The sequence below is a fragment of the Mesorhizobium sp. BR-1-1-10 genome, from assembly GCF_020165595.1.
Lineage (GTDB): Bacteria > Pseudomonadota > Alphaproteobacteria > Rhizobiales > Rhizobiaceae > Mesorhizobium > Mesorhizobium australicum.
On record NZ_JAIUIL010000004.1, the window covers coordinates 109,509 to 222,269 of the forward strand.

Sequence of the window (112,761 nt, forward strand, 5' to 3'; positions counted from 1 at the left end):
GGCTGCATCGACGACGGCAAACCCGCGGTCCATCTCGGCGACCGCCGCCTGTTTCACCGCCTTCGTGCCCTCGGCATCCGTCGTGTAGCGATGGGCGTAGTAGAGCCGCAGCATCGCCGGGTAGAGCACCGAGGACATGAACGCCATCCAGCGCAGGAACTCCGCGCGCGCCGGTTCATCGGCGGTCGGCGCCAGGCCGGCTTGCGGGTGGCGCTCGGCGAGCAGGATGCAGATCGCCGCCGATTCGGTGACCGAGCGTCCGTCCGGCAAGGTCAGCACCGGCACCTGGTTCAACGGGCTGATGGCGAGGAAGGCCGGATCGGGCGCCTCGCTCTTCAGCACGTCGATCTGCTGGAAAGGCGCATCGATCAGCGCCAGCGCCGCCTCGACGACAAAGCCGCCGCTGCCCGGACGCGTGTAGAGCTTGTACATGAAATCCTCCCCCCGGCCCGAACCAGGGCGCGCTCGAGATTTGCACCGGAAGCAGGGGCTACTCAAGTCGGGTAAGGACTCCACGGCAGGTTTTTCAACGGGCCAGGCTCAGGACGCTAAACAAGCTACGTTAGCGCTGCTGTTCTTGGGTATCGAAGCCTAAGCTCCCAGCCCCTCGAACAGGATCGTCGACAGATACCGCTCGGCGAAATCGGGGATGACCACGACCAGGGTCTTGCCCTTGTTCTCGGGCCGCGAGCCGACGACGATGGCCGCCTGCAGGGCCGCGCCCGAGGAGATGCCGACCGGCACGCCTTCGAGGCGGGCGATGAGGCGCGCATTGGCGACCGAATCCTCGTTCGAGACCTTAACGATCTCGTCATAGACCGTGGTGTCGAGGATTTTTGGCGCGAAGCCGGCGCCGATGCCCTGGATCTTGTGCGGGCCGGGCTGGCCGCCCGACAGGACCGGCGAAGCATCCGGCTCGACGGCGACGACATGCAGCGCGGGCTGGCGCTTCTTCAAAACCTGGCCGACGCCGGTGATGGTGCCGCCAGTGCCGATGCCGGCGATGAAGATGTCGATCCCGCCCTGGGTGTCGTTCCAGATTTCCTCCGCCGTCGTCTTGCGATGGATCTCTGGATTGGCCGGGTTTTCGAACTGCTGCGGAATGATGGCGTTGGGGATCGTCGCGGCCAGTTCGTCGGCCTTGGCGATGGCGCCCTTCATGCCTTTCGGGCCTTCGGTCAGCACCAGTTCGGCGCCGAGCAGCGCCAGCATCTTGCGGCGCTCGACCGACATTGTCTCCGGCATGGTCAGGATCAGCTTGTAGCCCTTGGCGGCGGCGGCGAAGGCGAGCGCGATGCCGGTGTTGCCGGATGTCGGTTCGATCAGCGTGGTCTTGCCGGGGGCAATCTTGCCGGCCGCTTCCAGCGCCTCGATCATCGCTACGCCGATACGGTCCTTGACCGAGGCGATCGGATTGAAGAATTCGAGCTTGGCGACCAGATTGGCGACGATGCCCTTCTCCTTGGCGAACTTGTCGAGCCGTACCAGGGGCGTGTCGCCGATCGTGTCGGTGATGGAATCGTAGATGCGGCCGCGGCCGGGCACGCGGGCTGAAGTGACGGGCTTGTTCATTGGTTTCGCTCCCTGGATTTCAGGCAATTGGCAGTAGCCGACAGAATAGGGCTTTCAACCGCGCAAGATAGGCTGCGGCTGGAAAATATCCGAGTGGGGCGCGTGCTGAAAACGCCTGGCACTCGGAAAAGCATTTCCCGAAACAGCCGAAGTAGGGAATGGTTTGGCCGAAACGACCTACTGACGAGCGGCGATCGCCGCCGCCGCGCCAACCATGAAGGCGCCGGCAGTGCGGTTCAGCACCTTCAGCGCGCGCGGCGACTTCAGGAACCAGCGCGCCTTGGCCGCCAGCGCCAGGTAAGGCACCAGCACGACGAACAGGACGACGACCGTCAGCGCGACGAGAATGCCGTAATCGGCAAGCGTGATCGTCTTCAGGTCGACGATGGTCGGCGTGATGGCGAGGTAGAAGATCATCGTCTTGGGGTTGCCGAGCGTCACGGTGAGGCCGGCGACGAAGCTCGACAGCAAGCCGCCCTTTCCCTTCCTGGCTTCGATGGTTTCGGGTGTGATGCCGGCGGTCCAGAAGCGCCAGCCGAGAAAAGCCAGGTAGGCGACGCCGGCCCATTTGATGGCCAGGAAAACCATGCCGAATTCCTGCGCGACGAAGGCGAGGCCCAGCACCACGGCGGTCAGGTAGGTGAGATCGCCCAGCATGAGGCCGAAGGACATGGCCAGCGACGAGCGAAAGCCCGAGCCCAGCGCACGCGCGACCAACGCGGTGATGCCGGGGCCAGGAATGGCGGCGGCGATACCAAGAGCGGCGCTATAGGCGAGGAATCCGGTGAGGGTCATTGGCGTTGGTGTCCAAGGGCGGTCGCGCCCCTTGTCGCACGAGGCGGGTCTCCAGGTGAACCCCTGAGCGCGGGATTCGCTTGCACCAGACGGCATGGCCCGGTTCGCAAGCAAGGATCAGGAGCGGTCGCCACCATAAGTCACGCGCCAGATCGTGCCGTTGCCGTCCTCGGAGACGATCAAGGATCCGTCGCCGGCCACCGCAACGCCGACCGGGCGGCCCCACACCTCGCCGTTCGAAACGACGAAGCCGGTCATGAAATCCTCGTATTCGCCGGTTGGCTTGCCGCCCTTGAACTTGAGCCGGACCACCTTGTAGCCGGTCCTGTTGCCGCGGTTCCACGAACCGTGCAGGGCAACGAAAGCGTCGCCTCGATAGTCCTGGGGAAAGCCGGCGTCGGCGGGCAAATCCTTGCCATCGTAGAAGGCGATGTTGAGCGGCGCCGAGTGCGCCTGAATCAGCACGTCGGGACTGTCAGCCTTGCCGGCGAGATCGGGGCGCTCGCCCCTGTGGCGCGGGTCCTCATTGTCGCCGATATAATACCAGGGCCAGCCATAGAAGGCGCCTTCCCTGACCGATGTCGCGTATTCGGCGGGCACATTGTCGCCGAGCCCGTCGCGCTCGTTGACGACACACCATAGCGCGCCGGTCGCCGGCTGGACGGTCATGCCCGAACAGTTGCGCAAGCCGGTGGCCACTGTGCGACCGTTCTTACCGTCGGGGTCGAAGGCCCGGACCTCGGCCCGGCCCGCCTCGGAACCCCAACTGGCGCCGAGCGGCTTAGCCTTGACCCAGGCGTCGAGCCCGCCCCTGGGCCTCTTGCCCATGTCCTCGGCGACATTCGAGCCGGAGCCGACGGAAAGATAAAGTGTCTTGCCGTCGGGCGAGAAGGCGATGTCGCGGGTCCAGTGGTGGGTCGAAGGAATGTCGGCGACGATGGTTTGCGGCTCGCCCGAGGCCTTCAGGTCGCCATTGCCGTAGGCAAAACGCACGATGCTGTCGCTGTTGGCGACGTAGACCCATTGCGGGTCCTTGCCCGGGGGATAGAAGGCAATGCCATAGGGCCGGTTGAGACCGCCGGCAAAGATGCTTTTCTCAGCGGCTTTCGCGCTGCCCTTCGCCAGGCGATAGACGCGGAGCTGGTTGGCCTTGCTGTCGGCAATGAACAGGTCGCCATTGGGCGCGATGCGCACCACGCGCGGATTGTCGATCCCCGAGGCGATCAACTCGGCCGAAAACCCCGGCGGCAAATGCGGCTTTGCGTCCGCCGGCATGTCGATCACGCCGGCGCTGTTGGAGGCGGATTTGGTGACATAGGGTTTCGGCAGGTCTTCCGGCTTGATCAGCCGGCGCACGCCGGGCCTGTCCGCCCGCCAGTCGCCGAAGGCGGCCGGGCCTTTGAGCACAGGCTGGTCGGCTTGCTGGGCGAGCGCCGCTGTCGTGACAAACAGTGCGGACATCGCCAGTCCGGCTAACCGCATCACTTCCTCCAATCCGTCATGAAGGAAAGCAACGATCGGTTTGCCCGTGGGTTCCGTTGCGCACGATGCGCAAAACCTCTCGGATCATGTCCCGGCTGCGTAAAAATCGTCGTCCAGGCGTTTTTCCAATTCAACGAGATCGGCCGGCAATGGCAGGCCCATGGCGCGCATCTCGCGCAGTTTTTCGCGCAGCTGTTCCTGAATTTCGTGCTGGTCCTCCGGCTGGTTGACCATCTCCTCGAGCAACAGACTGATCTGGGCCTTGAACGATTCCAGCGCCATTCTTTTTCTCCTTTGCAGCCTGTCTGGATTTACGGTCCCGCCAGGAAAGTCGTTCGCGGTCGAATTCCGGCATGGAAACCAAAGCAATAATTCCTCGGACTCCTTACCTCAGCATGCGGGAAATCAGCTGTGCCGTATAATCCACCATCGGCACGATGCGGGCATAGTTCAGCCTTGTCGGGCCGATGACGCCGAGCGCGCCGACGACGCGGGCGTCCTTGTCGCGATAGGGCGCCACCACCAGCGACGAGCCCGACAGCGAGAACAGCTTGTTTTCCGAGCCGATGAAGATGCGCACGCCCGATCCCTGCTCGGCGAGGTCGAGCAATTGGATCAGCCCGTCCTGCGTCTCCATGTCCTCGAACAGGTGGCGCAAGAGTTCGATGTCGGCCTGGGCGGTGACGTTTTCCAGCAGATTGGCGCGGCCGCGCACGATGAGCCGCGCCGGCAGGCCGCTTTCGGCCCCCGCCCACACCGCAAGCCCCTTCTCGACGAGGTCCTGCGACAGCGTGTCGAGGGCGGCTCTCGTCTCTTCCTTGATGCGGGCGATCTCGGTGCGCGCCTCGGCCAGCGTGCGGCCACGGATATGCGCATTGAGGAAATTCGAGGCCTCGTGCAGTTGCGAGACGGTGATGCCGGCGGGCAGCTCGACGACACGGTTTTCGACATCGCCATTCTGCGATACCAGCACGGCAAGCGCCTTGGTCGGCTCCAGCTGGATGAATTCGATATGCTTGAGCGCCACCTCGTTCTTGGCCGCCAGCACCAGGCCGGCGCCGCGCGACATGCCCGACAGCATCTGGCTGGCCTCGGTCAGCATATGCTCCAGCGTCGCGCCGGAGCCGGAGGCCCGCACCTGCGCCTCGATGGTGCGGCGCTCCTCGTCGGAGAGGTCGCCAAGCTCCATGAAGGCATCGACGAAGAAACGCAGGCCAGCCTGGGTCGGCAGGCGCCCGGCCGAGATGTGCGGCGCGTAGATCAGCCCGAGATGCTCGAGGTCGCTCATCACGTTGCGGATGGTGGCGGGCGACAGCGAGGACGGCAGGATGCGCGACAGGCTGCGCGAGCCCACGGGTTCGCCGTCCCGCAGATAGGAATCGACGATGCGCCGGAAGATGTCGCGCGAGCGCATGTCGAGCGACTGAAGAGCCAGCGACTGCGAGGCGGGATCGACTGCCTTGGTCATTCGGCTAAAAACCTCCGGTTCAAGGATATAGACTTCGGTGGGCCGCGCGCAACCCGGTGTCTGTGTCGGATCGCTCGGCCATTTTCCTTTGCGCCATGGGCTTGGTGGGGCTACAAGCCGGCCACGATTCAAAAAATGACAAGAAAGCAGGCCGAATGCGCCCCTCCAAACGCCAATTCGACGAAATGCGCGCCATATCCTTCGAGCGCGGCGTCTCCAAGCATGCCGAAGGCTCGTGCCTGGTGAAGTTCGGCGACACGCATGTCCTGTGCACTGCCAGCCTTGAGGAAAAGGTGCCTGGCTGGATGCGCAATTCCGGCAAGGGCTGGGTGACGGCCGAATATGGCATGCTGCCGCGCTCGACCGGCGAGCGCATGCGCCGCGAGGCCTCCGCCGGCAAGCAGGGCGGCCGCACGCTGGAAATCCAGCGGCTGATCGGCCGTTCGCTACGCGCCGTGGTCGACCTGCAGGCGCTGGGCGAACAGCAGATCACCGTCGACTGCGACGTCATCCAGGCCGATGGCGGCACCCGCACCGCGTCGATCACCGGCGGCTGGGTGGCGCTGTATGACTGCCTGCGCTGGATGGAAGCGCGGCAGATGGCCAGCGTTTCGAAAGTGCTGAAGGATCATGTCGCGGCGATTTCCTGCGGCATCCATGACGGCCAGCCGGTCATCGATCTCGATTATATCGAGGATTCCTCGGCCGGCACCGACGCCAATTTCGTCATGACCGGCAAGGGCGGCATCGTCGAGATCCAGGGCACCGCCGAGGGCGAGCCCTTCTCCGAAGAGCAGTTCGCGGCCTTGATGGGCCTGGCCAAGAAGGGCATTTCCCGGTTGGTCAGCCTGCAGCAGATGGCGGTGGCTTAGTTTATTCATGCGGAGCCTGGGCACCCCCCTCTGCCCTGCCGGGCATCTCCCCCGCAAGGGGGGAGATCGGATGTTGTCGAGAGCTTCGCCAACAATCAGCATAGAATACCATGAGCCGGCGCTCACGCTGCCAATTTCCCCCCTTGCGGGGGAGATGGCCGGCAGGCCAGAGGGGGGTGCCTCGTGACTCCCTCTGCCATTCTTGAATCCGCCCTCTATGTCACCGACCTCGCTGAAGCAGAGGTCTTCTACACCGATATCCTCGGCCTCACCCTGCTTGGCAAGGTAGATGGCCGCCACCTTTTCTTCCGCTGTGGCCCGGGCGTGCTGCTGATCTTCAACGCCGAGGCGACCAAGATTCCGCCGGCGTCCGATGCGCGGCTGAAGGTGCCGCCGCACGGCACGGTTGGCGAAGGCCATCTGTGCTTTGCCGCAAACGCCGCTGAAATCGAGCTTTGGAAAACCCATCTCTTGGCGAAGAAAATCGCCATCGAAAGCGAATTCGAATGGCCGCAAGGTGGCCGTTCGATCTATATACGCGACCCTTCGGGCAATTCGATCGAGTTCGCCGAGGCGAGAATCTGGGGCCTTTGATGCACTCGCCAAACCTCCATACGCTTGATGGCAAGAAGATCGTCGTCGCCAGCCACAATGAAGGCAAGCTGCGCGAATTCGCCGAGCTGATGGGACCGTTCGGCTTCGAGGCGAAATCAGCCAAGGCGTATGGCCTGCCCGAACCGGACGAAACCGGCACCACCTTCGAGGAAAACGCCTACATCAAGGCCTTTGCCGCCGCAAAGGCGACCGGCCTGCCGGCACTGTCGGACGATTCCGGCCTCTGCGTCGACGCGCTCGACGGCGCGCCCGGCGTCTATACCGCGAACTGGGCCGAGACTCCGGACGGTTCGCGCGATTTCGCCATGGCCATGCAGCGCACCGAAGTGGCGATGCAGGAAGTCGGCGCGGCCACGCCCGAACGGCGCACGGGCCGCTTTGTCGCCGTCATCTGCCTCGCCTTTCCCGACGGCGAGGCCGAATATTATCGCGGCGAGGCCGAGGGCACGCTGGTCTGGCCGCCGCGCGGCGAGCTCGGCTTCGGCTACGATCCGGTGTTTTTGCCCAATGGCTTCGACAAGACCTTCGGCGAGATGAGCGCGGAGGAAAAGCACGGCTGGAAACCCGGCCAGGCGACGGCGCTGTCGCACCGCGCCCGCGCCTTCCAGAAATTCGCCCAAGCCCGGCTTGGTTCGGTGAGGCCTGGCTCGGCATGATCGGACCCGGCACCACCATGGCGCTCGACCGCGGTCCCGGCTTCGGCGTCTACGTGCATTGGCCGTTCTGCGCCGCCAAGTGCCCGTATTGCGACTTCAACAGCCATGTCCGCCACCAGCCGGTCGACCAGGAGCGCTTCGCCGCCGCCTTCGAGGCCGAGTTGGCAACGATGCGCCAGCGCACCGGGCCACGCGAAGTGACCAGCATCTTCCTCGGCGGCGGCACGCCGTCGCTGATGAAGCCGGAAACCGTGGCCAGGGTTCTGGACGCCGTGGCCAGGAATTGGACAGTGCCTGACGGCATCGAGGTGACGCTCGAGGCCAACCCGTCCTCGGTCGAGGCGGAGCGGTTTCGCGGTTACCGCGCCGCCGGTGTCAACCGCGTCTCGCTCGGCGTGCAGGCGCTGAACGACAAGGATTTGCGCTTTCTCGGCCGGCTGCACAATGTAAGCGAAGCCTTGCACGCCATCGGGCTCGCGCGCGAAATCTTTCCGCGCCTGTCCTTCGACCTGATCTATGCGCGGCCTGGGCAGACGCCGGAGGATTGGCAGGCGGAACTCGAACAGGCGATCGGCCATGCCGCCGACCACCTGTCGCTCTACCAGCTGACCATCGAGGAAGGCACGCCCTTCCATGCGCTCCACGCGGCGAAAAAATTCGTCGTTCCCGACAACGACCACGCCGCCGATCTCTATGCACTGACGCAGGAAATCACGTCGGCGCACGGCCTGCCGGCCTACGAGATCTCCAACCACGCCAGGCCGGGCGCCGAGAGCCGGCACAATCTGACCTATTGGCGCTACGGCGAATATGTCGGCGTCGGCCCCGGCGCGCATGGCCGCTTCGTCGAGAACGGCCACCGTGTGGTGACCATCGCCGAACGGATGCCGGAAACCTGGGCCAATCTGGTCGAGGCCAAGGGCCATGGCATCACCGGCGGCGAGCTGCTGACGCGCTCCGAAGAGGCCGACGAGTTTCTTTTGATGGGGCTCAGGCTCGCCGAAGGCATCGACCTCTCGCGCTACGAGGCCTTCTCCGGGCGAGGGCTGTCGAGCGCGCGCCTGTCGGTGCTGCAGGGCGAGGGCCTGGTGGCGCCGATCGGCAACGCCCGCCTGCGCGCCACGCCGGCCGGAATGATCGTGCTCGACGCCGTGGTCGCGGATTTGGCGCGCTAAACCTTGAAAAACGTCCTCTTCGTCTGCAGCCAGAACCGCTTGCGCAGCCCGACCGCCGAACAGGTGTTTTCCACGCGGCGCGACATCAAAGTCGCCTCGGCTGGCACCAATCATGACGCCGACACGCCGCTGACCCACGAGCTCGTCGGCTGGGCGGACATCATTTTTGTCATGGAGAAAACCCACCGGACGAAACTGCAGAAGCAGTTCAAGGCCAGCCTGAAGGCGGCCAAGGTGATCTGCCTCGATATCCCCGACGATTATGAATTCATGGACCCGGAGCTGATCGCGCTTCTGAAGGCGCGCGTGTCCCGGTATCTGGACTGAGCGCTTGCATTCGCTCCTTCGCCTTCGGCCGAACACCGTTGACCCCGAAGCCCATCTGCCCGAATTGTAGCCCCCGATCCTTCCGGCTCCGGACGCCATGGCCACGCGCGAACCACCCAAACCCACGGACGCCCCGCTCACCTTCGCGGTGCTGGTGTTCCCCGGCTTTCCGATGATGGCGTTCAGTTCCGTCATCGAGCCGCTGCGCGCCGCCAACATACTGGCGAAGCGGGAATGCTACCGCTGGATCATCGTCGGGGCGACGGAAGGGACGGTCGAGGCCTCGAACGGCGTCGTCATCCAGCCAGGCTTTTACGCCGAGGCAGCGCCCAAGGTCGACCGCATCGTGGTCTGCTCGGGCGGCGACGCCGACCATCTCGTCGCCGAGGACGCCGCGAGCTGGATCCGCCGCAGCCTGCGCAATGGCGCCCATATCGGGGCCGTGGCGGATGCGGCGTTCTTCCTGGCACGCGCGGGCCTGCTCGACGGCCATGCCTGCACCTTGCACTGGACCAGCCAGGCCGCCTTCACCGAGGCGTTCCCCAACATCGAGCTGCGCCGCGATCTCTACGTCATCGACCGCAAGCGTTTTACCTCGGCCGGCGGCGTCGGCAGCCTCGACATGATGCTGGAGATCATCACCCGCGACTACGGCGCCGAGCTTGCCGCGGGCGTCGCCGAGTGGTTCGTGCACAGCCAATTGCGCTCGAGCGTCGACCGCAAGCTGATGCCGCTGCGCCTGCGCACCGGGGTCCAGAACGAACTGGTGCTGTCGGCCATCGCCATCATGGAAGACGCGGTGGAGGAGCGGCTCGGCATGGCCGAGCTGACGGCGAAGCTCGGCGTTTCCTCCGACAAGCTCGAGCGCTCGTTCCGCTCCGAACTCGCCATCTCGCCCAACGGCTATTATCGACGGCTCAGGCTGAAACGCGCCGCCGACCTGCTGGCGCATTCGACGCTTGCCGTGCGCGACGTGGCGCTGGCCTGCGGCTTTGCCTCGATGTCGAGCTTTGCCCGCGCTTTTCGCGAGGAGCATGGCCATGCGCCGAAGCTGGCGAGAAGGCATTAGGGGCCGCGTTCTGCGAGGGCCCCCTCATCCGGCCGCTCCGCGGCCACCTTCTCCCCGGTGGGGAGAAGAGGTTGGCGCCGGCGCCGGTAGTCTCCTCTCCCCCTCGGGGAGAGGTCAGCCGAGTGAAGCGGAGGCTGGGTGAGGGGCAGCGCCACGCATTCCAGAGCGGCATCCCGCACAACCCACGCGGTTTTCCGCACAATCAACCCGCTCCTCCTGCGCCATGGTCGAATCAGCAACCCACCCAAGGCCAGACCCCATGAGCATCGTCGTATTCGACCCCGACAGCACCGAGGACGTCGACTTCAAGGATCGCATGCGCCACCCGGCGGCGGCCGATCCGGCCGGCGGCATGTGGCTGTCCGACACCGAGCCGTCCTTCATCGATGCCGACGCCCTGCGCAAAGGCCGGCTCAACAAACTGCGCGGCTGGATGCGCGAGGCCGGCTATGGCGGCGTCGTTTTGTTCGACCCCTACAACCAGCGCTACGCCACCGGTTCGCGCAACATGTTCGGCTATTTCCTGCGCAACTCGACCCGCTATTTCTTCATTCCGGCCGACGGGCCGATCGTGCTGTTCGAATATCCGCAGAGCTACCATGTCTCGATGGTGCTCGACACGATCGACGAGGCGCGTCCTTCGAAGCTCGTCTGGTCTTCCGTGTCGGGCCGCGACGACGAAACCGCCGGCCCCTTCGCCGACGAGATCGCCGAACTCTTGAGAAAGCACGGCGGCGGCTCGATGAAGCTCGGGCTCGACCGCTGCAGTCATCTGCAGGCACTCGCCCTGGAGAAGCGCGGCTGCGAGGTCCGGGACTGCCAGGGCGAGATCCTCGCCGTGCGCGCGGTCAAGACGCCGGAGGAGGTCAAATGCCTGCTGGCCTCGATGGCCGGCGCCGAAGCCGCCGTCTATGCGGTGCGCGAAGCGATCAAGCCCGGCGTTTCCGAGAACGAGCTGTTCGCCATCATGTATGGCGAGGTCATACGCCAGGGCGGCGAGTTCATCGAAACGCGGCTGCTGACCTCGGGCCAGCGCACCAATCCGTGGTTCAATGAAGCCAGCGGCCGCAAGATCAGGCCCGGCGAATTGCTGGCGCTCGATACCGACACGATCGGCTGTTACGGTTATTATTCGGATTTTTCCCGCACATTCCGCTGCGGGCCGGGCAGACCGACGCCTTATCAGAAATCGCTCTACCGCATGGCGCATGATCAGGTTCAGCACAATATTTCGATCGTGAAGCCCGGCATGGCGTTCCGCGAGATCGCCGAGAAGGCGTGGAAAATTCCGGACCGCTTCGTCGACCAGCGCTACACCTCGGTCATGCATGGCGTCGGCATGCATGGCGAGACACCATTTATCGCGCATGCCATGGATTACGAGACCTATGGCCGCGACGGCCATATCGTGCCAGGCATGGTGGTGAGCGTGGAAAGCTATATTGGCGAGAAGGGCGGCCGCGAGGGCGTCAAGCTGGAGGACGAAATCCTGATCACCGAGACCGGCACCGAGCTTCTGTCGCGCTTTCCGTATGAGGATGAGTTTTTGGAGAAAGAGGTTTGATGGTGGTCTCCGCCGCTGGCCTACACGCGGTACTGCCAGCCTTAGAGATTAGCCGCCACGCCTCTCGCTTCGTCATCCTAGGGCGGAGCAAGGAGCGAAGCGACGCGGCGCAGACCCCTGGAGCTGCTCCGCAGCCCAAGGGATCCATGCCGCGACCCCAACGTGTCACCACGGAGCAGAATTCCGCTCCGCTGCATCCTTCGACAAACATCACGGCATGGATTCCAGGGTCTTCGCGACGCCGCTTCGCGGCTGCTGCGCCCTGGAATGACGAAGTCGCGGGGCCTTTTCGGACAATCGTCCAAGCCTGCGCCAAAAGGCCGAGAGAAACAGCGTCAGCCGGAAAACCCTCCGCATGAAAGCCCCCATTTCCATCAGGCGCGGCACGGTGGCCGCTGTGTTCATCGACCTGCAGGAAGAGCACCGGCGGGACAAGCGCTACCTCGTCGAGGGCTATGAAAAGATCCTCGCCAACGTCCAGCGCCTGCAGGCGGCGGCGCGTCAAAACCATGTGCCGCTTTATCACTGGGCCTATATCGTCGATCTCGACAGCCAGGACCGGCCCTTCCATCCGGTCGGCGAAGACGGCAAGTCGGCCTTTTCCGACAAGAGCGACCCGCTGACCGAGATCTGCCACGAAGTGGCGCCGGCGAATGGCGAGGCGCTGCTAATCAAGGCCGAGGCCAGCGCCTTCCGCTCCGGTCCGGCCGGCGATCGGCTCAAGGCTTCCGGCATCGAATGGCTCGTCATGGCTGGCGTGTGGACCGAGGCCTGCATCGACGCGTCGGTCAGGGATGCCGTGGCAAGGGGCTTTCGCGTGCTTTTGGTCAAGGATGCCTGCGGCAGCGGCAGCGCGGCCATGCACCAGACCGGCATCCTCAACCTTGCCAACCGGCTCTATGGCGGCGCGGTTACCGACACCGACGGCGCCTGCCGGCTGCTGGCCGGCGAGCCGGTCACCGTCTGGCAGGTCGAAGGCTCGGTACCCCTGCGCTTCACTTTTGAAAACGCCGCCCGTCTCTATGCCGAGCTTTGACGTACCCCTCGGATTGAAATGACCAGCCGCGGCAAATACGGACCATGGCTCGACCCGGCGCTCTGGGCCTATATCGACAGCGTCAACGCCTGGTACCCGCCGGAGATTGCCGGCCTGCCGATCGACAAGCAGCGCGCGGTCTATGCCAGGATGTGCCGGGCCTTCCACCAGGGCCGACCGCCCGGGGTCAAGGCCACCGACAGCCTGGTCGGCGCTTCGAACCATGATGTCCCGGTTCGCCGTTACCGGCTCGCCGGCTCCACACCGCGTGCGACAGTGCTCTATTTCCACGGCGGCGGTTTCATCCTCGGCGGGCTCGAAAGCCATGACGACATCTGCGCCGAAATCTGTGCCGGCACCGGCTTCGACGTTGTGTCGGTCGATTACCGGCTGGCGCCCGAGCATCTCCACCCCGCCGCCTTCGACGATGCGCTGGTGGCTTTCGAATGGGCGGCGGCGACCAGCGAGCCGCCGCTCGTGCTCTGCGGTGAAAGTGCGGGCGGCAATCTGGCGGCGGCGGTGGCACAGGCCACGCGTCACCATCCGCGCGCCGCGATCGGCCAGGTGCTGATCTATCCCGATCTCGGCGGCGACGAGGCGATCGGCTCCTACGTGGAACACGCCGATGCGCCGCTGCTGTCGACAAGCGACGCCGCCTTCTACCGCGACGTCCGCTCAGCCCGGAAGCAATCGCCCGGCGATCCGACCTTCGCGCCGCTGCGCGACCGCGACTTTTCCGACCTGCCGCCAACGGTGATCATCACGGCCGAATGCGATCCGCTGTCGTCGGACGGCGAAGTCTATCGCGACCATATCCTGGAGGCCGGCGGCAAGGCCTGGTGGCATGAGGAGCCCCGCCTCGTGCACAGTTTCCTGCGCGCCCGCACGACCGTGCCGGCCGCGGCGGAGGCTTTTGCGCGCATCATTGCGGCCGTTGCCGCGCTGGGCCGGGGGGAATGGCCCTACTGAGGCCGCTTCTCGGATGGCTTCATGACGACAGCGCCTGGGCTGCTTCCTGGGGGGAGGCTTTCAGCCACAGCGCCTTTTCGCCGAGCGTCGCGACCATGGCGGCGTGCGCGGCGCGCTCCGTTTCGGTCAGGCGGGGCAGCAGCGGCGCCGGACGCTCGGCAACGATGATCTCGATATGCCTGACATTGTTGCCGCCCTGGGCCGGCGCGGTGGCACTGTCGAGGATCAGTGCTGCCTGTTTGCCGCCGATCAGCTCGATATAGACTTCCGCCAGCAATTCGGAATCGAGCAGGGCGCCGTGCTTGGTGCGCTTGGTATTGTCGATGCCGTAGCGCCGGCAAAGCGCGTCGAGCGAATTGGGTCCCATCGGGTGCTTGCGGCGCGCCAGTGCCAGCGTGTCGACGACAAGCCCGTTATCGACAGGCGGGTGGCCGAGCCGCCCGAATTCGACATTGAGGAAGCCGATATCGAAGGTGGCGTTGTGGGCGACCAGCTTGGCGCCTTCCGTGAATTTCAGCCATTCCTCGGCAATTTCGGCGAAGCTCGGCTTGCCCGCGAGATCGGCCGCGCTGATACCGTGCACGGACTGCGCCTCGGCATGGATCGCGCGGCCTTGCGGGTTGATATAATGATGGAAGGTCCTGCCGGTCGGAAAGCGATTGACCAGCTCGACGCCGCCAAGCTCGATGACGCGGTCGTCACGCGAATCGAGGCCGGTGGTTTCCGTATCGAAAATGATCTCACGCATCGAATCAGGTCGCTCCTGGGAGCAGAATCGCCAGACCGGAACAAAATGGCAATGGGCAATGCTGACGGCCTGCCGTCAGCAGCCCGACTTATCCCTTGATTTCGGCGATGATCGAAGCAACCGCCGCACGCGCGGCGGCCAGCCCCTCGCCGGTGTCGATGACGAAATCGGCCAGCCGGCGCTTTTCGGCATCCGGCACCTGCCTGGCCAGAATCGACGCCAGTTTTTCCTCGCTCATGCCGAGCCGCGCCAGCACGCGCTGGCGCTGGACTTCGGCCGGCGCCGTCACCACGACGACCTTGTCGACGCGGCCACGGCCGCCGGTTTCGAATAGCAGCGGGATGTCGAGGACCACGAGCGATTCGCCCGCTTCACGGTGCCTGGCCAGGAAGGCATCGGCATCGGCACGGACCAGCGGGTGGATGATGGCTTCGAGTTTTTTCAGCGCCGCGGCATCGCCGAGCACGCGAGCGCCGAGTTTTGCGCGGTCGACGCTTCCGCCAACCGTGGTGCCGGGAAAGGCGGCCTCGACCAGCGGGGCCGCCTTGCCGGCATAGAGGCGGTGCACCGTCTCGTCGGAATCATGCACCGGCACCCCTGCCTCGGCGAACATCCTGGCCGTGGTCGACTTGCCCATGCCGATCGAGCCGGTGAGGCCGAGCACGATCATGATTTCGGCACCCGGGATTTGGGTACCAGATCGGCAACGATGAGTGCGCGCAGTTCAGCCGTCACCTTCGGCCTGACGCCGAACCAGCGTTCGAAGCCGGGCACCGCCTGGTTGAGCAGCATGCCGAGCCCGTCGACCGTCTTCAGCCCCCGTGCCCGCGCGGCGGCGAGCAGTGGGGTCTCGAGCGGCACATAGACGATGTCGTTGACCACGGCGTGGGCGGGCAGACCCCTGGGGTCGGCGGCCAGATCCCCGTTGCCCTGCATGCCCAGCGCCGTGGTGTTAACCAGCAGGCCGGCGTCGCGCAGCAATTCGCCGGTCGCCGCCAACGGATGCGCGGACACCCCGGCGCCAAAGCGGTCGCGCAATTCGATTGCCCGGGCGAGCGTGCGATTGACGATGCGGATATCACCGAGGCCGCGCGCCTTCAGCGCATGGATGACGGCACGGGCGGCGCCCCCGGCACCCAGCACCACGGCAGGGCCATTGGCCGCCCAGCCCGGAGCGTGGTCGTCGAGATTGGCGGCAAAGCCGTGGCCGTCGGTGTTGCCGCCCCACAAAGTGCCGTCCTCGAACCAGAGCGTGTTGACGGCGCCGATCTCGTCGGCCGCATGGTCGCGGCGCGCGACCCCGGCAAAAGCCGCCTCCTTGTGCGGGATGGTGACGTTGCCGCCGCGATAACCGTTCGCCTGCAGCGCCGCCAGGAATTCGGCGAAGTTTTCGGGCGCCACATCGATCGCCTGATAACTGCCATCAATGCCATGCTCGGCCAGCCAGTGGCCGTGGATCATCGGCGAGCGCGAATGTTTTATGGGGTGGCCGGTGACGAAGGCCTTTTTCGAGGTTTCAGCCATCGATGGCTCCCAGTGCGCGCAGTTCCGCCAGCAACGGCAGCAGCGGCAGGCCGACAATGGTAAAATGGTCGCCTTCAATTTTTTCGAACAGCTGGATGCCTTCGCCCTCGACCTGGTAGGCGCCGACACTCGACAATGCCTTGACGCCGACCCGGGCCAGATGCCGGCCGATGAAGGCGGGGTCGAGCTTGCGCATGGTCATCGAGGCGATGCCGACATGGCGCCACAGCACCTTGCCGTCGCGCACCAGAACGGCGGCGCTGTTGAGCTGATGGGTCTTGCCCGACAACGCCAGGAGATGGCGGCGCGCGCCCTCCATCTCCGCCGGCTTGTGGAACACCTCGTCACCCAAGGACAGCGTCTGGTCGCAGCCAAGCACCAGCGCCCCGGGCCGGCGCTCGCTGACTTCGGTGGCCTTTGCTTCGGCGAGCACCAGGGCGACGTCCTCGGGCGAGGCGCCGCTGTCCTGCAACGGCGCCTCCAGCGTCCGCTCGTCCAGCGTCGCGGGAACCGCCTCGATGTCGACGCCGGCATCGACCAGCATCGCCTTGCGGAACGGACTGCCTGAAGCGAGGATGATTTTTTCTGTCATTTTGCACTCGGGCGCAGACACAGGCGCGGTTGGAGTGTGAGCTGTTTTACTTTGTAAAGTTAGCGCCGCCCCTCATTGTCCTGCCGGACATTTCTCCCCGTATAGAGACGGGGAGAAAGGGCAGCTTCAACGCGGGCCCTCTTTTCGGCCACGCTGGTGATTGGCGAAGCCATCGATGACAGGCCCCCTCTCCCCGTCTCTATACGGGGAGAGGATGCCGGCAGGCAGGTGAGGGGCGGCGCTAACCTTCCGCGGCAAGCCTCGGAAAACCTCTTGGCTGATCTATCGCGTCTTCCCCCGCAGGGCAACGATGGCCGCCGCCGTTTCCTCGATCGAGCGGCGGCTGACGTCGATCATCGGCCAGCCGTGGCGGGTGCAGATCTGGCGGGCGTAGGCGAGTTCCTCGTTGATGGCGGCGCGGTCGACATACTCGGTCGGCACATAGGTGCTCGAATTGCCGAGGATGCGGTTCTGGCGCACATGCGAGATGCGCTCGGCGGTGGCGATCAGCCCGACGACCAGCGGCGCCCTGGCGTTGACCAGGCTTTCTGGCACCGGCACGCCGAGCACGATCGGGATGTTGGCGGTCTTGATGCCGCGGTTGGCGAGATAGATGCTGGTCGGCGTCTTCGAGGTGCGCGATATGCCGATCAGCACGACATCGGCGTCATCCATGTTTGCCGGCAGCTGGCCGTCATCATGGTCCATGGTGAAATTGAGCGCGTCGATGCGCCGGAAATATTCGGCATCGAGAACATGCTGGGCGCCGACGCGGCGGCCGGCCGGCGTCCCGAGATAGGACTGGAAGACCGTCAGCACCGGCTCCAGCACGGACACGCAGGGCAGGCCCATGGCCGCGCAGCGTTCGTCGATGCCGCGTGCCAGCTTCTGGTCGACCACCGTGTAGAGGATGATGCCCGGCTCCTCCTCTATGTCCTCGAAGACCTTGGCTATCTGCTTTTCGGTGCGGATGAGCGGGTAGATGTGCTCAATGGCGCGTGCATCCTTGTATTGCGCTGAAGCCGCGCGGCCGGCGGCGAGCAGGGTTTCGCCCGTGGCATCGGAAATCAGATGCAGGTGAAAGAAGCTCTGGGGTTTGTTCACAGGGATCACCTGGGGCTGTGGGCGGATGTGGATAAGATCGGACGGGCCGACGGGCCGGCCGAAGGCGACTGTATCAGATGCCGGTTTGTCCACAATTCGATGCGCTGTCAGCTTCTCCTGGCGGCTGGGGACAAGTCCGTGGACGAAGCATTTTGCCTTTTGCTCGTCCACAGGGCAGGTCTCCAGGGCATCAGACCTAGCGCATTGACTCCAGTGGCGGATTCCTGATTGTCCCCAGAACCCTGCCAGCCGCGATCGGTAGTGCGCGACAATATGCTTGCTGGCGTTTTGGCGGCCAAAGCGGGACAGGTGACAACCACCACAACCAACAGACTCTTAGAATCAGAAGACTCTTTTAAAATAAGATATTTGATTAAGAGGAAGCCGGGAGAGGCGAGCGCTCGATGCCTGCAAGACGGATCATGCTGGATGTGCTGAAAGGCGAGGCGGTGTTTCCTCCTCCGCTCTGGATGATGCGACAGGCCGGGCGCTATCTGCCGGAATACCGTGAGACGCGAAGACGGGCCGGCTCGTTCCTTGATCTCTGCTACGATCCCGAGCTTGCCGTGGAAGTGACGCTGCAGCCGATCGAGCGCTTTGGCTTCGACGCTTCGATCGTGTTTTCGGACATCCTTGTCGTTCCCCATGCGCTTGGCCGCGACGTGCGCTTCGAGGAAGGGCGTGGGCCGCTCCTGACGCCGATTTCGGCGGCCGAGATTCCGGCGCTGGGAAGCGATGTGTTTCACGTGAATCTCGAACCGGTCTACGAGACGCTTCGCCGGCTGCGGGCGAAATTGCCCGACGAGACGACGCTGATCGGCTTTTGCGGCGCGCCGTGGACGGTGGCGACCTATATGATCGCCGGCCACGGCACCCCGGACCAGGCGCCGGCGAGGCTGTTCGCCTACCGCGAGCCGGCGGCGTTTCGGCAGCTGCTGAAAGTGCTCGCCGACCATTCGGCGTCCTATCTGATCCAGCAGATCGAGGCCGGTGCGGATGTCGTGCAGATTTTCGATTCATGGTCGGGGGTGCTCGACGATGCCTCGTTCGAACGCTTCTGCGTCGAGCCGGTGGCCGAGATCGTCAGGCAGGTTCGGGCGGTTCATCCCGGCGTGCCGATCATCGGTTTTCCCAAGGGCGCCGGCGCCCGCTACCAGAGCTACCGCGAGAAGACCGGCGTGACAGGGCTGGGAATCGACTGGACGGTGCCGCTGGAGGCCGCGAAGGCGTTGCAGCGGCAAGGCGCCGTCCAGGGCAATCTCGATCCCTTGCGACTGGTCGCCGGCGGGCAAGCGTTGGCCGATGGCGTCGAGGCGATCCTCCAGGTGCTGGGGAACGGGCCGCTGATCTTCAATCTCGGCCACGGCATCACGCCGGAGACGCCGGTGGCGCATGTCGAGGCGATGGTGAAACAGGTTCGGAGCGCCGCACGCTGATGGCTGACAGAGATAACACCAACAGCACCGGCCAGGCGATGAAGCGCATGGTCGTTGGCATCGCTGTCCTGATCGTTCTCACCGCGCTTTTGTTTTTCTTCGCGCCGGAAAGCTTCTACCCCTGGGCAAAGGCGATCCATATCCTCGCCGTCATCTCCTGGATGGCTGGGATGCTTTATCTGCCGCGGCTGTTCGTCTATCACGTCGATGCGCAGAAGGGCTCCGTGCAGTCGGAGACTTTCAAGGTGATGGAGCGGCGCCTGCTGCGCGGCATCATCAATCCGGCGATGATCCTCACCTGGGTGTTCGGGCTGTGGCTGGCCTGGAAGATCTTTGCGTTCCAGGGCGGCTGGCTGCATGCCAAGATCGGCCTGGTGCTGATTTTGTCGGGTATTCACGGCTATCTGGCCGGCGCGGTGCGCAAATTCGCCGAGGACCGCAACGAAAAACCGGCAAGGCACTGGCGGATCGTCAATGAGATCCCCACATTGCTGATGATCGCAATCGTGATCCTGGTCGTCGTGAAGCCCTTCTGAGGCTTCATCGGACCCGCTCAAAAGGCGGCTTGCTCTTTCAGCCGACCGACGATACAAGACGGGTCTTCCTTCCCGTCATGCGCCGCCCGTCATTGCTTTCGGCCGCGCCCGGCATTTGTCGCATCCCGCCGATCTTTCCCCCAAAGCCTACCCAGAGTCCGTCTAATGCAAGAAATGAAACTCACCGAGTTCAAGAACAAGAAGCCGCCAGAGCTGATCGCTTATGCCGAATCGCTCGAGGTCGAGAACGCCAGCGTCATGCGCAAGCAGGAACTGATGTTCGCGATCCTGAAGAAGCTCGCCGCCCAGGACATCGAGATCATCGGTGACGGCGTGGTCGAGGTGCTGCAGGACGGTTTTGGCTTCCTGCGCTCCGCCAATGCCAACTATCTGCCAGGTCCCGACGACATCTACATCTCGCCGTCGCAGATCCGGCGCTTTTCGCTGAAGACCGGCGATACGGTCGAAGGGCCTATCCGCAGCCCGAAGGAGGGCGAGCGCTATTTCGCGCTGCTCAAGGTCAACACGATCAATTTCGATGATCCCGAAAAGATCCGCCACAAGATCCACTTCGACAATCTGACGCCGCTCTACCCGACCTCGCGGCTGAAGATGGAGGTCGACAATCCGCCCGGCAAGGACATCTCGCCTCGCGTCATCGACCTGGTGGCGCCGATCGGCAAGGGCCAGCGCGCGCTGATCAACGCACAGCCGCGCACCGGCAAGACGGTGCTGTTGCAGAACATCGCGCACTCGATCACCGCCAATCATCCGGAATGCTACCTGATCGTGCTGCTGATCGACGAGCGGCCCGAGGAAGTCACCGATATGCAGCGTTCGGTCAAAGGCGAAGTCATCTCCTCGACCTTCGACGAGCCGGCGGTGCGCCACGTCCAGGTCGCCGAAATGGTCATCGAGAAGGCCAAGCGGCTGGTCGAGCACGGCCGCGATGTGGTGATCCTTCTGGATTCGATCACTCGCCTGGGCCGCGCCTACAACACCGTCGTGCCGTCCTCCGGCAAGGTGCTGACCGGTGGTGTCGACGCCAATGCGCTGCAGCGCCCGAAGCGTTTCTTCGGCGCCGCGCGCAACATCGAGGAAGGCGGCTCGCTCACCATCATCGCCACCGCGCTGATCGACACCGGCAGCCGCATGGACGAAGTCATCTTCGAAGAGTTCAAGGGCACCGGCAACTGCGAAATCCAGCTCGACCGCAAGGTGGCGGACAAGCGCATCTATCCGGCCATCGACATCCTCAAATCCGGCACCCGCAAGGAAGACCTGCTGGTGTCGCGCCAGGACCTGCAGAAGATCTTCGTGCTGCGCCGCATCCTGGCGCCGATGGGAACCACCGACGCGATCGAGTTCCTGATCGACAAGCTGAAGCAGACCAAGACCAACGGCGATTTCTTCGATTCGATGAACACGTAATCGCGGCGCGGCAGAGCCTTATCTTCGTCATCCTCGGATCAAGCCCGAGGATGACGAATCACTTTCGCCGCAACAATCCTTCCAATTCGTCAGCATCCGTAACCACCGGCAGGCAGACCTGGCCGGTGCACAACCAGGCGCCGCGCCGGTTGGTCGGAGGCAGGATTCCGCCGGGGAGCAAGGGTCGATTCGCCGTCGTACCGATTGGCACGACGATATCGACGCGACGCGGATCCGGGTTTCGATTCGCCACCGGAATGAGCTTCGGATCCTCCAGCCCGTCCACGATGACCAGTTTCAGCGGCTCGAGGGCAAGCGCGCAGGCATTGACGATACCCGCCTGGCCATAGGCCTGGTGCGCCGCTCGGCCGGCGGCATGCTCGGCCGTTTTCCACGCCTTCTCCTGCAAGTCGAGGTTGCCGGTAATAGAAGCCAGCCGGACCTGCGCCTCGATGATCTGGCTGGTGGCCGAGGGGATGGCCTCGTCGACATCGCCCCGGATGCGGATCGGCACGTCGGTGCTGTCCGAGGCGGTAAGATAGTAACCCGTGCCTTCCGCGTCGGCGTGCCAATGGTCGAGCTGTTCAAGGAACTGGCTGGCCTGCTCGACATAGCTCCAGTCCTCAGTGGCCTCGAACAGCGAGATCGCCGCGTTGGTCATGGCGGCATAGTCGCTCGACAGTGCGGGAAACAGTTTCCGGACACCAAGCATGGAATGCGGCAAGCGACCGTCGCGGCCGGCTTTGCCGATATCGGCAAAGGCCTTGGCCGCGGCCTCGATCCAATCCGGTCGCGCCAGCGAACGACCCGCCTCGGCGAGGGCGGCGATCATCAGGCCGTTCCAGTCGGTAAGGGTCTTTGCGTCCAGGCCCGGCCTGACGCGCTGTTCCCGGACAGTGAGAAGCCTTGTCTTGAGCGGGACAAGCCGCTCCCGGTCGGCAACACCAGACGCCTGCTGGGAGAGGGTCTGATGGAGCACCGGCTTGCCTTCCCATCCGGGCGGGCTGGAAAGGGTGAAGTAGTTGAAAAACAAGGTTGAATCGTCTCCAAGAACAGATTCGATCTCCCCCCTGCTCCAGGTGTAGAACAGGCCTTCCTCGCCATCGCTATCGGCATCGAGGCTGGCGGCGAAGGCGCCGCCTTCGACACGCATTTCGCGCAGCAGCCAGTCGACCGTGTCCTCGATTCGGACCCGGAACAAATCATTGCCGGTCGCCGCGAGGGCCCAGTTGCAGAAGCGGATGAGCTGCGCATTGTCGTAGAGCATCTTCTCGAAATGGGGCACCAGCCATTCGGCGTCCGTCGAGTAGCGGCTGAGCCCGCCGCCGATGTGATCGTAGATGCCGCCGCTCAGCATATGTTCGAGGCTGACGAGGACGTCGTCGCGATGCGCGGCATTGCCGTCGCGCAGCCAGGACAACCACAGCGTCTGCATGAACGGCGCGTTCGGGAATTTCGGCGCGCCGGCGAGCCCGCCGCGGTCGCGGTCGATCATGCCACTGACGCGGCCGGCAAGGTCGGACAGCGTATCGCGATCGAGAAGTGCCTTGGAATGCGTGGCCGAGAGCCGCGCCTCGACATGCGAAGTCAGGCCGTCGGCGCTCTGGTGCAGGCTTGCCCGTTTCTCGCGCCATGCCTTGTCGACCGCTTCCATCACCTGGATGAACCCCGGACGGCCATAGCGCGGCTCGCGCGGGAAATAGGTGCCGCCCCAGAACGGCTTGCCGTCGGGGGTCAGGAACATGGTCAGCGGCCAGCCGCCTTGCTCGCCCATCGAGGACAGGGCCGCCATATAGATCTGGTCAATGTCGGGTCGCTCCTCGCGGTCCACCTTGATATTGACGAACAGACGGTTCATGACGGCGGCGACGTCGTCATTCTCGAAGCTTTCATGGGCCATGACATGGCACCAGTGGCAGGCGGCGTATCCGACGGAGAGCAGGATAGGCCTGTCCAGCGCCTTTGCCTCTTCCAGCGATGCCGGTGACCATCCCCGCCAATGCACGGGGTTGCCGCTGTGCTGCTGCAGATAGGGGCTGGCCTCGTCGGCAAGCAGGTTTTGCGCGGGCAATGTCACAATGGCCAACTTTCAGGAGCAATCCGGGGCGGTGATGAAGCGAAAGCTAGGGCGGTTCGGTAGAGCGGGCAAATGATTTCAGGCGATTCGATCGTGGCGCTGTCGAGCGGCCGGCTTCCGGCCGGAGTCGCGGTGCTGCGCATATCCGGCCCGCAGACTCGATTCGTAATCGAAACGATCGCCGGAGGCATGGTTAAGGCGCGGGGTGCGGTTCTGCGCAGATTCAGGGCTCCGGATGGAAGCGTGCTCGATAACGGCTTGGTTCTGTTCTTTCCCGGTCCGGCGAGCTTCACCGGCGAGGATGTCGCCGAGTTCCATGTTCATGGCGGGCGCGCCGTGGTGGCCAGGATGCTGGAAACGATCGCTGATTTCGACGGCGTCAGGCATGCCGAGCCCGGAGAATTCACGCGCCGCGCCTTCTTCAACGGCAAGGTCGATCTGGTCGAGACGGAGGCGCTGGCCGACCTCGTCAATGCTGAAACCGAGGCGCAGCGGCGTTTTGCCATCCAGAACGCCGGGGGCGCGCAGAGCGCGCTCTACCTCGGCTGGCGTCGGCGCCTGATCCATGCGCGGGCCATGATCGAGGCCGAGATCGACTTCGCCGATGAAGACGATGTACCGGGTTCCGTTTCGGATACGGTTTGGTCCGACGTGAGGTCGATGATATCGGAGATCGACCGCCACATCGCCGGTTTCCATGCCGCCGAGATCATCCGCGATGGCTTCGAAGTCGTCATTCTCGGCGCGCCCAATGCCGGCAAGTCCAGCCTGTTCAATGCCTTGGCGCGGCGCGATGCCGCTATTGTAACGGATGAACCCGGCACCACCCGAGATTTGCTGGAGGTGGTGCTGGATCTCCGGGGCTTGCGTGTCCGACTGACCGACACGGCCGGGTTGCGGGAAGCGCCTGGCAAAATCGAGGCGATCGGCATCGAGAAGGCAAGAGCCAAGGCGGATCGCGCCGATCTGCTGCTGCTGCTCGAGGACGCCGCGGACCCCAAGGACGCCGGTCCGCTACCGATGTCGACGCCGGCATTGCGCGTCGGCACCAAGCTCGACCTGCTCGATAAGAGAGCGACCCAGGATGCAGCCGGGCGCTACGAGTTTGGTATATCGGTGATCGACGGGACGGGTGTGGATGGATTGCTGGCGGAGATCGGTCGCCGCGCTGCCGAGGCGGCCGGCGATAGCGGCGATGTGCTGCCATCACGGCTACGCCACGTCGAGTTGCTCGACGCGGCCAACCGGCATCTGCACCGCGCCGCCGATGAACGCATGCCCCAGGAATTGCGCGCCGAAGAGCTGCGCCTGGCAGCGGATCGCCTGGGACGGATAGTGGGTGCGGTGGACGTCGAAGACTTGCTCGACGTGATCTTCTCCCAGTTCTGCATTGGAAAATGACTCACGTGAAACACGATGGCTGCCGAAGCTCGTGCTGACTCACGTGAAGCAATCAAACGGTAATTCACCTGAAACGCCGCTGGGAGCGGGGTTTTGCTGTTTCACGTGAAACGCCTGCGCGGAAGTTTTCTTGACAGTCCCGCCTCGCGGGGACATGTGTCGCTCATCTTCTTCGAGTCCGGGACCTATATGGAATGACCGATCATTATGATGTGGTTGTGGTGGGCGGCGGCCATGCGGGTTGCGAAGCGGCCAGCGCCGCCGCGCGCGCCGGCGCGAGCACCGCGCTGGTGACGCTGCGTTTCGACACGATCGGCGTGATGTCGTGCAACCCTGCCATCGGCGGGCTCGGCAAGGGGCACCTGGTGCGCGAGATCGACGCCATGGACGGGCTGATGGGCCGTGTGGCGGACGCAGCCGGCATTCAGTTCCGCCTGCTCAACCGCCGCAAGGGTCCGGCGGTGCGCGGCCCGCGGACGCAGGCCGACAGAAAACTCTATCGCCTTGCCATGCAGGAAGCGATTCGGCAGCAGAACGGTCTTGAGATCGTCGAGGGCGAAGTTCTCGATTTTGAGATCTCCGATGGAAAGATCGCCGCGGTTCTCCTGGCTGACGGCCGCCGGCTTGCCTGCGGCGCCGTGGTGCTGACGACGGGAACTTTCCTGCGCGGGCTCATTCACATTGGTGAAAAGAAGATCGTCGCGGGCCGCATGAACGAGAAGGCCAGCATGGGACTGTCGGCAACGATGGACCGCGCCGGCTTCAAGCTCGGGCGGCTCAAGACCGGCACGCCGCCGCGACTGGACGGACGAACCATCGATTGGGCGTCGCTGGAAAGCCAGGCGGCGGACGAGAATCCCGTACCGTTCTCGCTGATGACCGACCGCATCGTGACGCCGCAGATCGATTGCGGTATCACCCGCACGACCACAGCCACGCATGAGCTGATCCGCGCCAATCTTGGCCGCTCGGCCATGTATTCCGGCTCGATCGAAGGAGTTGGGCCGCGTTATTGTCCGTCGATCGAGGACAAGATTGTCAAGTTCGGCGACCGGGACGGCCACCAGATCTTCCTCGAGCCGGAGGGGCTCGACGACCATACCGTCTATCCCAACGGCATTTCGACCTCGCTGCCCGAGGACGTTCAGCTGGAGATATTGAAGACTATTCCCGGTTTGGAGCATGCGGTCATGCTGCAGCCTGGCTATGCCATCGAATATGATCATGTCGATCCGCGCGAACTGCATCCCTCACTTGAGACCAGGCGCGTTGCTGGGCTTTTTCTGGCCGGGCAGATCAACGGCACGACCGGCTATGAAGAGGCCGCAGGGCAGGGCCTGCTCGCCGGCCTCAATGCGGCGCGGCGGGCGGCGGGCGGCGCACCGGTCGTGCTCAGCCGCACCCAGGCCTATATCGGCGTGATGGTCGACGATCTGACCAGTCGCGGCATCAGCGAACCCTATCGGATGTTCACCTCGCGGGCCGAGTTCCGGCTCTCGCTGCGCGCCGACAATGCCGATGAGCGGCTGACGCCGCTGGCGCAGACGCTGGGGATCGCCTCGCCGGAGCGGATGCAGCGTTATGGCGATGTCATGCAGCGGCTGAATGAAGCGCGCGAGATGGCGCTTTCGTTGACCATGACGCCGAACGAGGCGGCACGGCACGGTTTGGAGATCAATCGCGACGGCGTGCGCCGGTCCGGCTTTGAACTGCTGGCCTATCCCGGTGTCGATGTGGCTTGGCTGGCTGGGGTTGAACCGAAATTTCACGACGTCGATGCCAGGACCGCGGAGCGGCTCGAAACGGAAGCGAAATATTCGGTTTATCTGGATCGCCAGAGCACCGATGTCGCGCAGATCCGGCGTGAAGAGAGCCGGCTGATTCCGGACACCGTAGATTTTGCCGGCGTGCCCGGCCTGTCCAATGAGCTGAAGCAGAAGATGCAGGCGCGGCGGCCGCGCTCCATCGCGGAGGCGCAGCGCATGGAAGGCATGACGCCGGCGGCGTTGGCGATCATCGTCGCGCATGTCCGCCATTGGGAATCGGTGCGGAAAGCCGAGCAGAGGGATGTGGCGTGAGTTCCTTCTCTCGCGAGCGCCTGCAGGAGGCCGCCGGCCCCGTTTCACGTGAAACATTCGATCGCCTGGTGGCGTTCGAAGCGATGTTCCAGAAATGGAACCGCAGCATCAATCTCGTGGCGCAGTCGACCTCGGGCGATGTCTGGCAGCGCCACATCCTGGACAGCGCGCAACTTGCTGGGATAGAGCCCGATGCCATGCATTGGGTCGACATCGGTTCTGGTGGCGGATTTCCCGGGCTTGTCATGGCCTTTCTGCTCGGCGACCGCCCGGGCGCCAGCATCGATCTGGTCGAAAGCAACCGCAAGAAAGCGTCGTTTTTGCAGACGGTCGTCGGGCAGTTCGGTCTGCCGGCGCGGGTCGTGGCGCGCCGCATCGAGGACAGCCATGTGCTTGTTTCGAAGCCGGAAATCGTCACCGCACGGGCGCTGGCACCGCTTTCGGTGCTGCTGGACCTGTCGGCCCCATGGCTGGCCTCGGGCGCGCGGGCGCTGTTCCACAAAGGCCGGGATTATCGCGCCGAAGTGCAAGAAAGCGTTAACCGGTGGACCTTCGATCTGGTAGAACATCCAAGCGTGACCGACGCCAGCGGCGTCATCCTCGAATTGTCCAATGTGCGACCTGTCTGAACCGAGACCGGTCTGAGTGTTCGGCGACCCAAGATGAATTTCTGGCATAGACCCATGATGAAGAACGGCCCTCGAATCATCACCGTAGCCAACCAGAAGGGCGGCGTCGGCAAGACCACCACCGCCATCAATTTGGCCACCGCGCTGGCGGCAATCGGCGAGAAAGTGCTGATCGTCGACCTCGACCCGCAGGGCAATGCCAGCACCGGCCTCGGCATCGACCGCAAGGACCGGACGGTTTCGTCCTACGATGTGCTGACGGGCGAACTGGATCTGGAAGCCGCCGCCATTCCGACCGCGGTGCCCGGCCTCTCCATCGTTCCTTCGACGCTGGACCTGCTCGGCATCGAGATGGAGATCGCCTCGGCACCCGACCGGGTGCTCAAGCTGCGCAACGCGCTGCGTGCCGCGACCGAGCGCGGGGCGCCCTTCGGCTATGTGCTGATCGACTGCCCGCCCTCGCTCAATCTTTTGACTTTGAATTCAATGGCGGCGGCCGATTCCGTTCTCGTGCCGCTGCAATGCGAGTTCTTCGCGCTGGAGGGTCTCAGCCAGCTGCTCGAGACGGTCGAGCAGGTGCGTCGCTCGATCAATCCGGACCTCACCATCCAGGGCATCGTGCTGACCATGTATGACGGCCGCAACAATCTGGCCAATCAGGTGGTGCAGGATGTGCGCGAGCATATGGGCGACAAGGTCTACGAGACGATCATTCCGCGCAATGTGCGGGTGTCCGAAGCCCCGTCCTATGGCAAGCCGGCAATTCTCTATGACCTGAAATGCTCGGGCAGCCAGGCCTATCTGCAATTGGCCTCCGAAGTGATCCGCCGCGAGCGCAAATTGCGCGCCGCTTGATTAGAACCGATGCACATTTAACAGCCGATTCGATACCGAAACGAGCCGAAATAGACGTGGAATAAAGATGAGCGAAGATCTATCGAGGAAAAGACTGGGTCGCGGACTGGCAGCACTGATCGGCGAGATCGATCGCCCGGCGGCCCCGGAAAAGCCCGGCATGAGCGCCGACGGCAAGGTGCCGATCGAGTTCATCAGCGCCAATCCGAAAAATCCGCGCCGGCATTTCGGCGATGCCGAACTGACCGACCTTGCCCAGTCGATCCGCGAACACGGCGTGGTGCAGCCGGTGGTGGCGCGGCCTTCGCCGACGCAGGCCGGCCGCTACGAGATCATTGCCGGCGAGAGGCGCTGGCGGGCGGCGCAGCGCGCCGGCCTGACCGAGATCCCGGTCATCATCCGCGACGTCAACGACCGCACCGCGCTGGAACTGGCGATCATCGAGAACGTACAGCGCGCCGACCTCAATCCGGTCGAAGAAGCGCAGGGTTACCAGCAGCTCATCGACGACCATGGCTACACCCAGGCCGATCTCGGCCAGGTCATAGGCAAGAGCCGCAGCCATGTCGCCAACACGTTGAGATTGTTGAAGCTTCCCGACGTGATCCGCGACATGCTGGTCGATGGCGCGCTGTCGGCGGGCCACGCCCGCACGCTGGTGACGGCGGAGGATCCGGCCGGCCTCGCCAAGCGCATCGTCGAGGAGGGGCTTTCGGTGCGCCAGGCCGAAGCGCTGGCGCAGATGCCGGCCGGCGCCAGTTCCAACGGCACCAAACCAGCCGCGCCTGCCGCCGAAAAAGACGCCGACACGCTGGCGCTGGAAAAGCTGCTCACCGACACGACCGGCATGATCGTGACCGTCGACCACAAGGGCAAGGGCGGGGTGCTGCGGGTCGCCTATCGAAGCCTGGAACAGCTGGACGAGCTGTGCAGGCGGCTGAAGCAGGATTAACGTTTAGCCGGCAAATTATGCGGTACAGCGTTACTCCCGGCGGTCGGCGCCGCCCCTCATCCCCCTGCCGGGACCTTCTCCCCGTATAGAGACGGGGAGAAGAGGCTGGGTGTGCGACGCCGGCGCCTTTTTGCGACGCCGGCGGCCAATTTCTCTACCGCTGTCCCAGCCTCGCGCTTTCAACCGCGATGCCGAGCAGCGCCTGCCGTGCCAGCGCGACGGACAGATCCGGGCGTCGCCGCGTCTGCAGCACGGCCTGATGCAACCGGGTCAGCGCGCGGCCGAGCGCTTCGCTGTTCCAGCGGTCGAGGGTCTTCTCCACCAGCTTGCGCCTGGAGAAAAAGACCGGCGGCCGCGCGGCGGCAACGACGGAAGCGGCGTTGCGGCCGCCGGTCTCCATCTGGCCGCGCATGACCTGGATCTGCTGCAGTTGCCGCATCGCCGAGGACAGCACCTGGAACGGCTGCCCGCCGCCCTGGCAGTGGCGCGTGAAGGCGGTGTCGAAGTCGCCGACCTTGCCTTCGAGCAGTGCGTCGACTGCGTCGTCGTAAGAGGCGCCGGACACGTCGCCGGACATGGCTCTCACCTCTTCCAGCCCGATCTCCTTCTGGCCGTGGGCGTAGAGGACGAGTTTTTCGATCTCGCCGCGCGAGGCCAGCCGGTCGCCACCGAGATTGCGGCGCAGCGCCTGCCGCGCCTCCAGCGTCATCGCCATGCCGGCCTTGCGCAGTTCGTCGTCGATGACGGTATCGATGTCACGGGCCTCATCGGCGTAGCAAGGCAGCGCCATGGCATTGTCCGCGCCCTCGACCACGGCGCGCAGCCCGACGCCTTTCTTCAGATCGCCGGCCTCAATGAGAATGATGGCGTCGCGCACCGGCTCCGCCGTCAGTGCCTTGACGTCGTCGGCCAGTGCTTTCTGGCCGCTGGCATTGCGCACCCAGAGCAGCCGCCGGTCGGAAAACATCGGCACGGTGCGGGCCTCGTCGAGCAGGCGGCCCTCGTCGCGATCGACCTCCGAACCCTCGAGCCTGACCACCGAGAACGGGTCGTCGAGCGGCAGGCCGGTCTTTCCGGCAAAGGCCTTCGCCCGCTCGGAGACAAGGCCGCGATCGGGGCCATAAAGCAGGACGATCGAGATGCGCGGATCAGGCCGCGCCAGCCAACCGTCGACCTCGAAAGCTTTCTTCTGTGCCATGGAGGGTGGTTAGCATGATGCTGGGATGGAGTGAACGGCTTCCAGCTCGGATCGCCAACCTTGGCCCATTCCTCTCCCTCCGGAGGGGGGAGAGGTGGCCCGGCGAAGCCGGGACGGAGTGGGGGAAGCCGGTCCTCAAATCCGCAGGCACTGGCACTCATCACAGCGCCTCAATCAGGGCGAGGCGTCGTCCCGGCTCGAGATAACGCCCGAGCCAGGTCGACCCCCACTCCGTCGAGCTGCGCTCGCCACCTCTCCCCCGATCGACGGGGGAGAGGAAGGGCGCCAAGGTTGGCGAACCCCCAATTTCCCCTGCCTGCGGAGGCACAAAAGGAGGCGTGGAACCAAGTCTTGCCAGCCAATCACCTTATCTGGCGACAAACACGGCACAACCATGCGCCAAATTGCGTGCGGCCGCCCAACATCGACAAGAAATTTCGCGGACATATCTTCATCTTGAGTGGGGGAGGCCGGATCGGCCGGCGCGGCCGGAACCGACACCCTGACGCATTCGCACTGGCGGCGCGGATATGCAAATATCCCTGCCAGGCAACATTGGAGGACTTGAGGTCATGGCCGATGCTGGGATGTTGCGGTTTCACGTTCCGGAGCCGGAAGTGCGGCCGGGCGGGACGCCTGATTTCTCCAATGTGACCATCGCCGAGGCCGGCTCCGTGCCACGCCCCGACATCGACGTCGATCCGCGCACCATCCGCGACATGGCCTTTTCGATCATCCGGGTGCTGAACCGCAATGGCGAGGCCGTCGGGCCGTGGGCCGGGCTGCTTTCCAGCGAGGAATTGCTGGAAGGCCTGCGCAACATGATGACGCTGCGCACCTTCGATGCGCGCATGCAGATGGCGCAGCGCCAGGGCAAGACCTCCTTCTACATGCAGCATCTCGGCGAGGAAGCGGTGAGCTGCGCCTTCCGCAAGGCGCTCGCGCCCGGCGACATGAATTTCCCGACCTATCGCCAGGCCGGCCTGCTGATCGCCGACGGCTATCCGATGGTCACGATGATGAACCAAATCTATTCCAACGAGGCCGATCCGCTGAAGGGCCGTCAGCTGCCGATCATGTATTCGTCGAAGGAGCACGGCTTCTTCTCGATCTCGGGCAATCTGGCCACGCAGTATATCCAGGCGGTCGGCTGGGCGATGGCGTCGGCGATCTCCAACGATTCCAGGATCGCCGCGGCCTGGATCGGCGACGGCTCGACGGCGGAATCCGATTTCCATTCGGCGCTGGTGTTCGCCTCCACCTACAAGGCGCCTGTGGTGCTCAATGTCGTCAACAACCAGTGGGCAATCTCGACTTTTCAGGGCATCGCGCGCGGCGGCTCGGGCACATTCGCGGCCCGGGGGCTCGGCTTCGGCATCCCGTCGCTGCGCGTAGACGGCAATGACTATCTGGCCGTGCACGCGGTGGCAAAATGGGCGGCGACAAGGGCGCGGGAGAATCTCGGGCCGACGCTGGTCGAATATGTCACCTACCGCGCCGGCGCTCATTCGAGCTCGGACGATCCCTCCGCCTACCGGCCGAAGACCGAGTCCGACGCCTGGCCGCTGGGTGACCCGGTCGTGCGGCTGAAGAACCATCTCATCAAGCTCGGTGTCTGGTCGGACGAACGGCATGCGCAGGCCGAGGCCGAAATCCTCGACACGGTGATCGCGGCGCAGAAGGAAGCGGAAAGCCACGGCACGCTGCATGCCGGCGGCAAGCCGTCGACACGCGAGATGTTCGAGGGTGTGTTTGCCGAGATGCCGCCGCATCTCAGGCGCCAGCGCCAGCAGGCGGGAGTCTGAGCCATGCCAAGACGGACCATGATCGAGGCCATCCGCGACGCCATGGACGTGTCGATGGAGCGCGACGACAAGGTCGTCGTGTTCGGCGAGGACGTCGGCTTCTTCGGCGGCGTTTTTCGCGTCACGCACGGGCTGCAGGCCAAATATGGCAAGAGCCGCTGCTTCGACGCGCCGATCAACGAATCCGGCATTGTCGGCTCGGCCATCGGCATGGCCGCCTATGGTTTGAAGCCCTGCGTGGAAATTCAGTTTGCCGACTACATGTATCCGGCCTACGACCAGCTGACGCAGGAAGCCGCAAGGCTGCGCTACCGCTCGAATGGCGATTTTACCTGCCCGATCGTTGTCCGCATGCCGACCGGCGGCGGCATTTTCGGCGGCCAGACGCACAGCCAGAGCCCGGAAGCCTTGTTCACCCATGTGTCGGGCCTGAAGACGGTGGTTCCATCCAACCCGCATGATGCCAAGGGGCTTTTGATCGCGGCGATCGAGGACCCCGATCCGGTGATCTTCCTCGAGCCGAAGCGGCTCTACAACGGCCCGTTCGACGGCCATCACGACCGGCCGGTGACGCCATGGTCGAAGCACGAGCTCGGCGAGGTCGCCGACGGCCACTACACCGTACCGCTTGGCAAGGCCGCCATCCGCAGGGCGGGCGCGGCGGTCACGGTGCTGGCCTACGGCACCATGGTCTATGTCGCCCAAGCGGCCGCCGAGGAGACCGGAATCGACGCCGAGATCATCGATCTGAGAACCCTGCTGCCGCTCGACCTCGACACGATCGTGGCCTCGGTGAAGAAGACCGGGCGCTGCGTCGTCGTGCATGAGGCGACGCTGACCTCGGGCTTCGGCGCCGAGCTGTCGGCGCTGGTGCAGGAAAACTGCTTCTATCACCTGGAGGCGCCGGTCGCCCGCGTCGCCGGCTGGGACACGCCCTATCCGCATGCGCAGGAGTGGGAGTATTTTCCCGGTCCCGCCCGTGTCGGCCGCGCCTTGCTTGAAACATTGGAAGCCTAGAGTGGGGGAGGCCTGAGATGGGCGAACACATCATCAAGCTGCCCGATGTCGGCGAGGGTGTCGCCGAGGCCGAGCTCGTCGAATGGCATGTCAAGATCGGCGACATCGTGCGCGAGGACACGGTGCTCGCCGCCGTGATGACCGACAAGGCGACGGTCGAAATCCCGTCGCCCGTCGATGGCGAAATCCTGTGGCTGGGCGCCGAGATCGGCGACACGGTGGCGATCGGTTCACCGATCGTGCGGCTGAAAGTGGCGGGCGAGGGCAATGTGAAACCCGGCAAGGAGGCTGAACCGGCGACCGGGGCCGAGCCGCCCGTCAGGCTGCCGAGCCCGAAGCCCGAAGCCGCTTCGCCGCCCAAGCCGGCAAAACCCGCCGAGACACCGGCGAAACCCGCATCGTCGTCGTCGGCGCCGAAAACCGTGACGCGCTCCTCGGCTTCGGGCGCGCCGCGTCCGGAAGGCGAAAAGCCGTTGGCCTCCCCCGCTGTCCGCTTGCGGGCGAAAGAGGCGGGCATCGATCTCAGGCAGGTGGCGGGGACCGGTCCGGTCGGCCGCATCGGCCACGAGGACCTGGAGGCGTTCCTGGCGCGCGGGCCGCAAGCGGCCAGGGGGCCGGGCCTCGCCCGCGACGACACCGTCGAGGACATCAAATTGGTCGGCCTGCGGCGCAAGATCGCCGAGAAGATGACGCTGTCGAAGTCGCGCATCCCGCACATCACCTATGTCGAGGAGATCGACGTCACGGCGCTCGAGGAATTGCGCGCCGCGCTCAACAAGGAAAAGCGTGTTGCCAAGGGCGGCGCGGAGAGGCCGAAGCTGACCTTGCTGCCGTTCCTGATGCGGGCGATGGTCAAGGCGATCGCGGACCAGCCCCAGCTCAATTCCCTGTTCGACGACGAGGCTGGTATCATCCACCAGCATGGCGGCATCCATATCGGCATTGCCGCGCAGACACCGTCGGGCCTGGTGGTGCCTGTCGTCAAGCATGCCGAGGCGCGCGACGTCTGGGACTGTGCCACCGAGGTGGCCAGGCTGGCCGAGGCCGCGAAGTCAGGCACGGCGACACGGGACGAGCTGTCCGGCTCGACCATCACCATCACCTCGCTCGGCGCCATGGGTGGCGTGGCGACGACGCCTGTGATCAACCACCCCGAAGTGGCGATCATCGGCGTCAACAGGATGATGGTGCGGCCGGTTTGGGACGGCACCCAGTTCATCCCGCGCAAGATGATGAACCTGTCGTCGAGCTTCGACCACCGCGTCATCGATGGCTGGGACGCGGCGGTGTTCATCCAGCGGATCAAGGCGCTGCTGGAGACGCCGGCGCTGATTTTCGTGGATTGAGGGAGATGTGATGCGTTCTCGAGTTTCCATTGGCGGGCGCCTCGCCGCCCCTCATTGCCCTGCCGGGCATTTCTCCCCGTATAGTGACGGGGAGAAAGACGCCGTTATCCATGGTTTCGCCAATCGGCAGCGTTGCAGACGAGGGCGCCAACATCGCGGCCAATCCCTTCTCCCCGTCACTATACGGGGAGAAGGGATTGGCAGGCGGATGAGGGGCAGCGCTGGGTTGGATGGGAGGACGTTGACGGCTCTCACGACAAGGAAGCTGCCAACATGAAGGAAATCTCCTGCAAGCTGCTGGTCATCGGCGCCGGTCCGGGGGGTTATGTCTGCGCCATCCGCGCCGGGCAGCTCGGCGTCGACACCGTGATTGTCGAGGTTGCGAAGCCCGGCGGCACCTGCCTCAATGTCGGCTGCATCCCGTCCAAGGCGCTGATCCATGCGGCGGAGGAGTTCGAGAAGGTCTCGCACATGGCCGGCGGCAACAGCCCGCTCGGCATTTCGGTCACCGCACCGGTGCTCGATCTGGCCAGGACCATCGCCTGGAAGGACGGGATCGTCAGCCGGCTCAACAGCGGTGTCGCCGGCCTGCTGAAGAAAGCCGGGGTGAAGACCGTGCATGGCTGGGCGAGGTTTCGCGATGGCAAGACCGTCGAGGTCGAGACCGAGACCGGAAGCCAGGTGATCCGGGCCGAGACGATCGTGATCGCCACCGGCTCGGCGCCGGTCGAGTTGTCTTTTCTTCCCTTCGGCGGGCCTGTGATCTCGTCCACCGACGCGCTGGCCCTGAGTGAGGTTCCCAAGAAAATCGCTGTCGTCGGTGGCGGCTATATCGGGCTCGAACTCGGCATGGCCTTCGCCAAGATGGGTGCGGGGGTCACCGTGGTCGAAGCCTTGCCGCGCGTGCTGGCGCAGCATGACGCGGAGCTGACCCGGCCTGTCGTCAAGCGGCTCTCCGCGCTGGGCGTCGAGGTGATGCTGGGCGCCAAGGCCAAAGGGCTGTCGACAGACGGCGATGCCCTGCTGGTCGAGACATCGGATGGCAAGAGGACCAAGGTCGCCGCGGACAAGGTGCTGGTGACGGTCGGCCGCAAGCCGGTGACGGAAGGCTGGGGACTCGACCAGATCGATCTCGACAGGGCCGGAAAGTTCATACGGATCGACGACCAGTGCCGGACCTCGATGCGCGGCGTCTTCGCCATCGGTGACGTCACCGGGGAGCCGATGCTGGCGCACCGGGCGATGGCGCAAGGCGAAATGGTCGCGGAGATCGTCGCCGGCCACAAGCGCGGCTGGGACAAGCGCTCGATCCCGGCCGTCTGCTTCACCGATCCCGAGCTGGTGACGGCGGGTCTGTCGCCCGAAGAGGCCAAGGCGCAGGGCGGCGAGATCAAGATCGGCCTGTTCCCCTTCGCCGCCAATGGCCGCGCCATGACCAAGCTCGGCGAAGACGGGTTCGTCCGCGTCGTGGCGCGCGCCGACAATCACCTGGTGCTCGGCATCCAGGCCGTCGGTCAGGGTGTGTCGGAACTGTCGGCGGTGTTTGGGCTGGCGCTGGAGATGGGCGCCAGGTTGGAGGACATCGCAGGGACGATCCATGCCCACCCGACGCAAGGCGAAGGGTTTCAGGAAGCCGCGCTCAAGGCGCTGGGCCACGCGCTGCATATTTAGAGCTCCCCCTCTCCCGCGTCAGGCGTAAAGGGGGAGGAGTTGCTCGATTGCCCCAGGCTCCTTTCCTCTCCCTCCGGAGGGGGGAGAGGTGGCGCTGCGAAGCAGCGACGGAGTGGGGGAAGCCGGTCCTCAGACGCACCGCCGCTGAAAACTCATCACAAGCCTCAATCAGTCAGGACGAGGCATCACCCCGGCTTGAAATAACAAGCCCGAGCCAGGTCGACCCCCACTCCGTCGAGCTTCGCTCGACACCTCTCCCCCGGTCGACGGGGGAGAGGAAAGGCGCCGGCGCTCACCCCGCCAGCCGGCTTACCATTTCATGCTGGGCATAGGCGCGGCCGAAGCGGTTGGCGAGGAAGGCGTCGAGCGCGATTTCCTCCTGCTTGACGAAGCCGGTCGCCGGCAGCGATCCGTCCGCCAGCATGTCGAGCACGGCGCAGATGCCAGACGCGGTGGTGATCTGGATGGCGCTGCGCACCGTCTGGCCGATGCGCCGGGAATAGATCTTGTTGGCGTAGGTCTCCTGCAGCAGGCGGCCGTTCCTGCGGCCCGAGACGGTGACGAAGACGATGACCACGTCCTGCAGCGTCGCCGGCAGGGCGCTTTCGAAAATGTCCTTCAGCACGTCGCGGCGGTGGCGCAGCCCAAGGTCGTTGAGCAGCGCCTTCATGATCGCGGCGTGGCCGGGATAGCGGATGGTGCGGTAGTTCAGCGTGCGTACCTTGCCCTTCAGCGTCTCGGCCAAGGTGCCCAGTCCACCGGAGGTGTTGAACGCCTCGTAGGTGACGCCGTCGAGCGAAAACTCCTCGCGCTCCTCCAGCGGCGGCACTTCGACCAGCTCGCCCTCGACGATCGCCTCGCAAGGCTCGCAATATTCGTTGATGACGCCGTCGGTGCTCCAGGTCAGATTGTAGTTCAGCGCGTTGGACGGGTATTGCGGCAGCGCGCCGACGCGCATGCGCACGCTTTCCAGCGTGTCGAAGCGGCTGGCGAGATCGTTGGCGACGATCGAGATGAAGCCGGGCGCCAGCCCGCATTGCGGGATGAAGGCGCTCTTGGCGGAGCGGGCCAGTTCCTTGACGCGCCGGGTTGAGACGACATCCTCGGTGAGATCGAGATAATGCACGCCGGCGCTGGCCGCCGCCTCGGCGATGCGCGTGGTGAGGTGGAAGGGGGCGGCGCTTAGCACCGCGAACTTGCCGGCGAGCGCGGCTTCAAGCGCACCGGGCGCCGCGATGTCGAGTTCCAGCGTCTCGACGCCGGCGGGGACTTCCGCCGCGGCGAGCTGCGCCGCCGAGCGGTCGAGGAGAGTGACCTGATAGTCGCCCGTCGCGGCAAGCATTTCGGCGATGGTCGAGCCGATCTTGCCGGCCCCGACGATAATGATCTTGTTCATGTTCAAATTCCCCTGCGATCTGCGTTTCCCAAAAACCATCGCAGCTTGCCTGTCGAAAGGAAGCGTGGAATTCTGCAAAGTGAACCCTATCTTTTATCGATCTGCCGAAAGGCTTCGTCGAAATGCTCAGTGATGCCGAACAAGCCCTGCTCTCGCTGCTGCGCGCCAACGCACGCGCCTCGACGGCGGACCTGGCGCGTCGGCTCGGCGTGTCGCGCACGACGGTGCAAAGCCGGATCGAGCGGCTGGAGCAGCGCGGCATCATCACCGGCTATGGCGTCCGGCTGGCGCCGGACTATGAGCAGGGGCTGGTCAGGGCGCATGTGCTGCTCACCGTCACGCCGAAGCTCGCCGACAAGGTGGTGCGCAGCCTGCAGGCGCTGCCGCCGGTCAGGACGCTGCACTCCGTCAGCGGCAATTTCGACATGATCGTCATCGTCGACGCACCATCGATCCGCGACCTCGACACGCTGCTCGACCAGATCGGCGCCATGGAGGGGGTGGAGCGGACATCGTCGTCGATTATTTTGTCGACACGGATCGACAGGTGAATTGGATCCTCAATCTGGTATTTGCCAGCCCAGGCAATTTTGCCGGCTAACCCCTCGCCAGGGGAAAGCTCACCACCACGGCCAGACCGGGCCGGCAGTCCTCGAGCGCAATGGTCGCGCCGTGCAGCTCGGCGATGGCACGGACAAGGCTGAGGCCGAGGCCGCTGCCGGGGGTCGAGCGGCTGTGGTCCAGCCGGTAGAGACGCTGGAACACTTTTTCGCGCTCGCCGGCGGGAATGCCGGGGCCATTGTCGGCGACGCCGGCAAGCACGCGGCCGTCCCGGCGCGTCACCGAGAGTTGGATGGATGTGCCGGGAGGGCAATGGCGCAGCGCGTTCTCGACCAGATTGGCGAACATCTGCGTCAACAGCTCACGGTCGCCATGAATGCGGTCCGCCGTGTCGCTCAGTTCCTCTGACGACAGCACCTTCCCGTCGTCCTCGGCCACGTCGGCGTAGATATCGGCGATCGTCTCGAGGACCTCGCCGAGAGCGACATCGGTGAAGCGCGCCTTGCGCGCGCCGGCCTCGATCTGGGCGATGCGCAGCAGCGCGTCGAAGGTCTCGTTGATCTGGTGGCCCTCGGCGCGCGCGTCGGCCAGATCGTCGGAGACGTCCTGGCGCCGTGCGGCCTTGTCGGCGGCGCTCTCCAGTATCATCTGCAGGCGGTTGAGCGGCGTCTTCAAATCATGCGCGATGTCGGCGCTGACCTGCTTCATGCCTTCGACCAGCGCCGCCAGCCGGTCGAGCGCGGCGTTGACCTGGCCGGAGACGATGTCGATGTCGTCGTCCTTGCCGGTCAGCGGGATGCGGGTGTCGAGGCGGCCATGCGAAACGTCGACCATCGTGGCGGCAATGCCGTCGAGACGGCGCTGGACACGCGAGGCGAGCAGGGCGCCGCCGGCGACGGCCAGGCCGGTGATGATCAGCGTCGCCCAGCCGAAGCTCATCAGCATGATCGTTTCCAGCTCCTCGGTCTCGGAGAGGCTGAAGGCGATGGTCAAAGTGTTGGCGCCGACCGGACCGGAATAGGCCCGGTATTCGGTGTCCGGCGGCAGGCCCGGCATTTCGGCGCCGAACATCGAGAAACCGTCGGGAAGCCCCGCCGCGGTGAAGTTGCCCGCAATACGGTTGCCGACGGCGTCGGTCAGCGAAAAGAGCTGCTCCTTCCCAGGGCTGCGCGCGGAGTGGTTTTCGACGGTCTCCACCAACTCCCTGAGATCCTTGTCGGCATAGGTCGCGGCGATGACGGCATAGGTCTCGCTGATGGTGTCGTCGAGCTGCTCGGCAAGGTCGGCGCTCATCATCTGGTAGACGATGGCGCCCGCCAGCACGAAGGCCAGCATGAACAGGAAGGCGAACGTCAGGGCAAGCCGGAATGGCGTGCTGCGCAGCAGGCGGGTCCGGGTCACGGTCATCGGAAAGTCGCCGTCATGGGAAGTTCGCGGTCATGGGAAGGTCGCGATCACTGGGAGAGCGGCGCGTGCAGGCTGTAGCCGGTGTTGCGGATGGTGTGGATGAGCTGGGTACCGAACGGCTTGTCGACCTTGGTCCGCAAGCGGCTGATATGGGTTTCGACGACGCTGGTCTTGGGGTCGAAGTGGAAATCCCAGACCCGCTCCAGCAGCATGGTGCGGGTGATGACGCGGCCCTCGCCGCGCATCAGCACCTCGAGCAGGCTGAACTCCCTCGGCTGCAGGTCGATCGGCTGGCCCTGCCTGACGACGCGCCGCATGATCAGGTCCATTTCGAGGTCGGCGACCCGCAGAACGGTCTTCTGCTCCTGCGCGGCCGGCCGCCGGCCGAGCGCGTTGATGCGGGCAAGCAGCTCGGAAAAGGCGAAGGGCTTGACCAGATAGTCGTCGCCGCCGGCCTCGAGCCCCTCGACGCGGTCGTCGATGCCGCCGACGGAGGTGAGGAAGATCGCCGGCGTGCGCCCGCCGGCGGCGCGGACGGCCTTGACCATAGACAGGCCGTCGAGGCCCGGGATCATCCGATCGGCGACGATCACGTCGTAGCCGCCGCCGGTGGCGGCGAAAAGCCCGTCATGGCCATTGCGCAGGAGGTCGCAGACATGGCCGGCCTCGGTCAGGCCGCGCACGATATAGTCCGCCGTCCTGTGGTCGTCCTCGACGAGAAGTAGCCGCATCGCTGTTCCCTGGCTGCCGGTATCCGGGACAGGCTATCACCGGCCTGCTCCCGTTCCTAGGATGGTCGCCAACCGGCCACGCCTGCGGCACCCGCCTGCGGCTCACTCCGAATCCAGCAGGATGTCGTCCATCTCATCGGCATTATTCCTGAGCGTCATGTAGAGAACGAGCGCAATGATGCAGCCGAGGAAGATCAGGCTGGTGTAGGTGGTGCCGAGACCGAGGCCGGCATATTCGGCTGGCTGCGACAGCCAATCGCCGAAGGAGGCACCCAGCGGACGCGTCAGTATATAGGCGAGCCAGAAGGCCAGGATGGCATCCAGATGGATGAGATACCAGGCGAGCGCGATGAGCGCGATGACGCCGCCGAACAGCAGGCCCGTGGTCAGATAGCCAATGTCGAAAGTTTCGGCGACCAGATCGCCGGCGGCGGTTCCCAGCGAGAAGGTGAAGAGAATCGCCAGCCAGTAGAAGATCTCGCGCCTGGTCGTGAAGATGGTGTGGATCGAAAGCGTCCGTTCGCTCGCGTACCAGACCGCGAATGTCGCCGCGAGCACAACGGAAAAGGCGATCGTCGTGGTCTGCAGGCGCACGCCGAAATTATCGACGAGGTTGTCGGTGATCAACGTGCCGACGACGCTGATCAGCACCACCGCCAGCCAGTAGGCCCACGGCACGTAGCGTTTGTGCGCGAACTGCAGAGCGAGGGCGACGACCAGCACGCCGGTCATGATCAGCGAGGTGACAGTCAAGCCGAGGCCGAGGTTGACGGCGAGATAGTCCGCCGCCGTCTCGCCCATGGTCACCGCCATCAGCTTGACCAGCCAGAAGTCGAGGGTGACGTCCGGCACCCTGTTTTGGCTCGGTGTGGGGTGTGTGTGGGGTGCGAGCATGGCTGATGTCCCGATGCCGATGGTTGCGCCGGCGGCGGAAGCGATCCGGCATTCGGATGATAGGCAAGCGACTTCTCACCAGCCTGTCCGGCGCCATACAAATTCGTAAGGATGGCGGTGGCTGGCTCAAAAGGCCTTTACGAATGCCTCGCGATGCGCTGATAGAGGATGAACGCCTTGTATCCGCCATCAATGGCGTGCCCCAGTGGCCGGGCCTGCACTAGAGTGCCCAGGAAAACGCAAAAATGACCTACGCTTCCCTCAAGCCGGTTTCACAGGCTTTCGACCAGCGCAAGCGGCTGATATTCATCCGGGTCGCGGCGGTGCTGGCGGTGCTGCTGCTGTTCCTGACCAAACCGGCGCTCAGCGAAGGCTCGAACGGCCACGAAACGCTCGAATTCCTCGGCTTCTGCCTGGTGCTCGGCTGCGTCGCCGGCCGGCTGTGGAGCATCCTCTATGTCGGCGGCAAGAAGAATGAAGAGCTGGTCTCGACGGGACCATTCTCGATGAGCCAGAACCCGCTCTACTTCTTCTCGACGGTCGGCGCGGTCGGCATCGGCCTGCTCTACGGCTCGCTGGTGGCCGCCGCCGCGCTTGGCGTCGCCAGCTTCCTGATCTTCCGTGTCACGGCGCGCAAGGAAGCCGAATATCTCCTGGGCAAGTTCGGTCCGGCCTACAGCGCCTACATCAAGGCGACGCCCAGGTTCTGGCCAAACCCGCTGCTCTACCACGACAATGACGAGCTGCGGTTCTCGACCCGGGCGCTGAGGCGCACCTTTTTCGACGGGCTCTATTTCCTCGCCATCTTCCCGGCCATCGAGCTGATCGAGTATTTCAGGGAGACAGGCGTGCTGTTCCCGGCCTTCATCACGCTGTACTGAACAGCTCGCCACGCAATTTGCGCGGCTGATCGGCCATCGCGACTGTCGATGGTCATTCATGGAAATCGAAACTAGCTTCCCAGCGGGTAAGGCATGTAGCCGACGAAGCCGGCTATCTTCCAGCTCGCGCCGACCTTTCGGCAGAAATACAGCGTCTGCCATTTCAGCCGGTCGACGCTGCCATCCGCCTTGGCGACGCTGCCGTCGAACTTCTTGTGCAGCACGGCGCGGTCGCCGTCGACATCGATGTCGCGCAGATTGGTAACGCGAAACAGTGCCTCGCGCAGCGGCTCGGCGAATTTGGTCGCCGCCGTTTCCTTGGCCTGGCGCAGCCACTCGTCGCGATAAATCTCCAGCCGCGGGAATTGCAGCCGCCAGGCATCGGCATTGGCCAGGAAATGCGCATGCATGCCGAAGAAGCTTTCGGCGATGAAATCGTCCTCGACCATGGCCCAGTCCTGGCCGATGAAGGCGTCGATGTCGCGCCGCACCAGCATCTCCCACACCGCGTGACGGTCTGCGTCGCCGGGAGGGAACGGGTTCTTGTCGAAAGTCATTCTCGGGGTCTCCGGTTTAGCGAGGGCGTCTGTCCGTCGTGGCGTCGAGCCCGTCCGGCAACGTGCACGATGCAAGCGCTTCTGTAATAAAGCAACACGGATTTCGAACAATGTTGCTTTCCAACAAGGGCCTCTATCGGGATTGCCGCGATCGCGGTAAACCTCGTCGCAAAGCGGGCGCCACCTCGGTGTCCGGCCATGTCATCGGAGGAGCCGTCCCTTGCCCAAGCAGACTTTCGGAACATCCCACGTGCCGCTGTCGCCCGCCGTGCGGGCCGGCGATTTTGTCTTCGTCTCGGGCCAGGTTCCGGTCGGCGGCGACGGCATCCTGGTCAAGGGCGGCATCACGGAGCAGACCGAGCAGGTGCTGGCCAATGTGAAGGCCGCATTGGCGCTCGCCGGCTGCACGATGGACGACGTGGTCAAGACCACCGTCTGGCTCGAGGACGCGCGTGACTTCGGCGCCTTCAACGCTGTCTATGCCAGGCATTTTCCGAAAAATCCGCCGGCCCGCACCACGGTCGAATCGCGGCTGATGATCGACATCAAGATCGAAGTCGAGGCTGTCGCCTACAGACCGGCCTGAGACGGCAATTCGGCCAATCGGAGGTTCCAACAATGCAATTCGACCTCCTCGTGAAGGGCGGACGGCTGATCGACCCGGCGGCCGGCATCGATGCGCCGCGCGATGTCGCCATCGCCAATGGCCGCGTCGCCGCGATCGACGCCGACATCCCCGCGACCAGCGCCGCCCAGGTGGTCGACGCCACCGGTTGCATCGTCGCGCCGGGCCTCGTCGACCTGCACAGCCACGTCTATTGGGGCGGCACTTCGCTCGGTGTCGACGCCGACAGGCTCGCCGCCAAGAGCGGCACCACCACCTTCATCGACGCCGGCAGCGCGGGCGCGGGCAATTTCCTGGGCTTCCGCCGCCATGTCATGGAGCGTTCGAAGGTGCGCATCCTGGCCTATGTCAACATTTCCTTTGCCGGCATTTTCGGCTTCTCGCAGACGGTGTCGGTCGGCGAATGCAGCGATCTCCGTCTCTGCGAGCCGCGCGAGGTGGTGGCGGTGGTGCGCGAGCACGCCGACGTCGTCGTCGGCGTCAAGGTTCGCTCCGGCAAGCATGCCGGCGGCACAAGCGGCATCGCGCCGGTCGACCTGGCGCTGGAGGCCGCCGACAAGGCCGGCCTGCCGCTGATGGCGCATATAGACGAGCCACCGCCCGGCCGCTCCGAAGTGCTGCCGCGCCTGCGCCGGGGCGACATCCTCACCCACTGCTTCCGGCCCTTCCCCAATGCGCCGGTGTTCGCCTCCGGCACGGTGCGGCCCGACATGCGGCTGGCGCGCGAGCGCGGCGTCATCTTCGATCTCGGCCATGGCATGGGTTCGTTCGACTTCGAGGTCGCCCGCGCCATGCTGGCCGAAGGGCTGGCGCCCGACGTCATCTCGAGCGACGTACATCTCTACTGCGTCGACGGGCCGGCCTTCGACATACTGGTCTGCATGTCGAAGCTGATGGCCCTCGGCATGCCGCTGGTCGAGGTTCTGCGTGCCGCGACGCAGGCGCCGGCGCGGGCGATCGCGCGGCCGGACCTCGGCACGCTGACGATCGGCACCGCCGGCGACGTGGCCGTGCTGCGGCAGCGGTTAGGCCGCTTCACCTTCGTCGACGCGGTCGGCGCCTCGCTGGTCGCCGACCAGCGGCTGGTGTCGGAAGGCATCGTCGTCGGCGGCATTTGGTGGCCGAACGAGGCGGTCGACGATGTCGGCGAGACCGAGCGCTTCGTGGCCCATGCCAACCATACGCATGTCGAGGTGGCGGCCAGGCATTTCGGGCATCGGTAGGATTAACCGATATCGAGGAGGCTGCGCGATTGACGAGCGGCTTCCCCCACTCCGTCTCGGCTTCGCCGAGCCACCTCTCCCCCCTCCGGAGGGAGAGGAAGGGAGCCAAGGTCGGTGAACTTGCGCCTTTCCTCTCCCCCGTCGATCGGGGGAGAGGTGTCGAGCGAAGCTCGACGGAGTGGGGGTCGACCTCTCACCGAAGCATGCTTCCGCCTCACCGCCGCGAATTGCTCGGCGCCCCATAAACCGGCGTCTCGATCCCTTCCATTCGTGCCTTGATCTGCAGCGCGACATATTTCGAATAGAAGCGCGACAGCGCGAGATTGCCGCCGTGGAACCACAGTGCTTCCTGCGCCGTCGGCTTCCACATATTGCGCAATTCGCCTTGCCAGGGGCCGGGGTCGCCCTTGACGCCGGAGCCGAGGCCCCAGCAGGGGCCGACCTTGTCGGCGACCTCGCGCGAGACGAGAGCCGCCACATTCTCGTTCATCGACTGATAGCCGGTGCAGGCGACGATGGCGTCGGCCTCGAGCTCGCTGCCGTCCTCGAACAGGATGCCTTTCGCCGTCAGCGATTTTATCGCGACGCCGCTGCGGATGCCGACCTTGCCGTCGATGATCAGGTCCGAGGCGCCGACGTCGATGTAATAGCCGGAGCCGGTGCGATAGGCCTTCATCAAAAGGCCGGTTTCGTCGTCGCCGAAATCGAGCGCGAAGCCGGAGGCGGCGAGACGCTCGTAGAAATCGGCGTCGCGCGCGCGGATGACGTCGTAGAGCGCGCGCTGGCCCTTGGGCACCAGCGCGAACGGCGTCGCGGCGACGATCATGTCGGCTTTCTCGGTGGTGATGCCGCGTGCCAGCGCGTCCTCGGAGAAGATCTCGAAGCCGACCTGCATCAGCGTGTCCGACTTGACCACCGTGGTCGGCGAGCGCTGGATCATGGTGACGTCGGCGCCGCTCTCCCAGAGATCGACGCAGACGTCGTGGCCGGAACTGGCCGCGCCGATGACGGCGACCTTCTTGCCGCGGAATTTCTCGCCGCTGGCATACTGGCTGGAATGCAGCAGCTCGCCCTTGAACTGGTCGGAACCCGGCAGATCGATCTTGCGCGGCGGACCGTAGGCGCCGGTGGCGAAGACGATGTGCTTCGGCTTCAGCGTGATGCGCTGCCCGACGCGGTCGACCACCACGGTCCATTCTTTCTCCGCCTCGTCGTAGCTGGCGCTGAGGCACCTGGTGGCGACCCAGTAATTCAGCTCCATGACGCGCGTGTACATTTCCAGCCAGTCGCCCATCTTGTCCTTGGGCGTGAAAACGGGCCAGTTGTCGGGGAACGGTATGTAGGGCAGATGGTCGTACCAGACCGGATCGTGCAGCACGAGCGTGCGGTAGCGGTTGCGCCAGGAATCGCCCGGCCGCGCGTTCTTCTCGATGACGATGGTCGGCACGCCGAGCTGCCGCAGCCGTGCGCCGAGCATGATGCCGCCCTGGCCGCCGCCGATGACCAGGCAATAGGGTTGCTCCGTTACGCCGAGCTCGCGCGCCTCACGCGCCCGCGCTTCCGACCAGGTCTCGCGTTCCGGGTCCGCCTTGTGGCGCACGCCCAGCGGCCGCGCCGCGCCCTTGCGCTCCTCGTGTCCCTTCAAGTCGGTCATCGCCGTGAACAGGGTACGGCAGCGGCCGTCGCGCAGCCGCATGATGCCTTGGCCCGTGGCCGCCGCTGTCTCGAAGGTGAACCAGGCCTCGATCGTGCCTTCATCCGAGGTTGCCTCGCCGGTGAGCTGCCACGCGCCAGGCTTCGTGGTCGCCAGCGTTGCTGTCAGCATGTCTGCGATGGCCTCGCGGCCTTCCATCGTCGTGACGTTCCAGGTGAAGGCCAGCAGGTCGCGCCAATAGCAATCGTCGACGAACAGGTTGCTTGCGGCCGACAGGTCGCCGGATTCAAGCGCCTGCGAAAACGAGCCAAGCCATGCGGCCGCCTGTTTGGATGGTGACTTTTCGAGCATTTCTTCCCTCTTGCATACGTCCGATCCGTGTATTGGGACCGTACCTGTCGAAGTCGGCGCTGCCCCTCATCCGCCTGCCGGCACCTTCTCCTCGTATAGTGGGGCTCCTCGTATAGTGACGGGGAGAAGGGGCTAGTCTCCCAGCGGCTCCATTTCCTTGCCCGTGCGGTGGATCTGGGCGTTGTATTTGATGCGGCGCACGGTCTCGCGGGCCGGGCCGTCGAGCTTGTAGGCCGACGCCACCGCCAGGAGGTCGATCATCGCCAGGAAGGCGAAGCGCGAGGCCGTCGGCTTCAGCGTGTCGGGATATTCGGGCACGGCAACCGTCAGCCTGACGTCGCAGGCGCGGGCGAGCTCGGTATCGGGCGCCGTCACGGCGATCGCGTTGGCACGGTAGTGCTTGGCGAGTTCGACGGCCTCGATCACCTCGCGCGTGCGCCCGGTCGCCGAGATGGCGATCACCAGGTCGCCGGGCTTCAGCGTCGAGGCGGTCATGCGCATCAAATAGGGGTCGCACTGGGCGCTGATCGAGATGCCATAGCGAAACAGCCGGTACTGAGTTTCCTGCGCCAGCGCCGAAGAGCTGCCGCCGAGCCCGAACACGGTGACCTGGCGGGCCCGGGCGATCAGCTCGGCGGCCTTTTCCAGCTCACCCGGATCGAGCTGCCGCTCGGCTTCCTGCAGCGCCCGGCGCGCTTCGCCGAACACCGCGTTCCAGAACGGCAGGGCGGCGTCGCTCTCCCTGGCCGGCGACGTGTCCAGGTAGAGCGCGCCGACGACGAGGCTCTGCGCCAGCTTCAGCTTGAAGTCGCGCACGCCCTCGCAGCCGATGGCGCGGCAGAACCGGGTCACCGTCGGTTCGCTGACGCCGGCGCGCTGAGCCAGCGCCGCGTTGGAGGCATCGACGGCATATTTGACATTCTCGAGCACGACATCGGCGACGCGGCGTTCGGCCGGGCGCAATTCGCCGTAGCAATCCTTGACCAGCGAGATGATGTCGGGAATGCGCCGGACGGGTTCGCCCCCGGTTCCCTCTTCGTGCGCGATCGGATGGCTGGCAGCTTTGGTCATGAAGGCGGTGTTCCCTAGCCCGTTTTCGACCTGACCTCTTATCATGTTTGCACGCTGTCGTTCCATGCGCAGGACGGCGCTGCAACCGATGCGTGCCGTCAAGGCATCCGCGTGTGCGCCTGCCAAATCATGTAGGAAAGCAACACGAATTTCAAGGCAAAGAATACCACGTCAATACAGATAGTTATGCCTAGCAGTCGGTTCTCGTCCCATGCTCGCCGCCGTCGACGCTTGACAGCAAAGTAGGATAGTTACACACTGATTTTTGACAGTCTGATGACCTTTGGATCATCACGCAATCTCCGAGGGGCGGATGAACGCGGGCGAGATAACAACGCCGAAGCTTGGCGTGCAGGCAGCGACCAAGATCTATCACACGGCGTCCGGCGACCTCTTGGCGCTGGACCGCTGCAGCCTCGACGTCAGAGCCAATGAAATCGTCTCGATCGTCGGCCCGTCCGGTTGCGGCAAGACCACGCTTTTGTGGTCGATGTCGGGGCTGCACGGCCTGACAAGCGGCGCGATCAAGCTCGACGGCAAAGAGATTTCCGGGCCGCATCCCGATATCGGCATCGTCTTCCAGGAAGCCAACCTCCTGCCCTGGCGCAACCTCGACGCCAACATCCGCTTCCCCTTCGAGATCAAGGGCGAAAAACCGGACCGCGCCTGGATCGCGCATCTGCTTAACCGCGTCGGCCTCGACGGTTTCGGCGGCAAATTCCCGCGCGAGCTTTCGGGCGGCATGCAGCAGCGGGCGGCGATCGTGCGGGCGCTGGCGCTGAAACCCTCGGTGCTTTTGATGGACGAGCCGTTCGGCGCGCTCGACAGTTTTACCCGCGAGGAGATGAACCGGCTGGTCGAGGAGATCTGGCTCGACACCAAGACCACCATCGTCTTCATCACCCACTCGATCGAGGAAGCGATTTTCCTCTCCGACCGCGTCGTGGTGCTGAGCGCGCGGCCGGGCCGCGTCGCCAAGGAATACCGCGTGCCGTTCCCGCGGCCGCGCTCGCTGGAGATCATGGCGACGAAGGAGGTGTTCGACCTCACCAACCGGATCAAGATGGACATTGTCGGAGAGCGCACCAGACCGAAGGCGCCGGAGCGCCCGAGCGCCGAGATCGTGAGGATCAGGCCGTGAGCGACGCCATTCCCGAATTTTCGAAGTCGAAATCAGGCGATGGGCAAGACGTCAGCCTGACCAACCTCTCGGCCTTCGCCAGCGGCCCCGGCATCAAGTCGGGCAAGGAGGTGGCGGCCATTCTCGCCGTCGCCGTCATCATCATCGGCGGCATCGAACTGGCGTTGCGGCTGTTCCATGTGCCGCTCTACATCATGCCGCCGCCGAGCTCGATCGCCTATGCGCTGTTCGACGAGTTTCCGCTGATCGCGCCGCATCTCGGCTATACGCTGGTCGAGCTGGTGTCCGGCTTTGCCATCGGCGCCGCCGTCGGTCTGGTGCTGGCCGCCGTCATCACCCAGTTCCCATTCGCGGAAAAGATCGTCGCGCCGTATATATTGCTGCTGGTCACCACGCCGATGCTGGCGCTGGTGCCGCTGCTCATCCTGCGTTTCGGTTTCGGCTACACGCCGCGCGTCATCGCGGTGGCCCTGGCCGCCGGGCCGATGGTGATGATCAATGCCGCCACCGGCTTTCGTCGCGTCGACAGCGCCAAGATCGCGCTGGCGCGGTCCTATGGCGCCAGCACCTTGCAGATCTTCTGGAAGATCCGCGCGCCGATGGCGCTGCCGATGATCCTGGTCGGGCTGATGATCGGCGCCATCTTCGGCCTGCTCACCGCCGTCGGCGCCGAGATGGTCGGCGGTGGCTTCGGCCTCGGCAACCGGCTGACCACCTATTCGTCGATGATCCAGATGCCGCAATTCTTCGCCGTGGTGCTGATCCTGTCGATGCTCGGCATCCTGATCTACGTGCTGTTCTTCCTCATCGGCAAGAAATGGGCGAGCTGGGAGGCTTGACGCAGAAGCAATGACCACGCCCGGGAGGCGGGCGGCAAGGCAGACTGACATCAAACAAAAAAGGGGAATGCCATGACCAAAGACAATTTCATCCAGCAGGCGGGGATGAGCCGCCGCATCTTCCTGCAGGTGACCGGCGCCGGGCTGGTGACGGCGACCGCACTCGGCGCCACCGGCCTCAGGGCGAGGGCCGAGGCCTATGGAAAATTCACCTGGATCTCGCCGCGCGGCACGCTCGAAGTGCTCGACGACTACCCCTACTGGGCGGCCAAGAAGGCCGGCTATTTCGACGGGCTCGACACTGACATGCAGCCGGGACCGTCCGACGGCACGGCGACGGTGAAGTTCGTCGATGTCGGCCAGGCCGATATGGGCTTTCCCTCGCCCGGCGTGTTCTCCTTCGCCATCCAGAACGGCATGAAGCTGAAGTCGGTGTTCCACATGGGCGCGCGCGACACGTTCAGCATCGCCTTCCGCAAGGGCGAGGGCTCGAACGACCTGAAGAAGCTCGAAGGCAAGACCATCCTGCTTGGTTCCGCAGCCTGGCAGTCGATCACCGATCCGCTGCTTGCGGCGCAAGGCGTCGACATCAAGAAGGTCAAGTATGTCGAGGCCGGCTGGCCGACCTGGGGCACCGCGCTTGCCGGCGGCCAGGGCGATGCGGCGCTGTCATGGGAAGGGCTGCGCGCCGAATGGATCGCCAAGGGTCTCGATTTCGAATACTGGCTCGGCGTGAAGAACTCGAAACTGCCGGCCAATACCTTCGTCGTGCGCGCCGCCGATCTCGAGGATCCCGACAAGAAGGCGTTCCTGGAAAAATACCTGCGCGGCTGGGCGATGGGCCTTGAGTTCGGCTATCAAAATCCGCGCGCGGCGGTCGAAGCGGTGTTCGAGCAGTTCCCGACGCTGGCCAAGAACCTCGGACCGGAGCTCGGCACCACCTCGATCCTGCAGCAGATCAACGTCTTCCGCGGCGACATGGACAAGCGCGGCGGCTGGGGGTCGCACGACATGGCGAGCTGGCAGGGCTTCTTCGACGAGATCCACAAGATCGGCCAGATCACCAACCCGGTGAAGGCCGAGGATGTCTGCAGCAACGACCTGATCCCGGCCGCCAACGACTTCGACAAGGCCAAGGTCAAGGCCGACGCCGACGGGGTCAAATTGTCGGAGGGCTTTGCCGCGCTCGATGTCGAGAAGATCAAGGCGCACCTGTTCGATTCGGCGGTGAAGTAGGCGCGCAAGCGAAGGCCATGACGACGCCACTCCTCATTGCCCTGCCTTGGCTCCTTTCCTCTCCCTCCGGAGGGGGGAGAGGTGGCGCCGCGAAGCGGCGACGGAGTGGGGGAAGGCGGTCGCTAAACGCGCAGTCGCTGCGGGACAGGCACAATCTGGCGAAGTAACCTCAGGCGGGCGGCGAAGGTCGACCCCCACTCCGTCGAGCTTCGCTCGACACCTCTCCCCCGATCGACGGGGGAGAGGAAAGGGCCGGGCAACGAGCGGCGGCGCTGACCTGAGGTGATTGTCCGGATAAACACGCGGCAACCGGTCGCCGCGCACAATTCAATCCAGAACCTGGGAGATAACGGTGGCCGACAAGGTGAAAGTACTGGTGGTGGGTCTTGGCAATATGGGTGCGTCGCACGCCAGTGCCTATCATCGCTCGGAGGGGTTTGAGATCAGCGGCATCATGAGCCGCTCGATCAAGAGCAACACGAAAATCCCGGCCGAACTCGCCGGTTATCCGCTCTACGAGGATTTCGACCTGGCGCTGGGGGAGACCAGGCCGGACGCGGTCTCGATCAACAGCTGGCCGAACACCCATGCCGAATACGCGCTGAAGGCGATCGCGGCGAACTGCCACGTGTTCATGGAAAAGCCCTTGGCCACCAACATCGAGGACGCCGAAAAGGTGGTGGCGGCCGCGCGAGCGAAAAACCGCAAGCTGGTGCTCGGCTACATCCTGCGTGTCCACCCCTCGTGGATCAAGTTCATCGAGGTTGGCAAGACGCTCGGCAAGCCGCTGGTCATGCGGCTCAACCTCAACCAGCAAAGCAGCGGCAGCGCCTGGCACTGGCACAAGAACCTGATCGATTCGCTGATCCCGATCGTCGATTGCGGCGTGCATTATGTCGACGTCATGTGCCAGCTGACCGGCGCCAAGCCGGTGCGCGTGCATGGCATCGGCGCCAAACTATGGGCCGAAGCCGACAAGCAGAATTACGGCCACTTGCATGTCACCTTCGATGACGGCTCGGTCGGCTGGTACGAGGCCGGCTGGGGTCCGATGATGAGCGAGACGGCCTACTTCGTGAAGGATGTCGTCGGCCCGAAAGGCGCGGTCTCGATCGTCGCCGGCCAGCAGGCGAGCAGCGCGGCCGAGTTGGCCGAAGTGTCGAACTCCGCCGACATCGACCGCCACACCAAGACCGACGCGCTGAAGATCCATTATGCCGCCGTCGACGGCGACAAGAATTTCAAAAAGCCCGACGAGATCGTCAGCATGGAGGACGAGCCCGGCCACCAGGAACTGTGCGACCGCGAGCAGGCGTTCTTCCTGCGCGCCATAAGCGAGGACCTCGATCTGACCGAGCAGATGGACGCGGCGGTCAACAGCCTGCGCATCGTGCTCGCGGCCGAACAGAGCATCGAGCTGGGACGGACGGTCGAGCTGGCCTGATGCTATCCGGTTGCTGGCGCTGGAGGCGGCACCGGCAGCGCCGGAGTTTCATCCTTCTCCCCGTCACTATACGGGGAGAAGGTGCCGGCAGGCGGATGAGGGGCGGCGCCTACATTTGTAATTAGCCGGTAGCGACAGCTCGCGCGTTCCTAAGCGCGATGTCGAGGCAACGCAAATTTGGGAGTGAGACATGGTCACCGACAGTCTTTTGAAGACCTATGCCGAGTCCGACGCGCTTGGCCTCGCCGCGCTGGTCCGCGGCGGCCAGGTTTCGCCGGCGGAACTGGTCGAGGCGGCGATCACGCTGGTCGAACGGTTGAATCCGTCGCTCAACGCGGTCATCCATCGCCTCTATGACATGGCGCGCGCGCAGGCCGCGACGGTCGACAGATCGGCACCCTTTGCCGGCGTACCATTCCTGCTCAAGGAACTGGCCTCGTCCTGGACGGGTGCGCCCAACACCAATTCCTGCTTCTACCTCAGAGATGTCGTCGCCGATTTCGACACTGAAGTCGTTCGCCGCATGAAGGCGGCGGGACTGGTGCTGGTCGGCAAGTCGAACGCGCCCGAAAACGGCTGGTCGATCACGACGGAACCAAAACTCTACGGCACGACGAAAAACCCGTGGAAGGAAGGCATCACGCCAGGCGGCTCGAGCGGCGGCGCGGCCTCGGCTGTCGCCTCGCGCATGGTGCCGATCGCGGAGGCCAGCGACGGCGCCGGCTCGATCCGCATCCCCGCCTCCTGCTGCGGGATCGTGGGCCTGAAACCGTCGCGCGGCCGCGTCAGCCTGGCGCCGTTCGGCGACTATTGGTATGGCGGTGCCTACTTCCTCTGCTGCTCGCGCACCGTGCGCGACACGGCGGCCTATCTCGATGCGGTGGCCGGCGCGCTGCCCGGCGAACCCTATACGCCGCCGGTGCCGGATGCCTCCTGGCTCAGCCTGTCGGCGCGTGCGCCGAAAAACCTGCGCATCGGCTTCACCGTCACGCCGCCCAACGGCACCGCCATCGATCCGGAGGTGAAGGCGGCGGTGCTGGCGACCGTGGCCGCACTCGAGCGGTTGGGGCATCATGTCGAGGAGCACGACATGCCGCTCGATGCCGACGGCGTATGGGCGACCTACACCAACATGACCTGCGTGCAGACGGCGGCGACCTTCGACTCCCTGGAAACGGTGATCGGCCGGCCGGCGACGCCAGGCGATGTCGAGGCGGTGACCTGGGCGATAATCGAGCGCGGCCGCGCCACCAGCGGGGTCAGGCACATCTCCGATGTCGAGCAGCTCCGGCAGGTCGGCCGCGATATTGTCGGCGACCTCAGGGCCTATGATCTCTTCGTCACGCCCACCTTGACGCAACTGCCGCGGCCGTTCGGCTATTACGATATGTCGGAGACCGACATCGACCGCTACAACGCCAAATGGACGGATGCTGTCTTTGCCTTCCCCTTCAACATCTCCGGCCAGCCGGCGATCTCGCTGCCGCTCGGCTGGTCGCACGGCGGCGTGCCGGTCGGCGTGCAACTGGTCGGCCGCTACGGCGACGAGGCGACGGTGCTGGCGGCGTCGGCACAGCTGGAACAGGAAATGCCATGGAGGGACAGGCGGCCGCCGGTGAGCGCTTAGTGACCTGTACGGAGGTTTGATCGCTGGACGGCAAAACCTTTCCCGTCGTCATCCTGGGGCGTAGCAAGGAGCGCAGCGACGCCGCGCAGACCCCAGGATCCATGCCGCGACATCAAAGCGTTCCCGGCGGTCCAAAATTCTGCTCCGCTGCACCCCACGGAAAGGTCACGGCATGGATCCTCGGGTCTCCGCGACGGAGCTTCGCTCCTGCTCCGCCCGTGGATGACGAAGGTGGAGGGACCTCAGCCAATTTCCGGAGGTGCAGATCTCAAGCCTCCTACTACCCGATCACCTCCAGCCGCCGCGGCAGCCGGTTCATCGCGACCGGCCCATCCGGCGTGATCAGGAACTGGTCCTCGAGGTTGAAGCTGGCGAGGCCGTCGATATAGAGCGGGATTTCGAAGGCCAGCACCATGCCGGCCTCGATCACGACCTCGCTGCCGGCCGATATGAACGGCCATTGCTCGGAAAAGACCGACTGCCCGACGCCGTGGCCGAAGTGGCCGCGGCGGTAGGAGCGCAGGCCTTGGCGCGCCAGGCTGTCGGTGGCGACGCGGTGGACATGGGCAAGCGTGTTCCCGGGAACAAGCTCGGCCAGCCCATCGTCGAAGGCGCGCTCGGCAATGGCGTGCAGTTCGGCCTGATCAGCCGAAGGCGGGCCGAAGGTGAAGTTGCGCGACATGTCGGAGGCGTAGCCACCGACCGTACAGACCATGTCGCATTTCAGCGGATCGCCCGCCACGGCCCTGGCGTCGGCGCCCTTGGCCCGGGCGCCCAGCGTCACATATTCGGCCGTGATGACCGGGTGGGACAAGCCGGCCGCCGCCGTGGCGACGCCCTGCCGGTAGAGCGCGACGAGATCGCTCTGGCGCATCCCGGCCATGGCATCGACCTGCAGCCGCTCCAGGCCGGCTTCCGACAGGATGATGCCTTGCCGCAGCAGGTCGATCTCGCGCTGCGACTTGAGCGCGCGCAGCCGGTCCAGCACAAGCGAGCCGTCCACAACAGGGCAATCCGGCAGCAGCGCCTGGATGGCGGCAAAATCGGCGGCGGGAATGAAGTCGAGGTCGAGGCCGAGCGTGGCGCGCTCCAGCCCGAAATCGGCGAGGATTGCCTGCAGCTGTCGCACCGAGCCGGCGAGGTCGAAGGTGGCGGGACGCGCGAAATCCGGCGCGCGGCCGGGCGAAGCCAGGCCAGCCTCGATACGCTCCGCCAGGGGCAGCCCGGCAGGCCCTGTCTCGACCGGCGCTGCTTCGATCCAGATCGGGTGCGAGCGCACGACCATCTCGGGCGCGGCGGTCCGCAGTTGCGTGGCATTGAAGTCGGCGACCACGACGCCGATCGGCAGGTCCTGCCTGGCCGGGACGACGACGAAGCCGGCGCCGGCGCGCCGGAACAGTCCGGCCGGACCGATCGAAGCGCCGGTCGCATAATGGAAGGCCTCGGGCGCTGAGAGCACCAGCGCGGCGATGCCGGCGCGTTGCATAAACTGCGTGGCGCGCTGCCGGTCGACAAACCCCGTCATGAGACTTTCTCCGTCTGCGTGGAACCGGCAACGGAGCATTGCGGGTGCGGACAATCAAGACGGCTGCTCGTATTGACGCACTGATACCTTGAGTGCGGAGCGGAGACGCCCACGACTTCGTCATCCTAGAGCGGAGCAAGGAGCGCAGCGACGCAGCGCAGACCCTAGGATCCATGCCGGCACTCCGGAGCGTTGCCACGGTCCAGATTCTGCTCCGCTGCACCCGCCAGCACGGTCGCGGCATGGACCCTCGGGTCTCCCCGACGCCGCGCCGCGGCTGCTCCGCCCGTGCGAAGGGATAGGATGTCGGCCACGGTTGCCGGCGAACCCGCTACTTGATCGATTCCAGCTTGGTCAGCGCGGCGGTGAAGCCGGCCAGCGACACCGGGATGGTGACCGGCTTGCGGGTGACGGACTCCATGCCGATGTTCAGATTGGTTCCCGACTTCATCGCCTTGACGAGGTCCGGCGGCAGCGGCGTGGCGGCATAGGCGCCGTTCTGGTCGCTGGTCTGGATGGCAATGGTCGTCTTCTGTCCCTGGTCGATCTGGTAGCTGGCGCCGGACGGCAGGAAGAGGCCGTGCGGCAAGGCGAGCAGCATGGCGAGGCTGCCATTGCCGTTGTCGCGGCGAACGGTCACCGTAAGCACGCGCTGTCCTGTCTTCGCCTCGGTCAGGTTCTGAGACACCTGGCATTGAAGTTCGGCGCTCGCCGAGCCGCTGGAGCAGTTGACCGCCCAGGGATTGGCGTCGGCCGGCTTTGACTGGGCCGGTTGGGGCTTGGCGGCTTCCTCGGCAAGTGCGGGTCCGGCGCCCGACAGGATGAGCCACAGGGCACCAATACCTGCGGCCAAGCTCAAAGTATTAGCTTCAGCTAAAGCAACTCTCATGTTCTTTTAGGCCCCACCGGTATTTTCCGCAGTAGGGCTTGATACAACACTCCAATCCAGCCTGAAAGCCAGGAATCCACCGAAGCAAGCCGGCAAATCTACTGTGTCCATATTGCCACAGAGAGGCACTTTGGTGGGCCACAACAGCAGTTTGATCATTGGGGACTCGCTATACAATAGATTTCCATTAAACATCGGCACGCGGGACGTGTAGTCCCAGAAGGACTCGCCAGGGATGGGAACTACCGAGAAGTCTCGGCAAGTTGGTGAGATGGCGGCGCGTGGGGAGGGGTTCCACATGCTCGCCGGTTATCGCCGTTCGAGCATAGCAAGGCAGCTCTGGAAGACGACGGCGCTTACGTCGCTGGCGCTGGCGCTCTCGGGCGTGGCCGCCTATGGCGACGATGCCGGGCTCTGGCAGCCGCAGGTCCGGGCCATCATCGGCGCCGACAACAATGGCGGCAACGCCGCGCTCGAAGGCTTCATCCCGATCAAGCAGAGCGCCGAATCGGTGCTGTTCCTGGATGTGCGAGCCAAGCACGATTTCAAGGACGCCTTCGGCCAGGATATCGGCCTCGGCATCCGCCGCATCGTCAACCCGGACCTGATGCTCGGCGGCTATGCCTATTTCAATGCCGAGAGTTACGGCGGCACCCAGTTCACCGGGGGCACGCTGGGCGTCGAGGCGATCACGCCGAATTTCGACGCGCATGTGAACGTCTTCGTGCCGATCAAGGGCGACTCGACCGACCACTCGACCAGCTCGACCCTGTCGATGGTCTCCAACCAGCTCATCGAGCAGATCTCGGTGCTCGACCATCGCGACTACGCGGCCTGGGGCATCGAGGGCGAGGTTGGGGCGAAGGTGCCGTTCGACCTGCCCGACAGGCATTCGCTGCGGCTGGACATTGGCGGCTACCATTTCGAGGATCCGCACGGTGATGACGGCAGCGTCACCGGCGCCAAGGCTGGCATCGAATATGAGATCGGCGATGTCTTCGGCACCGGAACGTCGCTGACCTTCACCGGCGAGGTGCGCAACGACAATCGCGACGACACCCAGTTCGCCGGCAGCGTGCGGCTGAACATCCCGTTCAATCCCGGCGGCGGCTCGGACAGCACCGCGGCCATCGGGGCGGATCCGGTCTATCCGGTCAGCGAAGGCTTGCGCAAGCGCGTCAACGAGCGGGTGCGCGGCGATATCGGCGTCCGCATCCAGAGCCAGGACAAGACCGGCGGCACGACGACCCGCGTCGCCATCAACGCCGCCACCAATGCCGCGTTCGGAAAGTTCTATTTCGCCGATGGCGGCCTGGCCGGCGCCGGCACGCAGGCCGACCCGACGACATTGGACGATGCCGTCACCAAGGCCGGCAACGGCGGCTTCGTCGTGGCGCTCGGCGGCAATGGCAACCTGACCACCGCGGGCGTGACGCTGGCCGCCGGCCAGACGGTCATCGGCGGCGGCGAAAGCGTCACCGCGAAGCTTTTCGGCGGCGGCACCGCCACCTTCAACCTCGGCGGCAGCGACGGCACGATCCAGGGCACCAACGTCGCCAACCCCGTCATCACGCTGGGCAATGGCAACACGCTGAACGGCATCACCATCACCGGCGGCGGCGGCGGCATTTTCGGCAACAACGCCACCGGCACGACGCTGACCAACGTGACGGTAACGAGCACCGGCGGCAATGGCGCCGAGTTCACCGGCAATTCGACCAATGTCAGCGCGTCCAATTTCACCGCCACCGGCAACGGCCTCGACGGCCTGCATATCGAAGGCGACGGCACCTACAATTTCACCGGCACGACGCTGCTGTCGGGCAACCAGGACGACGGCCTCGATATTACGGGCAAGGGCACCTACAGCTTCGCCATCCTCAATGCTCAGGATAACCAGGATGCCGGCATAACGGTGAAGGGCACCGCCGTCGGCGGCAGCTTCACCACCACCGGCGGCCAGGTGACGGGCAACAAGGCCCTGGGCGACGACGGCGTCGGCATCTTCATCGACCCGATCACCGCGCATGTGGTGCTGGATTCAATCTCGCAGACCGGCGGCACATCGGGCGTGGTGCTTGACCATGTCTCGGGCAGCTTCACGGTCAACGGCGCCACCACGATCTCCAACACGACGGGACCGGCGATCGCCATTTCCGATTCGCCGGCAACGATCCGCTTCGGCGACATCAACATCACGGCGCCGGGCGGCGACGGCATGTCGTTCAGCGGCGTCAACGCGGCGGTTGTGGCCGGCAACATCGTCATCTCCGGGCTCGGTCTCGGCCATGCCGGCCTCGACTTCTCCGGCAGCCAGACGACCTTCACGGCGCTCTCGGCCAACATCAGCGGATCGGGCGCCGGCTCGATCGGCATCGATCTCGCCGACACGACCGGCGGCGCTTCGATCATCATCACCAATGGCGGCACCATTTCGGGCGTCGACACGGGCGTGCGCCTGGGCATCGCCGGCTCGCTGGCCCACTCGGCCAATGCCCAATTCAGCTTCGGCGGCGGCTCGATCGCGGGCGTCACCGCCTCGCTCGACGCGCGTGGGCTGAACCAGACGCTCGGCCTCTATGCCTTCGGCTCGACGACGTTCAGCGGCCCGCAGCTGTTCGACGTCCAGAACGTGATCTTCGTCGGCGCGGCAGCCTCGGGTGCCGGCGACGGCTCCTCGCTTGCGGACCTGGCGTCGATCGGCACCGCCGACGGCATTACCGACGCCAACGCGATCTTCGTGCTGGTCAACGACGTCGGCAACACGCCGATCAATGCGTCGGGCGGCTTCTCGCTCAGCGACGACCAGACGCTGGCGTCCTTCGGCAATGGCCGCTCCTTCTCGCTCGGCGGCGTGCCGATCAACGTCACCGGGACCAACATCCAGCACGACCAGGTCGTTTCGGATCCCGGCACCGGGGCGGCGACGCTGACCAATTCGGGCGCCGGCGACGTCGTCACGCTGGGCAACGGCAACTCGCTGCTGGATTTCAACATTTCGGGCGGCAGCGGCGCGGCTATTGGTGGGACGGGCATTGCCGGTCTGACGGTCCAGGGTGTGTCGGTCGGCGGCGTTGCCACGGGCCTGTCGCTCGACAATTTCAGCGGTACCGGCACGTTCACCAATTTCGATATCGCCAGCGCCGGCGCGGGCGTCAGCATCACCGGCGGCACCACCGGGACCCTGACCTTTGACGCGGCGAGCTCGATCGCCGGCACGACAGGCGTGGCGTTCAACATCGATTCCTCGACGCCGAATCTCATCTATAACGGCACGATCAACCAGACCGCTGCCGCGAGCGCGGTCAAGATCAACGCCATGAACGGCGGCTTCGCCAGGTTCGCCGGCAAGATCACCGCCAGCACCGGCGCGGCCAACGCCATCGACCTGACCGGCAATGCCGGCGGCGCGATTGCTTTCGTCGGCGGTCTCGATCTGACAGCCGATGGCGGCTTTGCCTTCAGCGCCGTCAATGGCGGCAATCTGACGGTGTACGGGGCAAGCAATACCGTGGCGACCGGCCTGGGGCCGGACGAGAAGGGCATCCAAATCGCCGGCATGACGATCGGCCTGGCCGGAGTGAACTTCTCCAGCGTCACCGTGGACGGCTCGGGCGGCGGCGTTTCGACCGGCATCGCCATTTCCAACACCAGCGGCGGCAACGTCAACTTCGGTGGCGTCGACCTGTATCGCATCAGCGGCGTCGCCATCAGTCTCGACAATGTCGCCAGCGGCAGATACACCTTCCAGGGCACGACCAAGGTCGACACCGTGGTGGGTGGAGGCTCCGGCTTCCTGGTTCAGAACAGCGCCGCGACCGTCGGCGTCAGCAACCTCGTAACGACGAATATCGCCGGCGCCGATGCCAGCCTGACCAACAACATCGGCACGATCGACATTGGCGGCACCATCACCAATTCCGGCACGGGCGATGGCGTCGTCGTCTCCGGCGGCAGCGCGGCGATCACGATCGGCGCGACCATCAACAGCTCGGCGACAGCGCCCGGCACGGCCGTCAGGGTCGACGGCATCACCGGCGGCTCGGTCGCCTTCACCGGTCCGGTCACCTCAACCGGCGCGGGCAACCTGTTCGCCATCGGCTCGACCACCGCGCCGACGGGTGGCACGATCAGCTTCACCGACTCGGCGCTGACCGCCAGCGGCGGCGGTGGCGCGATCATCGCAGGCTTGGGCGCGGCCGCGACCTTCAACGCCACGTCCCCAATTTCGATCACCAACGCGGTCGGCAACGGCCTGTCGGTCTCCAATGTCGCCGGCAGCGCCACCTTCGGCGCGGTCACCGTGTCGGGTGCAACCGGCAATGGCATCGACATTTCAGGCAATTCCGGTTCGGTGACTTTCGGCACCACCAATGTGACGCTGGGCTCGGCGGCCAACACCGCCGGCATCAACTTCGGCGGCACCAACGCCGATGTCAGCTTCGGCACCACCAGTGTGACGATGGGCGCCGGCGCCAACCAGACGGCAATCGACTTCAGCGGCTCGTCGACGACGGCCGATTTCGGCGTGACCACCATCACCGGCACCGGCGAGGCCACCTCGCGCGGCATCGACCTGTCGTCGACGACGGGCAACAAGACCATCACCTTCCTGCGCGGCTCAAGCATCAGCGACGCCCATGTCGGCGTCGATTTGTCGTCCGGCCTCAGCACGCTGACTTCGGCCAACGCCAATTTCACCTTCGGCGACGGCACTTCATCCGACGGGCTGCAATCCTCGATCAGCGCCGCGCCCGGCGGCTACACCGTCAACACGGTCGGGCTCGACCCGACGCTCGGCAATTATGATTTCGACGACGTGTTCTTCACCGGCAGCGCCAATCTGCCCTCGGCGGTCGGCGCGGTGACGATGGTCTCGCAGTCGGGCGGCGTTATCGCCGTCGGCACGTACGGCCTCAGCCAGTCGGTGACCACGATTTCGCTTGCCGACGCCGATCTCATGACCGGCACGCAGACCTTCGCCTTCGTCGGCACCGTCGATCTCAGCGCAACGCCGTTCACGCTCGATTCCGGCCAGTCGATCACCGGCTTCGGCAACAGCAACGTCATCGCCGTGTCCGGCACCTTCCAGCAGGTGAACGTGCAGGGCAATCTCGGCGCCACCGGCGGCAACGTTACCGGCGACGAGGGCGTCGTCACCGGCACCGCGGACGCCATGCATCTGCTCGGCAGCAATCAGGTACGCAACACCGCCTTCGACTTCACTGGCGCCAGCGGCTCGGTCTTCCTGATCGACCAGAGTGCGGCCGGCTTCGACAACACCGGCGGCATCACGATCCAGGGCGTCACGGTCAGCAATGTCGCCGTTGGCCAGACGGCGTTCAAGGTCGACGGCCTCACCAGCAACGTCTCGATCATCGACAACAACATCAACGTCGCCGGGACGCTGCTCGACGCCGATGGCGGCGACGGCAACATCACGCTGACGCGCGGCAACCTGCCCAATGGCGGGCCGGCCGGCACGCTGACCGGCGGCGGCGTCTCGATCGTCAACCGCACCGGCGGCCTTGTCGATTTCACCGACAAGGCGACCATCGGCGGCAATGGCGTATCGCTGACCAACAACAGCGGCGCGGGAATCACCTTCGCCGATCTGGACGTTTCCACCAATGGAACGACGGCCTTCACCGCCACCGGCGGCGGCACGATCACGGTCGACGCGGGAACGATCAATGCCACGGGCGCGCAAGCGGCGTCGCTCGACAGCATCACGGCCGACATTCATTTCACGTCCACCAGCGCGACGTTCAGCGCCGGCAACGGCATCGACCTGCAGAACCTGGCCGGCACGGCCGCTTTCGGCACCGGCACGCTGACCAACACCGGTGCGGGCACGTCGTTCAATGTCGGCTCGGCGACCGCCGCCAGCGGCGGCACTGCTGATATCTCCTATGGCGGCACGATCGCCACCAACGGCAGCGGCGCCGCCGTCTCGATCCAGAGCATGACCGGTGGCTCGGTGGCGCTGTCGGGCAATTTGACCGACAGCAATGCGGCGGCCGGCGGCAACATTTTCGTTGCCGGCAACGATTCCATCACCATCACCTTCTCGGGTACGACCAAGCAGATCAGCTCGGGCGCCGCCGATGGTGTCAATCTCGGCCTCCCCGGCGGTTGGCCTTCGGGCACGCCGACCCCCAACACGAACTCCGCCATCAACTTCACCAATGGCGGCCTCGACATAACGACGACAACAGGCGCGGGCTTCATAGCCATCGGGGACTTCGGCTCCTCGACCTTCACCGTCACCGGCAGCGGCAACAAGATCAATTCCGGCGGCAACGGTCTCCTGGCGGTCGGCGCCGATGCCGGCGTCGGCGGTGTGACCTTCGACAGCATCTCGGCGGTATCCACGAGCGCCTTGGGCGGCGGCGCCGGCGTGTTCCTGTCAGGCATGAACCTGGCGGGCAATGTCAACATCGGCGGGCTGAAGGATACCGGCTATATCGGCGCCTCGCTGTCCGGCCTGTCCGGCCCCGGCGTGGTCAATTTCACCGGCACGAACGATCTCGACACCAGCCATGAAGGGTTCGAGATCAGCGGCCAGGTCGGCACCATAAACATCGCCAATGTCGCCGGATCCACCCTGACCATCGACGGCAGCGAGGTCGGCATTGCGTTTGCCGTCCTCCAGACCGGGACCGTCAATGTCGGCGGCAACGGCGGCGTCGCCAGCATCGGCGCGACGACAAGCACCACCGGGTCGGCCATAGCTCTCTCCGGCGGCAACGACCTTGTTAATGCGACGCTGAACTACAACGGTTCGATCAAGGTCGATACGGGCACGGTGCTGCAAGCCGCCGGCGGCGACTGGACCGAGTTGAACATGAGCGGTTCGGTCGTTTCGACCACGGACGCGGCGGCGGCGGGGACGGCGGCCTTCACCTTCACCGGCAACGCCAACGGCGCCTACAACATTTCAAGCACGATCAATCATGCCGGCAAGGGCATTGGCGTGCTGTTTGACGGATCGTCCAAGGGAACGGCCACCTTCTCCGGCACGTCCAAGATCTTCAACACCAGCAGCGGCGCCAACGGCGCCATCGTCAAGGCCCCCAGCATCGGCCCGGGCGAAGGCACGGGCACGCTCGCCTTCACCGGTGGCAACCTCAAGATCACCACCTCGAGCGGCGCCGGCTTCACCGCCAGCACCACCGGCCCGGGCACGGTCAGCGTCAGCGGCACCGGCAACACCATCACCACGACGACCGGCACCGCGCTCAGCCTGGACGGCGCGACGGTCGGCCCGGATGGCGTGACTTTCGACAGCGTCTCGGTCAACGGCGCGGCGACCGGCATTGCGCTGAACAATGTTTCCGGCGGCACCGTCAGCCTCGGCGCCGCGAATTTGCTGGGCATCACCTCGCATGGCGTCGATATCTCCGGCACGCTCGGCTCGACGCTGAATTTCACCAGCCTCAACATCGGGCTCGGCGCGGCGGACGCGATTGGCCTCGACCTCAACGGCGCCGCGCTCGGCGCCAGCACCATCACGGCCGGCGATTTCGACGTCGACGGCGGCAGCTTCGCCGGCACGATCGGCATCGACATGGCCGGCACGACCGGCACCGGCACGATCCAGCTCGGCGACACCGACACAACCGACAACCCCGGCGACCAGTTCTCGACCATCAAGAATGTCGCGCTGGGCGTCCAGTTCTCCAGCGCCACCAATGCCGGGCTGGTCTTCGGCGACGGAGCGGGTCCGGCGGCGTCGTCGATCGCGACCTTCGGCGGCGGCCAAGTCATTCACGCCACCGATACCTTGCCAACATCGGGCGACTACAATTTCAACGACGTCAATTTCTCCGGCGACACCTCCAACCTGTCGGCGATCAGCGTCTACTATGTCACCGCCGACGCCAGCGCTCTCGGCGACGGCAGCCTGCTCAATCCAGGCACCTATGCGAACGCCCAGAATTCCACGGCCAATGTCATCGTGCTGATCGACAAGAACGGCACCGGCAGCCAGGAGACGATCGACCTGGGCGGCACCTCGTTCCAACTCGACGACGGACAGGTGCTGCTAGCCTTCAAGAGCGGCGATGCGGCCGTCGATGTCTCGCAGCTTGGTGTCGACACCAGCAGCGGCGCCTCGGCGGCATTCCATTTCACCACGGTGCAGAATTCGCCGATCATCTCGGCGCCGGGCGGCATCGATACGCTGCGGCCGATCCTGCAGAGCAACACCGCCACCTCGGTGGTCAATTTCGCGACGACCGGCACCGGCGTCCTCACCGGCGGCATCGAGAACCTGATCATCCGCAACACCGGCAGCGGCACCGGCGTCTCGGGCAGCGTGGCGACCGCCTCCAGCTTCTTCCTCAGGAACAACGACATCGCCGCCGGCGGCAGGGCGCTCGACTTTACCACCAGCGGCGCGCCGGCTGCCGACAGGCTCCTGCTTTCGATCGACGGCAACACGCTGCAGTCGACAGGGACCGCGCTTGCCGCCAATTTCCTCGGCCAGAGCGTCAGCGCCATTCAGAATACGATCGCGATCCGGTCGTTCGCCAACAATACGGTCATCGGCGGCACCGGCGGCGGCATTGCTTTTAACGGTGCCACTTTCGACTCGACGGGCGGCGGCGGCACCGTCAGCGCGGGCACCCTCACCGTCGGCACAACTGGTGCGCGCGTGCAGGGCGACGGCCTCAACCTGCTCAACACCAGCGGCACGCTCGATCTTGGCACCTTCAGCATTGCCAACAATGGCGGCACGGGCCTGCTGGTCAACGAAAAGGGTGGCACGACCTTCACGTTGAACAGCTCGGGCGGCTCGGTCGACACCACGAACGGCACTGCCATCAATCTCGACCCGCTGACGGTCCACATGACGCTCGGCAGCGTCACCGCCACCGGCGGCGCCAGCGGCATCATCTTCGACGGTGTTGCCGGCACCTTCGCCGTCACCGGCGCCACCAGCATCACCGGCACGTCGGGCGCCGGCATCAGCGCCATCAATACCAATACCGGCACGTTCAACTTCAACACGGTAACGGTCAACAACACGACCGGCGGCGGCATCGGCTGGGCCAGCGGCACGCTCACCGTCACCGGCCTCGCTAACATCGACACCACCACCGGCGCCGGCATAGCCGCGACGGGCGGTACGATCAGTGTCGCCGGCTCGGGCAACACGATCACGACCGGGTCAGGAACCGCACTCGATCTCAGCGGTACGACCGTTGGTGCTGGCGGCGTGAATTTCTCCAGCGTCTCTGCCAATGGCGCCGCTACCGGCATCGCGCTGAACAACGTCTCCGGCGGCGCCATCGCACTTGGCACGGTCGACCTGCAGGGCATAACCTCGCGCGGCATCGATGTGTCCGGCACGCTTGGCGCGGCCCTGTCTTTCACTGATCTGGGCATCGGCCTGAACAGCGGCTCGGCCGTTGCCTTCGACCTGAATGGCGCGATCATCGACGCGGCGATCACCGCCAATGATTTCGACGTCACCAATGCCGCCGTGGGCGCGGGCTCCTCGATCGGCGTCGACCTGCGCGGCGCGACCGGCGGATCGACGGTACGCCTCGGTGACGCCGCGGTCGGCGGCGCATTTTCCAGCATCGCCGGTACCAACACCGGCATATTCCTGAACAGCACGACGAACCTTGCCTTCACCTATGGCGACGGCGAATCGACGACCGACAAGGGTTCGACCGTGAGCGCCAATGTCGGCATCGACGCCTCCAGCGCGCCAACGCTCGGCACCTATAACGTCCAGGACGTGAACTTCCAGGCCAGCCCGGGCCTCGGCTTCGGTATCGGCAAGATCTATTTCGTCGGCGCCACCGCGACCGGCGATGGCCTTGGCAAGGATCAAAGCAATCTGATGACGTTGGCCGCAGCGGAGTTCCAGGCCGGGCCAAACGACATCCTCGTTCTCGTCAACAATGGCGTCATCACAGCGGCGGGAGGCGACAACACGCTGCTGCTGCAGGCCGGCGAGCAGGTGCGCGGCTTCGGCGCCGGCAACATCAACCTGGCGCTGACCGTGCCGTCGACGATCCAGCTGGCCAGCAATAACGTCTCGATCGCCGATCAGACGTCCGGCGGCGCGGCGACGCTGACAAGCTCGGATGGCAGCAGCATCATCACGCTGGGCAGCGGCGGCAACATCATCGACGGCTTTACCATCAACGGTAGCGACGGCACAGGCGCCAATGCCGCGATCGGCATCAGCGGCGCGACATCGGGCGCCACGATCAGCAACATGACGATCAGGAACGTCACCGCCACCGATATCGACTTCGGCGCCGGCGCCACCGGCACGACGAAGCTGACCAATCTTTCCCTCTTCTCCACGGGCGTGGCCGGCACCGCCATCAAGTTTGGTGCTGCCTCCGGAACGGTCACCGCCACCAAAGTCGTCACGTCGGGCGGCGGCGGCCTGTCCGTGGTCGGCGGCGATGCTGCGTTCAGCTTCGACGACACGAGCTCGGTCTCCAGCGCCGCCGGCACCGCTGTCAGCATCACCAACCGCTCCGGCGGCAGCTTCGGCTTTGCCGGCACGGTCACGTCGAGCTTTGGAGCCAGGGCCATTTCCATTTCGGGCGCGACTGGAGCAGACACAGTAAGCTTCACCGGTGCCGTCAACCACAACAACGCCACCGGCGCCGCCGTCGCGATCAACAATGGCGGCCAGGCCTCGACCGTCAGCTTCGCCAACCTCACCATCACGACGGGCAGCGGCACCAACACCGCCTTCACCGCGACCAATGGCGGCACGGTCAATGTCACCACCGGCTCGATCAGCACGACGGCCGCCCAGGCGATCAACCTCAACGGCATCGCCGCCGGCATCAATTTCACCTCGACCACATCAGGCGGCGGCGCCAACAATGTCAGCCTGACGAACGTCACCGGCACGGTGAACCTGGGCACGGGCGCGCTGAGCGGTGCATCGGGCACGGCGTTCAACGTCAGTGGCGGCTCGGCCAATATCGACTACAATGGCTCCATCACGCACACCGCCAACGCCACCGCGATCGACGTCCAGAACCACACCGGCACCGGCGGCGGCGTCAGCACGATCTCATTCGACGGAACCGTGTCGTCGAGCGGCTCGAGCCACGGCATCAACCTGGTGAGCAATGGCGGCACCAACGGCACCAATATCAATTTCACCAACACGCTGACCATCAACACATCGAGCAGCGGCACCACCGGCTTCAACGCAACCGGCGGCGGCACGGTTATTGCCTCCAATACCAGCAACGTAATCACGTCGGGCGCGGGCACCGCGCTCAATGTCGCCAACACGACCATTGGCGGGGCGGGCCTGACCTTCCGCAGCATTTCGTCCAACGGCGCCGCCAATGGCATCGTGCTCAACAATACGGGGACCAGCGGCGGGCTGACGGTGACGGGCGATGGCCTCGGCGCGAACAACGGCTCCGGCGGCATCATCCAGAATTCGACAGGCGACGGCATCAGCCTGACCTCGACCCAGGACGTCCATCTCGCCTATATGAACCTCACCAACAATCTGGGCGACGGCATCGGCGGCTCGGGCATCAACGGCTTCGTGCTGAACCGGCTAAACATTTCCGGCAACGGCAACGATGCGGCGACCGACGAATCCGGCATAAACATCACGCAGCTGACCGGAACCGCCTCGAACGGCCCTCATGCGACCTCGATCAGCAATTCCGTGATCAGCAACAACAACGAGTTCGAGATTCAAATCTCGAATGCGTCGGGCACGCTGACCAACCTGCAGCTTATCAACAACACGATCTCGGCCAACGGTCTGGCCATCAATGGCAATGCCAGCTCGCAGCATGGCAATCTCGTCAATTTCCTTGGCACGGGAACGTCGACGATGGGGCTGACGGTCACGGGCGGCAGCTTCACCGGCAATATCCTATCGGACCCAACGCATCAGATTACGGGAACTGGCGTTTTCGGCAATTCGGGCGGCACCGCCATGACGGTGAATGTCTCCGGGGCGACGTTCACGAACAACAATGCCGGCGTCGACGTCTCTACCGATCCCGTAGCGACGTCGCTGACCTTCGATATTGAGAACAATACGTTCATCGGCCAGCGTTCGACCGCGATCAATCATTTCGACAATGGCAATGGGCCCTTCAACCGGACAGTGAACGGCAAGATAAGCGGCAACATCATTGGCAACAACGCGGTAACCAATTCTGGATCGCTTGTCGGGAACGGCATCAGCATCCAGAACGAAGGCGCTATAAACGGCAAGTATCTGATCACCAACAATCAGATTTATCAGATCGCGACGGCTCCCGGGATCAGCGTCAATGTCGGTCTCACTGGCCTAGGCACAGGCGGCGGTGAAACCGATGTCACCATCACCAACAATATTTTCGATCATATGAACGGCAGCCGTGCCATCACCATCCAGGACAACCAGGATCTTGGCTTCGGGCCATTCCCGACCATCTGGGCCAATCTGAGTGGCAATTCCTTCTCGAACGTAGCGGGCCAGGCCGGCAATGGCCAATTCGTGCGCATAAAGCAGACTGGTGGGACGGTGAAAGTTACACAGGGTACACCCACGGCCGCCTCCATCGCGACGGAACTGGATGACGCCAACGGCATAAACGATCCGACGAAGTTCAGCATTTCTGGAACGGTGACATTCTCGGCGGCCGGACTGCCGCCGCTGCCGTCGACCAACCCTCTGCCGTGAGCGTAACGTTGTGTTCCTGTGAATTCGCGCTATGGCAGGGCAGTCTAAAAACCGGCTTGCAAAGCGGTGAAAACAACTGTTCAATGCGGGCTACAATATTTGTTTTCTGATTAGCAGACAAGTTTAAGTACCGGAGCGTAACCTGTGGGGAAGTATTCCTGCAGGGCGAGTGATTGCAATCTGGGATAACAGCGGGAGGGGACTTTGGCAGAACCATTTCTGTCTGAAATCAGAATCATGTCTTTCGTCTTTGCGCCTAAAGGTTGGGCGCTATGCAATGGGCAACTCCTGCCCATCAACCAGAACCAAGGGCTATTCTCGCTACTGGGCACGACATTCGGCGGCGATGGGCGTGTGAATTTCGCCTTGCCCGATTATCGCGGATGCGTCCCGATCCATGTCGGCAGCACTCATACGCTTGGCGAGCGCGGCGGCGAACAGGCTCATACACTTTCGATCGCGGAAATCCCGACCCACCTGCACGTCGCCAACGCGTCTGGTTCACAGGGCAACTCAACCAATCCGAATTTTGGCGGCACGGGCAATGTCCTGGCGCAGGATCCGGGAAATATCTACGGCCCCGCGGCCAACCTGGCCGCCTTGAACGCTGGAAGCGTCAGCAGCGTCGGCGGCGGCCAGGCGCATCTGAACATGCAGCCCTTCCTGACATTGAGCTTCTGCATCGCCCTGCAGGGCATTTTCCCGTCGTCGAATTGAGGGAGCGCGATCATGGCACAACCTTACATCGGTGAAATCAGAATGTTTGCCGGCAATTTCGCACCGGCGGGCTGGATGCTCTGCGAGGGACAGCTTCTGCCGATCTCGGAGAACGAAACGCTGTTCCAGCTGATCGGTACCACCTATGGCGGCGATGGCGAGAGCACGTTCGCCTTGCCCGATGCGCGTGGCCGACTCCCAATTCATCAGGGCAATGGCTTTGTCCTCGCCGAGACTGGCGGCGCCGAAGAGATTACCCTGACGATCTCCCAGATCCCCGCGCACACACACGCTTTTCTCGGAAATGCCGGCAACGGATCGCAAGCAGCACCACAAAACAATGTGCTTGCAAGCTCGACCTTAGTGAGGCTCTACGCGTCGGAGACGGCAGACGCCAACATGGCAGCACCGGCTATTTCGTCAGTGGGCGGCAGCCAGCCCCACAGCAACTTCCAGCCCTATCTCTGCATCAACTTCATCATCTCACTGTTCGGCATTTTTCCATCACCTACCTGAGAGGGACCGTCATGGCCGACCCGTTCGTTGCCGAAATCCGCATCTTTCCGTTCAATTTTGCCCCAAAGGGCTGGGCCTGGTGCGATGGACAGTTGCTGCCGCTGTCGCAGAACACGGCGCTGTTCTCGCTGCTTGGCACCACCTATGGCGGCGATGGCAGATCCAATTTCGCCTTGCCCGATTTGCAGGGCAGCGCGCCGATGCACCCCGGCCAGGGGCCAGGCCTGTCGTTGCATGACCTTGGCGAGAGCGGCGGATCGGAGACGATCACTCTGCTCCAGTCCGAGATTCCCTCGCACAACCATACGATGCGAGGCACGGTCGAAGATGGCACACAAGGGACACTGACGCCCAACATCACGTTGGCGACCTCCATAGGCGGAGCCGCGTTCCAGACGACAACCAACGCCGGTCTGGTCCCTTTGAACAGCAACGCACTGGCGCCGGCCGGCGCCAGTCAGCCGCACAACAACATGCAGCCCTATCTCACCTGCTACTTCAACATCGCGCTGCAGGGCGTGTTCCCTCCACGTCCCTGACGTGTCGATGAATCCTGTTAGCAAACCGGCCGGCTGGGTACGCGCGGCCGGCCTTGGCCTAATATTTCGCCCTATGACGGAAATCGATCTGCCGTTCCTGGCGCGGGTTTATGCCTCGACCCGTGCCGAGGAACTGACCCTCACCTCGTGGAACGAGGCGCAGAAGGCGGCGTTTCTGGACATGCAGTTCCAGGCGCAGCACGCGCACTACCAAAAATATTATCCCAACGCCGACTGGCTGGTGATGATGTATGAAGGCAGCGACATCGGCCGCCTCTATATCGAACGCTGGCCAAGCGAGCATCGCATCATCGACATCACCTTCCTGCCCGCCTTTCGCGGCAAAGGGTTCGGCAAGGCGCTGCTCGCCGACCTGATCGACGAGGCGGGCGCCGTCGGCAAGGCGGTGTCGATCCATGTAGAAAAGCACAACCCGGCCATGCGGCTCTATCTGCGGCTGGGCTTCACGGTCGCCGAGGACAAGGGCGTCTACGACCTGATGTTGCGACCGCCGTCGTAGCGGTTACGATGATGTGCCACGATACCACGACACGATGCTGAACCGCTCACCGCGCGTGACCGGGGTGACTTCGTGTGTCGTTTCCGAACGAAACGCGATCAGCGAGCCCGGCAATGCCTGCATGGCGATGCGCAGGTCCGGACCGCTATAGGGCCCGTGCAGGACCAGCGAGCCGCCCGCGTAGTTGTCCGGCAAAGGATCGTCGGATTGCCTATTGAGAAAGATCACCGCCGAGATTTTTCGGAAGCGCGATTCGTCATGAATGAGCGGCGTGTTGCCGTCCTGGTGCGGCACGAAGAAATCGCCCTCCTGGTAGTGCAGGAACTGGGGTTTCTCAAACGCGCCGAGTACGACGCCAAAGTGCCGTTCCAGGGCCGCCTTCTGTTCAGCCAGCAAGCCGCTTACCCGCGCCTCGGTGGCTGCTGAAACCTCGGCGCGCCTGCTCCGGCGCACCCGCGGCCATGCCGGCTTCTGGTCGGAACGGCCGAGCAGGCCTGCATCCCGGCCGGCGGCGCCGCGAATTTCGGCGCACAGAGCGTCGCATGCCGCTTTGTCCAGCGCTTCCGGGACAATGAGATAGTCGACCATTTCAAGCCGGGCTCAGTTGAACACGGCCTCATAGTGATAGCCCGACGCATCGACCGAAACCGGCACGATGAAAATGTCGTCGGCAATTGTGTCACCGGTGAAGTGATAGATGGCCTGCGGTAGCCTTACGTCGCCTGGTCCCTTGAACAGCAATGTGAAGCCGCCGCCGTCTCGCGGGCTGGCCTCGATGCGCCGGACCTGGGTCAGCTCGAGCGAAAACCGCCTTCCACCGGCCGACACCGTGAAAACCGACCCCGCCGCCCGCTCGAAATCCGCTGCCGAAACCATCTTGTCCGCCTCAACCTGTTTTGAAGTCCGCGGCAATGTCGCCACTTCGCGGCAAGCTGTCTAGAGCCATCGGCGACCTCTGCCGCATTGCGCTGCAAACCATGGTACTGCTTTTGCGGCAGTGAAGAACGCTGTAGAGCATTTGCTTCATCTTGCGCATGATCATATCCAAATCGAGGATCAGTATGCAGGAACAGATCCCGGCTGGTGCTGGGTCACCCATGGGCGAGCCGCCGCGACCGGCGTGCGGGAGAGGAACGAAACGATGGCTGACAGCGGCGTGAAAACGGAAACGGCACCGGCGGGCGAAGCATTGCCGCTTTTCTACTCCAGGCCGGAGGCGCTCAATCCGGCGCGGCACGGCTCGCTGGGGTTGACCGCGCGCAGCGACTTTTCCTTCGCGCGCTCGGCGCACGCCATCCCGGTGGTGGCGTCGGAGATGCCGGCGGCGATGCGCTCCTATCCGATCGTCTTCATCGGCGCCGCCAAGGCGCCCGTCATCATCACCGGCGTTCGCCAGGACGAGAACCTGTTCGTCGATGCCGACGGCAAGTGGAACGCGCCGCACTACATCCCGGCCTATGTCCGCCGCTACCCTTTCATCCTGGCCGAGGATCCGACCTCGGCCGGCCGGCTGACGCTGTGCGTCGACCGGGCGAGCGACCGTGTCGTCGACCAGCTGATGGCGCCCTTCCGCGACGACAAGGTGCTGCCGTTCTTCGGCGGCAACGAACCGACCGAGGCGACCAGGCAGGCGCTCGCTTTCTGCAACCAGTTCCAGATCGATTTCAGGGCCACCCGCGAGATGGTCGACAAGATCGACGCGCACGGTCTGTTTTCGCCGCGCCAGAGCAAGGTGACGCTGGAAGGCGGCGAAGTGCTCAACCTCACCGACTTCCAGGTGATCGACGAAGCGGCCTTCAACAAATTGAGCGACGAGGCCTTCCTCGACCTCAGAAAGTCCGGCGCGCTCGGCCTGCTCTATTGCCACCTCGCCTCGACCAACAGCTGGACCTCGCCGGTGCACCAGGCGTCGCTTCGCAAGGCGGAGGCCGCGAAGAGTGCCTGACGGCATTGCCCGACCTGCCGAGGGCGACGACATCCAAATTGGAACATTTCAGGCGTTGTCCGGTTGCTTCCTCAGGGAAGGAAGACGGCCATGGTGATCAGCCAGGAAGAACGTGTCGCGCATATCAGCAAGCGGGCCCGCGAACTCTGGGAACGGGAAGGCTTGATGCCCGATCGTGAGAAGGCCTGCTGGGACAAGGCGGTCGAGGAGTTCGAGTCCGGTCGGCTGACCCCCGGACGAAAGCAACCAGGCGCGGATGCCGCTGGCGACAGCGCGGGTACCAAACACTGACGCTGTTGGCACAATCGGAGCGAACCCAGAGACGTATCGGACCGACGCCAAAGTGGATGCGGTCATGGCCCGCGTCACATACAAGTTCGGGATGGGTCAGTAGCCCAGTCGAGCGGCGCAGGAATTTCCCGTGCACCCAACGGAAGGCGGGGGTTAGCCCGTGTGACAGGCCACGCCGGCAGCGCCCGACATCACAGATTCGTGATGCTCGGGATGAACGGCGTCCCGAAAAGCGTTTCAGTCTTTGTTCGCCGGGTGCTCCCGAGACCGCGAGCGCCCTGAAATCAAACCGATTTTGGGAGAACAACGATGAAACATCACCTTATCCCCATGGTGCTGGGCTTGCTGATGACCTCCGCGGGCCTGGCTTCGGCAGCCAACGTCCACTCGGTAACGGGGACGAAAGGTCAACCCGATCAAACGATCGGCACCGCTCAGACAGGAAGTGCTACGCCTGGCAATGCCAGCACCGCGCCGGGTTCAGCCTTCAACCCGGACGGAAATGCGGGAACACATTACGCAGGCACCCAGCCGCAGAACTCCAAGAACCCGAAGAGCGTATCTCAGTACGACGTTGCCGGCTTCCAGCAGTCCCATAAGTGACATCCGGCTCTTGGGCGGTCGAGGTTCAATCCGCCAGAAAACGAAAAAGCCGCGGCGAACCGCGGCTTTTCGATGCTTGATTCCCTGGAGGAAACTGGAGCGGGTGAAGCGATTCGAACGCTCGACCCCAACCTTGGCAAGGTTGTGCTCTACCCCTGAGCTACACCCGCTCACACGGCGTCTTGGCCGCAAGCCGGGCCTATATGGCTGAAGAGCGCGGCGATTGCAACAGGGAAATAGCAGGCTTTTTGCAACCTTCCGAGCGATGCCGGCAAACCGCCCGCGACGCGCCGATTTCATCGCCGCTGGCGCGACGGTCTTGTGTCGGCTGCCTCATTGGCCGTAAACGGCAAGGCCGAGAAACCGACGAAGAAGAGATCCATGCCGAAGACCGAAGCTGACCTGATGGCCTTTCTTGCCGAACTCGGCATCGTGGTTTCGACCATACGCCACCCGCCGCTCTATACGGTTGCCGATTCGCAGGCGCTGCGCGGGGATATCGCCGGCGGGCACACCAAGAACCTGTTCCTGAAGGACAAGAAGGACAATTTCTTCCTGGTCACCGTCGGCGAGGATGCGGTCGTCGATCTCAAGCAGATACATCAGCTGATCGGCGCCGCCAGCCGGGTTTCGTTCGGCAAGCCGGAAATGCTGATGGAGCTTCTGGGGGTCACCCCGGGGGCGGTCACGGTGTTCGGCATCGTCAACGACAGGGAAAACCGGGTCAAACTGGTGCTCGACAAGGATCTGATGGACCATTCCGTCATCAATGCGCATCCCCTGACCAACGAGGCGACGACATCGATCGCGGCCGCCGATCTCATCAGATTCGTCGAGGCAACCGGGCATGATGCTGCTATCTTGAAAGTCTCGGCATGATCGCCACATGGGTGGCAAAGCCGATTTCCAATTGAGACAGGGCGCCGGGCCACGGGCCGGCCGCGCGACCGAAAGGGTGACGAGATGAGCGACAACAATCCGTTTGGCGGATCATTTGGAAACAAGGGCGGCCAGTATGCCACCACGGTGCAGTATGGCGGAACCGAGCCCAAAGCCGGATTCGGCGAGACGTCCGCGCCCCCAGCTGCCGGCCCCACCGCCGGCCCCACCACCGGCGATGTCATCAAGGACACGACGACCGCGGCCTTTGCCGCCGACGTCATCCAGGAATCGCGCCGCCAGCCGGTGCTGGTCGACTTCTGGGCGCCGTGGTGCGGACCTTGCAAGCAGCTCACTCCGCAGCTGGAAAAGGCGGTCAAGGCCGCCGGCGGCAGGGTCAAGCTGGTCAAGATGAACATCGACGACCATCCCTCGATCGCCGGCCAGCTCGGCATCCAGTCGATACCGGCGGTCATCGCCTTCAAGGACGGCCAGCCGGTCGACGGCTTCATGGGCGCCATTCCCGAAAGCCAGATCAACGAATTCATCACCAAGGTCGGCGGCAAGGGCAATGGCGCGCCGCCGGTGGCCGAGGCCCTGGCCGCGGCGGCGGAGGCGCGCGACGCCGGCGACATGCAGACCGCGGCCGACATCTACGATGCCATCCTGGCGCAGGCGCCGGAAACGGTCGAGGCGATTGGCGGGCTGGGCGACCTGCTGTTCGAGGCCGGCGACACCGAGGGTGCCGAGGCGCTCCTGGCAACGGCGCCGGAGGCCAAGAAGGACGCACCGCCGCTGGCTGCCCTGCGCGCCAAGATCGCGCTGGCCGCGCAGGCGGCGGCGCTGGGAAATCCGGCCGAGTTCGAGCGGCGGCTCGCGGAAAATCCCAAGGACCATCAGGCGCGTTTCGACCTGGCCATGATCCAGAACGCCATGGGCGATCGCACGGCGGCCGCCGACAATCTGCTGGCCATCATCAAGGCCGACCGGAGTTGGAACGAGGATGGCGCCAGGACGCAGTTGCTGCAGCTGTTCGAGGCCTGGGGCATGACCGACGAGGCGACGCTTGCCGCACGCCGCAAATTGTCGGCATTGCTGTTTTCCTGAGCCGGTTACGGTTGTTTTGTCGCAAGGGCTTGTGGCGCCAGGCCTGTGCGCCAGATAGGACAGGGCAGGATTGACGCTTCGCAAGGGAAGCGATCGGAGGAACGAGGTGCAAGCGGGAAACGCGCATTACCGGCTCGCCAAGGATCTGCCATCGACGATCCCGCTCTTTCCGCTCGAAGGCGCGCTGCTGCTGCCGGGCGGCCGCATGCCGCTCAACATCTTCGAGCCGCGCTACCTGCAGATGGTGGACGAGGCCGTCGCCGGCTCGCGGCTCGTCGGCGTCATCCAGCCCGGCCTCAATGGCGCATTGCGCGAGGATGGCGAGCCGGAGCTCTGCAACGTCGGCTGCATCGGTCGCATCATCGCCTTTTCCGAGACCGGCGACGGCCGCTACCTGATCTCGCTGCAAGGCGTGTGCCGGTTCCGCGTCGCCCACGAGCTGACGGTCAAGACGCCGTTCCGCCAGGCGAAGCCGGCACCCTTCCTCGCCGATCTGGACGAGGAGCAGGCGGCTGATGAAATCGACCGGCCGGCGCTGCTCAGAGCCTTTCGCGCCTATCTGCAGGCCAATGACTTGGAAGCCGACTGGGAGAGCGTCAGCCGTGCCGAAAACGCCATGCTGGTCAACGCGCTGTCGATGATGGCGCCCTATGGACCGGCCGAGAAGCAGGCATTGCTCGAGGCCGCGGACCTGAAAACCAGGGCCGAAACGCTGATTGCCATCACCGAGATGACGCTGGCGCGCGAGAATGAGGATTTTGGCTCGAGCCTGCAGTAGGAATGCGACGATATCCAGCCGGCCTGCAATGACGGCCTGACCGATCTCGACAGATCCTGACATGCTGGCTGACATCCAGGGCGTGAAACCGGAAGAGGACCCAATGACGGATGGGCGCGACGGAAAGAAGGCCAATGTTGACCCGAAGCTGCTCGAACTCCTGGCCTGCCCGCTGACCAAGGGGCCGCTGGCCTGGGACCCCGAGCGCGGCGAGCTGGTTTCGCGGGTCGCCAAGCTCGCTTATCCGGTGCGCGACGGCATCCCGATCATGCTGCCCTCGGAAGCGCGGGTGCTCTCGGCCGAGGATGTGCTGTCGCCGCCACGGCCAGGTGGGCCGAATTGAGGTGGCGCGGAGCCATCCGCTCCGCTTCAACCATATACGTGTACAAACCAAGGGACATCAGGTCTTCGCGACGTCGCCTCAGCTCGGCCTGGCCAGTGCCTTGTCGATCTGCGGCAGCAGAAGCTCCCTGGCGGACTCTGGCGTCAGCGGGCCGACATGCTTGTAGGCTATCTTGCCATCCTTGCCGATGACGAAGGTTTCCGGCACGCCATAGACACCCCAGTCGATCGCCGTGCGGCCGGCTTCGTCGACGCCGATTGCCTGGAACGGATTGCCAAGGTCGCCGAGGAAGCGGCGGGCGTTTTCCGGCCGGTCCTTGTAATTCAGCGCCGCCATCGCGAACCTTTTGTCCTGCGCCAGCGCCAGCAGCACTGGGTGCTCTTCCCGACATGGTGCGCACCAGGACGCAAACACGTTGACCAGCGTGACCTTGCCGGCGAAGGCTTTCGAATCGAGCCCGGGCAGATTGCTGCCCTCCAGGGGCGGCAAGTTGGTTTGTGGTGCCGGCAGGCCGATGAGCGCCGACGGCACTTCCGAGACATCGCGTCCCGACAAGAGCTGCGACAGGAACAGTCCGGCCAGTCCGAGGAAGACCAGCAGCGGCAAAAATACGAACAGGCGGCGACGGGCCGGCGTTTCCGTCCCTGTGCTCATGACTTGGCTGCCTTGTCGGAACGGCGGCGCACGCCGGCCGCCTCGAGTTCGGCGAGTTCGCGCTTGCGCGCCCGCTGGTCGATGAGGATCCAGCCGATCAGCCCGGCCAGTGCCACGGCGGTGATCGTGTAGGCCGCCGCGACGTAGAGCGCATGCGCGCTCATGCGCGCCGCTCCATCGCCGCGTCTCGTTCCAGCCGGGTCTTTCCGCCTCGTTCGATCATGTCTTCCCTTAGCCGCGCGCCGGCGGCTTCGCAATCGGCCGCCACGCCGCAGCCTTCAGACCTCTGGCGCCTCAATCGGTGCCGTGGCGCAGCGCCAGCGCCGCTGCGGTCGGCCCCAGCACACCAAGAAACAGCGTCAGCGCGGCAAGAATGAGGAAGGGCTGCAGGAATGGATCGGGATTGGCCGTCGCGCCATAGCTCGCCGAAACGCCGAAGATCAGCACCGGTATGGTCAGCGGCAGCACCAGCACCGAGATCAAGAGGCCGCCACGCGGCAGCGCCACCGCCACCGCGGCGCCCACGGCACCGATGAAGGTGATTGCCGGCGTGCCGACCAGCAGCGTCAGCGCCGTGGCGCCTATGGCCAACGGTTCCATGTTCATGAACAGGCCGAGCAGGGGGGCCGCGACCACCAGCGGCAGGACGCTGCCCGCCCAATGCGCGACGCACTTCACCAGCACCGTCAGCGCCAGCATATGCCGGTCGTTGCCGAGCACCAGAAGATCGAGCGAACCGTCCTCGCGATCGGCCTGGAACAGCCGGTCGAGGCCGAGCAGGCAGGCAAGCAGCGCGCCGATCCACAGGATCGCCGGACCGATGCGGGCCAACAGCCTGAGGTCCGGCCCAACGCCGAAAGGGATGGTGGCGATGACGGCGAGGAAGAAGATGACGCCCGTCAGCGCGCCGCCGCCGGCGCGGATCGAGAGGCGGATGTCGCGCAGGAAGAGGGACCACATTACGATGTGGTCCCCTGTTGAAGAAGGGGGGCGCCGTAGGGTGCAGTCATCAAAAGGCCTCCCCCATCGCCAACTCTTTCGCCCCTTCCAATCCCAGCGGCAGATGCGTCGCCGCCACGATCATCCCGCCTTCTTCGCAATGCCCGCGCATCAGCCCCGCGAATCTTCCCTCCGAAGCCTTGTCCAGCCCTGCCGTCGGCTCGTCGAGCAGCCACAGCGGCCGATGGCTGACCAAGAGTTTCGCGATCGTCGCGCGGCGCCTTTGCCCGGTCGAGAGATAGCCGAACGGCAAATGGCCGATGCCGCCGAGCCCGACCGTTTCCAGCGCCTCGTCCACATCGAGCCGGCCTTCGCCATGGAACTCCCGCCAGAAGCGCAAATTCTCGGTCACGCTCAGCGCCGTCTTCATCGCGTTCTGGTGGCCGAGATAGTGGCAGGCCGAGCCGATCGAGGGGAACTCGTCGCCGCCGCCTTCGAGCAGCAGCCGGCCCTCGGTTTTCGGCAGCAGCCCGGCGACCACCCTGAGCAAGGTCGATTTGCCCGAGCCGTTCGGCCCGGTGACGACCAGGGCCTGGCCCTGATCGAGGACAAAGCCGATGCCGGAGAAAACCGGCTCGCCGCCGCGTTCGCCGCCCAGATTTTCGGCGATAAGCCGCATCCCTCGCCTGCCCTGAAATCAATGTTTCGCGAGCGCTGCCGCATCGCACAAATTTGCTCAGCAACTGTCTAGAACTATTCCAGAAAATTCTCTATATGCGGGGCATCCGTGCCAGCGGTCGGCGCGGGAACAGAATTAGCGCCGAACCAGCGCACGCGCCGCCTTGAACGGCTCGGGTTGCTTGGGAACGGACAGCGGAAATGGCCGTACCCGCACCTTTGCGCGTGATTGCATGCCATCGGCGTCCGTTCCCTTTCAGGCTGAACAGACAAGGACGGATCGCACGTGTCAAAATCCCTCGACAGTTTCAATTGCCGCCGCACGCTGAAAGCGGGCGACGCCGAGTATGTCTATTTCGACCTCGTCGAGGCTGAGAAGAACGGCCTCACCGGCATTGCCCAGCTGCCCTATTCGATGAAGGTGCTGCTGGAAAACCTGCTGCGCAACGAGGACGGCCGCTCCGTCACCAAGGAGAGCATCCAGGCGGTGGCAGGCTGGCTGACCGACAAGGGCACCGCAGGCGTCGAGATCGCCTATCGCCCGGCCCGCGTGCTGATGCAGGATTTCACCGGCGTCCCGGCCGTGGTCGACCTCGCCGCCATGCGCGACGCCATGGCTTCGCTCGGCGGCGATCCGCAGAAGATCAACCCGCTGGTGCCGGTCGACCTTGTCATCGACCATTCCGTCATCGTCGACGAGTTCGGCACGCCGATGGCGTTCGCCCGCAATGTCGAGCTCGAATATGAGCGCAACGAAGAGCGCTACAAGTTCCTGAAATGGGGCCAGCAGGCGTTCCGCAACTTCCGCGTCGTGCCGCCCGGCACCGGCATCTGCCACCAGGTCAATCTCGAATATCTCGGCCAGGTGGTGTGGACCAACACCGAGGACGGCGAAACCACCGCCTATCCCGACACCTGCGTCGGCACCGATTCGCATACAACCATGATCAACGGCCTTGGCGTGCTCGGCTGGGGCGTCGGCGGCATCGAGGCCGAGGCGGCCATGCTCGGCCAGCCGGTTTCCATGCTGCTGCCGGAAGTCATCGGCTTCCGCCTCACCGGCAAGCTCAAGGAGGGCGTCACCGCCACCGACCTCGTGCTGACCGTCACCCAGATGCTGCGCAAGAAGGGCGTCGTCGGCAAGTTCGTCGAGTTCTTCGGCCCCGGCCTGTCCAACATGACGCTGGCCGACCGCGCCACGATCGGCAACATGGCGCCCGAATACGGCGCCACCTGCGGTTTCTTCCCGGTCGATTCCGAAACCATCCGCTATCTCACAATGTCGGGCCGCAGCGAGGACCGCATCGCCCTGGTCGAAGCCTATTCCAAGGCGCAAGGCATGTGGCGCGAGGCCGGCTCCGCCGACCCGGTCTTCACCGACCTGCTCGAACTGGAGCTGGATAGTGTCGTGCCGTCGATGGCCGGCCCCAAGCGCCCCGAGGGCCGTGTCGCGCTGGAAGGCATTCCCGCCGGCTTCGCCAAGGCGATGGACGCCGAATACAAGAAGGCGGCGGAAATCTCCAAGCGCTATGCCGTCGAAGGCACCGATCATGACCTCGGCCATGGCGACGTCGTCATCGCCGCCATCACCTCCTGCACCAACACCTCGAATCCATCAGTGCTGATCGGCGCGGGCTTGCTTGCCCGCAACGCCAACCGCCTTGGCCTGAAGCAGAAGCCGTGGGTAAAAACCTCGCTGGCCCCCGGCAGCCAGGTGGTGGCGGAATATCTGGAAAAGTCGGGCCTGCAGAAGGAGCTCGACCAGATCGGCTTCAACCTGGTCGGCTTCGGCTGCACCACCTGCATCGGCAATTCCGGCCCGCTGCCGGCGCCGATCTCAAAAACCATCAACGACAAGGGCCTGATTGCCGCCGCGGTGCTCTCCGGCAACCGCAACTTCGAAGGCCGCGTCTCGCCCGACGTGCAGGCGAACTACCTGGCGTCGCCGCCGCTGGTCGTGGCGCATGCGCTGGCCGGCACCGTGACCAAGGACCTGACCACGGAGCCGCTCGGCGACGACAGGAACGGCAATCCGGTCTATCTCGAGGATATCTGGCCGAGCTCGGCCGAGATCCAGGAGTTCATCGAGAAGAACGTCACCCGCGAGCTGTTCGCCCGCAAATATGCCGACGTCTTCAAGGGCGACGAGTACTGGCAGAACGTCAAGGCGCCGGAAGGCCAGACCTATGCCTGGGACAACAATTCGACCTATGTGCAGAACCCGCCCTACTTCGCCGGCATGACCACGGGTTTCGGCAAGATCGGCGACATCAAGGGCGCCCGCGTGCTCGGCCTGTTCGGCGACAAGATCACCACCGACCACATCTCGCCGGCGGGTTCGATCAAGGCCGCCTCGCCGGCCGGCAAATACCTGACCGACCATGGCGTCGGCGTCGCCGACTTCAACCAGTACGGCACGCGGCGCGGCAACCATGAGGTGATGATGCGCGGCACCTTCGCCAACATCCGCATCCGCAACCACATGCTGGGCGAGAACGGCCGCGAGGGCGGCTACACCATCCACTATCCCAGCAAGGAAGAGGAATCGATCTACGACGCGGCGATGCAGTACAAGAAGGAAGGCGTGCCGCTGGTCATTTTCGCCGGCGTCGAATACGGCAACGGCTCGTCGCGCGACTGGGCGGCAAAGGGGACCAACCTGCTCGGTGTCCGTGCCGTCATCGCCCAGTCCTTCGAGCGCATCCATCGTTCGAACCTGGTCGGCATGGGCGTCATCCCCTTCGTCTTCGAGGAAGGCACCTCATGGGCTTCCCTCAACCTCAAGGGCGACGAGCTGGTCGAGATCGACGGATTGAGCGCCATCAAGCCGCGCCAGACGATGACCGCCAAGATCACCTATGGCGACGGCACGGTGAAGAACGTGCCGATCATCTGCCGCATCGATACGCTGGATGAGCTCGACTACTTCAAGAACGGCGGCATCTTGCAGTACGTGCTGCGCGATCTGGCGGCCTAGAAGCAGTGAGTAGTGAGTGGGATGCAGGGGACGCCCCTACTCACTACTCGCTACTCCCCTGCCGCGGCACAGCAGACCAGCACACCGCACAGTCCTGCCGCGATGAAGGCAAGGTCGTCAAAGCATTGACCGGCCCAGACCAAAGTCCAGGGCCGGTGCGTTCGCAATAGAGATCGATGGCGGTGAGGAGAACCTGCCGCATAGCGATGATGCCGCCGCTCAATCGAACCACGCCTTGAAATGCAGCGGCTGCTCCTATTGCGGCCTTACCTCACGATTGCAGCGGTAAAATTTCACCGCAACGTGACTTCCCGTTGACTTCCCGTTCTGCCACATATTTCGGCAAAGCAGAACAAAGCCGGCATCACCGGCGGGAATTGGAATGGTCATGGCCTCGCGACAATCATTGTGGCTGGCAGCCTTCGCGCTGGCCTTCTCGGCTTTTGCCGGCGCTGGGCATGCCAGCGAGCCCGAAAGGGCCCAGGCCGAAAAATCCGACAGGCCGCTCGGCGTGGTCGAACTGTTCACCAGCCAGGGCTGCAGTTCCTGCCCGCCGGCGGACGCGTTCTTCGCCGAACTCGCCACAAGGCAAGACCTTGTCGCGCTCGCTTATCACGTCGATTACTGGGACTATCTCGGCTGGAAGGACACGCTGAGCCACAAGGAAAACACCGAGCGGCAATATGACTATATGCGCTATTTCAGCAGCCGTTCGGTCTATACGCCGCAGGCCGTCCTGAACGGCCGCATGCATGTCAACGGCGCCAATCGCGGTGAGGTCGACGGCGCGCTTGCCCGCATGGCCCGTGCCGGCGAAGGCATGCGTGTGCCCATCAAGGTCAGCCGCACCGGCGACCGTGTGATCATCGATGCAGGTGACGCCGGCGCCGGCCCGAACGACGCCCATGTCGTCATCGTCTATTTCGACGCGCCGCAGACGGTCAAGATCGGCCAGGGCGAGAACTCCGGCCGCAAGATGACCTATTGGAACGCGGTCACCGGGATCCAGACCGCCGGCATGTGGCATGGCAAGGCGCAGCGCTACGAATTTCCGCTGAGCGAGATCACCAAGAAAGGCGGCTGCGCCGTGCTTTTGCAGTCGGTCGGCAAGGATGGCCTGCCAGGCCCCATACTGGGTGCGGCTTTCATCCACAAACCGGGATCCGAGGCCTCCCTCGATCGTAAGCTGTAAGGTCACGGGTTCGGCGCAATTCCAGACGGAAACCGCTACATATCCTGCTCGAATGCTTTCAGTGTCCGGTCAGGCGATCGGCGAAGGCCGCAAGGCGCGAGGTCCGGTCCAGGCCGTTTGCTTCACGCCGGTCGGCGATGCGATAGAGCTGGTACATTGTATGCACGCCGAGCCAGCGCAGTGGTTCCGGTTCCCATTTCTTGACCGTGCGGTTGACCCAGGGCAGCCGGGTCAACTCGGTGTCGCGGCCGAGCACGAGGTCGCGCAAGGTGCGGCCTGACAGGTTGGAACTGGAAACCCCGAGCCCGACATAGCCGCCGGCCCAGCCGATGCCGCTTTCCCGGTCGAAGCCTGAAGTGGTGCACCAGTCGCGCGGCACCCCAAGCGTCCCGCACCAGGCATGGTCGAGACGCACGCCCTTGGTCTGCGGCAACAGCCTGGTCAGCACCTCGTGCAACTGGTCGATGGTCGCCTGCTGGGTCCGGCCGCGCACATCGGTGCGCGAACCGAAGCGGTAGGGCACGCCACGGCCGCCCATGGCGATGCGGCCTTCGCGCGTGCGCTGCGCGTAGCAATAGGTGTGAGCGGCATCGCCCAACACCTCGTAACCGTTCCAGCCGATCTGGTCCCACAGTTCTTGCGGCAGCTTCTCGGTCACCACGATGGCGCTGTTCAGCGGCAGCCAGAGACGCTCGTAGCCGGGAATGCCAGCCGTGAAGCCTTCGGTGGCGCGGATGATCTTCCCTGCCCGCACGATGCCTCTGCTGGTGGTGACCTTGCCCTTCTCGATCGCCAGCACCTGCGTCTGCTCGTAGATCGGCACGCCAAGCCGCTCGACAGCCGCGGCCAGGCCTTGCACCAGCTTCGCCGGCTGGACACGCGCGACGTTGCGCACCACGAAGGCGCCCAGCACCTTGTCGATGGCGATGCGCTGGCGCGCCTCCCGCGCGTCGAGGAAGGCCAGCCGCTCCGGCGGCATCTCCCAGCCCAGCAGCTCCTCGTATTCGGCCTTGGCGCGCTGCAATTGTGCCGCGTTGGTGGCGACGGTGATGTTGTCGACGCGGCGAATATCGGCGTCGATGCCTTCGGCTTCCGTCACCGCGATCACCTCATCGACCGTGCCGAACATGGCGCGCTGCATGTCGATCACCGCGCCGCGCGAGGAGGTCTTTGCGTATTTCTCGCGCGACCAGCTGAAGCCGCCCGAGAGCCAGCCGCCATTGCGGCCCGACGCGCCGAAGCCCGCGAACTCTTTTTCGACGATGGCGATGCGCAGCGCAGGCTGCGCCTTCTTCAGATAATAGGCGGTCCACAGGCCGGTGTAGCCGGCGCCGACGATGCAGACATCGGCCTCGATATCGCCGGGCAAGGACGGCCGATAGGCCGGCACGCCGCCGATATCGGCATACCAGAACGACACGTCGCCATTGTGCTTGGCTTGCATTTTTTGAAATCCGTTCCGAAATCAGGTGAGCGTCAGGTCAGCCTTGTCGTCGTCGGCGAGCAGCTTCACGTCGGCGCCGGCGAACAGCACCTCGACCTCGTCTCCGATGGCGAAACTGTCTGCTTCCAGCGTCGAGCGCACGATGGCTTTCGAGCCGTCGGCCAGGTCGACCTCGTATTTTGAGCCGGAGCCGAGATAGATGGCTTCGCCGATACGGCCCGTGAGCCGGTTGCGGCCGTCGCCGCCAGCACCAGGGCGGGCGAGCGCCAGCTTTTCGGGGCGCAGCAGCATGACCGGCCTGCCGCCATTGGCGAGACGCTTGGCGGTTGTCACCGTCTGGCCTGATATTTCGATCGCCGTCTCCTGGCCCGAGGTGGCGGCGGCCCCGCGCAGCACGGTGGAATCGCCGATAAACTTGCCAACGAACAGCGTCGCCGGTTCATCATACAGCTCGCGCCCGGTACCGATCTGTTCGATGCGGCCCCGGTTGAACACGGCGATGCGATCCGACAGCACCAGCGCCTCTTCCTGATCGTGCGTTACATAGACGAAAGTGGTGCCGAGTTCGCGGTGGATGCGCTTGATCTCGAGCTGCAGCCATTCGCGCAGTTTCTTGTCGAGTGCGCCGAGCGGCTCGTCCATCAACAGCAGCGGCGGATCGAAGACGATGGCGCGGGCCAGCGCCACGCGCTGCTGCTGGCCGCCCGAAAGCTCGCTGGGGAAGCGATGGCCGAAATCCGCCATCTTGACCATGTCGAGCGCCTGGCGCACGCGGCGTTCGCGCTCGGCTCCCGCCACGCCGCGCAAGGCGAGCGGATAGGCGACGTTGCGGCTCACCGTCATATGGGGAAACAGCGCGTAATGCTGGAAGACGACGCCGATGTTGCGCTTGTGCGCCGGCACGCCGACGACGCTCTTGCCGCCCACTTCCAGCGCGCCGGAACTGGCCTCGGTGAAGCCGGCGACGACGTTGAGCGTCGTCGTCTTGCCGGAGCCGCTTGGTCCAAGCAGCGTCATGAACTCGCCGGCCTCGATGTGCAGCGACACGCCGTCCAGCGCCTTGAAGCTGCCATAGGCCTTGCTGATCGACCTGAGATCGATCGCCGCGCCCCTGCTGTCTTGCCCCGGGGTCATTGGCGTCCTTTCCGCTCGCGGCCAAGAAGAAGCATGCCGCCGCCGATCAGGATCGTGGTGGCAAACAACAGGATCGTGCCGACGGCCGCGACCGTCGGGTCGGCGTCGCGCGTGATGGAAGCGAAGATCTGCACCGGCAATGTCTTGAGGTAGGGATTGGTGATGAACAGCGACACGACGATCTCATCGAAGGAGGTGGCGAAGGCGAACAGCAGGCCCGACAGCACGCCGGGTGCAATCAGCGGCAGCGTCACCGTGCGGAAGGTGGTGAGCGCGCTGGCGCCGAGGCTCGCCGCGGCTGTCTCGAGCCGCCTGTCGAAAACTTCGAGATTGGCCGAGACGGCAATCAGCACGAAGGGCAGTGCAAGGATGGTGTGAGCTAGCACGAAGCCGAGCAGCGTGCCGACAAGCCGCGTATCGAGATAGACCGCGTAGATGCCGATGGCCAGCACCACGCCCGGCACCACCATCGGTGTCAACATCAGCATGCGCAGCAGGTTTGCCGGCCGCGCCTTCATGCGGTCGAGGCCGAAGGCGGCAAGCGTGCCGAGCACCGTTGCCAGCACGGCAACGATCAAGGCGACCTTCAGCGAATTAACGAAGCTGTTCGACCAGTCCGGGTTGGTGGCGAAATTCTGGTACCATTGCCAGGAAAAGCCCTGCGGCGGAAACGCCAGCGACTTGTTCTCGTTGAACGACATCGGCACCACGACCAGCGTCGGGGCCACCAGCCATATGGCCACCAGCAGGCAGACAAGGCCGAGGATGACGCGGGTGAGCGGCTTCATCTCCATCAGCGCCGCTCCGCTTCCCGGTACCGGGACCGCATGACGGGCGCGGCGAGCGCCAGCAGCACGAAGGTCGTGACCAGCAGCACCACGCCCATGGCGCCGCCACGGCCCCATTGCAGCAGGCTGAGCACCTGTGTCTGCACCAGGGTGGACAGCATGGTCGAACGCGGACCGCCGAGCAAAGCCGGCGTGATGTAGAAGCCGAGCGCCAGGATGAAGACGATGATCGCCCCGGCATAGACGCCCGGCAGCGACAGCGGCAGGTAGATGGTGAAGAAGGCGCGGGACGGCCGCGCGCCAAGGCTTTGCGCCGCGCGCATCAGCCTGAGATCGATGCCTTTCATGACCGAATAGAGCGGCAGGATCATGAACGGCAAAAGCACCTGCGCCATGCCGATGACCACGCCCGTCTGGGTGCGGATCAGCCTGACGCCACCAAGCCCGAGCGACCGCAGGACCGAGTTGATGACGCCTGAATCCTGGAGCAGGATCACCCAGGACAAGGTGCGCACCACGCCGCTCACCCAAAACGGGATCAGCACACACAAGAGCAGCACCAGCCGAACGCGCGGCCCGACCGCGGTCATCAGATAGGCGTAGGGATAAGCGCAAACCACGCACACCAGCGTGACCCACGCCGAAATGACGAAGGTCCGCTGGAGCACGACAAGGTTGATCGGCGCACTGAAGAACCAGACATAGTTCTGCGCTCCCCACTCCGGTTCCGACAGGCTGCGCAGCACGATGGTCAGCAGCGGATAGCCGATCACCGCGAAAAGCAGGACCAGGGCCGGCAACGCGAGCGCGAACGGCCGCCATGCCCTGCGCCTTTCGGCGGCCGGAATGATTGGCTCGGACGCGCTCACGGCCCTTGCTTCCCGTCAGCCGGTCAGTTGCCGGCCATCAGCGCCGACCACTTCTCCTGCGCCACCGCAAAGTTCGGGACCCAGAACTTGAAGTTCTGCTTGTAGCCCTGCTTCTGGCGTTCAGGCGTATTGGTCAGGTAGGCGGCGACGGAAGCGTCGACCTTGGGCTGCGCGTCGTTGTTGATCGGCGTGTAGGAGGTCTTCTCCGCCAATATCTCCTGGGCATGCTTGCCGAGATAGGCATTGAGCAGCGCGTAGGACGCATCCGTATCCTTGACGCCGACCGGAATCGTCATCTGGTCCATCACCACCAGCCAATCCTGCCAGGCGGGCGCGTACTTGGCACCGTTCTTGACCGCCGTCATGGCGCGGCCCGTCCACATCATCAGCATGTCGGCCTCGCCGGATTCGGCGAGCTGCTGCGATTCGGCACCCGTCTTCCAGAAGATCGTGTCGGGGCCGAGCTTGCGGACCACATCGATGGCCTTGTCGATATCGGCCACCGTCATCGCCTTCGGATCGCCGCCGGCAACCTTGAAAGCCTGTTCCAGCAGGCCGCCGGTCGGGCTGCCGGAGCCGTCGATGCCACGCACGCCGGGGAATTTTTGGGTATCGAAGAAGTCGGCCCAGCTCTTGGGCGGATTATCCCCGTACTTTTCCTTGTTGTACATCAGCACGACACCGTAGTTCATCGCCGGCACCGAGCATTCGCCGACCTGGCCTTCCGGGATTTTCGAGACGTCGAGCTTCGTCAGATCGAGCTTCTGGAACAGCTTGCCGCAATAGACATAGGGCGGCAAGTCGTCGGTATCGACGACGTCCCAGGTCACATTGCCGGACTCGACCTGCGCCTGCAGTTTGGCGATCTCCGTCGGGCCGTCATTGAGCAGCTTGACGCCGGACTTGTCGACGAACTCCTTGAGTGCCGCCGCCTGGCCGTCCTGGTAGATGCCGCCATAGGAAACGAGGGTCAGCGTCTTGCCCTTCAGCGAGCCTTCGGCGACCTCTCCCGCCACCGGCTTGGATTGCGCGAGCGCGGCGGTCGCCGCCATAAGCACGGCGACGGCCGCCGCATGTCCAAATCTCAGTTTCATGATCATCTCTCCCATTTGCAGAACTCGCATTGTTTTCATTCACCCGGATGCGAGCGGTTTCCGGGCCTGTATCGATCGAGTTCGAGCGCGCCGGCCGTCGGCGGCGCGATGATCCAGAGCACCTCGGCCGGCGTGTCGCCGACATTGACGGTCCGGTGCGGCACCGAGGTTGCGTATTCGACGCTGTCGCCCTCGCGCATCAGATGGCGCTCGTCGGCAAGCGTCAGTTCGACGGTGCCCTTGAGCACCATGAACATTTCGTGCTCGCCGCCATGCACATAGGTCTCGTCGCCGGTCGAGCCGCCAACCTCGAAATGGCCGGCATAGACTTCGAATTGATGGATCGGCCGCCGCGACAGGAGCATCTTGCGGCCTTGGAGGCCGACCGGAACGACCGGCCGCTCCTCGCGCCTCAGCACCTTGTGCAGGGGACGCGCATTGTCCTCGAACAGATCGTTGATGCCGAGATCGAGAGCGGCGGCGATCTTGAGCAGCGTGCCGGTGTTGGCGCCGCACAGATTGCGCTCGAGCTGGCTGATGAAGCTCGCCGTGGTGCCCGTCATGTCGGCAAGCTGGCGCAGCGAGACGCGCCGCGCCATGCGCAATGCCTTGATACGAGGGCCGACGCCGCCGGCCTCCGGCACGGCCGCCCCGCCATTCAACTGTTTTACTGGGGAGCCCGATGCGTGTGGCATTGTCGTCTCCGTTTCCACTTAACACCCTATTAAGTGAAACGGAAAATGGCAAGCACGGTCGGCAGAATTGAATGGCGACGCGGGGTTGGCCGCTTTCGGCCCTACGCCGATGCCGTCGGCGCGCAGTCCCGGGTGCAAGGCCCAAAAACGAAAAAACCGACGTCAGCTTGCTTCTGACGTCGGTCATTTAGGTTTTGGGATCGTCGCACCTGGCTTTTCCGAGGAAAGGCCGAGGTTGGTTCGATCCGACGCAGACCCGTGGGCGGGGGGCTTGGGGTTTACGAGCCGGTGCCGGACCGAACCGTCTCAGGCAACGCCGGTAAATTCGTCGGACATTGGGGCAGGAGCGCGGATAAAAAAAGGCGGAAATGTGGCGAAGCATCACCAATTCCAACACGCGTTTCACAAACGTGACTGGACGCAACGGAAACGGCGCGCCGCTGCCTTCGCTTCTCCGGCTCTTGCAATTGCGATGCGAAGGGGCCAACTTTGGTTGGCAAAGATTCATTTTGAAGGATCGAGGCAGGCATGATCGATGACGGCGGCGGGATGGGGGATGGAGACGCATCCGCAATATTGATCCCGCTGCACGAGGCGCGCAGCGCACGCCTCGACCAGCCGGTCCGCTTCGACCGGCGCGAACTGGACCAGATCCTCAGGCTTTACGGACGCATGGTCGCGGCCAATGAATGGCGCGACTACGCCATCGATCACCTCACCGACCGCGCTGTCTTTTCCGTCTTCCGCCGTGCCAGCGAAGTGCCGCTGTTCCAGATCGTCAAGGATCCGAAACTGGCGCGCAAGCAAGGCGCCTTCGCCGTCATCGCGGCGGGCGGGCGCATCCTCAAACGCGGCCAGGAGCTTGGCCGCGTGCTCGGCGTCTTCGACAGCAAGCTGAAGCTGGTATAGGGGTGAATTGCGAACTGAAGAATTGAGGAACGAAGGAAAGGGGCGCTTACGTCAGGCGCCGCGTGTCCTATTCCTCAATTCTTCAGTTCCCCCTTCCGGAACTTCCGCTCCGGCAGCGAATCCGGATCAGGTGGCAGCGATGCCCCGCCGTTGAGCGACAGCTGCATGAATACCGTGTCCAACCAGCGCCCGTGCTTGTAGCCGGAGCCTTCGAGGCGGCCGGAATGACGGAAGCCGAGCTTCTCGTGCAACCTGACCGAGGCGCTGTCGGCGCGGCCATCGCCGATCACCGCGACGATCTGGCGAAAGCCCGCCGCCTCGACCGCCGCGACCAGGCTTTGCATCAGCTTCAGGCCGACACCCTGGCCCTTGGCGTCAGGCGCGACATAAACCGAATTCTCGACGATGAAGCGATAGGCCGGGCGCGGCCGGAAGGCGCCGGCATAGGCATAGCCAAGCACGGCGCCTGCCTTTTCCGCCACCAGATAGGGAAAGCCGCCGGCCGCGAGTGCGGCGAATCGCGTCCCCATCTCGGTGCGGCTGGGCGGCTCCAGTTCATAGCTCGCCGTGCCGTTGGCGACCGCGTCGGCGTAGATTTCGGTTATGGCCTCGAGGTCGGCCGGGGTCGCCGGCCTGATCGCGATGTTGCTCATTCTTTATGCAAGCCTCTTTTGTGCTTTCGATAACAGCAGAGGCCCGCTTAAAAGAAAAGGGCGGCCGTTGGGCCGCCCTTCCAGGAGTCGATGGTCCAATACCGCTTAGCGGCGGTCGCCCATGAACTGGAGCAGGAACATGAAGAGGTTGATGAAATCGAGGTAGAGCGACAGCGCGCCCATGATGGCCTTGCGGCCCGCGACATCGGAAGCGTCGCCCTCGAAATACATCTCCTTGATCTTCTGCGTGTCGTAGGCGGTGAGGCCGGCGAAGACCAGCACGCCAATCGCCGAGACGGCGAAGGTCAGTGCCGACGACTGCAGGAAGATGTTGATCACCGAGGCGATGATGATGCCGAACACGCCCATGATCAGGAACGAGCCCATCGCCGACAGGTCGCGCTTGGTGGTGTAGCCGAACAGCGACAGCGCGCCGAAGGCCGCGGCGGTGGCGAAGAAGGTCTGCGAGATGCTTGCCGTGGTGTAGACCAGGAAGATCGACGACAGCGACAGGCCGACCAGACCGGCATAGACCCAGAAGGTGGTCTGCGCGGCGGCGACGCTCATCGACTGGATCCTGAACGACAGGAAGAACACGGCGGCCAGCGGCGCCAGCATGACAACCCAGCGCAGCGGCGAACCGAAGATCGCGTAGCCGAACGAGGTCAGCATCTCGCCGCTCGGCAGCGTCGCGACGGCCGAAGCCGGATCGGTGGTGGTGGCCAGCATGATCGTGCCGACGGCGGCAAGGCCGGTGATGAGCAGGCCAAGCCCCATCAGATTGTAGACCTTGATCATGTAGGCGCGCAGACCCTGGTCGATGTCGGCGCGGACGCCGGGCACCGCCGACGTCTGGTAGTTGCGAATGGGATCAGCCATTGGAAATCCTCGTTGCTTCTGCCCCGTCCGGTGTCGGGCCTCTTGCGGACCCAGGCGCCGCTGGGGGGCTCCAGCATGCCTGCGCGGAATATGATGGTTATTCGCGTCAAGAACAAGACCGTAACCGGGTGTAACGGTTCGTGACAGGCCAAAATGCCGCTTCGCCGGCCGTTTCGGACGGCATTCTTACCAAGATTTAACCCGGGCAGGCGGCGCCCGCCGGCGAATCAGAGGTTTCGCAGCACGGGTGCCGCCTTGTGGCCGAGCACCCGCCAGGTGCCGGCAAGGCCGATGCCGACCGTGATCACCAGCGAAAAGGCAATCGTCGCCACCGCCACCTCGGGCATGAAATGCGATGGCAGCGTCATGATGCGTGCGACCACGAACCAGGCGGCGGCGCTGCCGGCGGCGAGCGCGAAGATGGCGGTGGCCAGTCCGATCAGCATGTATTCCAGAGAGAATGCCGTGATCAGCGTTCGCCGGGTGGCGCCCAACGTCTTCAGCACCACAGCGTCGTGGATGCGCGCCCGGTTGCCGGCGGCAAGCGCGCCGGCAAGCACCAGAACCGAGGCGATCAGCGCCACGCCGGCCGCCGCCCGGATCGCCGTGCCGAGCTGGCCGACCAGCCGGTTGACGATGTCGAGTGCGTCCTTGACCCGCACCGTCGTCACGGCGGGGAAGGCGCGGGTGACGGCGTTGAGGACGCGCGCGTCGTCGGCCGCCGAGGCGTTCTTTTCGGTGAGCGTGGCTATCCAGCCATGCGGGGCGCCGGCGAATGTGTTGGGCGAGAACACCATGACGAAATTGATGCCCATCGTCTCCCACTCGACCTGGCGGAAATTAGCGATGCGGGCGGTGACATTGCGGCCGAGCACATTGACGGTGATGGTGTCGCCGAGCTTCAGGCCGATTTCCTTGCCTTCCTTGTCGGAAAACGAAACCAGCGGCTCGCCGGCATAGTTGTCGGGCCACCATTTGCCCTCTGTCAGCGTCGCGTTTTCCGGTTGCCTGGTGTCATAGGTCAGGCCGCGATCTCCCTTCAGCACCCAGGCGCCCTCGGCAGGCACCTTGACCTTGTCGACATCGACGCCGTTGAGAGCCATGACCCGGCCGCGCAGCATCGGCACCTTGGTCAGCGTTCCCCGCGGCACCTCCTTCGCCATCAGCGAGGAGAACGCATCGACTTCGCTGCCCTGGATGTCGACGAAGAAGAAGTTCGGCGCCCGCTCCGGCAGGCTGCCGGAGATCTGGCGCCTGAGATTCCCGTCGATCAGCGCCAGTGTCACCAAGAGCGTCAGCCCAAGCCCCAGCGACAGCACCACCGAGGGCGTCAGCGCCCCCGGCCGGTGGATGTTGCCGATGGCGAGCCTGAGCGCGACAAAGCGCACGCGCGGGCTTTTCCGGGCTGCCCATTGCACCAGTCCGCCGACGAGACGCAGCACCAGGAAAGCAAAAACGGTGGCGCCGACGAAGATCGAGGCGATGCGCTGGTCGCCCGAAAACAGGATCGCCAGCGCTGCCAGGAAAAGCGCGATGCCGAGCGCGCAAACGACATAGACGGGGCGCGGCAGGCCCCGGCCTTCCAGTCCCATCTCCCGGAACAGCGCGGTTGCCGGCACGTCACGGGCGCGACCGAGCGGCAACAGCGCGAAGGCCAGCGTCACCAGCAGGCCGAACAGGGCCGCCATGGCGAGCGCGCCGGGATAGAAGCCGCCCTGCGCCGGCACCGGAATGACCGACTGAAGCGCGGCACTCGCCGCGAACGGCATCAGCGCCCCGAGCACCAGGCCGAGCACGATGCCAAGTGCCGCGATGATCAGGATCTGCACGAGGTAGACGGCAAAGACGAAGCCGCCGGACGCCCCCAGGCTCTTGAAGGTGGCGATGACGCCGCGCTTGCCGTCGAGATAGGCGCGCACCGCATTGGCGACGCCGACGCCGCCGACCACCAGCGCGGTGAGCCCGACCAGCGTCAGGAACTGGGAGAAGCGTTCGATGTTGGAGGATAGCGCCGGTGCGGCGTTGCTGCGCGTGCGGATCGACCAGCCGGCCTGCGGAAAATCCTTGGCCGCCCGGTCCTGGATGGCCTTGAGCCGCGCCTCGTCGGCACCAGCGGGCAGCCGGACCTTGTAGGCGTTCTCGACCAGGCTGCCCGGTTGGATCAGCCCGGTGGCGGCCAGGCCCTCGGTCGAGATCATCAGCCTTGGCGCGAAGCCGAACCCGTCGGAGACCGCGTCGGGCTCGGCCACCAGCCTTGCGCGCAGTTCGAACGTGGCGGTGCCGAGCTTCAGCCGGTCGCCGATCTTGAGATGCAGCCGTTCGAACAAGAGATCGGGTGCCGCGGCGCCGAAAACGCCGAACTGCCCGCCGAACAGTTCCTGCTTCGTCAGCACCGGTTCGGTTTCCAGCGCGCCATAGAGCGGATAGGCCTCGTCGACAGCCTTGGCCTCGACCAGCGCCTGGTCGGATCCGTCAGCCAGGCGCGCCATCGAGCGCATGCCGGCGGTATGCGAAACCACGCCCAGCCCGTCGAGAAAGCCAAGTTCTGCCTGGCTGGCGTCGCGCTGGTTGATCTGGAAGCGAAGATCGCCGCCGAGCAGCGTCTGGCCCTGATCGGCGACACCGGCGGTGATGGAGCGGGCCACCGAATTGACGCCGCCGATAGCCGCCACGCCGAGCGCGATGCAGGCGAGGAAGATGAGGAAGCCGGACAGGCCGCCGCGCATCTCGCGCAGCGAGAAGCGGATGGCAAGCTTCAAGGTCCGCGCCAGCGGCATCAGGCGGTGATCCTGACCGGCGGCGGCGCCTCGATCCGGCCGGAGCGCATCGAAACCTGGCGCGAGCAGCGCGCCGCGAGCGCCGGATCATGGGTCACCAGCACCAGCGTCATGCCGCGTTCGGCGGCCTTGGCGAACAGCAGATCGGCGACCTGCCGCCCCGTCGCCTGATCGAGATTGCCGGTCGGCTCGTCGGCGATCAGGATGCGCGGCGATGGTGCCAGCGCCCGGGCGATCGCCACGCGCTGCTGCTCGCCGCCGGAGAGCTCGCCGGGATAATGGGCGACGCGGTCGCTGAGGCCGACGGCCGCCAGTTCCCGCTCCGCCACCGAGAAGGGATCGGCGTGGCCGGCCAGTTCCAGCGGCACGGCGACATTTTCGAGCGCCGTCATATTGGGGATGAGGTGGAAGGACTGGAACACGATGCCAATGTTTCGGCCGCGAAACGAAGCGATCTGGTCTTCGCTTTTACCGTTGAGCAGTTCGCCGGCAATGCGCACCGTACCGGAATCGACCCGCTCCAGCCCGGCCAGCACCATCAGCAATGTCGACTTGCCGGACCCCGACGGGCCGACGATGCCCGTCGCCTCGCCGCGCGCGACGTCGAGGCTGACGCCCTTCAATACATGAACCGACGAAGCGCCTTCGCCGAGTGTCAGGGATATGTCTTTCAGCGCGATGACGGCTTCTGTCAAAATGAAAGCGTCCTATATGGAAAGGGAGGCTCTGCCTGTCGGAAGCCATCGCCGGAAGAATTCTCTGTCATATGGGGCCTGCCGCATGTCTTTCAAACGCCGCTTTGCCGCAGGTCTGGTCGTTTTCCTCGCCATCTGCGGCGGCATTTCGTCGGCGCGCGCCGCGCCTTTCAAGATCGTCGGCTTCGGTGACAGCCTGATGGCGGGGTACGGCCTTGGCACGGGCGAGGGCTTTACCGACAAATTGCAGGCAGCACTTCGCGCCAAGGGCCATGACGTCATCGTCGCCAATGCCGGCGTCTCCGGCGACACCTCCAGCGGCGGCCTGGCGCGGCTCGACTGGTCGGTGCCTGAGGGCACGCAGCTGGTGATCCTCGAACTCGGCGCCAACGACATGCTGCGCGGCGTCGCGCCCGACATTACGAAACGGAACCTGGACGAGATGCTAGGCAGGCTCAAAGAGCGCAAGATTGCCGTGCTGCTGGCCGGCATGCGGGCGGCGCCCAATCTCGGGGCCGACTACCAGAGCGCCTTCGACGCCATCTTTGCCGACCTGGCCGGCAAATACGATGTTCCGCTCTACCCGTTCTTCCTCGACGGCGTCGCCGGCCAGCCCGGCCTGCAGCTCGAGGACGGCCTGCATCCGAGTGCTCGCGGCGTCGACCTGATGGTCGAACGCATCCTGCCTACCGTCGAGAAGGCCATGGCGGCGGCGCCAGGCGGATCGTGACGTCGGATGGAACCGGTTCCGCCGCGGAAGCTTTAGATTGCATGTAGATTGCATCCGCGACCAACAAACCACTTGCTCCATTTGATTATCGATGATTCGCTAGGGATGACAGTTTCGATTCGAGGAAGGGAGGCTCTTCATGCCGCGTCTTTTCACCGCCCTCGAAATTCCGCGTGATGCCGCCCTTTCGCTGTCCCTGCTCCGGGGCGGCCTGCCCGGGGCCCGCTGGATCGACGTCGAAAACTACCATCTGACGCTACGCTTCATCGGCGACGTCCAGGGCCATGTCGCCGACGAGATCGCCAACGCGCTCGACCGGGTGCATCGCCCTTCCTTCTCGCTGACCTTGTCCGGTGTCGGCGCTTTCGGCCAGAAGAAGCCGCATGCGGTGTGGGCCGGCGCTTCGCCCTCGCCCGATATGGCGGCTCTTCAGGCCGAAATCGAGCGCATCTGCCAGCGGCTCGGCATTCCCGCCGATCCGCGCAGGTTCATGCCGCATGTGACGCTGGCGCGGCTGCGCAATTCGAGCCCGCTCGACGTCGCCCAATATCTGTCGGCGCGCGGCAATTTCTCGACGCTGCCGTTCCGCATCGGCCGTTTCGTGCTGATGTCGTCGCGCGATTCGGTGGGTGGCGGCCCCTATATTGTCGAGGAGGCATGGCCGCTGTCCGGCGTCGATACGCGTGCCGCCAGCCGTGTCGCCAGCACCTCCGACGCCTCGCGGATCATGCGATAGACCTCGGCAAACGCTTGCTGGTCCTCATAGTAGGGGTCCGGTACATCGCGCGGCCTTCCCTCGGCGAATTCCAGGAACAGGTGGATACGGTCGCGCACCGCCGCCGGCGCCAGCGCCTTCAGGTCGGCGACGTTGGACCGGTCCATGCCGAAGATCAGGTCGAAGCGGTGAAAATCCTCCGGCATGATCTTGCGCGCCCGCTGCCGCGAGATGTCGATGCCATGGTGAGACGCGATGGCGATCGAGCGCGGGTCGGGAGCGGAGCCGACCTCCCAGCCGCTGGTCGCGGCCGAATCGAGCACGATATCGCCGCCATATCCGCGCTCAGCCAGCACGGCGCCAAGGATGCCTTCGGCCAGCGGCGACCGGCAGATGTTGCCGAGGCAGACGAAAAGAATGGAATTTATGGGCTTCGCGATCATGGATCCGGCGCTATGGTGACGACTTCAGCCCAATAGCACGGGAAGCGGACATGACGAGAGAGAAACTGGGCAGGGAGGCCGCCGAAGCAGCGCTCACAGGGCTTGATGGCTGGGCACTGGCGGACGACGGCGCCTCGATCGGCCGCACCTTCACCTTCGCCAATTTCTCCGAAGCCTTCGCCTTCATGACCAGGGTGGCGCTGACCGCCGAGAAGATGGACCACCATCCCGATTGGTCGAATGTCTACAAGACCGTCAGCGTTACCCTGAATACGCATGACGCCGGCGGCGTGACGGCGCTCGACATCGAATTGGCGAAGAAGATGAACCGCTATTTCGGCGGCTGAACACGGGCTGTCCAACGTCCAGGCCCGGCGCGGACCCGGCAAATCGGCGCCCGCATCTTGCAGCCGGGTTAAGCTTTCACCACATTTTGATCGGCGGACGTGCGCTGAGACGCGCATGAGGCCCGCAAGGAGAGATTGATGGCGCAAGAATCCGGTTTTGATTTCTTCGGCTTTGGCGACAAGCTGGCCGGCGAGGGCGACGTGCGTGAAAAGTTCTGGCGCACGGCCAGGAAGGCCGCTCGGCAGATTCCGTTCATGGAAGATGTCGTCGCCGCCTATTACTGCGCCATGGACAAGAAGACGCCGCTGCGTGCCAAGGGCATATTGGTGGCCGCGCTCGGCTATTTCGTCCTGCCGGTCGATCTCATCCCCGACTTCATCTTCGGTCTCGGCTTCACCGACGACATCGCCGTGCTGACCGCCGCGATCACCGCCGTCAGCGCCCATATCACGCCCGCGCACCGGCAAGCCGCCAAGGACGCCATCGCCGATAAGAGCTGAAGTCCCGCCGGCCGAATCCCGCCGCGACGGCTCGACCGCTGGACAGGGGCGTTCAGCGGCGGGTTAGAAGTCAAACTCTTGCCGTTTTCGTGGCCTCCAAGTCGCCAAAGGGACACCGAGCCGGCCGCTGACAAGGCGGCGGCGCGGAAATGGCGGCGGTTTCCTGGGGTGAAGGTCCTTTTCTCTTGGGAAATTCACCGTTTGGTAACCCAGATTAAATCAAAATGAAGCGACGGCAGGACGCCACGCGGCCCGCCTCCGCACCATTTGGAATACGGGAAAAACGATGCGCGGATTGATTGCACTAGTTTCGAGCCTGGTCCTGGCGGCCTCGGCGGCGCCGGCGCTGGCGCAGCAGGCGACCAAGATCGGCCAGCACAATGCCTGGGGGACCTACAGCTACCAGGCTTCGGGCGGCAAGGTCTGCTACGTGCTGACCGTGCCGACCGACAAGCAGCCGCCGACGCTCGACCATGGCGACATGTTCTTCTTCGTCAGCCAGCGGCCCGGCCAGCAAGTGTCCTATGAGCCTCAGTTCATCGCCGGCTACAATTTCCAGGAAGGTTCCAAGGCCACCGTCACCATCGACAAGAAGAGCTTCTCGATGTTCACGCGCGGGAAATCGGCCTGGGTCGAGAACGCGGCGGAAGAGCCAGTGCTGATCGCCGCGATGAAGACCGGAACCGACATGAAGGTGTCGGCGAAGTCGGGCCGCGGCAATCCCACGAACTATGTCTTCTCGCTTAAGGGCATTTCGGCGGCGCTGTCCTCGATCGCCAAGTGCAAATAGGCCATCTTCGTTTTTGAACCGAAGGCCGGGCCGTAACGCCCGGCCTTTGCTTTTTCAGCCCAGCCCTGATTCCGGTGCGGCCTCCGCCCGCCGCCGCCGGATCGCCTCGGCGATGAACACCCGCGACAGGGCGTGATAAAGCGGCTCGTGCGAGATCAGCCGCGCCGTGCCGTAGCCCAGCATCGAAGCCAGCATCAGGCCGATGACATTGTCGTGATTGCCGGTCATTTCGAGGATGATGACGAAAGCCGTCATCGGCGCTTGCACGACGCCGGCGAAATAGCCCGCCATGCCGAGCAGGGCCGCGACGCCCGCGCTGCTCCCGAACATCAGGCCGAGCGAGCTGCCGATGCCGGCGCCGACCGCCAGCGAGGGCGCGAAGATGCCGCCGGGAATGCCTGAGATCATCGACAGCAGGCCGGCCGCGAATTTCTCGGCAAAGAAGAACCAGGGCAGCGGCGTGCCTTCGACCGCGCTGCGCGCCTGCGCGTAGCCGGTGCCGAAGGTCAGCCCGCCCGAGGCGATACCGATCACCGCGACCGCCAGTCCGCAGATCGCGGCCACCAGCAGCGCGCGCCACAGCGGCTGCAGCGCGTTCCAGCGTCGGATACGCCGCGTCGCCTTCAACGCCAGCAACGAGAACAAGGCGCCAAAGCCGCCGCCGATGACGCCGCAGGCGATCACCAGCGGCCAGTCGACGGCAAACGAGATCGTCTCCTTGGACACGCCGAAATAGGTGTAGTTGCCGAGCACGCCGAGCGAGGCGAGGCCGGCCAGGATGACCGCGGTCAGCACCAGCCCGTTGGTGCGCGCCTCATAGGTGCGGCCCATTTCCTCGATGGCGAAGACGATGCCGGCGAGCGGGGTGTTGAACGCCGCCGCGATGCCCGCCGCCGAGCCGGCCAGGATCAGGCCGCGCGCCTGCGCCATGCCGCCCCAGCGCGCCGCCTGCAGCATCAGCGACGCGCCGACCTGCACGGTCGGTCCCTCGCGGCCGATCGAAGCGCCGCAGAACAGGCCGACGATGGTGAGCGCGATCTTGCCCACCACCAGCCTGAGCGACAGGATATGGCTGCGGTCGTCATCGTCGCGCAGGTGGCGGGCGGCGATCGCCTGCGGAATGCCGCTGCCTTGCGAGCCCGGGAAGAAGGCGTGCGCCAGCCAGGCGCACAGGACAAAGCCGAACGGCGTGATCGCCAGCGGCAGATAGAAAGGCCAGCCGCCGTCATTGCCGATCACGACATGAAACAGCGCCTGCGCCTTGTCGGCCAGCACGGCAAAGAGCACGCTGATCAGGCCGATCGAGATCGCACCGGCCCAGAACACCAGACGTGGCTGCCAGACGCGGCGCGAGGCCCACATGGCGCGCGAACGCCGCAGCATGGGGTGTTTTCGCGATTGGCCGGCCATGTCTATCCTCGGGGGGAAAACCCAGCCCTAACACAGGCATGACGCCGATCAAGTGTGAGTCTGCCGATCGGACGGGATCAAAAAGCCCACCGTCGCGGTTGTGTCCCTTTGAACAAGGAGCCCGCAGTCATGAGCTATGTCAGATTCGCCGCGATGATCCTGGTTTCCATGGTCCTCATGTACGGGCTCATGTACCTGAACACCTATGCGCTGGATCATGTTTTCTTCAGCCAGACCCGGGTGTGGATGGCCATCGTAATGGGCGCCGCCATGGCCGTCGTCATGATCGGCTTCATGTGGGGGATGTACGGGAGCGTGGCCGCGAATGTAGGCATCGTCATCGGCGGCATGCTGGTATTCGCTGGCGCCTTGTGGCTGGTCAGAAGCCAGGAAACCGTGAGCGACGTCTCTTACATGAAGGCCATGATCCCGCACCACTCGATCGCGATCATGACCAGCGAACGCGCCCATATCCGCGACCCGGAGGTGCGAAAGCTGGCGGACGGCATCATCGACGCCCAGGTGCGCGAGATCACGCAAATGAAGCGTCTGATCGCGCGGCTCGACGCCAATCCCGTGGCGGCCGGCGCTCCCGACCTGCCGTCCTACCGAGCCCGCGGGGCCGCGCCGCCACCGCCGGAAACCGACCAGAGCACCGGGATCGATACGCTCTCCATCGACAGGTAGGCGCGGGGATGGACGCGCGGAATATGGAAGCCGCTCGTCCCGCCGGCCTCCAAGCCGGCGGGAACATCCTTGCGGGATCGTCACATAGCCATTTTTTCACATTCGGCCTGGGCCTTCTTGGTCGAGGTGTCGATCATGTAGGCTTTGCCCTTGGCGTCGGTCATCATCATCATGCAGTGCTTGATCGGCTTGGCCATCTTCATCATGTCGGCGCCCATCTTCGCGTCCGGCGTCATGGTGCCCATATGCCCGTCGGGCATGATCGCCGTCACTTGTCCGCCTTTCATCATGCTCATGGTGCCCATCGCGTCCTCGGCAAACGCCTGCGAGGCGCAAAGCGCGGCGAAGCCGGCAACGACGGCGAGCTTGATCGATTTCATCCTGCATACTCCCATTCTGTAGGGGCACAGTTGCCCCATTCAGGGTTCGAAGGCGCGATGGGGATCGTTACGCCAACACGACTAAGTGATCGCCGCCAACGACATCGTCCTTCACGGGGACGGTGGCGATCGGGACACCGACGACGGACCCCAGTTTGGCGTGCACGGCATGACTTCGCGCTCAACCTGTGCTATGCGCCGCGCTTCATATCGGGCCGATGGATGAAATCGGCCGCAAACCGCTTATATCTGTGCAACCATGACCCTTTCACTCGACCTTACCGCCGAAGGCGCCCGTGACGCCTTGCGCGGCCGTGCCGCGCGGACCGAAAAGCCATCGCTGATCGGCCTCACGCGGACGGAACTCGCCGCCGCTCTTGTCGAATCCGGCACCGTGCCGGAGCGCCAGGCAAAGATGCGCGCCCAGCAGCTCTGGCACTGGATGTATGTACGCGGCGTTTCCGACTTCGCCGGCATGTTCAACATCTCCAAGGATCTGCGCGCCGAACTCGACAAGCATTTCACCGTCGCCCGGCCCGAGATCGTCGAGGAGCAGATTTCCGCCGACGGCACGCGAAAGTGGCTGTTCCGCTTTCCGCCGCGCGGCGCCGGCCGGCCGGTCGAGATCGAGACAGTCTATATCCCCGAGGAAGGCCGCGGCACGCTCTGCATCTCCTCGCAGGTCGGCTGCACGCTGACCTGTTCGTTCTGCCACACCGGCACGCAGAAGCTGGTGCGCAACCTGACCGCCGAAGAAATCCTGGCGCAGTTGCTCACCGCGCGCGACCGGCTCGGCGATTTCCCCGACCGCGACACGCCGGATGGCGCCATCGTGCCGGCCGAGGGCCGAAAAGTGTCCAACATCGTCATGATGGGCATGGGCGAGCCGCTCTATAATTTCGAGGCGGTGAAGAAGGCGCTGCTGATCGCCTCCGACGGCGACGGCCTGTCCCTGTCGAAGCGCCGCATCACGCTGTCGACCTCCGGCGTCGTGCCCGAGATTTTCCGCACCGGCGAGGAGATCGGCGTCATGCTGGCGATCTCGCTGCATGCGACCAATGACGATCTGCGTGACCTTCTGGTGCCGATCAACAAGAAATATCCGCTGAAGGAGCTGATCGCCGCCTGCCGCGCCTATCCCGGTCTCTCCAACGCCAAGCGCATCACCTTCGAATATGTGATGCTGAAGGACGTCAACGATTCCATTGAGGACGCCAAGGGGCTGATCAAGCTGCTCAAGGGGATTCCGGCCAAGATAAACCTGATCCCGTTCAACCCGTGGCCGGGCACCAACTACCAGTGCTCGGACTGGGAGACGATCGAGAAGTTCGCCGACTACATCAACAATGCCGGCTATGCCTCGCCGATCCGCACGCCGCGCGGCCGCGACATCCTGGCCGCCTGCGGCCAGCTGAAGTCGGAATCGGAACGCATGCGCAAGGTCGACCGGCTGGCGCTGGAAGCCATGATGATCGCGGGGCACGGCGAGGTGTGAGCCGTCTCGTCGCCGGCCTCACACGCTTCGCCATGATTGCGGTCGGCTACCTCGCCGCCGTGCTGACCTCGATCCTGGTGCCGGTGCTGCTGATCGTTCTTCTGGCAGGGATCGAGGACGGCAACTGGTCGATCATTTTCACATTCGACTGGCTGGCCTCCTTCCCGCTCGCCGTGTTGACCGTGGCGATCTGCGCGCTGCTGATCGTCGGCCCGGCGATCTTCGTCGCCGAACGGCTGGCTCTGCGAGGATGGTTCTACTTCGCCGTCACGGGCGCGGTCACGTCGATCGCCTTCGGTGTTTTTGTGCCGGGCTCCGCCGGAGGCTTCGTTTTCAATCCGGGCTTCCTGGGTTTTCTGGCCGCCGCCGGCATTGCCGCCGGTTGGGTCTACTGGCTTCTGGCTGGACGCAGCTCCGGTCGTCTCACGGGCCGTGATCCCCGATGAACCGTGTCGTCACCTACATCGTGCGCTTCGCCATCATCCTGTTCGGTTACGCCGCCGCCTCGCTGGCGGCGAGCGCCTTCCTCAACATCCTGTTCCTGGCCTCGCTCGGCTACGCGCCGGTGCAAGCGCATCCGGCGGCAACGGCATCGCTCTATTTTTCAATTCCCTTCGTCGCCCTGTTCGTCGCCTATTTCGGCTTCATGCCGGCGGCGATCGTCATCCTGATTGCCGAAATTCTCGGCCGGCGCGACTGGTTGTTCTACGCGCTCGCCGGGGCGGGGGTGGCGGGGGTTTTCCTCGGCCTCGTCGACAATGTCCGCAATTCCCCTTTCGCGGTCACCGAAGCCAGCGCCATCATGGCGGTACTCGGTGGCGGCATGGTCGGCGGGATCTTCTATTGGCTTGCCGCCGGGCGCTGGGCGGGAAGCTGGTGGAAGGTCTCTACTTCGCCTGGGCCGTCAGGATCTTGAGCGCGAACGCCGAGAACACGCCGGCGAAGAGATAGTCGACCACCCGCGTCACACGGGGGCTGGCTTTCATCGCCGCCGAGAATTTTTCCGCCGCCAGCACCATCGGTACCGTCACCGGGATCGACAGCACGATGAACATGGAGCCGAGGAAGAACAGCTTCCCCGGCGCGTTCGGATCGTGCGCGGAGACGAATTGCGGCAGGAAGGTCATGAAGAACAGGATGATCTTCGGGTTGAGCAAATTGACGCCGAGTCCCGCCGCCCAGCTGCGCAACAAGGAAATCCGCGGGCCGGTCTTCTTTTCCGGCGAGAAAGCCGAGCCCTTGGCGATCGCCTGCCAGGCGAGGAAGACGAGATAGCCGGCGCCAAAGATCTTCAGCACGAAGAAAGCCATCGGCGAGGCGACGATCAGCGCCGAGACGCCGACCACCACCAGCGTGGTGTGGATCAGCGTGCCGCACAGCGCGCCGGCCATCGAGGCAAAGCCGGTGGCGCGGCCCTGGCTCAGCGTGCGCGACACGAACAGCGTCATGTCGGGGCCTGGCGTGATCGCCAGGATCACGGTGGCGATGGCGAACTGGATCAGCGTGGTGGTGTCGGGAATGAAGGACATGGCAGGCCCCGGGGGAACGCGTCGGCTATACAGGACCCGTCTCGCCGGCGCCAGATGGGGCCAGCGCGTCCTCCGGTGGAGTTGGAGCGGTTCGGCCAGTTTCGCCAGCTTACATTTCGCAGCTTACAGGCGGCGTTCTTGAGCGCCTGGTGACCGGCGGCATGGCCCCGGGATCGGTCCTCCCGATCAAGCCCGGCGTCGCACTGCCGCGCTGGATCAGCAACCTTGCGCCGCGTGCGCTTGCTCGCTTTGCCGTTCCTGCTAAAAGGCGCTCCGACAATCCGTGACGCCTTGCCTCAAGCGTCCGCTTTTCGACGGAGCAGAAATGTCCAAGATCAAAGACGTCAAGAAGGTCGTGCTCGCCTATTCCGGCGGCCTCGACACATCCATCATCCTTAAATGGCTGCAGACCGAACTCGGCGCCGAAGTCGTCACCTTCACCGCCGATCTCGGCCAGGGCGGCGAGCTGGAGCCGGCGCGCCGCAAGGCCGAGATGATGGGGATCAAGGACATCCGCGTCGTCGACGTACGCGAGGAATTCGTCGCCGACTTCGTCTTCCCTATGTTCCGCGCCAACACCGTCTATGAAGGCACCTATCTCCTGGGCACCTCGATCGCGCGGCCGCTGATCTCCAAGCACCTGGTCGAGATCGCCAGGGAAACCGGCGCCGACGCCATCGCGCATGGCGCCACCGGCAAGGGCAACGACCAGGTCCGTTTCGAGCTTTCGGCCTATGCGCTCAACCCCGACATCAAGGTCATCGCGCCGTGGCGCGACTGGTCGTTCAAATCGCGCACCGACCTGATGAACTTCGCCGAACAGCACCAGATCCCGGTGCCGAAGGACAAGAGGGGCGACGCACCGTTCTCCGTCGACGCAAATCTGCTGCACTCGTCCTCCGAGGGCAAGGTGCTGGAAGACCCATGGAGCGAGCCGCCGGAATTCGTGCACCAGCGCACCGTGTCGCCGATGGACGCGCCGGATGCCGTCACCGAGATCGAGATCGAATTCCTGAAGGGCGACCCGGTCGCGCTCAACGGCAAGAAGCTGTCGCCGGCCACCATGCTGGCGGCGCTGAACGATCTCGGCCGCGACAATGGCATAGGCCGGCTCGACCTGGTCGAGAACCGTTTCGTCGGCATGAAATCGCGAGGCGTGTATGAAACGCCGGGAGGCGCTATCCTGATCGTGGCCCATCGCGCCATTGAATCGATCACGCTCGACCGGGGTGCCGCGCACCTCAAGGACGAGTTCATGCCGCGCTACGCGGAGCTCATCTACAACGGCTTCTGGTTCTCGCCCGAGCGCCTGATGCTGCAGGCGATGATCGACAAGAGCCAGGAAGACGTCGAAGGCACGGTGCGGCTGAAGCTCTACAAGGGCAATGTCATGGTCACCGGCCGCAAATCTGGGAAGACGCTCTATTCCGACGCGCTGGTCACCTTCGAGGACGACCGTGGCGCCTATGACCAGAAGGACGCCGCCGGCTTCATCCGCCTCAATGCGCTGAGGCTGCGGACATTGGCCGCGCGCAACCGCAACAGCTAGACGGAATGCGCTGTCTCGGTCGATGCCTGGTGCCGCTGCTCTTTCTGGCGGCGCCGGTCATGGCTGGGGACTTCGCGCCCACCTCCCTGGACCTCGCCGCCCTCATCGAATGCAGGGCCGATCTGCCGGCGTATAATGGTCTTGCCCTCTGGCTGGGCGGTGAGCCAGTCGCGGCGCAGACCCTTGGCTGGAAGGAGGTCGCTTCCGGCAATCCCTTCCTGCGGCAGTATCGATTGCCGGTCCCGGTCCATGTCTTCGGGCGCGAGACCGCGACGATCGTCTTTACCGCGACAGGGCCGATGGCCGTGCTTGATGGCATCGCAGCGCCGGACCTCGCCCGCCAGCTCGACGTCCCGGCGACGGTCTCGACGCCGGACAAGTTCCTCGGCGAGAAGGTCATGGCCGAAAGCAGCGAGGATGCCGGCGGCGTGAGCCTTGCCACGCGCATCACGCTCAACGTCTCGACCGTCGAGTCCCACCCCGGCAGGACGCTGGCCGGCTGCTCCTATGCGCTCGACGTGAAATGAAAAACCCGGCGCGGAGCCGGGTTTTTCGTTCAATGGCCGTGCGGATCGATCAATCGGCGTCGATCGCGGTGGCGATGCGGGCGATGGCCTGCTGATAGACGCTTGCCGAATTCCAGCCGGCGATCGCGCCCATATTCGACTGCGCGCTGGCGCCAGCCCGCCAGCCGTGACCCTTGAGGAAGTTGGCGGTGGACGCCAAAGCGATCGCCTTGTCGCGCAGGTTTCCGCTGCCTACCGCATACTTCAAGACATTTCCGGGCAGGAACTGCGTGTGGCCGATCTCGCCATGCATGGCGCCGACCGACGAGGCGGTCAACGCTCCGCGATCAACCAGCTTCAGGGCCGCAATGGCATGCGGATGGAAATAGTCGGGACGGCGGCAATCATAGGCAAGCGTCACAATGGCGGAGACCGTGTTCTGGTTACCCATGGAAGCACCGAAGCCGGTTTCCATGCCCCAGATGGCGAGCAGCACGCCCGGCGACACGCCGTAGTTGGCTTCGATCTGGGCGAACAGCGCCGCGTTCGACTTCTTCAGCGAACGGCCCTTGGAGATGATCGCCGACCCGCCGCGGCGTTTCATGAAATCGTCCACCGAGCCGCTGAAGGCCTTGTGGATGGCGCGGTCGGCGGAGATCGTCCTTGTTGCGTAGGTCGCGCCGGCCAGAGCAGCCAGACCCCTCGACCCGACACCTTCGGACTTGGCCTCGGCGGCGAAGTCCTGTTTCCAGGCGTCGAAGCCGGCGCCGGTCTTGCCGCAGCTGGCCGCCGCTTGCGCGCCGGTTGCCAGCCCGAGCACCGCCACCACCGCCGCCGCTAAAATCCTACCCTTGGCACGAAATGCCATGTTGTTCTCCTGGTTGCCTGATTCACGTCCCGTTTGCGAATTTGCCAGCGAAACGCGCATTTGTCACCGTCTGTGGCGCGATGCTGGCGAATGCCGGGGAATTTGCCTACGATCAAGTGATTATTATGGCGAGTGTCAGGCATGAAGACGCTGATGCCACCCATGGACCGGGGCAGGCGCGCCTGGACCGGCGAAGCAAAATAGTCGCGCTGGACCGCGGAACACCGGCCGGTGGTTCGCGTTTGGGCACGGGCCGCCATGATCCCTTCCTATGAATCATGCATCCCTTTCAGATGAATCATGCATCCCTTCTGACGAATTGAGACCGAGATGAAACTTTTCGACTGCCCGCATTGCGGCCACCGTCTCTATTTCGAGAATGCCCAGTGCCTGAACTGCAGCAGTCTCGTGCTCTATGATCCCGAGGGCGCGCGCTTTGTCTTGTTCGGCGTCGACGGCGCGATCCAGTGCACCAATGCCGACGAATGCGCCTGCAACTGGATGGCCGAGCCGGGACAGGTCTTCTGCCGTGCCTGCGTGCTGAACCAGCTGATCCCCGATCTCTCGGTCGACGGCAATCGCCGCCGCTGGATTCGCGTCGAGGCGGCGAAGAAGCGCGCCATCTATTCGCTGCTCGCCTTCGGCCTGCCGGTGGCGCCCAAGCAGAGCCCGACGGACGAGATCGGGCTGGCCTTCGACTTCCTCGCCGATCCGATCGGCGGCGGCCCGGGCGGCGAACGGATTCTCACTGGTCACGACAACGGCCTGATCACGCTGAACGTCGCCGAAGCCGATTCAGCCGAGCGCGAAAAACGTCGCGTCCAGATGGGTGAGAATTACCGCACGCTGCTCGGCCATTTCCGCCACGAGCTCGGCCACTATTACTGGGACCGCCTGATCCGCGACGATCCGCAAAGGCTGGAAGCGTTCCGCGCCTTGTTCGGCGACGAGCGTGCCGACTACGAACAGGCGCTGAAGGCCTATTACGCCAATGGCGCGGCACCCGACTGGCAGCAAGACCACATCTCGGCCTACGCCACCTCGCATCCATGGGAGGACTGGGCCGAGACCTGGGCCCACCACCTGCACATCACCGACACGCTGGAGATGGTCCATGCGCTGAACTTCCCGCTCGGCCGGCTGGAGACGGTGGAGGCGAACGAACTGCCGCGGGGCGATACCGGGGGCGAGCCGCAGGCGGCACCCTCGGAACCCGCCAACACGCCCGAGCCCTTCGACAAGATCCTTGCCCGCTGGCTGGTGCTGTCGGAAGCCTCCAATTCGATCAACCGCTGCATGGGCCTGCCCGACCTCTACCCCTTCGTCATTTCGGACGCGACCGCGGGGAAACTGGCGTTCGTACACGATCTTCTGACCGGCTTGCCGATGGAGGCCGGAACAAATCGAGTTGGCTCGCGCATTTTAGCCGGAACGCATGCGCTGCTGTCCCGTTGTCACCGCCGAGGGACTGTGAAACGGAGAGAACCCATGAAATCCTTATTGTTTCCCGCAATAGCCGGGATGCTGACCGCAATGTCGGGCGCGGCGTTGGCCGATACCGCTGTCTCGGCGGTCACCGATCTCAACGTGCGCGCCGGTCCTGGCCCGCAATATCCAGTGATCGGCGTGCTCGCCGCCGGCCAGTCGGCGACGCTCAACGGCTGCATCGAAAACAGCAAATGGTGCACCATCGCCGAAGCCGGCGGCCAGGGCTGGGTCTATTCCGACTACGTCACGGCCGATTTCGGCGGCAGCCGCGTGGTGCTGACGCAGCGCCGCTCCGCCGTTGCCGTGGTCTCGCCGCCGGACGACATCGGCAACTATTCGACCGACTATACCGGTGCGATCATTTCCAGCGATCCGGTGGTTGGCGACTTTCCAGCGCCGCCGGCCGCGGTACGGACCTATGTCGACACCCATCGCCTCGACCCCGTCTATCTCGATGGCGAGGTGGTCACCGGCGCCACCCTGCCCGACACGGTCGAGCTGCGCGAAATTCCTGACTACAACTACCGCTATGTCTATGTGAACGGCCAGCGGGCGCTGATCGATCCGCAGACACGGCGCATCATGTACGTCGTGCGTTGACGCGATGCCGGCGGCCGCCGCACCGGCCCCCGGCGAAACCTGGATTGGCGACGGCGGCAGGCTGGCCCGCGCCTACGTTCCGTGGCAATCGGAGTGCGCGTATTCCTGCTGATATCGATTCCGGTTCCCGAAGCCATCAGCTGGATCAAGCAGCGATGGACTGGGATCGAGGACAAGCGTGACGATCGACGACACTGCCTTCGAGCGCTATCGCAACACGCCGAACGCCAGGACGACCTTGCCGCGCCTGTTCCTGGGAACGCTGATCGTCGTCCTGTTCTGGGGCGCCACCACCGCGGCCGTGCTGTTCGGTGGCACCCATGTTTACCTCGCCTGGCAGGGGGCGGCGGCTTCGCCATACGGCATGGAAGGCTTTCTCGCCTCGCCCATCGGCATCCTCTGCGCGCTCGCCTCTTTCGCGGGGATCTGGATCGGCCTGTGGATCGTGATGCGCTGGGTGCATGGCGAGCCGCTGTCGGCGCTGCTTGGCGGCGGCCGCCGCGTAGCGCGACCGGACTTCCTCAAGGGGCTGATCGCGGTGCTGATCACCTCGGCCTTGTCCGAAATCCTGTTCTATCTGCTGCAGCCCGGCATTGCACGCGGCACGATCAGCCTGTCGTCATGGCTGCTGTTCGCGATCCCGATCGCCGCGCTCACCTTGCTGCAGACTTCGTCGGAGGAGGTGCTGTTTCGCGGCTACCTGCTGCGTGGCCTGGCCAATCGGTTCAGAAGCCCGTGCGTCTGGGCGCTGCTGCCCGGCCTGCTGTTCACCTCGCTGCACTGGAGCGGCGGTTCGTCGGCCGCCATCAACGCCAGCGTGCTGGTGTCGATCGCTGCCTTCGCGCTGCTGCTGACGCTCGTGGTCTACGCCACCGGCAATCTCGGCGCGGCCCTTGGCGCTCATCTTGGCAACAACCTCACCGGCTTCCTGCTGATCTCGCATCAGGAGAGCTACAATTCCTTCGCCTTGTTCACCGCAAAGCCGCTCGAAGGGCCGGGCTGGATGATATCGGATGCGATCCTCATTGCGCTCATCGGTATTGCCTGCAGCCTGCTGACGATTGTCTTGCTGCTGCATCCGCGCTCGCCGCTGAAGGTCACGGCCGAGGTTCCAAACGCCGTGGGTGCTGCTTGATCGCTGCCCGGAAAACATCGCAACACCGGCCTTGCCTTGACTCTCGCGCCAAATTCCTGTCTACAGCCCACCAATTCCGCGACGAGTATCCCTCCGAGCAAGCCGACCAGGATGCCGAAACCTCTTTGAGGCCGAGTGCTGTAAACAGATCCTGGAGGCCAACACCCGGCAGCGCTGTGCGCCCCCGGGTGCTTTTTGGTTTTGGGCTTTTGCTTGGACTGGCTTTTGCTTGGAGACTGGGCGCGAACGCATTACCTCTCGGGCACCATCCGGTGCCAGGGAAAAGGAAAACGAATGTTTGAATCGCTGCAGGAGCGTCTTGGCTCCATCCTGAACGGCCTGACCGGCCGCGGCGCGCTGTCGGAGGCTGATGTCTCGGCAGCGCTGCGCGAGGTGCGCCGTGCGCTGCTCGAGGCCGACGTGGCGTTGGAAGTGGTGCGATCCTTCACCGACAAGGTGCGCGAGAAGGCCGTCGGCGCCGCGGTGCTGAAGTCGATCAAGCCGGGGCAGATGGTCGTCAAGATCGTCCATGACGAGCTGGTCGACATGCTCGGCGCCGAGGGTGTCGCCATCGACCTCAACGCACCGGCCCCGGTCGTCATCATGATGGTCGGCCTGCAGGGCTCCGGCAAGACCACCACGTCGGCCAAGATCGCCAAGCGGCTGACCGAGCGGCAGAACAAGAAGGTCCTGATGGCCTCGCTCGACACGCGGCGTCCGGCCGCGCAGGAGCAGCTGCGCCAGCTCGGCGAGCAGGTCAAGGTGGCGACGCTGCCTGTTATCGCAGGCCAGAACCCGGTCGATATCGCCAAGCGCGCCGTGCAGGCGGCCAAGCTCGGCGGCCATGACGTCGTCATCCTCGACACCGCCGGCCGCACCCATATCGACGAGCCGCTGATGGTCGAGATGGCCGACATCAAGAAGGTGTCGAGCCCGCACGAGATCCTGCTGGTCGCCGATTCGCTGACCGGCCAGGACGCCGTCAACCTGGCGAAAAGCTTCGACGAGCGCGTCGGTATCACCGGCCTGGTCCTGACCCGCATGGACGGCGACGGCCGTGGCGGTGCCGCGCTGTCGATGCGCGCCGTCACCGGCAAGCCGATCAAGCTGATCGGCGCCGGCGAAAAGATGGATGGGCTGGAGGAATTCCACCCCAAGCGGATCGCCGACCGCATCCTGGGCATGGGCGACATCGTCTCGCTCGTCGAAAAAGCCGCCGAGAACATCGATGCCGAGCAGGCGGCGGCGATGGCCAAGAAGATGCAGTCGGGCAAGTTCGACCTGAACGACCTCGCCCAGCAGCTTCAGCAGATGTCGAAGATGGGCGGCATGGGCGGCATCATGGGCATGATGCCCGGCATGGGCAAGATGAAGGACCAGATGGCCGCCGCCGGCCTCGACGACAAGATGTTCGGCCGCCAACTCGCGATCATCTCCTCGATGACCAAGGCCGAGCGCGCCAATCCCGACATTCTAAAGCACTCGCGCAAGAAGCGCATCGCCGCCGGCTCCGGCACCGATGCCGCCGAGATCAACAAGCTCCTGAAGATGCATCGCGGCATGGCCGACATGATGAAGGCGATGGGCGGCAAGGGCAAAGGCGGCGGCCTGATGCGCGGCATGATGGGTGGCCTTGCCTCCAAGATGGGCCTTGGTGGTTTGGGGGGCGGCATGATGCCCGGCGGCATGGGCGGCATGCCCGATCTGTCGAAGATGGACCCCAAGCAGCTCGAAGCCTTGCAGAAGCAGGCGCAGGCCGCCGGCCTCGGCGGCATGAAGGGCCTGCCCGGCGGTCTTCCCGGCGGCGGCTTGCCCGGCCTACCCGGCGGCATGAAGCTTCCCGGCCTTGGCGGCGGTGGTGGCCTGCCCGGTCTCGGCAAGAAAAAGTGAGGACGCTATGAACGAAGAAAAGGACATGGCCGACGCCCGCACCATCCTGGCCGGCTACCGCGCGTCGATCGACAACATCGACGCGGCCCTCATTCACATGCTGGCCGAGCGCTTCCGCTGCACCAAGGCGGTTGGCGTGCTCAAGGCCGAGCATGGCCTGCCGCCGGCCGACCCGGCGCGCGAGCAGCAGCAGATCGCCCGCCTGCGCCAGCTGGCGCATGACGCGCATCTCGACCCGGATTTCGCGGAGAAATTCCTCAACTTCGTCGTCCGCGAAGTGATCCGGCACCACGAACAGATCGCCGCTGCCAACGGCGTGACGAAAACGGGTTGAAGACACCCT

103 protein-coding genes, 1 tRNA gene and 1 pseudogene (1 of these 105 cut by a window edge) are annotated in these 112,761 nt (G+C 64.6%); 61 read left to right on the forward strand and 44 right to left on the reverse strand.

Annotated elements, in window-relative coordinates; genetic code table 11:
• From LB555_RS09350 to hrcA, 6 genes are all read right to left on the reverse strand, one after another.
• Positions 1-432: the 5' portion of a glutathione S-transferase family protein gene (locus LB555_RS09350; RefSeq protein ID WP_140719551.1), read on the reverse strand. It extends 195 nt beyond the left edge of the window; only the first 432 of its 627 coding nucleotides appear in the window; its start codon is at positions 430-432; the stop codon falls past the left edge of the window.
• Between the two features lie 159 nt (positions 433-591).
• Positions 592-1,572, reverse strand: coding sequence for a cysteine synthase A (cysK, locus tag LB555_RS09355; protein WP_140712085.1), 981 nt, complete (start codon positions 1,570-1,572; stop codon positions 592-594).
• A 177-nt stretch (positions 1,573-1,749) separates the two neighbouring features.
• On the reverse strand, positions 1,750-2,367 hold the full coding sequence (locus LB555_RS09360) for a LysE family translocator (protein WP_224643062.1): 618 nt from the start codon (positions 2,365-2,367) through the stop codon (positions 1,750-1,752).
• A 117-nt stretch (positions 2,368-2,484) separates the two neighbouring features.
• The gene (locus tag LB555_RS09365) at positions 2,485-3,828 is read right to left on the reverse strand and encodes a PQQ-dependent sugar dehydrogenase (RefSeq protein WP_224682747.1); all 1,344 of its coding nucleotides are present in this window, start codon (positions 3,826-3,828) and stop codon (positions 2,485-2,487) included.
• A gap of 105 nt (positions 3,829-3,933) precedes the next feature.
• Positions 3,934-4,131 (reverse strand): hypothetical protein, encoded by a 198-nt coding sequence (locus LB555_RS09370; RefSeq protein WP_015314792.1) that lies wholly within the window; start codon positions 4,129-4,131, stop codon positions 3,934-3,936.
• A gap of 103 nt (positions 4,132-4,234) precedes the next feature.
• Positions 4,235-5,317 carry a heat-inducible transcriptional repressor HrcA gene (gene hrcA, locus LB555_RS09375; protein WP_015314793.1) on the reverse strand — a complete coding sequence of 361 codons (1,083 nt, stop codon included), beginning with the start codon at positions 5,315-5,317 and terminating at the stop codon, positions 4,235-4,237.
• 155 nt (positions 5,318-5,472) lie between these two features.
• Between hrcA and rph the strand changes: the two genes are divergently transcribed.
• The 9 genes from rph to LB555_RS09420 all read left to right on the forward strand — a co-directional run bounded on the left by rph (position 5,473) and on the right by LB555_RS09420 (position 13,600).
• On the forward strand, positions 5,473-6,189 hold the full coding sequence (rph, locus tag LB555_RS09380; protein ID WP_015314794.1) for a ribonuclease PH: 717 nt from the start codon (positions 5,473-5,475) through the stop codon (positions 6,187-6,189).
• Between the two features lie 183 nt (positions 6,190-6,372).
• A complete protein-coding gene (locus LB555_RS09385) occupies positions 6,373-6,783 on the forward strand; it encodes a VOC family protein (protein WP_224682748.1) in 411 nt (136 codons plus the stop codon).
• Positions 6,783-7,460, forward strand: coding sequence for an RdgB/HAM1 family non-canonical purine NTP pyrophosphatase (gene rdgB, locus LB555_RS09390; RefSeq protein ID WP_015314796.1), 678 nt, complete (start codon positions 6,783-6,785; stop codon positions 7,458-7,460). Before LB555_RS09385 ends, rdgB begins: the two co-directional genes overlap by 1 nt.
• A complete protein-coding gene (hemW, locus tag LB555_RS09395) occupies positions 7,457-8,635 on the forward strand; it encodes a radical SAM family heme chaperone HemW (protein ID WP_140719555.1) in 1,179 nt (392 codons plus the stop codon). The genes rdgB and hemW overlap by 4 nt, the downstream gene beginning before the upstream one ends.
• Before the next feature lie 3 nt (positions 8,636-8,638).
• Entirely contained in the window at positions 8,639-8,962 is a 324-nt protein-coding gene (locus LB555_RS09400; RefSeq protein WP_224682749.1) for a low molecular weight protein tyrosine phosphatase family protein, read from the forward strand.
• Positions 8,963-9,059: 97 nt separating this feature from the next.
• A complete protein-coding gene (locus LB555_RS09405) occupies positions 9,060-10,031 on the forward strand; it encodes a GlxA family transcriptional regulator (RefSeq protein ID WP_224682750.1) in 972 nt (323 codons plus the stop codon).
• A 259-nt stretch (positions 10,032-10,290) separates the two neighbouring features.
• Complete coding sequence (locus LB555_RS09410; RefSeq protein WP_224682752.1) at positions 10,291-11,595, forward strand: M24 family metallopeptidase; 1,305 nt, start codon at positions 10,291-10,293, stop codon at positions 11,593-11,595.
• A 355-nt stretch (positions 11,596-11,950) separates the two neighbouring features.
• A complete protein-coding gene (locus LB555_RS09415) occupies positions 11,951-12,631 on the forward strand; it encodes an isochorismatase family protein (protein ID WP_140660360.1) in 681 nt (226 codons plus the stop codon).
• An 18-nt stretch (positions 12,632-12,649) separates the two neighbouring features.
• Positions 12,650-13,600 (forward strand): alpha/beta hydrolase, encoded by a 951-nt coding sequence (locus LB555_RS09420; protein ID WP_224682753.1) that lies wholly within the window; start codon positions 12,650-12,652, stop codon positions 13,598-13,600.
• 19 nt (positions 13,601-13,619) lie between these two features.
• On the opposite strand, the gene dnaQ is transcribed toward LB555_RS09420, so the two are convergent.
• The 5 genes from dnaQ to LB555_RS09445 form a co-directional block, all read right to left on the reverse strand.
• Complete coding sequence (gene dnaQ / locus LB555_RS09425) at positions 13,620-14,348, reverse strand: DNA polymerase III subunit epsilon (RefSeq protein WP_224585035.1); 729 nt, start codon at positions 14,346-14,348, stop codon at positions 13,620-13,622.
• An 88-nt stretch (positions 14,349-14,436) separates the two neighbouring features.
• Entirely contained in the window at positions 14,437-15,018 is a 582-nt protein-coding gene (gene coaE / locus LB555_RS09430; protein WP_224682754.1) for a dephospho-CoA kinase, read from the reverse strand.
• The gene (locus LB555_RS09435) at positions 15,015-15,872 is read right to left on the reverse strand and encodes a shikimate dehydrogenase (protein ID WP_224682755.1); all 858 of its coding nucleotides are present in this window, start codon (positions 15,870-15,872) and stop codon (positions 15,015-15,017) included. Before LB555_RS09435 ends, coaE begins: the two co-directional genes overlap by 4 nt.
• Positions 15,865-16,464 (reverse strand): Maf-like protein, encoded by a 600-nt coding sequence (locus LB555_RS09440; protein WP_224682756.1) that lies wholly within the window; start codon positions 16,462-16,464, stop codon positions 15,865-15,867. Before LB555_RS09440 ends, LB555_RS09435 begins: the two co-directional genes overlap by 8 nt.
• A 282-nt stretch (positions 16,465-16,746) precedes the next feature.
• Positions 16,747-17,568 carry a pyruvate, water dikinase regulatory protein gene (locus LB555_RS09445; protein ID WP_224592152.1) on the reverse strand — a complete coding sequence of 274 codons (822 nt, stop codon included), beginning with the start codon at positions 17,566-17,568 and terminating at the stop codon, positions 16,747-16,749.
• A 404-nt stretch (positions 17,569-17,972) separates the two neighbouring features.
• Between LB555_RS09445 and hemE the strand changes: the two genes are divergently transcribed.
• From hemE to rho, 3 genes are all read left to right on the forward strand, one after another.
• The gene (gene hemE / locus LB555_RS09450; protein WP_224682757.1) at positions 17,973-19,004 is read left to right on the forward strand and encodes a uroporphyrinogen decarboxylase; all 1,032 of its coding nucleotides are present in this window, start codon (positions 17,973-17,975) and stop codon (positions 19,002-19,004) included.
• Positions 19,004-19,540, forward strand: coding sequence for a protoporphyrinogen oxidase HemJ (gene hemJ, locus LB555_RS09455; RefSeq protein ID WP_140719578.1), 537 nt, complete (start codon positions 19,004-19,006; stop codon positions 19,538-19,540). Before hemE ends, hemJ begins: the two co-directional genes overlap by 1 nt.
• A 165-nt stretch (positions 19,541-19,705) precedes the next feature.
• Entirely contained in the window at positions 19,706-20,971 is a 1,266-nt protein-coding gene (rho, locus tag LB555_RS09460; protein ID WP_015314810.1) for a transcription termination factor Rho, read from the forward strand.
• A 58-nt stretch (positions 20,972-21,029) separates the two neighbouring features.
• Here the strand turns inward: rho and LB555_RS09465 are convergent, their stop codons facing one another.
• Positions 21,030-23,048 carry a thioredoxin domain-containing protein gene (locus LB555_RS09465; protein ID WP_224682909.1) on the reverse strand — a complete coding sequence of 673 codons (2,019 nt, stop codon included), beginning with the start codon at positions 23,046-23,048 and terminating at the stop codon, positions 21,030-21,032.
• Positions 23,049-23,120: 72 nt separating this feature from the next.
• Here LB555_RS09465 and mnmE point away from each other — a divergent pair, with 72 nt between their 5' ends.
• The 5 genes from mnmE (at position 23,121) to LB555_RS09490 (ending at position 28,963) form a co-directional block, all read left to right on the forward strand.
• Positions 23,121-24,449: a tRNA uridine-5-carboxymethylaminomethyl(34) synthesis GTPase MnmE gene (gene mnmE / locus LB555_RS09470; protein WP_224682758.1), complete on the forward strand. Its 1,329-nt coding sequence runs from the start codon at positions 23,121-23,123 to the stop codon at positions 24,447-24,449.
• 194 nt (positions 24,450-24,643) lie between these two features.
• Positions 24,644-26,527 carry a tRNA uridine-5-carboxymethylaminomethyl(34) synthesis enzyme MnmG gene (gene mnmG / locus LB555_RS09475; protein WP_224682759.1) on the forward strand — a complete coding sequence of 628 codons (1,884 nt, stop codon included), beginning with the start codon at positions 24,644-24,646 and terminating at the stop codon, positions 26,525-26,527.
• The gene (gene rsmG / locus LB555_RS09480) at positions 26,524-27,156 is read left to right on the forward strand and encodes a 16S rRNA (guanine(527)-N(7))-methyltransferase RsmG (protein ID WP_140876120.1); all 633 of its coding nucleotides are present in this window, start codon (positions 26,524-26,526) and stop codon (positions 27,154-27,156) included. Before mnmG ends, rsmG begins: the two co-directional genes overlap by 4 nt.
• A 54-nt stretch (positions 27,157-27,210) precedes the next feature.
• Positions 27,211-28,011 (forward strand): ParA family protein, encoded by an 801-nt coding sequence (locus tag LB555_RS09485; protein ID WP_031251964.1) that lies wholly within the window; start codon positions 27,211-27,213, stop codon positions 28,009-28,011.
• Between the two features lie 67 nt (positions 28,012-28,078).
• On the forward strand, positions 28,079-28,963 hold the full coding sequence (locus LB555_RS09490; protein WP_140618171.1) for a ParB/RepB/Spo0J family partition protein: 885 nt from the start codon (positions 28,079-28,081) through the stop codon (positions 28,961-28,963).
• 154 nt (positions 28,964-29,117) lie between these two features.
• On the opposite strand, the gene holA is transcribed toward LB555_RS09490, so the two are convergent.
• Positions 29,118-30,161 (reverse strand): DNA polymerase III subunit delta, encoded by a 1,044-nt coding sequence (holA, locus tag LB555_RS09495; RefSeq protein ID WP_140876124.1) that lies wholly within the window; start codon positions 30,159-30,161, stop codon positions 29,118-29,120.
• 572 nt (positions 30,162-30,733) lie between these two features.
• Between holA and LB555_RS09500 the strand changes: the two genes are divergently transcribed.
• From LB555_RS09500 to lpdA, 4 genes are all read left to right on the forward strand, one after another.
• A complete protein-coding gene (locus tag LB555_RS09500; RefSeq protein WP_224682760.1) occupies positions 30,734-31,966 on the forward strand; it encodes a 3-methyl-2-oxobutanoate dehydrogenase (2-methylpropanoyl-transferring) subunit alpha in 1,233 nt (410 codons plus the stop codon).
• 3 nt (positions 31,967-31,969) lie between these two features.
• On the forward strand, positions 31,970-32,983 hold the full coding sequence (locus tag LB555_RS09505) for an alpha-ketoacid dehydrogenase subunit beta (protein ID WP_015314819.1): 1,014 nt from the start codon (positions 31,970-31,972) through the stop codon (positions 32,981-32,983).
• Positions 32,984-33,000: 17 nt separating this feature from the next.
• A complete protein-coding gene (locus tag LB555_RS09510) occupies positions 33,001-34,329 on the forward strand; it encodes a dihydrolipoamide acetyltransferase family protein (protein ID WP_224682761.1) in 1,329 nt (442 codons plus the stop codon).
• A 273-nt stretch (positions 34,330-34,602) separates the two neighbouring features.
• Positions 34,603-36,000, forward strand: a complete 1,398-nt coding sequence (lpdA, locus tag LB555_RS09515; RefSeq protein WP_224682762.1) for a dihydrolipoyl dehydrogenase — start codon at positions 34,603-34,605, stop codon at positions 35,998-36,000.
• Positions 36,001-36,292: 292 nt separating this feature from the next.
• Here the strand turns inward: lpdA and LB555_RS09520 are convergent, their stop codons facing one another.
• Entirely contained in the window at positions 36,293-37,474 is a 1,182-nt protein-coding gene (locus LB555_RS09520; protein ID WP_411970760.1) for a saccharopine dehydrogenase C-terminal domain-containing protein, read from the reverse strand.
• 44 nt (positions 37,475-37,518) lie between these two features.
• Between LB555_RS09520 and LB555_RS09525 the strand changes: the two genes are divergently transcribed.
• Positions 37,519-37,947 (forward strand): Lrp/AsnC family transcriptional regulator, encoded by a 429-nt coding sequence (locus LB555_RS09525; RefSeq protein WP_224588259.1) that lies wholly within the window; start codon positions 37,519-37,521, stop codon positions 37,945-37,947.
• 46 nt (positions 37,948-37,993) lie between these two features.
• Here the strand turns inward: LB555_RS09525 and LB555_RS09530 are convergent, their stop codons facing one another.
• The 3 genes from LB555_RS09530 to LB555_RS09540 form a co-directional block, all read right to left on the reverse strand.
• Positions 37,994-39,364 carry a sensor histidine kinase gene (locus LB555_RS09530; RefSeq protein WP_224588260.1) on the reverse strand — a complete coding sequence of 457 codons (1,371 nt, stop codon included), beginning with the start codon at positions 39,362-39,364 and terminating at the stop codon, positions 37,994-37,996.
• A 47-nt stretch (positions 39,365-39,411) separates the two neighbouring features.
• A complete protein-coding gene (locus LB555_RS09535) occupies positions 39,412-40,095 on the reverse strand; it encodes a winged helix-turn-helix domain-containing protein (RefSeq protein ID WP_224682764.1) in 684 nt (227 codons plus the stop codon).
• A gap of 102 nt (positions 40,096-40,197) precedes the next feature.
• Entirely contained in the window at positions 40,198-40,989 is a 792-nt protein-coding gene (locus LB555_RS09540; protein ID WP_140719600.1) for a hypothetical protein, read from the reverse strand.
• A 245-nt stretch (positions 40,990-41,234) separates the two neighbouring features.
• Between LB555_RS09540 and LB555_RS09545 the strand changes: the two genes are divergently transcribed.
• Positions 41,235-41,870, forward strand: a complete 636-nt coding sequence (locus LB555_RS09545) for a methyltransferase family protein (protein WP_140719602.1) — start codon at positions 41,235-41,237, stop codon at positions 41,868-41,870.
• 71 nt (positions 41,871-41,941) lie between these two features.
• On the opposite strand, the gene LB555_RS09550 is transcribed toward LB555_RS09545, so the two are convergent.
• Entirely contained in the window at positions 41,942-42,427 is a 486-nt protein-coding gene (locus LB555_RS09550; protein WP_224682765.1) for a hypothetical protein, read from the reverse strand.
• Positions 42,428-42,647: 220 nt separating this feature from the next.
• On the opposite strand from LB555_RS09550, the gene LB555_RS09555 reads away from it, so the two are divergent.
• Positions 42,648-43,013, forward strand: coding sequence for a RidA family protein (locus LB555_RS09555; RefSeq protein WP_224682766.1), 366 nt, complete (start codon positions 42,648-42,650; stop codon positions 43,011-43,013).
• A 32-nt stretch (positions 43,014-43,045) separates the two neighbouring features.
• Positions 43,046-44,275: an amidohydrolase/deacetylase family metallohydrolase gene (locus tag LB555_RS09560; RefSeq protein WP_224682767.1), complete on the forward strand. Its 1,230-nt coding sequence runs from the start codon at positions 43,046-43,048 to the stop codon at positions 44,273-44,275.
• Between the two features lie 214 nt (positions 44,276-44,489).
• Here the strand turns inward: LB555_RS09560 and LB555_RS09565 are convergent, their stop codons facing one another.
• Both LB555_RS09565 and LB555_RS09570 read right to left on the reverse strand, forming a co-directional pair.
• Positions 44,490-46,280: an NAD(P)/FAD-dependent oxidoreductase gene (locus LB555_RS09565; protein ID WP_224682768.1), complete on the reverse strand. Its 1,791-nt coding sequence runs from the start codon at positions 46,278-46,280 to the stop codon at positions 44,490-44,492.
• A 132-nt stretch (positions 46,281-46,412) separates the two neighbouring features.
• A complete protein-coding gene (locus LB555_RS09570; RefSeq protein WP_224682769.1) occupies positions 46,413-47,351 on the reverse strand; it encodes a MurR/RpiR family transcriptional regulator in 939 nt (312 codons plus the stop codon).
• A 313-nt stretch (positions 47,352-47,664) separates the two neighbouring features.
• On the opposite strand from LB555_RS09570, the gene LB555_RS09575 reads away from it, so the two are divergent.
• The 5 genes from LB555_RS09575 (at position 47,665) to LB555_RS09595 (ending at position 53,638) form a co-directional block, all read left to right on the forward strand.
• A complete protein-coding gene (locus LB555_RS09575; protein ID WP_140618202.1) occupies positions 47,665-48,492 on the forward strand; it encodes an ABC transporter ATP-binding protein in 828 nt (275 codons plus the stop codon).
• Entirely contained in the window at positions 48,489-49,331 is an 843-nt protein-coding gene (locus LB555_RS09580; RefSeq protein WP_224682770.1) for an ABC transporter permease, read from the forward strand. The genes LB555_RS09575 and LB555_RS09580 overlap by 4 nt, the downstream gene beginning before the upstream one ends.
• A 72-nt stretch (positions 49,332-49,403) precedes the next feature.
• Positions 49,404-50,567: an ABC transporter substrate-binding protein gene (locus LB555_RS09585; RefSeq protein ID WP_140618206.1), complete on the forward strand. Its 1,164-nt coding sequence runs from the start codon at positions 49,404-49,406 to the stop codon at positions 50,565-50,567.
• A 352-nt stretch (positions 50,568-50,919) separates the two neighbouring features.
• Positions 50,920-52,011, forward strand: a complete 1,092-nt coding sequence (locus tag LB555_RS09590) for a Gfo/Idh/MocA family protein (protein ID WP_224682771.1) — start codon at positions 50,920-50,922, stop codon at positions 52,009-52,011.
• Positions 52,012-52,201: 190 nt separating this feature from the next.
• Positions 52,202-53,638, forward strand: coding sequence for an amidase (locus LB555_RS09595; RefSeq protein WP_224682772.1), 1,437 nt, complete (start codon positions 52,202-52,204; stop codon positions 53,636-53,638).
• Between the two features lie 280 nt (positions 53,639-53,918).
• On the opposite strand, the gene LB555_RS09600 is transcribed toward LB555_RS09595, so the two are convergent.
• Together LB555_RS09600 and LB555_RS09605 are read right to left on the reverse strand one after the other, a co-directional pair.
• Positions 53,919-55,163: a M24 family metallopeptidase gene (locus tag LB555_RS09600; protein WP_224682773.1), complete on the reverse strand. Its 1,245-nt coding sequence runs from the start codon at positions 55,161-55,163 to the stop codon at positions 53,919-53,921.
• 331 nt (positions 55,164-55,494) lie between these two features.
• On the reverse strand, positions 55,495-56,022 hold the full coding sequence (locus tag LB555_RS09605; RefSeq protein WP_224682774.1) for an invasion associated locus B family protein: 528 nt from the start codon (positions 56,020-56,022) through the stop codon (positions 55,495-55,497).
• A gap of 328 nt (positions 56,023-56,350) precedes the next feature.
• Between LB555_RS09605 and LB555_RS09610 the strand changes: the two genes are divergently transcribed.
• The 5 genes from LB555_RS09610 to LB555_RS09630 all read left to right on the forward strand — a co-directional run bounded on the left by LB555_RS09610 (position 56,351) and on the right by LB555_RS09630 (position 71,032).
• A complete protein-coding gene (locus LB555_RS09610) occupies positions 56,351-68,740 on the forward strand; it encodes a hypothetical protein (protein WP_224682775.1) in 12,390 nt (4,129 codons plus the stop codon).
• 204 nt (positions 68,741-68,944) lie between these two features.
• Positions 68,945-69,457, forward strand: coding sequence for a phage tail protein (locus LB555_RS09615; RefSeq protein ID WP_224682776.1), 513 nt, complete (start codon positions 68,945-68,947; stop codon positions 69,455-69,457).
• Positions 69,458-69,469: 12 nt separating this feature from the next.
• Complete coding sequence (locus LB555_RS09620) at positions 69,470-69,973, forward strand: phage tail protein (protein WP_015314843.1); 504 nt, start codon at positions 69,470-69,472, stop codon at positions 69,971-69,973.
• Between the two features lie 11 nt (positions 69,974-69,984).
• Complete coding sequence (locus LB555_RS09625) at positions 69,985-70,512, forward strand: phage tail protein (protein ID WP_015314844.1); 528 nt, start codon at positions 69,985-69,987, stop codon at positions 70,510-70,512.
• 7 nt (positions 70,513-70,519) lie between these two features.
• The gene (locus tag LB555_RS09630) at positions 70,520-71,032 is read left to right on the forward strand and encodes a GNAT family N-acetyltransferase (RefSeq protein WP_015314845.1); all 513 of its coding nucleotides are present in this window, start codon (positions 70,520-70,522) and stop codon (positions 71,030-71,032) included.
• Positions 71,033-71,035: 3 nt separating this feature from the next.
• Here the strand turns inward: LB555_RS09630 and LB555_RS09635 are convergent, their stop codons facing one another.
• On the reverse strand, positions 71,036-71,620 hold the full coding sequence (locus LB555_RS09635; RefSeq protein ID WP_140618220.1) for a 2OG-Fe(II) oxygenase: 585 nt from the start codon (positions 71,618-71,620) through the stop codon (positions 71,036-71,038).
• 12 nt (positions 71,621-71,632) lie between these two features.
• Positions 71,633-71,908: a DUF6916 family protein gene (locus tag LB555_RS09640; RefSeq protein WP_015314847.1), complete on the reverse strand. Its 276-nt coding sequence runs from the start codon at positions 71,906-71,908 to the stop codon at positions 71,633-71,635.
• 265 nt (positions 71,909-72,173) lie between these two features.
• Between LB555_RS09640 and LB555_RS09645 the strand changes: the two genes are divergently transcribed.
• From LB555_RS09645 to LB555_RS09655, 3 genes are all read left to right on the forward strand, one after another.
• Positions 72,174-72,977, forward strand: a complete 804-nt coding sequence (locus LB555_RS09645) for a SapC family protein (protein ID WP_224682777.1) — start codon at positions 72,174-72,176, stop codon at positions 72,975-72,977.
• Between the two features lie 90 nt (positions 72,978-73,067).
• Positions 73,068-73,268: a DUF2934 domain-containing protein gene (locus tag LB555_RS09650; RefSeq protein ID WP_224682778.1), complete on the forward strand. Its 201-nt coding sequence runs from the start codon at positions 73,068-73,070 to the stop codon at positions 73,266-73,268.
• Positions 73,269-73,577: 309 nt separating this feature from the next.
• Positions 73,578-73,871 carry an adenylate cyclase gene (locus LB555_RS09655; RefSeq protein ID WP_224682779.1) on the forward strand — a complete coding sequence of 98 codons (294 nt, stop codon included), beginning with the start codon at positions 73,578-73,580 and terminating at the stop codon, positions 73,869-73,871.
• 95 nt (positions 73,872-73,966) lie between these two features.
• On the opposite strand, the gene LB555_RS09660 is transcribed toward LB555_RS09655, so the two are convergent.
• Positions 73,967-74,041, reverse strand: a tRNA-Gly gene (locus LB555_RS09660).
• Positions 74,042-74,252: 211 nt separating this feature from the next.
• On the opposite strand from LB555_RS09660, the gene LB555_RS09665 reads away from it, so the two are divergent.
• The 4 genes from LB555_RS09665 to LB555_RS09680 all read left to right on the forward strand — a co-directional run bounded on the left by LB555_RS09665 (position 74,253) and on the right by LB555_RS09680 (position 76,978).
• Entirely contained in the window at positions 74,253-74,750 is a 498-nt protein-coding gene (locus tag LB555_RS09665; RefSeq protein WP_224682780.1) for a prolyl-tRNA synthetase associated domain-containing protein, read from the forward strand.
• Between the two features lie 84 nt (positions 74,751-74,834).
• Positions 74,835-75,857: a thioredoxin gene (gene trxA, locus LB555_RS09670; protein ID WP_224682781.1), complete on the forward strand. Its 1,023-nt coding sequence runs from the start codon at positions 74,835-74,837 to the stop codon at positions 75,855-75,857.
• Positions 75,858-75,963: 106 nt separating this feature from the next.
• Entirely contained in the window at positions 75,964-76,635 is a 672-nt protein-coding gene (locus LB555_RS09675; RefSeq protein WP_015314920.1) for an LON peptidase substrate-binding domain-containing protein, read from the forward strand.
• A gap of 103 nt (positions 76,636-76,738) precedes the next feature.
• Positions 76,739-76,978, forward strand: coding sequence for a Trm112 family protein (locus tag LB555_RS09680; protein ID WP_015314921.1), 240 nt, complete (start codon positions 76,739-76,741; stop codon positions 76,976-76,978).
• Positions 76,979-77,056: 78 nt separating this feature from the next.
• Here the strand turns inward: LB555_RS09680 and LB555_RS09685 are convergent, their stop codons facing one another.
• The 4 genes from LB555_RS09685 to ccmA form a co-directional block, all read right to left on the reverse strand.
• The gene (locus LB555_RS09685; protein ID WP_015314922.1) at positions 77,057-77,632 is read right to left on the reverse strand and encodes a DsbE family thiol:disulfide interchange protein; all 576 of its coding nucleotides are present in this window, start codon (positions 77,630-77,632) and stop codon (positions 77,057-77,059) included.
• Positions 77,629-77,796 (reverse strand): heme exporter protein CcmD, encoded by a 168-nt coding sequence (ccmD, locus tag LB555_RS09690; RefSeq protein ID WP_015314923.1) that lies wholly within the window; start codon positions 77,794-77,796, stop codon positions 77,629-77,631. The genes LB555_RS09685 and ccmD overlap by 4 nt, the downstream gene beginning before the upstream one ends.
• A 130-nt stretch (positions 77,797-77,926) precedes the next feature.
• Complete coding sequence (ccmB, locus tag LB555_RS09695) at positions 77,927-78,592, reverse strand: heme exporter protein CcmB (RefSeq protein ID WP_140660401.1); 666 nt, start codon at positions 78,590-78,592, stop codon at positions 77,927-77,929.
• Between the two features lie 49 nt (positions 78,593-78,641).
• Positions 78,642-79,250 carry a heme ABC exporter ATP-binding protein CcmA gene (ccmA, locus tag LB555_RS09700; RefSeq protein WP_224682782.1) on the reverse strand — a complete coding sequence of 203 codons (609 nt, stop codon included), beginning with the start codon at positions 79,248-79,250 and terminating at the stop codon, positions 78,642-78,644.
• A gap of 285 nt (positions 79,251-79,535) precedes the next feature.
• Between ccmA and acnA the strand changes: the two genes are divergently transcribed.
• The gene (gene acnA, locus LB555_RS09705) at positions 79,536-82,226 is read left to right on the forward strand and encodes an aconitate hydratase AcnA (protein ID WP_224682783.1); all 2,691 of its coding nucleotides are present in this window, start codon (positions 79,536-79,538) and stop codon (positions 82,224-82,226) included.
• 382 nt (positions 82,227-82,608) lie between these two features.
• The gene (locus LB555_RS09710; RefSeq protein WP_224682784.1) at positions 82,609-83,418 is read left to right on the forward strand and encodes a DUF1223 domain-containing protein; all 810 of its coding nucleotides are present in this window, start codon (positions 82,609-82,611) and stop codon (positions 83,416-83,418) included.
• A gap of 58 nt (positions 83,419-83,476) precedes the next feature.
• Here the strand turns inward: LB555_RS09710 and LB555_RS09715 are convergent, their stop codons facing one another.
• From LB555_RS09715 to LB555_RS09740, 6 genes are read right to left on the reverse strand one after another with little or no spacing between them, the layout of a single operon-like run.
• Positions 83,477-84,862: an NAD(P)/FAD-dependent oxidoreductase gene (locus LB555_RS09715; protein WP_224682785.1), complete on the reverse strand. Its 1,386-nt coding sequence runs from the start codon at positions 84,860-84,862 to the stop codon at positions 83,477-83,479.
• 21 nt (positions 84,863-84,883) lie between these two features.
• Positions 84,884-85,996 carry an ABC transporter ATP-binding protein gene (locus LB555_RS09720; protein WP_140618235.1) on the reverse strand — a complete coding sequence of 371 codons (1,113 nt, stop codon included), beginning with the start codon at positions 85,994-85,996 and terminating at the stop codon, positions 84,884-84,886.
• Positions 85,993-86,790 (reverse strand): ABC transporter permease, encoded by a 798-nt coding sequence (locus LB555_RS09725; RefSeq protein WP_224529756.1) that lies wholly within the window; start codon positions 86,788-86,790, stop codon positions 85,993-85,995. The genes LB555_RS09720 and LB555_RS09725 overlap by 4 nt, the downstream gene beginning before the upstream one ends.
• A complete protein-coding gene (locus LB555_RS09730) occupies positions 86,790-87,653 on the reverse strand; it encodes an ABC transporter permease (protein ID WP_015314931.1) in 864 nt (287 codons plus the stop codon). The genes LB555_RS09725 and LB555_RS09730 overlap by 1 nt, the downstream gene beginning before the upstream one ends.
• A 23-nt stretch (positions 87,654-87,676) precedes the next feature.
• Positions 87,677-88,747 carry an extracellular solute-binding protein gene (locus LB555_RS09735; protein WP_181171355.1) on the reverse strand — a complete coding sequence of 357 codons (1,071 nt, stop codon included), beginning with the start codon at positions 88,745-88,747 and terminating at the stop codon, positions 87,677-87,679.
• A 35-nt stretch (positions 88,748-88,782) separates the two neighbouring features.
• Entirely contained in the window at positions 88,783-89,442 is a 660-nt protein-coding gene (locus tag LB555_RS09740) for a helix-turn-helix domain-containing protein (RefSeq protein ID WP_015314933.1), read from the reverse strand.
• 528 nt (positions 89,443-89,970) lie between these two features.
• Here LB555_RS09740 and LB555_RS09745 point away from each other — a divergent pair.
• Positions 89,971-90,351, forward strand: coding sequence for a DUF2794 domain-containing protein (locus tag LB555_RS09745; RefSeq protein WP_015314934.1), 381 nt, complete (start codon positions 89,971-89,973; stop codon positions 90,349-90,351).
• Between the two features lie 74 nt (positions 90,352-90,425).
• Here the strand turns inward: LB555_RS09745 and LB555_RS09750 are convergent, their stop codons facing one another.
• From LB555_RS09750 to LB555_RS09765, 4 genes are all read right to left on the reverse strand, one after another.
• Positions 90,426-91,004: a GNAT family N-acetyltransferase gene (locus tag LB555_RS09750; RefSeq protein WP_224682786.1), complete on the reverse strand. Its 579-nt coding sequence runs from the start codon at positions 91,002-91,004 to the stop codon at positions 90,426-90,428.
• 105 nt (positions 91,005-91,109) lie between these two features.
• Entirely contained in the window at positions 91,110-91,883 is a 774-nt protein-coding gene (locus LB555_RS09755; protein WP_015314936.1) for a Bax inhibitor-1/YccA family protein, read from the reverse strand.
• Positions 91,884-92,110: 227 nt separating this feature from the next.
• A complete protein-coding gene (locus LB555_RS09760; RefSeq protein ID WP_140876174.1) occupies positions 92,111-94,660 on the reverse strand; it encodes an ABC transporter permease in 2,550 nt (849 codons plus the stop codon).
• A complete protein-coding gene (locus LB555_RS09765; protein ID WP_140876176.1) occupies positions 94,660-95,355 on the reverse strand; it encodes an ABC transporter ATP-binding protein in 696 nt (231 codons plus the stop codon). Before LB555_RS09765 ends, LB555_RS09760 begins: the two co-directional genes overlap by 1 nt.
• A gap of 85 nt (positions 95,356-95,440) precedes the next feature.
• Between LB555_RS09765 and LB555_RS09770 the strand changes: the two genes are divergently transcribed.
• Together LB555_RS09770 and thpR are read left to right on the forward strand one after the other, a co-directional pair.
• On the forward strand, positions 95,441-96,085 hold the full coding sequence (locus LB555_RS09770; protein WP_224682787.1) for an arylesterase: 645 nt from the start codon (positions 95,441-95,443) through the stop codon (positions 96,083-96,085).
• Between the two features lie 139 nt (positions 96,086-96,224).
• Complete coding sequence (gene thpR, locus LB555_RS09775; protein WP_140618242.1) at positions 96,225-96,821, forward strand: RNA 2',3'-cyclic phosphodiesterase; 597 nt, start codon at positions 96,225-96,227, stop codon at positions 96,819-96,821.
• On the opposite strand, the gene LB555_RS09780 is transcribed toward thpR, so the two are convergent.
• Positions 96,725-97,243, reverse strand: coding sequence for a low molecular weight protein-tyrosine-phosphatase (locus LB555_RS09780; RefSeq protein WP_015314941.1), 519 nt, complete (start codon positions 97,241-97,243; stop codon positions 96,725-96,727). The genes thpR and LB555_RS09780 overlap by 97 nt on opposite strands.
• Positions 97,244-97,293: 50 nt before the next feature.
• Between LB555_RS09780 and LB555_RS09785 the strand changes: the two genes are divergently transcribed.
• From LB555_RS09785 to LB555_RS09795, 3 genes are all read left to right on the forward strand, one after another.
• Positions 97,294-97,590, forward strand: a complete 297-nt coding sequence (locus LB555_RS09785) for a 4a-hydroxytetrahydrobiopterin dehydratase (protein ID WP_015314942.1) — start codon at positions 97,294-97,296, stop codon at positions 97,588-97,590.
• A gap of 138 nt (positions 97,591-97,728) precedes the next feature.
• Positions 97,729-98,091 (forward strand): YkvA family protein, encoded by a 363-nt coding sequence (locus LB555_RS09790; protein WP_224682788.1) that lies wholly within the window; start codon positions 97,729-97,731, stop codon positions 98,089-98,091.
• A gap of 286 nt (positions 98,092-98,377) precedes the next feature.
• A complete protein-coding gene (locus LB555_RS09795; RefSeq protein WP_015314944.1) occupies positions 98,378-98,881 on the forward strand; it encodes an invasion associated locus B family protein in 504 nt (167 codons plus the stop codon).
• Positions 98,882-98,935: 54 nt separating this feature from the next.
• On the opposite strand, the gene LB555_RS09800 is transcribed toward LB555_RS09795, so the two are convergent.
• A complete protein-coding gene (locus LB555_RS09800; RefSeq protein WP_140822900.1) occupies positions 98,936-100,291 on the reverse strand; it encodes a chloride channel protein in 1,356 nt (451 codons plus the stop codon).
• Positions 100,292-100,420: 129 nt separating this feature from the next.
• On the opposite strand from LB555_RS09800, the gene LB555_RS09805 reads away from it, so the two are divergent.
• Positions 100,421-100,978: a DUF305 domain-containing protein gene (locus tag LB555_RS09805; RefSeq protein ID WP_140791619.1), complete on the forward strand. Its 558-nt coding sequence runs from the start codon at positions 100,421-100,423 to the stop codon at positions 100,976-100,978.
• An 80-nt stretch (positions 100,979-101,058) separates the two neighbouring features.
• Here LB555_RS09805 and LB555_RS09810 read toward each other — a convergent pair whose 3' ends face one another.
• The gene (locus LB555_RS09810) at positions 101,059-101,358 is read right to left on the reverse strand and encodes a hypothetical protein (RefSeq protein WP_015314947.1); all 300 of its coding nucleotides are present in this window, start codon (positions 101,356-101,358) and stop codon (positions 101,059-101,061) included.
• 259 nt (positions 101,359-101,617) lie between these two features.
• On the opposite strand from LB555_RS09810, the gene rlmN reads away from it, so the two are divergent.
• The 3 genes from rlmN to LB555_RS09825 are packed head-to-tail and all read left to right on the forward strand — an operon-like array spanning position 101,618 to position 103,769.
• Positions 101,618-102,853 (forward strand): 23S rRNA (adenine(2503)-C(2))-methyltransferase RlmN, encoded by a 1,236-nt coding sequence (gene rlmN, locus LB555_RS09815; RefSeq protein WP_140618248.1) that lies wholly within the window; start codon positions 101,618-101,620, stop codon positions 102,851-102,853.
• Positions 102,850-103,299, forward strand: coding sequence for a hypothetical protein (locus tag LB555_RS09820; RefSeq protein WP_140874508.1), 450 nt, complete (start codon positions 102,850-102,852; stop codon positions 103,297-103,299). Before rlmN ends, LB555_RS09820 begins: the two co-directional genes overlap by 4 nt.
• Positions 103,296-103,769: a hypothetical protein gene (locus tag LB555_RS09825; RefSeq protein ID WP_224682789.1), complete on the forward strand. Its 474-nt coding sequence runs from the start codon at positions 103,296-103,298 to the stop codon at positions 103,767-103,769. Before LB555_RS09820 ends, LB555_RS09825 begins: the two co-directional genes overlap by 4 nt.
• Here the strand turns inward: LB555_RS09825 and LB555_RS09830 are convergent.
• Positions 103,741-104,382: a LysE family translocator gene (locus LB555_RS09830; RefSeq protein WP_015314951.1), complete on the reverse strand. Its 642-nt coding sequence runs from the start codon at positions 104,380-104,382 to the stop codon at positions 103,741-103,743. The two genes, LB555_RS09825 and LB555_RS09830, sit on opposite strands and share 29 nt — an antisense overlap.
• 325 nt (positions 104,383-104,707) lie before the next feature.
• On the opposite strand from LB555_RS09830, the gene LB555_RS09835 reads away from it, so the two are divergent.
• Entirely contained in the window at positions 104,708-105,931 is a 1,224-nt protein-coding gene (locus tag LB555_RS09835; RefSeq protein WP_224592042.1) for an argininosuccinate synthase, read from the forward strand.
• Between the two features lie 5 nt (positions 105,932-105,936).
• Positions 105,937-106,458: a hypothetical protein gene (locus tag LB555_RS09840; RefSeq protein WP_224682790.1), complete on the forward strand. Its 522-nt coding sequence runs from the start codon at positions 105,937-105,939 to the stop codon at positions 106,456-106,458.
• Positions 106,459-106,507: 49 nt separating this feature from the next.
• On the opposite strand, the gene LB555_RS09845 is transcribed toward LB555_RS09840, so the two are convergent.
• On the reverse strand, positions 106,508-107,305 hold the full coding sequence (locus LB555_RS09845; protein WP_224682791.1) for a lytic transglycosylase domain-containing protein: 798 nt from the start codon (positions 107,303-107,305) through the stop codon (positions 106,508-106,510).
• 330 nt (positions 107,306-107,635) lie between these two features.
• On the opposite strand from LB555_RS09845, the pseudogene LB555_RS09850 reads away from it, so the two are divergent.
• From LB555_RS09850 to LB555_RS09870, 5 genes and pseudogenes are all read left to right on the forward strand, one after another.
• Positions 107,636-108,712, forward strand: a pseudogene (locus LB555_RS09850) (putative zinc-binding metallopeptidase); the annotation flags it as partial.
• An 81-nt stretch (positions 108,713-108,793) separates the two neighbouring features.
• Positions 108,794-109,393, forward strand: coding sequence for a DUF1236 domain-containing protein (locus LB555_RS09855; protein WP_015314956.1), 600 nt, complete (start codon positions 108,794-108,796; stop codon positions 109,391-109,393).
• Between the two features lie 178 nt (positions 109,394-109,571).
• Positions 109,572-110,528 carry a CPBP family intramembrane glutamic endopeptidase gene (locus LB555_RS09860; protein WP_224682792.1) on the forward strand — a complete coding sequence of 319 codons (957 nt, stop codon included), beginning with the start codon at positions 109,572-109,574 and terminating at the stop codon, positions 110,526-110,528.
• 294 nt (positions 110,529-110,822) lie between these two features.
• On the forward strand, positions 110,823-112,418 hold the full coding sequence (gene ffh, locus LB555_RS09865) for a signal recognition particle protein (protein ID WP_224682793.1): 1,596 nt from the start codon (positions 110,823-110,825) through the stop codon (positions 112,416-112,418).
• Positions 112,419-112,425: 7 nt separating this feature from the next.
• Positions 112,426-112,752 (forward strand): chorismate mutase, encoded by a 327-nt coding sequence (locus LB555_RS09870; protein ID WP_015314959.1) that lies wholly within the window; start codon positions 112,426-112,428, stop codon positions 112,750-112,752.
• Positions 112,753-112,761 lie beyond the last annotated feature (9 nt).

What these genes read in the sequence shown, in the direction of transcription:
- hemJ (WP_140719578.1), top strand. Translation starts at nt 19,004, where the DNA reads ATGGCTGACAGAGATAACACCAACAGCACCGGCCAGGCGATGAAGCGC.
- LB555_RS09540 (WP_140719600.1), bottom strand. Translation starts at nt 40,989, where the DNA reads ATGCTCGCACCCCACACACACCCCACACCGAGCCAAAACAGGGTGCCG.
- LB555_RS09750 (WP_224682786.1), bottom strand. Translation starts at nt 91,004, where the DNA reads ATGAGCAACATCGCGATCAGGCCGGCGACCCCGGCCGACCTCGAGGCC.
- trxA (WP_224682781.1), top strand. Translation starts at nt 74,835, where the DNA reads ATGAGCGACAACAATCCGTTTGGCGGATCATTTGGAAACAAGGGCGGC.
- LB555_RS09640 (WP_015314847.1), bottom strand. Translation starts at nt 71,908, where the DNA reads ATGGTTTCGGCAGCGGATTTCGAGCGGGCGGCGGGGTCGGTTTTCACG.
- hemW (WP_140719555.1), top strand. Translation starts at nt 7,457, where the DNA reads ATGATCGGACCCGGCACCACCATGGCGCTCGACCGCGGTCCCGGCTTC.
- LB555_RS09800 (WP_140822900.1), bottom strand. Translation starts at nt 100,291, where the DNA reads ATGGCCGGCCAATCGCGAAAACACCCCATGCTGCGGCGTTCGCGCGCC.
- mnmE (WP_224682758.1), top strand. Translation starts at nt 23,121, where the DNA reads ATGATTTCAGGCGATTCGATCGTGGCGCTGTCGAGCGGCCGGCTTCCG.
- LB555_RS09630 (WP_015314845.1), top strand. Translation starts at nt 70,520, where the DNA reads ATGAATCCTGTTAGCAAACCGGCCGGCTGGGTACGCGCGGCCGGCCTT.
- LB555_RS09510 (WP_224682761.1), top strand. Translation starts at nt 33,001, where the DNA reads ATGGGCGAACACATCATCAAGCTGCCCGATGTCGGCGAGGGTGTCGCC.
- LB555_RS09565 (WP_224682768.1), bottom strand. Translation starts at nt 46,280, where the DNA reads ATGCTCGAAAAGTCACCATCCAAACAGGCGGCCGCATGGCTTGGCTCG.
- LB555_RS09530 (WP_224588260.1), bottom strand. Translation starts at nt 39,364, where the DNA reads ATGACCGTGACCCGGACCCGCCTGCTGCGCAGCACGCCATTCCGGCTT.
- LB555_RS09845 (WP_224682791.1), bottom strand. Translation starts at nt 107,305, where the DNA reads ATGGCATTTCGTGCCAAGGGTAGGATTTTAGCGGCGGCGGTGGTGGCG.
- mnmG (WP_224682759.1), top strand. Translation starts at nt 24,644, where the DNA reads ATGACCGATCATTATGATGTGGTTGTGGTGGGCGGCGGCCATGCGGGT.
- LB555_RS09610 (WP_224682775.1), top strand. Translation starts at nt 56,351, where the DNA reads ATGCTCGCCGGTTATCGCCGTTCGAGCATAGCAAGGCAGCTCTGGAAG.
- rph (WP_015314794.1), top strand. Translation starts at nt 5,473, where the DNA reads ATGCGCCCCTCCAAACGCCAATTCGACGAAATGCGCGCCATATCCTTC.
- LB555_RS09645 (WP_224682777.1), top strand. Translation starts at nt 72,174, where the DNA reads ATGGCTGACAGCGGCGTGAAAACGGAAACGGCACCGGCGGGCGAAGCA.
- LB555_RS09795 (WP_015314944.1), top strand. Translation starts at nt 98,378, where the DNA reads ATGCGCGGATTGATTGCACTAGTTTCGAGCCTGGTCCTGGCGGCCTCG.
- hemE (WP_224682757.1), top strand. Translation starts at nt 17,973, where the DNA reads ATGCCTGCAAGACGGATCATGCTGGATGTGCTGAAAGGCGAGGCGGTG.
- hrcA (WP_015314793.1), bottom strand. Translation starts at nt 5,317, where the DNA reads ATGACCAAGGCAGTCGATCCCGCCTCGCAGTCGCTGGCTCTTCAGTCG.
- ffh (WP_224682793.1), top strand. Translation starts at nt 110,823, where the DNA reads ATGTTTGAATCGCTGCAGGAGCGTCTTGGCTCCATCCTGAACGGCCTG.
- LB555_RS09710 (WP_224682784.1), top strand. Translation starts at nt 82,609, where the DNA reads ATGGTCATGGCCTCGCGACAATCATTGTGGCTGGCAGCCTTCGCGCTG.
- dnaQ (WP_224585035.1), bottom strand. Translation starts at nt 14,348, where the DNA reads ATGCGTGAGATCATTTTCGATACGGAAACCACCGGCCTCGATTCGCGT.
- LB555_RS09365 (WP_224682747.1), bottom strand. Translation starts at nt 3,828, where the DNA reads ATGTCCGCACTGTTTGTCACGACAGCGGCGCTCGCCCAGCAAGCCGAC.
- LB555_RS09835 (WP_224592042.1), top strand. Translation starts at nt 104,708, where the DNA reads ATGTCCAAGATCAAAGACGTCAAGAAGGTCGTGCTCGCCTATTCCGGC.
- LB555_RS09420 (WP_224682753.1), top strand. Translation starts at nt 12,650, where the DNA reads ATGACCAGCCGCGGCAAATACGGACCATGGCTCGACCCGGCGCTCTGG.
- ccmD (WP_015314923.1), bottom strand. Translation starts at nt 77,796, where the DNA reads ATGAGCGCGCATGCGCTCTACGTCGCGGCGGCCTACACGATCACCGCC.
- lpdA (WP_224682762.1), top strand. Translation starts at nt 34,603, where the DNA reads ATGAAGGAAATCTCCTGCAAGCTGCTGGTCATCGGCGCCGGTCCGGGG.
- LB555_RS09790 (WP_224682788.1), top strand. Translation starts at nt 97,729, where the DNA reads ATGGCGCAAGAATCCGGTTTTGATTTCTTCGGCTTTGGCGACAAGCTG.
- LB555_RS09840 (WP_224682790.1), top strand. Translation starts at nt 105,937, where the DNA reads ATGCGCTGTCTCGGTCGATGCCTGGTGCCGCTGCTCTTTCTGGCGGCG.
- rho (WP_015314810.1), top strand. Translation starts at nt 19,706, where the DNA reads ATGCAAGAAATGAAACTCACCGAGTTCAAGAACAAGAAGCCGCCAGAG.
- LB555_RS09720 (WP_140618235.1), bottom strand. Translation starts at nt 85,996, where the DNA reads ATGACCCCGGGGCAAGACAGCAGGGGCGCGGCGATCGATCTCAGGTCG.
- LB555_RS09370 (WP_015314792.1), bottom strand. Translation starts at nt 4,131, where the DNA reads ATGGCGCTGGAATCGTTCAAGGCCCAGATCAGTCTGTTGCTCGAGGAG.
- rlmN (WP_140618248.1), top strand. Translation starts at nt 101,618, where the DNA reads ATGACCCTTTCACTCGACCTTACCGCCGAAGGCGCCCGTGACGCCTTG.
- LB555_RS09505 (WP_015314819.1), top strand. Translation starts at nt 31,970, where the DNA reads ATGCCAAGACGGACCATGATCGAGGCCATCCGCGACGCCATGGACGTG.
- LB555_RS09600 (WP_224682773.1), bottom strand. Translation starts at nt 55,163, where the DNA reads ATGACGGGGTTTGTCGACCGGCAGCGCGCCACGCAGTTTATGCAACGC.
- LB555_RS09535 (WP_224682764.1), bottom strand. Translation starts at nt 40,095, where the DNA reads ATGCGGCTACTTCTCGTCGAGGACGACCACAGGACGGCGGACTATATC.
- LB555_RS09870 (WP_015314959.1), top strand. Translation starts at nt 112,426, where the DNA reads ATGAACGAAGAAAAGGACATGGCCGACGCCCGCACCATCCTGGCCGGC.
- holA (WP_140876124.1), bottom strand. Translation starts at nt 30,161, where the DNA reads ATGGCACAGAAGAAAGCTTTCGAGGTCGACGGTTGGCTGGCGCGGCCT.
- LB555_RS09500 (WP_224682760.1), top strand. Translation starts at nt 30,734, where the DNA reads ATGGCCGATGCTGGGATGTTGCGGTTTCACGTTCCGGAGCCGGAAGTG.
- LB555_RS09490 (WP_140618171.1), top strand. Translation starts at nt 28,079, where the DNA reads ATGAGCGAAGATCTATCGAGGAAAAGACTGGGTCGCGGACTGGCAGCA.
- LB555_RS09725 (WP_224529756.1), bottom strand. Translation starts at nt 86,790, where the DNA reads ATGGAGATGAAGCCGCTCACCCGCGTCATCCTCGGCCTTGTCTGCCTG.
- LB555_RS09735 (WP_181171355.1), bottom strand. Translation starts at nt 88,747, where the DNA reads ATGAAACTGAGATTTGGACATGCGGCGGCCGTCGCCGTGCTTATGGCG.
- LB555_RS09525 (WP_224588259.1), top strand. Translation starts at nt 37,519, where the DNA reads ATGCTCAGTGATGCCGAACAAGCCCTGCTCTCGCTGCTGCGCGCCAAC.
- rdgB (WP_015314796.1), top strand. Translation starts at nt 6,783, where the DNA reads ATGCACTCGCCAAACCTCCATACGCTTGATGGCAAGAAGATCGTCGTC.
- LB555_RS09625 (WP_015314844.1), top strand. Translation starts at nt 69,985, where the DNA reads ATGGCCGACCCGTTCGTTGCCGAAATCCGCATCTTTCCGTTCAATTTT.
- LB555_RS09415 (WP_140660360.1), top strand. Translation starts at nt 11,951, where the DNA reads ATGAAAGCCCCCATTTCCATCAGGCGCGGCACGGTGGCCGCTGTGTTC.
- LB555_RS09620 (WP_015314843.1), top strand. Translation starts at nt 69,470, where the DNA reads ATGGCACAACCTTACATCGGTGAAATCAGAATGTTTGCCGGCAATTTC.
- LB555_RS09560 (WP_224682767.1), top strand. Translation starts at nt 43,046, where the DNA reads ATGCAATTCGACCTCCTCGTGAAGGGCGGACGGCTGATCGACCCGGCG.
- LB555_RS09770 (WP_224682787.1), top strand. Translation starts at nt 95,441, where the DNA reads ATGTCTTTCAAACGCCGCTTTGCCGCAGGTCTGGTCGTTTTCCTCGCC.
- thpR (WP_140618242.1), top strand. Translation starts at nt 96,225, where the DNA reads ATGCCGCGTCTTTTCACCGCCCTCGAAATTCCGCGTGATGCCGCCCTT.
- LB555_RS09685 (WP_015314922.1), bottom strand. Translation starts at nt 77,632, where the DNA reads ATGAGCACAGGGACGGAAACGCCGGCCCGTCGCCGCCTGTTCGTATTT.
- LB555_RS09655 (WP_224682779.1), top strand. Translation starts at nt 73,578, where the DNA reads ATGAAACATCACCTTATCCCCATGGTGCTGGGCTTGCTGATGACCTCC.
- cysK (WP_140712085.1), bottom strand. Translation starts at nt 1,572, where the DNA reads ATGAACAAGCCCGTCACTTCAGCCCGCGTGCCCGGCCGCGGCCGCATC.
- LB555_RS09440 (WP_224682756.1), bottom strand. Translation starts at nt 16,464, where the DNA reads ATGACAGAAAAAATCATCCTCGCTTCAGGCAGTCCGTTCCGCAAGGCG.
- LB555_RS09650 (WP_224682778.1), top strand. Translation starts at nt 73,068, where the DNA reads ATGGTGATCAGCCAGGAAGAACGTGTCGCGCATATCAGCAAGCGGGCC.
- LB555_RS09585 (WP_140618206.1), top strand. Translation starts at nt 49,404, where the DNA reads ATGACCAAAGACAATTTCATCCAGCAGGCGGGGATGAGCCGCCGCATC.
- LB555_RS09780 (WP_015314941.1), bottom strand. Translation starts at nt 97,243, where the DNA reads ATGATCGCGAAGCCCATAAATTCCATTCTTTTCGTCTGCCTCGGCAAC.
- LB555_RS09745 (WP_015314934.1), top strand. Translation starts at nt 89,971, where the DNA reads ATGATCGATGACGGCGGCGGGATGGGGGATGGAGACGCATCCGCAATA.
- ccmB (WP_140660401.1), bottom strand. Translation starts at nt 78,592, where the DNA reads ATGTGGTCCCTCTTCCTGCGCGACATCCGCCTCTCGATCCGCGCCGGC.
- LB555_RS09785 (WP_015314942.1), top strand. Translation starts at nt 97,294, where the DNA reads ATGACGAGAGAGAAACTGGGCAGGGAGGCCGCCGAAGCAGCGCTCACA.
- coaE (WP_224682754.1), bottom strand. Translation starts at nt 15,018, where the DNA reads ATGATCGTGCTCGGCCTCACCGGCTCGATCGGCATGGGCAAGTCGACC.
- LB555_RS09830 (WP_015314951.1), bottom strand. Translation starts at nt 104,382, where the DNA reads ATGTCCTTCATTCCCGACACCACCACGCTGATCCAGTTCGCCATCGCC.
- ccmA (WP_224682782.1), bottom strand. Translation starts at nt 79,250, where the DNA reads ATGCGGCTTATCGCCGAAAATCTGGGCGGCGAACGCGGCGGCGAGCCG.
- LB555_RS09715 (WP_224682785.1), bottom strand. Translation starts at nt 84,862, where the DNA reads ATGCAAGCCAAGCACAATGGCGACGTGTCGTTCTGGTATGCCGATATC.
- LB555_RS09740 (WP_015314933.1), bottom strand. Translation starts at nt 89,442, where the DNA reads ATGCCACACGCATCGGGCTCCCCAGTAAAACAGTTGAATGGCGGGGCG.
- LB555_RS09545 (WP_140719602.1), top strand. Translation starts at nt 41,235, where the DNA reads ATGACCTACGCTTCCCTCAAGCCGGTTTCACAGGCTTTCGACCAGCGC.
- LB555_RS09755 (WP_015314936.1), bottom strand. Translation starts at nt 91,883, where the DNA reads ATGGCTGATCCCATTCGCAACTACCAGACGTCGGCGGTGCCCGGCGTC.
- LB555_RS09680 (WP_015314921.1), top strand. Translation starts at nt 76,739, where the DNA reads ATGACGGATGGGCGCGACGGAAAGAAGGCCAATGTTGACCCGAAGCTG.
- LB555_RS09665 (WP_224682780.1), top strand. Translation starts at nt 74,253, where the DNA reads ATGCCGAAGACCGAAGCTGACCTGATGGCCTTTCTTGCCGAACTCGGC.
- LB555_RS09570 (WP_224682769.1), bottom strand. Translation starts at nt 47,351, where the DNA reads ATGACCAAAGCTGCCAGCCATCCGATCGCGCACGAAGAGGGAACCGGG.
- LB555_RS09360 (WP_224643062.1), bottom strand. Translation starts at nt 2,367, where the DNA reads ATGACCCTCACCGGATTCCTCGCCTATAGCGCCGCTCTTGGTATCGCC.
- LB555_RS09575 (WP_140618202.1), top strand. Translation starts at nt 47,665, where the DNA reads ATGAACGCGGGCGAGATAACAACGCCGAAGCTTGGCGTGCAGGCAGCG.
- LB555_RS09550 (WP_224682765.1), bottom strand. Translation starts at nt 42,427, where the DNA reads ATGACTTTCGACAAGAACCCGTTCCCTCCCGGCGACGCAGACCGTCAC.
- LB555_RS09405 (WP_224682750.1), top strand. Translation starts at nt 9,060, where the DNA reads ATGGCCACGCGCGAACCACCCAAACCCACGGACGCCCCGCTCACCTTC.
- LB555_RS09410 (WP_224682752.1), top strand. Translation starts at nt 10,291, where the DNA reads ATGAGCATCGTCGTATTCGACCCCGACAGCACCGAGGACGTCGACTTC.
- LB555_RS09825 (WP_224682789.1), top strand. Translation starts at nt 103,296, where the DNA reads ATGAACCGTGTCGTCACCTACATCGTGCGCTTCGCCATCATCCTGTTC.
- LB555_RS09435 (WP_224682755.1), bottom strand. Translation starts at nt 15,872, where the DNA reads ATGGCTGAAACCTCGAAAAAGGCCTTCGTCACCGGCCACCCCATAAAA.
- LB555_RS09635 (WP_140618220.1), bottom strand. Translation starts at nt 71,620, where the DNA reads ATGGTCGACTATCTCATTGTCCCGGAAGCGCTGGACAAAGCGGCATGC.
- LB555_RS09810 (WP_015314947.1), bottom strand. Translation starts at nt 101,358, where the DNA reads ATGAAATCGATCAAGCTCGCCGTCGTTGCCGGCTTCGCCGCGCTTTGC.
- LB555_RS09485 (WP_031251964.1), top strand. Translation starts at nt 27,211, where the DNA reads ATGATGAAGAACGGCCCTCGAATCATCACCGTAGCCAACCAGAAGGGC.
- LB555_RS09855 (WP_015314956.1), top strand. Translation starts at nt 108,794, where the DNA reads ATGAAATCCTTATTGTTTCCCGCAATAGCCGGGATGCTGACCGCAATG.
- LB555_RS09760 (WP_140876174.1), bottom strand. Translation starts at nt 94,660, where the DNA reads ATGCCGCTGGCGCGGACCTTGAAGCTTGCCATCCGCTTCTCGCTGCGC.
- LB555_RS09595 (WP_224682772.1), top strand. Translation starts at nt 52,202, where the DNA reads ATGGTCACCGACAGTCTTTTGAAGACCTATGCCGAGTCCGACGCGCTT.
- LB555_RS09805 (WP_140791619.1), top strand. Translation starts at nt 100,421, where the DNA reads ATGAGCTATGTCAGATTCGCCGCGATGATCCTGGTTTCCATGGTCCTC.